Source organism: Streptomyces sp. NPDC030165, assembly GCF_055573595.1.
This window is the reverse complement of record NZ_JBVIBD010000011.1, coordinates 5,982-114,650: the sequence shown is the minus strand read 5'-3', so window position 1 is coordinate 114,650 and position 108,669 is coordinate 5,982. Positions and strand designations below refer to the sequence as shown.

Genomic DNA, 108,669 nt, shown 5'->3' with positions numbered 1-108,669 from the left:
GGGTTCTCGACCCCGTACCGCTCGCGGGTGACCTGCTCCCAGATGCGGCCGAAGGCGCGCATCTTGCACATCTCCTCGATGAACCGGACCCCGGCGTTGACGAAGAAGGAGATCCGCGCGACCACGTCACCGAACTTCTCCGGCGGCACCTGCCCCGAGTCGCGTACGGCGTCCAGCACGGCGATCGCGGTGCTCATCGCGTACGCGATCTCCTGCACCGGCGTGGCGCCCGCCTCCTGCAGGTGGTAGCTGCAGATGTTGATCGGGTTCCACTTCGGGATGTGCGCCACCGTGTACGTGATCATGTCGGTGGTCAGCCGCAGGCTCGGGCCCGGCGGGAAGACGTGCGTCCCGCGCGAGAGGTACTCCTTGACGATGTCGTTCTGCGTCGTACCCGACAGCTTCGCGATGTCGGCGCCCTGCTCCTCGGCGACCACCTCGTACAGCGCCAGCAGCCACATCGCCGTGGCGTTGATGGTCATCGAGGTGTTCATCTGCTCCAGCGGGATGTCCTGGAACAGCCGGCGCATGTCGCCGAGGTGCGAGACGGGGACCCCGACCCGGCCGACCTCGCCGCGGGCGAGGACGTGGTCCGGGTCGTAACCGGTCTGCGTCGGCAGGTCGAAGGCGACCGACAGGCCCGTCTGGCCCTTGGCGAGGTTGCGCCGGTAGAGCTCGTTGGACGCCTCCGCGGTGGAGTGCCCGGCGTAGGTCCGCATCAGCCACGGACGATCCTTGTGACGTTCGGTCATGTTGGTCCGTACTCTCGGGGTCCGTCCGTCCGGATCAGACGTTCCGGAACCGGTTGATGGCGTCGATGTGCCGGGCGCGCTTCTCGTGGTCGCGCACGCCCATGCCCTCCTCGGGTGCCAGCGCGAGCACGCCGACCTTGCCCTGGTGGAGGTTGCGGTGCACGTCGTACGCCGCCTGTCCGGTCTCCTCCAGCGTGTACGTCTTGGACAGCGTCGGGTGGATCTTGCCCTTGGCGATCAGGCGGTTGGCCTCCCACGCCTCGCGGTAGTTGGCGAAGTGCGAGCCCACGATGCGCTTGAGTGACATCCACAGGTAGCGGTTGTCGTACTCGTGGGTGTAGCCGGAGGTGGAGGCGCAGGTGACGATCGTGCCGCCCTTGCGCGTGACGTACACGCTCGCGCCGAACGTCTCGCGGCCCGGGTGCTCGAAGACGATGTCCACGTCCTCGCCGCCGGTCAGCTCGCGGATGCGCTTGCCGAAGCGCTTCCACTCGCGGGGGTCCTGGTGGTGCTCGTCCTTCCAGAACTTGTACCCTTCGGCGTTGCGGTCGATGATCGCCTCGGCGCCCATCTTCCGGCAGATCTCCGCCTTCTGGTCGCTGGAGACCACACAGATCGGGTTGGCGCCGCCGGCCAGCGCGAACTGCGTGGCGTACGAGCCGAGTCCGCCGCTGGCGCCCCAGATCAGCACGTTGTCGCCCTGCTTCATCCCGGCGCCGTTGCGGGAGACCAGCTGGCGGTACGCGGTGGAGTTGACCAGCCCGGGGGCCGCCGCTTCCTCCCAGCTCAGGTGGTCCGGCTTGGGCATCAGCTGGTTGGACTTGACCAGCGCGATCTCGGCGAGGCCGCCGAAGTTGGTCTCGAAGCCCCAGATGCGCTGTTCGGGGTCGAGCATCGTGTCGTTGTGCCCGTCGGCGGACTCCAGCTCGACGGACAGGCAGTGCGCGACGACCTCGTCGCCGGGCTTCCAGGAGTTCACGCCGGGTCCGGTGCGCAGCACGACGCCCGCCAGGTCGGAGCCGATGACGTGGTACGGCAGGTCGTGGCGCTTGGTGAGCGGCGACAGCTTTCCGTACCGCTCCAGGAAGCCGAAGGTGGACATCGGCTCGAAGATCGAGGTCCACACGCTGTTGTAGTTGACCGAGGAGGCCATGACGGCCACCAGGGCCTCGCCCGGGCCCAGTTCGGGCACCGGAACCTCTTCGACGTGCAGGGACTTGCGGGGGTCCTTCTCCTTGGCGGGCAGGCCGTCGAACATGTCGGCCTCGTCCTTGTGCACGGTCACCGCGCGGTAGGAGTCGGGCAGGGGCAGAGCGGCGAAGTCTTCGCGGGTGCTCTCTGGCGCGAGGATCGCGTCAAGTATCTGGTTCACGGTGTTGCCTCCGGCGAAGCCTGTCGAGGGAAACGGCTTGAGGGAACGTCGGTGGTGGTGCAGAGGCGATGCCGTCGGTTCGGCTGAGGGTGTTCCGGCAGCGCTGGTGAGCGCGGTGAGGGTGCCTGTGACGCAGGCGTCCGGGCGAGCAGGCGCGAATGGCTTGCTGGGACAGCCGACGCGCGGTGGTGTGCTGCGCGTCGGCCGCCCGGACAACATCAACGTATGACACCGCGTGCCAGTCGACAAGACACTGAGTGCCAACAATTTCTCTCAGATGTCATCCCGGGGGCACGCATGAGCGCGTGGCGGGTGTCGATGGCCTGTGCAAATGGTGAAATGTCGCCTATCAGCGAGCGCAGGGATGGGCGTACGCATGAGGCAGCGGACCCCCGCCGATGGCGTGCCAGGGGTGCCGGGCCCGGACCGGCACCCCTGGCACCCCGTACGCCTCAGACCTCGGCGCCCCTCAGGACCGCTGCTTGAGCGCCTTCTCGATCGTGCGCATGACCTCGTCCAGCGGCGCGTCCGTACGGGCCACCGTCACCAGCACCTCGCCCTGCTTCGCGGACCGCGCCGGAGGCTCCTGGTGGTTGTCCCCGCCCAGCCCGCGGCCCGCGCCGATGCCCGTGCCGAAGGTGGCGCGGACGATCCCGAAGGCGTGGTCGAGCTGCGCCTCCACGTCGCCCTCGGCGCCCGCCCGCAGCCAGCGCCGCAGCACGTGGTTGTGCGCGGTGACGACCGCGGAGGCGGCGACCTCGGCCAGCAGCGGGTCGTCGTCGCCCTCGTGGTGGGCGCCCTCGTCGAAGTGGCCGAGGAGGTAGCGGGTGAAAAGCCGCTCGTAGCGGGCCACCGAGGCGATCTCGGCCTCGCGGAGGGTGGGGACCTCCCGGGTCAGCCGGTAGCGTGCCACGGAGACGGCGGGGGACGCCGCGTACATCCGCATGACTTCCTTGATGCCGCGGCAGACCGTGTCGAGCGGGTTCTCGTGCGCGGGCGCCGCGTCCAGGACGGCCTCGGCCCGTACGAGGGTGTCGTCGTGGTCCGGGAAGATCGCCTCTTCCTTGGAGCGGAAGTGGCGGAAGAACGTGCGGCGGGCGACGCCGGCCGCGGCCGCGATCTCGTCGACCGTCGTCGCCTCGTAGCCCTTGGCAGCGAACAGTTCCATCGCGGCGGCCGCCAGTTCGCGGCGCATCTTCAGGCGTTGGGCGGCGGCCCGGCGGGTACCGGGAGTGGTGGCTTCGGATCCGTCGGTCGGCTGCGTACGGGCGGGCTGGGACATGTGGGGACGGTACTGCATATTCCCGCGGCCTGCGGCATCAGCTGCCCCCCTGGCCACCGTACGCGGGCGCGGGCCGCCGGAGGGTTCCAGCAGCCCGCCCCATCCGCCGCCCGCCGGGCGGGCCGTCCGCCACGCGTCAGCGCCGGGCGTACTCACGGAAGCCGCGGCCGGTCTTGCGGCCCAGGCAGCCCGCCGCGACGAGGTGCTCCAGCAGCGGCGCCGGTGCCAGGCCCGGGTCGCGGAACTCGGCGTGCAGCACCTTCTCGATGGCCAGGGAGACGTCCAGGCCCACCACGTCCAGCAGTTCGAACGGGCCCATCGGGTAGCCGCCGCCCAGCTTCATCGCGGCGTCGATGTCGTCCGGGGACGCGTAGTGCTCCTGGACCATCTTGACCGCGTTGTTCAGGTACGGGAACAGCAGCGCGTTGACGATGAAACCGGCCCGGTCACCGCAGTCCACCGGGTGCTTGCGCACCTGGGCGCAGACCGCGCGCACGGTCGCGTGCGCGTCGTCCGCGGTCAGCACCGTCCGCACGACCTCCACCAGCTTCATGGCCGGTGCCGGGTTGAAGAAGTGCATCCCGATGACGTCCTGCGGGCGGGCGGTGGCCCGCGCGCAGGCCACCACGGGCAGTGAGGAGGTCGTCGTGGCCAGCACGGCGCCCGGCTTGCACACCTTGTCCAGCGTCGCGAACAGCTGCTGCTTGATCCCCAGGTCCTCGGCGACCGCCTCCACCGCCAGGTCCACGTCGGCGAAGGCGTCCAGCGACCCGGCGGCGCTCACCGCCGCGAGGGCGGTGTCGCGCGCCTCGGCGGTCAGCCGCCCCCTGGCGACGGAGCGGTCCAGGGACTTGGCGACGCGCGCCTTCGCCGCCTCGGCCTTCTCGGGACTGCGGGCCGCCAGCACGACCTGGAAGCCGGCCTTGGCGAAGACCTCGGCGATCCCGCTCGCCATCGTCCCGGAACCGGCCACGCCGACGCTGCGCACCGTGCGCCCGGCGGCCAGGTCGTGGGTCCCGGTGGGCGTCCGGCCGTCCGGCACGACCACCGCGCTGCCCGGCGCCTCGTACGTGTAGAAGCCGCGGCCCGCCTTGCGGCCGGTCAGCCCCGCCTCGGCGAGCTGGCCCAGGATCGGCGCGGGCGCGTGCAGCCGGTCGCGGGAGGCGGCGTACATGGCCTCCAGGACGGTACGGGCGGTGTCCACGCCGATCAGGTCGAGCAGTGCGAGCGGGCCCATGGGCAGGCCGCAGCCCAGCTTCATCGCGGCGTCGATGTCCTCGCGGGTCGCGTACCGGGACTCGTACATCGCGGCGGCCTGGTTCAGATACCCGAACAGCAGCCCGTCGGCGACGAAGCCCGGCCGGTCGCCGACCGCGATCGGCTCCTTGCCCAGCTCGCGGGCGAGCTCGGTGACCGCCGTGACGGCGGCGGGCGAGGTCAGGACGGAGGAGACCACCTCGACCAGCTTCATGGCGGGCGCCGGGTTGAAGAAGTGCAGGCCCAGGACGCGTTCGGGGCGTGCCGAGTCGGCGGCCAGCCGGGTCACGGACAGTGCGTTGGTGCCGGTGGCGAGGATGGTGTCGGGCCGCACGATGGTGTCCAGCGCCGTGATGACCTGCCGCTTGAGCTCGTACTCCTCCGGCACGACCTCGATGACGAGGTCCGCCTCGGCGGCGGCCTGGAGGTCGCGGAACGTACGGAAGCGGGCCAGCACGTCCTGCCGCTCGCGTTCGGTGACACGCTCCCGGCGCACGCCCCGCGCGGTGGACGCCTCCAGCGCCGTGACGGCCCGGCGGGCGGCGGCGTCGTCGATGTCGATGCCGATCACCTCACGGCCCGCGCGGGTGAGGATCTCGGCGATGCCGGTGCCCATCGTGCCGAGGCCGACGACGGCCACGGTGGCCAGGGCCTGGGGCGCCCCGGCAGGCGAAGAGCCGGTGGAGGAGGTGGAGACCTTGGGGACAGTGGAGACATCGGTTGAGAGGTCAGGGGTGGACTTACGGTCCATCGCGAGACTCCAGAGAGTGGATCCCGTGCGACGGGGTTCCCGTGGAGCGGGGGCCCGGGTACGCAGGCGGGAAGTGACGACTGAGGAGGGGCCGGGCACATGCGCGAGCGGCATGTACGAGGCGAGTGGTGCTGCGGCCGGCCCTGTCCCGGGGCCGTGCCGTGAGCGTCGTGCTGGACGCCGAACCGACTGCACGCTGTGGCGGCTGCGTCACCAGGCCGCCGGGGCAGAGGTGCTGCCCGTGCTCAGCAGGTTAACTCGCCGGTAACCGGGAGCGCCAGGGGTGGCGCGGGGATTTAGGCTGTGGTTCGGGCCACGTCGGACGTACCGTGAGAATTCCGCGGGAGGGGAGTGGCAAATGGAAGATGAATTCCACGAGTTGACGGACCGGGTGCGTGCCGAACTCCGCTCCCCGCAGGACCTCGTCGCCTACGAACGGCTCCTCGGGCTGGCCCGCAAGAACACCCCGGCCGGACGCGAGGAGCTGGCCCAGGTGCTCACCGCCGTCGAGCGCCCCCTGTGGGCGCGCGAGATCGCCGCGTTCATCCTGGGGGCCGCGGGCGACCGCCGCGCCTTCGAGACGCTCGTCCTGCTGCTCAACTACCGCGACCCGGTGCGCTGCGCCACCGCCGCCCATGCCCTCGGCCGCCTCGGCGACCCGCGCACCGCCCGCGCCGCCGCCGCACTCGCCACCAACCCGCTGCGCACCGCCTACGCCCTGCACCCCGTCCGCCTGCTCGCCGAAATGCGCGCCCCCGAATCCGTACCGGCCCTGATCGCCACCCTGGAACGCCTGCTCACCCCGCACAACCCGTACTGGCGCGTGGCCCTCGCCTGCGTCGAAGGCCTCGGCGCCCTCGGCGACCGCCGCGCGGTCCCCGCCCTCACCGCGGCCCGCGACCACCCCCGCCTGGCCGCCGCCGCGGCCGCCTCCCTGGCCCGTCTGGGCGTTCAGGAGGAGCCGGGGGAGCGGGCGGGGCCGTGAGAGCCCGCCGGGGACTCCTCCGCCTGCGGGACGGCCCGCCGGTAGCGCACCTCGGGCACGGCGGCGCCCGCGACCTCGTACGTCTCCTCGGCGCCGTCGGCGCGGAAACCGGCCCGCTCGTAGAAGCGGCGGGCGTGAGCGTTGCCCTTGAGCACCCACAGGCACAGTGTGCGGAAACCGTTCCGCCCGGCACGCGCCAGGCACGTGTCCATCAGGGCGCGCCCGATGCCCGTACCGATGTCCTCGGGAGGGAGATACAGGGCGTACAGCTCGCCTTCGCACGGCGGACGTGACGTCTCCCCGTCGGTGGCGCGGGCGGGCCCGAAGGCGGCCCAGCCGACGAGGCCGCCGTCCCGCTCCGCCACGAGATTGACCACTTCGGGCGGCGCCGCGGAGAAGAACTCACGGCGTTCGACGGCGTCCTCGGCGGCGCTCAGCCCGTCCAGGTACGGCTGAGGCATCAGCCCCGCGTAGGCGCTCTGCCAGCCACGCACCCGGATGGCCGCCACCGCGTCGATGTCGTCCTGTGCCATGTCCCGTATCCGTAAGCGCTCCGTCATGAGCGGGAGGCTAGGCGCTTGACCCTGACACTGGCGACAACGTTTCAGACTGCACCGCATGAGTACGGAACAGCCGCAAGGGCAGCAGGAGCAGGACCGCGTCGTCATCGTGACCGGCGCGGGCACGGGGATCGGGCGGGCGACGGCGCGGCGGTTCGCGGCGGAGGGCGCGCGGGTGGTCGCGGTCGGGCGCCGTCCCGGGCCGCTGGCCGAAGCCGCCGACGGGTACGGGACGATCGAGCCGTACGCCGCCGACATCACCGCCGACGGGGCACCCGAAGAGATCGTCCGGCACGCGGCGCAGCGGTACGGGCGAGTGGACGTGCTGGTCAACAACGCCGGGATCGTGGGCAGCGGGACCCTCGGGACGCTGACCCGGGAACGGATCGCACCCCAGCTCGCGACGAATCTGGTCTCGCCGGTGCTGCTGACCCAGGCCGCGCTGCCGTATCTGGAGACGGGCGGCGGGGTGGTGGTGAACATCAGCACCTCGGTCGGGCAGCGGGCCTGGCCGGGGAACGCGGTCTACGGCGCCACCAAGACCGGCCTCGAACTGCTCACCCGCAGTTGGGCGGTGGAGCTCGCGCCGCGTGGCGTCCGGGTCGTGGGAGTCGCCCCCGGGGCCGTCGACACTCCCATCGGTGAGCACCAGGGGCTGACGGCGGAGCAGCGGGCCGCGATACGGGAGTGGCAGGTGGGACACACACCGTTGGGGCGGGTCGGGTCCCCGGAGGAGGTCGCGTGGGCGGTGGTACAGCTCGCGTCGCCCGGGGCGTCATTCGTGACGGGGGTGATCCTGCCGGTCGACGGCGGGGCGGTGGTCGCCTGAGCGCTCGTCGGGTCCTGCGCACCTGCCTGAGCCGGAAAAGGCAGGGCCGCCCGCAGGCGTTGTCAGTGCCTCCTGTTACAACCATGAGGGGAGGTGGGGCCGGTGCGGATCGGTGAGCTGGCGGCGGTGACGGGGGTGTCCCCGCGGGCCTTGCGGCATTACGAGCGGGCGGGCCTGATCGGCTCGGCCCGGGCGGACAACGGATACCGGGTGTACGACGCGGGCGCGGCCGTCCGCGTCCGCAACATCCGCCATCTCCTGGACGCCGGGCTGACCCTCGCCGACGTGAGCTGCTTCACGGCCTGTCTGGACGGGGACATGACGGCGGCCCGTCCTTCCGCCGAGGGGCTGCGGATAGCCCGCGAGCGGCTCGCAGTCCTCGACGAGCGCATAGCCGGGCAGATCCAGGCCCGTGACCGGCTCGCCCGGGCGCTGACGACGGCGACGGTGTAGCCGGGACGCCTGGGGTATCGGGGGCGGCACGCGGTCTCCACGCGGTCTCTGATCCGGGAGCGGGCCCGGCCCACCGCTTCCGGACCGGCCCGCCCCCTGCCCTCACAGCAGCGCCAGCTGTGTGTGCTCGGGCGTTCCCGGTGCCGGGCCGGCCGTCGGTGCGGAGATGCGGCGGGACCCGCCGGGGCGGGACGGCCCGATGCCGTGTTCGGTGGCCAGCTCGTGGACCTGGCGCGTGATCCGGCGCTGGTACCACTTGGGGGCGTACGCGCCGTCGGCGTACATCCGCTCGTAGCGGCGGACCAGGTGCGGGTGGTGCTGTGCGAGCCAGGCCATGAACCACTCGCGGGCGCCCGGCCGCAGGTGCAGGACGAGCGGCGTCACGGAAGTGGCGCCGGCGGCGGCGATGGCGCGTACGGTCGCGCGCAGTTGGCCGGGGGAGTCGCCCAGGAAGGGGACCACGGGCGCCATCAGCACCCCGGCCGGGATGCCGTGCCGCGCCAGGGTGCGGACCACGTCCAGGCGGCGTTCGGGTGCGGGGGTGCCGGGCTCGACGGTGCGCCACAGCTCGCGGTCGACGAAGCCGACCGAGACGCAGACGCCGACGTCCGTCACCGCGGCGGCCTGCCGCAGCAGCTCCAGGTCGCGCAGGATCAGGGTGCCCTTGGTGAGGATGGAGAAGGGGTTGGCGTGATCGCGCAGGGCCGCGATGATGCCGGGCATCAACCGGTAGCGCCCTTCGGCGCGCTGGTAGCAGTCGACGTTCGTGCCCATGGCTATGTGCTCGCCGCGCCAGCGCGGCGCAGCCAGCTCGTGCCGCAGCAGGTCGGGCGCGTTGACCTTCACCACGATCTGGGAGTCGAAGCCCAGCCCGGTGTCGAGGTCGAGATAGCTGTGGGTCTTGCGGGCGAAGCAGTACACGCAGGCGTGCGAGCAGCCGCGGTACGGGTTCACCGTCCGTTCGAACGGCATCCGGGAGGCTCCGGGCACCTGGTTGATGATCGACCGGGCGCGTACCTCGTGGAAGGTGATCCCGCGGAATTCGGGGGTGTCGACCGTACGGCTGACGGCGTCCGTGCCGAAGAGGGCGGCGGACTGCTCGCCCAGATTCTCCCAGCGCATCGCGCTTCCTCCTGAGTCCCTCGGCCCCCCGGGTGATGTTCCTGCGGCTGTATCCCCGGCTCCTCGCCGGTGCTGTCCGAGGGGCCCGCTGCGGCCCCGCCGGTCCCGCTCCGAATGCGATAATAGAACATGCGTTCGCACCGGGCTTGTCAAGCCGCTCCCGGCGCGTCGCCGGACCGGGGGCCGGCCGGTCCGGCCGGGGCGTCCGCGGGTCCGGGCCGCGCCTAAGGTGGTGCTCCTGCGGCACGGCGCGGCGCCGGTACGGCCCGCGGGGCCGCGGGAACAGCAGACGAGCACCGGAGGAAGAGACACATGGGCCAGGTCGAGGCCACCACGCAGCGCGAGATCGCGGCGGACCCGGAGGACGTGTTCGACGCGCTCGCGGACTACAGCGGTACGCGTCAGAAGCTGTTGCCCGAGCACTTCAGCGAGTACGAGGTGCGCGAGGGCGGCGACGGCAAGGGCACCCTCGTCCACTGGAAGCTCCAGGCCACCAGCAAGCGGGTGCGCGACTGCCTGCTGGAGGTCGACGAGCCGACCGACGGCCAGCTGGTGGAGAAGGACCGCAACTCCTCCATGGTGACGACCTGGGTCGTCACCCCGGCGGGCCAGGGCCGCGCCAACGTCGTCGTCACCACGACCTGGCAGGGCGCGAGCGGCATCGGCGGCTTCTTCGAGCGGACTTTCGCGCCCAAGGGGCTGGGCCGCATCTACGACGAGGTGCTCGCCAACCTCGCCAAGGAGACGGAGAAGAAGTAAAGGCCGGCGGGCCGGGCGGTGCCGCGCTTCCTGAAGGGGGCGCGGCACGCTCACCGGTTCGGGTGGTTTCCCTCGGCCCGCCGTCCGTGCCGGAACGTACCGCCGCCTCCGGGAAACGCCTGATGGGCGCCCGACGGGCTCCCCCGGCACCGCAGTTGCCCCCCGTATCGCCCGGCCCACCGCTCCCCGTCGCGCTTGAACGCCGTTGTCCCCGATGCGAGAAAGGGGCGGCGGCGCGGGCGTGATGAGGGGAGCACTACGTGGGCGGTACCACCCTGACCGAACAGGGGCGGTGGGCGGCGGCACCGGACGTCCGTCCGGCCTGGGCGGACGACGGCGGGCCGCCGGGCCTTGGCGCGGCACCGGTCCTCCTCTCCGGCCTGCTGGCGGCCCTGCTGCCCGGCGCGCTGGGCGCGACGGTCGCCGTCACCGCGCTGCCGCGCATCGCCGGGGACCTGCGCGGCCCGGACACCGTGTCCTGGGTGATCACCGCGTATCTGTTCGCCGCCGCTGCCGGTCTGCCCCTGCACGGCAAGCTCGGTGACGCCTTCGGCCGCAAGGCCGCCCTGATCCTCGCCGCCCTGCTGTTCACCGCGGGCTCGGTACTGGCCGGCCGCTCGCACTCCATGGGTGAGCTGACCGCCTTCCGCGCCCTCCAGGGAGCCGGGGCCGGGGGCCTGCTGATCGGCGTCCAGGCGGTCGTCGCGAGCCTGGTGCCGCCGCGCCTGCGCGGCCGGATCATGGCGGTGGCGGGCGCCGCCTGCGGACTGGCCTGCGCGGCCGGGCCGTTGCTCGGCGGCTACCTCACCGGCCACGCCTCCTGGCGCTGGTGTTTCTTCTCCGGTGTGCCGTTCGGCGTCCTGGCGCTGCTCGTGGCCGCGTTCGTACCGAGGCTGCCCAGGCCCGCCGTGCGGCACCGACTGGACCCGGCGGGCGCGGTGTTGCTCGCCGCCTTCGCCGGCTGCCTTGCGCTGATCGTCAGTTGGGGCGGCACGGAGTACGCCTGGACCTCGCGGGTCATCGTCGGGCTCGGGCTGGGTGCGCTCGGCACCGCCCTGCTGTTCGTCGCCGTCGAGTACTTCGTCACCGACCCACTGCTGCCGCTCCGCCTCTTCCGGGACACGGTGTTCGCCGTCCCGGGGGTGGTCGGCGCGGTCCTGGGCGTGGCCCTCTTCGGTGCCGCCGGATATCTGCCGACCTTCCTGCCGGTGGCCGACGGCGCGTCACCGGCCCGGTCGGGCCTGCTGATGCTGCCGGCGACGGCAGGTCTCGCGCTCGGCGCGGTCCTCTGCGGCCACCTCGCCCGCCGTACCGGCCGCCACCGCGTCTTCCCGGTCGTGGGGTGCGCGCTGGCGGGCGGGGCGACGTGGCTGCTGTGCCGGGCGCCGCAGGACGCCGGGCAGCCCGTGCACAGCCTCGGTACGGGCGTGCTGGGCCTGGGCGCCGGCTGCGTGCTGCCGGTGCTCGTGCTGGCCGTACGCGACCGGGTGCGGCGCACCGGGCCCGTCACCGCCACCAGCACCCACACCACGCTCCGGCAGCTCGGCGGCTGTGCCGGCGCCGCTCTCTTCCTCACCTTCCTCGCCGACCGGCTCGCCGGGCACCTCGCGCACGGCCCGTCCGGGCCCGCCCGGCACGCCACCGAACCGGAGTCACTCGTTCCGGCGCTGCTGGGTGCCCTGCCCACCGCCCTGCGGGAAAGCCCGGCCGCGGCCTCCGTGCACACCGTGCCGCGTGTGCTCCTCTACCTGCTGCCGGTGCTCCTCCTGGGCCTGCTGCTCGCCGTCTTCCTGAAAGAGAAACCCCTGGTGTCCCACGCCTCGCACTTCTCGTCCGTCCCGATCGTCCCGCCCACCGGACAGCACGACGTGGCCTCCGTCCCGCAGGCCCGTACCGAAGCGGCCGTGCCCGCCCTGCCGGAGCGCCCGGAGGCGAACCGTCCGGAGCCGAACCGTCCGGAACCGGCCCGTCCGGAACCGGCCCGTCCGGAACCGGCCTGTCCGGAACCGAACCGTCCGGAGCCGGCCCGCACGCCGTGGGCACCGGCCACCGACGACGCGTTCGTGGCCGGCGTCCCGATGGGCGGCACGGTCCGGCACCGCGACGGCAGCGCGGTGCCCGGCGCCGCCCTCACCCTCATCGGCACCGACGGCCGCCAGGTGGCGCGCGGCGCGACCGGAGCGGACGGCCGGTACGCGCTGAGCGCGCCGGGCCCCGGCGCGTACGTCCTGATCGCCGCCGCCGGCGGGCACCGGCCGCGGGCGGTCGCGGTCACGGCCGGCGAGCGGCCGGTCGGCCTGGACCTGCTGCTCGGCGGCGCCGGACGGCTGTCCGGCGCGGTCACCACCGCCGACGGCACGCCCGTGCGCGACGCCGCGGTCACGCTCACGGACGTACGCGGCGAGGTCGTCGCCACCGGCCGCAGCGGCCGCGAGGGCGGTTACGTCCTGACGGAGCTGGTGGCCGGCGAGTACACCCTCGCCGCGAGTTCCCCCGCGCACCGCCCCGCCGCCCTGCCGGTCACCGTGGACTCGGCCCGGGAGACCCGGCAGGACATCGAGCTGGCGGGCGGCGCGGTGCTGCGCGGCACCGTACGGTCCGGCGGCGGCCGCCCCGTCGAGGACGCCCGGGTCACGCTGCTGGACGCGGCCGGCAACGTGGTGGACTCCGCGACCACCGGCCCGGACGGGCTGTTCCGCTTCGTCGACCTGTCGGCGGGCGAGTACACCGTCGTCGCGGCGGGCTACCCGCCCGTGGCGACGGTCCTCCAGGTCACGGGCGGCGGCCGTACCGAGCGGGACCTCCAGCTCGGGTACGGGGACTGACCGCCCGCCCGGCCGGTGCCGGCTGCTCGCGGACCGGCACCGGCCCGCCCGGCCCGGGTACGCGGGCCGGTGCCGGTGTCCCGTATCAGGCGCGGCGCCACAGCGCCGGGACGGCCGGCGGCTCCCAGCCGGTGCGCGCCGTGTGCGGCTGGAGGCACGCGTACGTGGCGCCGTCGTAGGTGACCTGGTCACCCGCGCGGTAGTCGGTCCCGGCGGCCCAGCTGCCGCCGGGCGGCTCGGTCGGCTTGCCGGTGGGGGTCGGGGTGGACCCGCCGCGCACCCGCAGGACGAAGTCGAACGACGCCTCCTTGGCCGGGCCGTTCTGCCGTACGTTCATCAGCAGCGCGGGGTTGAAGATCGGGTCGGTGTTGTTGCGCGGCTCGCCGGGGAAGTAGAGCTGCGTGGTGAGGACCGGCTGGTTCGGGGCCTGCACCTTCACGTGCAGGTGCCGGGTGCGGCCCGGGTAGAGGCCCGGCACGATCGTGGTGAGCCTGAACGCGCCCCGCTGGTCGGTGAACTGGTGCCCGCGGAAACGGAATCCCACGTTGTCGTACGCGCCGTTGGCGTCCGCCTGCCACCAGTCCAGCAGGACGCGGGACAGCGGTTGGCAGGTCAGCCCGAAGACATAGCCGCTCACGGTGAGCCGGGTGCCCTGCGTACCGGGCTGGACCAGCGAGTCGCGCAGCGGTGAGTTCGGTTTGAAGTACGGGCCCTCGGTCTGCGACGGCGTCGGGTCGTCGCCGTCGTCGCAGTACGGGGTGGGGGTGAGCGGACCCTGGGAGGGCTCGGTGTCGCGGGCCAGGGCGACACCGCCGAGCAGCATCGGTAACGGCACGGCCGCGACGGCGGCCTTGAGCACGTTCTTGCGGCTGATCCGTCTGCGCTGACCGTCGTCCTGTGCGGGCTCGGTGCCGGCTGTGCGTTCGTCTTCCATCGCGCGCTCCTGTGAGCAGGGGGAAGGGCGGGGCGGCCCCGGGCACGGGGCTGGCAGGAGCCGGGGCCGTCCTCGCCTCAGGGGCTGGCTGACGGCGACAGACGCTATTCGGGCCGCCGCGGCGCTGCGATGGACTCGGCACCGGGGTCGTGGTGAATTCCTCCGGCGCCGCCCGCGGCGCGGCGGAAGTCGCCGGGGCTCAGCCCCGTCTCCCGGCGGAAGAAGCGGCAGAAGTACGCCGGGTCACCGAACCCCACCCGGCGGGCCACCTGGGCCACCGTCAGGCCGGAACCGGACAGCAGCCGCTTGGCCTCCACGGTCTGCGCGTGCCGGATCAGCCGGCCCGGGGTCCGGCCGGTGCCGCGCTTGACCAGTTCGGCCAGGTGCCCTACGGAGACGCCCAGTTCGTCGGCGTAGGACCGTACGGACCGGCCCAGGGAGCCCGGTTGCGCCAGCAGCCTGGTGAACTCCCGGGAGACCAGGGCGGACCGCCCGGACACGGAGCCCGTACGCCGGGCGCCGCCTCCGGAACCGGGTGCGCCGTCCGCATCCGGCGCGGCCCGCGGGGCGGACATCCGCAGCGCACGGGCGATCAGGATGTGCAACTGCGCCTGGAGCACCGACGTGTACGACGGGGCCCGCTCGCCGTACTCCCGCAGCATCTCGCCGACCAGGCCGGACAGCCGCGCCGCGTCGTCGGTCCCGGGCCGCGGCCACGGGCGCTCGCCCAGCTCCGTCAGAGCGTCCCGGTCGCCGGGGTGGGCCAGCAGGAAGTCGTCGGTGAACAGGATCACCCAGCCGCGCAGGCCGCGCACGCGGTCCCAGTAGTGCACCTGGCCCGGCGTGATGAAGCACAGGTGGGGCGGGCGCAGCGGGCGGCGGTCCTCGTCGAGGACGTGGGTGCCGGTGCCGCCCGTCACGTACACGATCTCGTGGAAGGAGTGCCGGTGCGGGAAGCCGGCGCGGGAGAGGGGGCCGATGGTGTCGAAGGAGCCGATGGCGAAGGGCAGCAGGTGGGGGGCGGGCACGTCGAGGCGGTGCAGGGGCACAGGGCCGTCGGCCCGGGCGTTGCCGCCGCGTGGCGCGAACACGTCCGGTGCGGGGCCTGCCTGCCGCCCGGCCCGGGGCGCGGCGGTCCGGCGGGCTCCCGCGGTCACCTGTTCGGTCCGTCTGGGCACGTCCTCACCATACGGGCGCCCGCAAGACCACGACCGGTACGGCCGGTTCCGCCGGGCTGCGGCCGGCCGCGCCCGGCGCCCGTCACCGGGTGGGGGAGGTGCGGCAGCGGCGTCCGGGACGACCGATCGGCTTGCGCCATGGTCGTTCGCGCGGGGCGCACCACCTATTCGGTGAATGCGGCCCGCGCTGTCACCCCACGGTCGTACCGTGGTAGCGGTGGTGCAAGATCGGTGTACGAAGGAGCAACCGCCCATGGAGCGTGGCCCGTCGCGCGGCGACGACAGGGTGGGCGCGGCGCGTCAGGTGCCGGCGCCACGGGACACCGTGCCCGGGCGTATCCCGCTCGCCGTGGTGGTGGTCGACGCCGCCGGACTGGTCTCCCACTGGAGTACGGGCGCCCGCAGGCTCTTCGGACCCTCCCGCGAGGAAGCGGTGGGCACGCCCGCCGTCGATCTGATGCCGGTATCCGGCGCGCTCGGCGAGGGGGAGTGGGCGGCGCGGGGCTGGGAGGAGGAGGCGGGCGGGCGGTGCAACGGGCCCGACCTGGAGGCCTCGTTGGGCGGCCGGGCCGCCTATCCCACCGCCGGACGCGCCCGTATGGCGGACGTGGAGCGCGGCACGGTCGACATCCTGTGGTGGGCGTATCCGCTGGTGGGCCCCGGCACGGAGCGGCTGCTCGTCCTCGCGGCGGACGCCGACCAGTTGCACGGCCGCGGCGACGCGGACGACGTGGAGCACGAGCGCTTCGCACCCGGCTTCGCGCTGCACACGGACTTCGAGGGGTCCGAGGTGCTGGCCGCCCAGCTGCCGCAGATACTGCCGAGCATGAGCCCCCAGGAGAGCGCCCGGATCGTCTCCCAGGTGCTGGAGCTGGGCTATCCGGTGCTGGAGATCAGCCAGCAGGAGCGCTTCCCGGTCACCCCGGACTGGGGCGTGCCGCGCCGGGTGGAGCGGCGGGCCCGGCTGCTGCGGACGGCTGGCGGCGCCCAGGACGTGCAGGCCGCCGCCGAGGCCGCGGCGGAGCTGGAGTCCGACCTCGAATACGCCGCGGTCCGTGAGCGGTTGGAGTTCCTGAACGAGGTCAGTGGCCGGATCGGCTCGTCCCTGGACCTCTCCCACACGATCCAGGAGGTCAGTGAGGCCGTCGTGCCGCGCTTCACCGACGTCGCCGGTACGTACCTGCGCGAGCAGGTCATCGCGGGCGAGGGCTTCCCCGACGGCCCGCCGGACGCCACGACCCTGTGGCACCGCGTCGCGGTCGAGCACAACGACGAGCCCGGCCGGTGGGACGACGTGGTCCCGGTCGGCGAGTCGATGCCCTTTCCGGTGCACACGCCGTTCTTCCAGTGCATGACGACCGGCGAGCCGGTGCTGATCCCGCGGATCAGCGAGGAGCTGGGCAACGCGATCGCCGCCCAGTTCGAGAAGCGCGACATCAGCCCGCTGATCAACCGGCGGTCGCTGCTGGTGGTCCCGCTCAAGGCGCGCAACGTGGTGCTGGGCTTCATGATCCTGCTGCGCCATCCGGAGCGGATGGAGTTCAACGACATGGACCGGGTCACCGGCGCCGAACTGGCCGCCCGGGCCGGCCTCGTCCTGGACAACGCCCGCATGTACACCTACCAGGAGAACGTCGCCGAGACGCTCCAGGACAGCATGCTGCCGCACATCGCACCCCGGATGGCCGGCTGCGACACGGCCACCCGCTATCTGCCGGGCACGCGCCTCGGCCGGGTCGGCGGCGACTGGTTCGACACCATCAAACTGCCCGGGTCGCGCACCGCCTTCGTCGTGGGCGACGTGATGGGCCATGGCCTGAACTCGGCCGCGATGATGGGCCAGCTGCGTACGGCGGTGCAGACCATGGCCGCCATCGACATGCACCCGGCCCAGCTGCTGCGCAGCCTGGACGACCTCGCGCAGCGGCTCGGCGACAACTACCTCGCCACCTGCCTGTACGCGGTCTACGACCCGATCGGCCAGCAGCTGGTGATCGCCAACGCCGGGCACATCCCGCCCGTCCTGGTGCGGGCCGTGGACGGCCGCAGCGAGCTGCTGGACCTGCCGACGGGCGCGCCCATCGGCGTCGGCGGGGTGCCGTTCGAGGCGGTCACGGTTTCCGTCGCGGCGGGCGACCGGCTGGTGCTGTGCACGGACGGTCTGGTCGAGGTGCGGGGCGAGGACATAGGGGTGGGCCTGGCGGCGTTGGCCGAGTCCGCCGCCCACCCGGCCGCGTCCATGGACGACGCCTGCGACGCCATCATCCGCGCGCTGAACGTGCGTGGCGGCCGCAAGGACGACGTGGCGCTGCTGATGGCCCGGCTCAACGGCATCGCCCCCGAGGACGTCGCCGAGTGGCGGCTGGCCATCGACGCGCGCGAGGCGGGCCGCGCCCGCCGGCTGGTCCGCGGGCAGCTGGCGCGGTGGGGGCTCCAGGCGGCCTCGGAGACCGCCGAGTTGCTGGTCAGTGAGGTCGTCACCAACGCCGTACGGCATGCGCACACCCAGCACGTGCTGCTGCGGCTGGTGCGGACGGACGCCCTGCTGTGCGAGGTGTCGGACGACGACCACGCCCTGCCGCAGATGCTGAGCGCGGCGGACGACGACGAGTTCGGGCGCGGGCTGCGGGTGGTCAGCAGGCTCGCGCGGGAATGGGGTACGAGCCGGACGGCGACCGGCAAAACGGTGTGGTTCGAGCAGACTCTGCCACGTACCTGAAGCGCCCGGCCGCGCGACGGGCGTACGCCGGTCCGTAACAGCGCATGAAAGAACGGTCGGCGGGCTTGCGGGAGCCTCGCGTACGGCAGTAGCAATTGGCCATGAGCGCTTCGAGCCACTACCTGCGGGCCTGGGAAGGCTTCTGGCGGGACGCGCCGGCCGGTGAGGGCGAGGTCTTCTGGGACTCCGACCCGTCCCTGACGGCCGAGTTGCACCTGCCGCTCTTCGCGGACCACTTCGACGCAGCGCTGCCGGTCGTCGACCTGGGCTGCGGCAACGGCACCCAGACCCGCTTCCTGGCGGGGCACTACCCGCGCGCGGTCGGCGTCGACCTCTCGGAGGCGGCCGTCGCCCACGCCCGCGCGGACGATCCGTCGGACCTGGCCGAATACCGGTGCCTGGACGCCGCCGACCCGGCGGCGGTACGCGCTCTGCACGGCGAGCTCGGCGACGCCAATGTGTACCTGCGCGGGGTCCTGCACCAGTGCGCCTCCGAGGACCGGCCCCGGATCGTGGAGAACGTCGCGACGCTGCTGGGCCGGCCCGGCCGGATCTTCGCCGTCGAACCGGCCGAGGCGTCCAAGGACGTGTTCGTCTCGCTCACGCAGGGCCCCGAGGGTCCGCCGGGCAAGCTGCGGGCCGTCCTGGCGCACGGTATCGCGCCCGGCGAGATGGCCGACTCGGTCGTCCCCGGGCTGCTGGCCGCCTACCGGCTGCGGGTGATCGCCACCGGCCGGCTGCCGCTGATGACGACCGAGTACCGAGCGGACGGCTCCCGGATCGAGATTCCCACGAACTGGCTGGTGGCCGGAGCGGCGGACTGACCGCGCGGAAACCTTTCGCGGGCCCGGCGCGCGGTGTGCCGGTACGCCGGGAGGCGCCCGGGCATCGGCTTCCGGTACGGCCGCTCTTCCCCCGTACGGCGGAGGCGGCCCGGCCCGGAGTGCGATGCGTGGCACGGGCGGCGGACGGCACGGTGGTGCCTGGCCGGGAGACCCGGCCCCCGGTGGTGGCCCGCCGGGTGACGCCTCCAGGAGGAACCATGCCGCGTGCCCGCCGTCCCCTGACCGCCTCCCGTACTGCCGACGAACCGTCCCTCACCGGAGTGGCCAAGCTCCGGCGCCGGCCGGGCGACGACGTCCATTTCGCCTTCGACGCGCGTGGCTTCGCCGACAAGGCGACCGGCACGTTCCGCGTCAGCCACCACATGGACAACAAGTGGGGCGGCCACTTCAAGGGCCGTATCGACTGCCTGCTGACCGGCGGCCCGGCCGCGGTCGCCACCGGCGTGGTCACCGAGTCGCGCTTCACCGGTGCGCCGGGCTACCCGGAGGTCGGTGACCTCAGAGGCAAGCGGTTCGGCTTCACCGTGCTGGACGACGGCCGCAAGGACCGGTTCGGGTACAGCTGGGCCATGGACGGCCTGCCGCAGAACGGCGTCGGCACGCGCCAGAGCAGCGCGCCCTTCGCAACCCTGGAGAAGGGCGACTTCCGGGTACGGCACTGGTTCCCGCCGGTCCCGGCCGCCCGCGGCTGAGCCCGGCCGGGTTCCGGGCCCGCACGGGGGTGGGGCCCGGCACCCGGTCCGGCCGTACGGACGCAACTGCGCCGAGCTCGGGAGTGTGGTGGCCGGTCGTGGTTATGGTGGGGATCCTGCCCGGTGGCGCGCGCGACGGCGCGGTCCGCCGGGCCGGTGCCGGAGCGGTCCGCCTGCTAGCTGTGACGGGACGGGTGCATGGTGAAGATCCTCATTTCCGCGGACATGGAGGGCGCCACCGGAGTGACGTGGCCGGACGACGTGCTGCCGGGCCACGCCCAGTGGCAGCGGTTCCGGCCGGTGTTCACCGGTGACGTCAACGCGGCGATCGCCGGGTTCTTCGCCGGTGGCGCGGACGAGGTGCTGGTCAACGAGGCCCACTGGTCCATGCGCAACCTGCTGCTGGAGCAGCTCGACGAGCGCGCCCAGCTGCTCACCGGCAAGCACAAGGCGCTGAGCATGGTCGAGGGTGTCCAGCACGGCGACGTGGACGGTGTCGCCTTCGTCGGCTACCACGCGGGCGCGGGCACCGAGGGCGTACTGGCCCACACCTACCTCGCCAACTCCCTGACGGGCGTGTGGGTGAACGGCACGCGGGCCAGCGAGGGATACCTCAACTCCCTGGTGGTGGCCGAATACGGTGTGCCCGTGGTGCTGGTGACCGGAGACGACCGGACCTGTGAGGACGCCGTCGGGTACGCCCCCGACGCGCGGGCCGTGGCCGTCAAGGACTACGTCTCGCGGTACGCGGCCGTGTGCCGGCCGCCGGCCCGTACGGCGGCGGACATCACGGCCGCCGCGCGCGAGGCGGCGGCCCTCGCGGTGCGCACCGAGCCGGTGCGCGGCGGCCCGTTCACCGTGGAGATCGAATTCGACGCCGAGCACCTGGTGGGCCAGGCGGCCTGTGTCCCCGGGGTCGAGCCCGCCGGTGAGCGGCGCGTCGCGTACACCAGCGAGACCATGTACGAAGCGATCCGCTGCTTCAAGACGGTCACCACCGTCGTGTCGTCGGCGGTGGAGGAGCAATATGGCTGACAGCGCCGACGACACGGCGGACCGAGCCGGTGCCGCGGTGGACGGACGGGCCCTCGACGAGGTCGTGCGGTTCACGTCCGATCTGATCCGGATCGACACCACCAACCGCGGCGGCGGCGACTGCCGGGAACGCCCGGCCGCCGAGTACGTCGCGGAACGGCTCGCCGAGGCCGGTCTGGAGCCGGTGCTGCTGGAGCGCACCCCGGGCCGTACGAACGTGGTGGCGCGCGTCGAGGGAGCGGACCCCGGCGCGGCGGCCCTGCTGGTGCACGGGCATCTGGACGTGGTGCCCGCGGAGCCCGCCGACTGGAGCCGGCACCCGTTCTCCGGCGAGGTCGAGGACGGTGTCGTGTGGGGCCGGGGTGCCGTGGACATGAAGAACATGGACGCGATGGTGCTCGCGGCCGTCCGGCAGTGGGCGCGTACCGGCGTCCGGCCGCAGCGCGATCTGGTCCTGGCCTTCACGGCCGACGAGGAGGCCAGCGCCATCGACGGCTCGGGCTTCCTCGCCGACCACCACCCGGACCTGTTCGAGGGCTGTACGGAGGGCGTCAGCGAGTCCGGCGCCTTCACCTTCCACGCGGGCGGCGGGATGCGGCTGTACCCGGTCGCGGCGGGGGAGCGGGGTACGGCCTGGCTGAAACTGACCGCCGAGGGCAAGGCCGGGCACGGCTCCAAGGTCAACCGCGCCAACGCGGTCAGCCGGCTCGCGGCGGCCGTGGCCCGCATCGGCGAGCACCGCTGGCCGGTGCGCCTGACCGACACCGTGCGCGCGGCGCTCGCCGAACTGGCCGCCCTGCACGGCATCGAGGCCCGCCTGGACGCCCCCGACTTCGACGTGGACACGCTGCTCAGCAAGCTCGGCCCGTCCGCCGCGCTGGTCGAGCCGACGGTCCGCAACAGTGCCAACCCGACGATGCTGGAGGCCGGCTACAAGGTCAACGTCATCCCGGGCAACGCCGTCGGATACGTGGACGGGCGGGTGGTGCCCGGCGGCGAGGCGGAGTTCCGCACCACCATGGACCGGCTGACCGGGCCCGAGGTGTCCTGGGCGTACGACCACGGCGAGGTGGCTCTCCAGGCGCCGGTGGACTCGCCGTCGTACGCCGCGATGCGGGCCGCGATCGAGCGCTTCGACCCGGCCGGGCACGTCGTCCCGTACTGCATGTCGGGTGGCACGGACGCCAAGCAGTTCTCCCGGCTGGGCATTGCCGGATACGGCTTCTCGCCGCTCAAACTGCCCGAAGGCTTCGACTACCAGGCGCTGTTCCACGGGGTCGACGAGCGCGTCCCGGTGGAGGCGCTGCACTTCGGCGTACGGGTCCTGGACCACTTCCTGCGGGCGACGACGGGGCGGCCGCAGCACGGATGAGCGCCTGAAGGAACGTCGGCGCCGCCGGCCCCCGGCGGGGACCGCGCCGCCCGGCCGATCCCGCCCGGACCGGTCGTCATCGGCCAGGACCGGACCATCGCGGAAAACCGTACGGGTTGATGCCCGGCCCCGCGTACGACAGGCTTGGCGGCTCCAACGTCTGAGGAGGAACGCCGCCATGGTGACCACGGCCCCCTACGGAGCCTGGCCGTCCCCGATCGACGCCCGGCTGGTCGCCGAGCACGACGGCCGCCCCGAGTACGTCGGCGTGGTGGGGGACGAGGTGTGGTGGACCGAAGCCCGCCCGGCGGAAGGCGGGCGGCGCGCGCTCGTGCGCAGGCGGCCCGACGGCACGGAAAGCACCCTGCTGCCGGCGCCCTGGAACGTCCGCAGCCGGGTCATGGAGTACGGCGGCCAGCCCTGGGCCGCCGCGGTGGACGCGGACGGCCGCACGGTGGTGGTGTTCTGCGACTTCGCCGACCAGCGGCTGTACGCCTGCGAGCCGGACGGCGACGCCGCGCCCCGCCCGCTCACCCCGGTCTCGGCCGTCGGCGGCGGGCTGCGCTGGGCCGACCCCGTCCTGCGCCTCGCCCGGGGCGAGGTGTGGTGCGTCCTGGAGGAGTTCACCGGCCCCCGGCCGACCGATGTACGCCGGGTGATCGCCGCCGTACCGCTGGACGGCTCGGCGGCCCAGGACCGTGCGGCCGTACGCGAACTGAGCGACGACCGGCACCGTTTCGTCACCGGCCCGCGGATCTCGCCGGACGGGCGGCGCGCCGCGTGGATCGCCTGGGACCACCCGAGGATGCCGTGGGACGGCACGGTCGTGCTGCTCGCCGACATCACCGACGACGGGGCGTTCACCGGCGTACGGACGTTCGCCGGCGGCACCGAGGAGTCCGTACCGCAGATCGAGTGGGACGCGGACGGCACGCTGCTGTACGTCTCCGACGCCGACGGCTGGTGGGAACTGCGCCGCGCCGACCCGGACGCGGCCGGGACCCCGGGCACCCGCCTGTGCCGCCCCCGGCAGGAGGAGTTCGGCGGACCGCTGTGGCAGCTCGGGGTGCGCTGGTTCCTGCCACTGGAGGGCGGCACGATCGCGGTGGTGCACGGCCGCGGCGCCATGACGCTCGGCATCCTCGACCCGGTCAGCGGCGAACTGGTGGACGCGGCCGGGCCGTGGACGGAGTGGGCGTCCACGCTCGCCGTGCACGGCAGCCGGGTGGTCGGCGTCGCCGCCAGCCCGCGCAGCGCGTTCGAGATCGTGGAACTGGACACCTGCACGGGCCGGGCCCGGGTGATCGCGGCCCGGCACACCGACGCGGTGGACCCGGTGTACTACCCCGAGCCGCAGATCCGCACCTTCACCGGCCCGGACGGCCGCGACATCCACGCCCACATCTATCCGCCGCACAGCCCGGGACACCGCGCCCCCGACGGCGAACTGCCGCCCTACGTCGTATGGGCGCACGGCGGACCCACCGGCCGCACCCCGCTCGTACTGGACCTGGAAATCGCCTACTTCACCTCCCGCGGCATCGGTGTCGCGGAGGTCAATTACGGCGGCTCCACCGGCTACGGACGCGCCTACCGCGAGCGGCTGCGCGAGCAGTGGGGCGTGGTGGACGTCGAGGACTGCGCCGCCGTCGCCGAGGCGCTGGCCGACGAGGGCACCGCCGACCGGCACCGGCTGGCGGTCCGCGGCGGCAGCGCGGGCGGCTGGACCGCCGCGGCCTCGCTCGTGACGACCGACCTGTACGCCTGCGCCTCGATCAGCTACCCGGTCCTCGACCTGGTGGGCTGGACCGTGGACGGCACCCACGACTTCGAGTCGCAGTACCTGGAGAGCCTGATCGGCCCGCACGCCGAGGTGCCCGACCGCTACCGCGACCGTTCCCCGCTGCGGCACGCGGACCGGATCGCCGCCCCCTTCCTGCTCCTCCAGGGCCTCGACGACGCCGTCTGCCCGCCCGGCCAGTGCGAACCCTTCCTCGCTGAGGTCAGCCGGCACGGCATCGCCCACGCCTATCTGGCGTTCGAGGGCGAGGGCCACGGCTTCCGCCGCGCGGAGACCATCGTCCGCGCCGTGGAGGCGGAACTGTCCCTGTACGTCCAGGTGTTCGGTCTCGACCGTACGGACGTTCCCGTGCTGGAACTCACCAAGTGACGGCCGGCCACCCGGTTCCGCGGACGGCGGCCCGCCCCCGGCGCCTGGCCCCCGGCGACCAGATCCGCCTGGTCGCACCGAGTGGCCCGATCGCCCCGGAACGGCTGGACGCCGGGGCCGACCTGCTGCGCGGCTGGGACCTCGACCCGGTCGAGGCGCCCCACGTACGCGGCCGGCACGCCACCCTGCCGTACCTGGCTGCCACCGACGAGGAACGCGCCCGCGACCTCCAGGAAGCACTGTGCGACCCGGACGTCGCGGCGGTCTTCGCGGCGCGCGGCGGCTACGGCGCGCAGCGCATGGCCGACCTCGTGGACTGGGCGGCCGTGCGGGCGGCCTTCCGCACACACGGGCCCAAGCCGCTGGTCGGCTTCAGCGACGTGACCGCGCTGCACGAGGCACTCGCGGTACGCGCCGGGGCGGCCACACTGCACGGCCCGGCCGTCGCGGGCGAGGTGTTCCTCAAGGACGAGCCGACCCGCGAACACCTGCGGCGCACGCTCTTCGATCCCGCGTCGGCGCGGATCCTCACGTCGCCGACGGCCCGGCCGCTGGTGCCGGGGCGGGCGAGCGGCGTCACGCTGGGCGGCTGCCTGTCCCTGCTCGCCGCCGACCTGGGCACGCCGCACGCCCGCCCGGGCGCGGCCGGAGGTCTGCTCCTGCTGGAGGACGTGGGCGAGCCCGCGTACCGCATCGACCGCGCGCTGACCCAGCTGCTGCGCACCGGATGGCTGGACGGCGTCGCGGGCGTCGTCCTCGGCTCGTGGGCCCGCTGCGGCCCGTACGAGGAGATCCGCGCGGTGCTGCTGGACCGCCTCGGGCCGCTCGGCGTCCCGGTCGTGGAAGAGTTCGGCTTCGGGCACGGCGACTCGGCGCTCACCCTGCCGCTGGGCGTACGGGCCGAGCTGGACACGGCGGCCGGGACCCTCGTGTACGACGTCCCGGCGCTGCGCGAGCGCCCCTGACGGCAGCGCCACCCGGACGAGCGACACGGCCGTGCACCGCGTCCTCGGCGCCGGTCTCGTACGAGTGGTCCGCCGGGGCCCGGTCCGGGTGTTCGTGCAGCCCATCGGGTGGTGCGGGCGGAGCCTTTCGGATGGACCTGGCGAGGCACGGGAGACAATCCCCGGTGCGAGCGTTGACACCTCTGTTAGAGCCTGTGTCGTGACCCCGGCGGGCGCCCGGCCGGGGTGATGACACGGGCCCCGACCCGTGTCACGACATGAGCCGGCCGTTACCGACCGCTTGGTGCGGCGTGCCTTTGTGGAGGTCTGCGTGCCCAGCGTGTCCAGAGCCCTGCCCGGTGCCGTGGCCCGGCCCGTCCGGAGCGCAGCGCGGACCCGGCACGTCCGGCTGCCGGTCTCCGCCTCGGTGTGCCTCGCGGCGTGCGCGGCGCTCATCGGGCCGGTGACCGCCGCCGGGACGGCCGGGGCGGCGGGGTCCCGGCAGCCCGGGTACTCCGTCACCGCCCTGAAACTCCCGGTACGGGCCGGCGGCCGCGACTGCACGCTCGACGCCGACCTCTACCGCCCCGCGGGCGTGGACGCCGCGCATCCGGCGCCCGCCGTCCTGACCACCAACGGGTTCGGCGGCAGCAAGTCGGACGGCTCCACCGACGCCATCGCCCGCGCCTTCGCCGTCCGCGGCTATGTCGCGCTGGCCTACTCCGGCCTCGGCTTCGGCCGTACCGGCTGCCCGATCTCCCTCGACGACCCGGGCGTCGACGGCCGGGCGGCGAGCCGGCTCCTGGACTTCCTCGCCGGGCAGCGGGCGGCGCGGGACGGGACACGGGTCGACTTCGTCACCAAGGACGGCCCCCACGACCCTCGGGTGGGCATGTTCGGCGGCTCGTACGGCGGCGCGATCCAGCTGGCCACCGCTGCCGTCGACGGGCGGCTGGACGCCCTGGTCCCGCTCATCACCTGGCACGACCTCGCGTACGCCATGGCCCCGAACAACGCCGACCGCACCTCCGGCGTGACGGGGCCGCAGCCGGGTGCGTACAAGTACCAGTGGACCAACGGCTTCTACCTCATCGGGGAGGCCCAGGGCCTGCTCCATCCGCGCCTGGACGCCTCGCGGTCCGGCGGCGCGGGATGCGTGCACTTCGTCGCGCAGGCGTGCGAGACCAAGAAGCTGCTGAACTCCGGCCGTTACCCGGCCGCCCGTACGGAGGCCGTGCTCGGCTACGCACGCAGCGTCTCCCCGGTCTCCTACCTCGCCTCCGTCCGCACACCGACCCTGCTCGTCCAGGGGCAGGCGGACACCCTCTTCAACCTCAACGAGGCCACCGCGACGTTCGAGACCCTGCGGGCACAGGGCACCGACACCGCGATGATCTGGCAGTCCTGGGGCCACAGTGGCGGCATGACCGACCCGGCCGAGGGCGAACTCGACCTGGCGAAGGGCAACTTCGAGAGCAGTTACGTCGGGCGGCGGGTCCTCGCGTGGTTCGGCCGCTACCTGCGTCACGCGTGGGGCACCGACACCGGGCCCGCCTTCGCGTACTACCGGGACTGGGTGCGCCGCGGACCGGTGTACGGCACCTCGGAGGTCTTCCCCGGGGGCATCCCGCGACAGCTGTACCTCTCCGGTGACGGCAGGCTGGTGGACAGCCGTGCCGACGTGGTCAGCGGCGACCGCTCGTACCGCAACTGGCGGGTGCCGACCAGTCACTCGGAGAGTTCGCTGGCGGAACTGCTGAGGCTGCCGAACCGCACGCCGTACGACACCCGGGGCACCTACGTGGACTGGACGTCCGACCCGGTCCGGGGGCGGCCGGTGGACGTGGTCGGCGCGCCCCGGGCCACCCTTGAGGTCCATTCCCCCGAGGCCGAGCAGACGCAGCGCTCCGGTGACGCGGCCGACAAGCTGCTGCTGTTCGTCAAGCTCTACGACGTGGCCCCGGACGGCGGCAAGACGCTCGTCCACCGCCTGGTGGCGCCGGTCCGGGTGCCGGACGTGACCAGGGAGTTCACCGTCGACCTGCCCGCGATCGTGCACCGCTTCGAGCGCGGGCACCGGCTGCGCTTCGTGATCGCCGCCAGCGACACCGCGTACTTCGGCAACCGCGGAACCAAGCCGGTGACCGTCCGCAGCTCCCGCGAGCACACCGGCACGCTGGAACTGCCGGTGGTCACGGATGCGCTGGACGAGGTGGCGGAAGTGGCCGAGGTGGCCGAGGCCGACAGCCCTTGATCAGGAGTCGGTGACCGTGATGGCCTGGACCGGGCAGGCGCGGGCGGCCTCCCGGACCATCGGGTCGCCCGCGCCGTCCTCGCGGCCCGGCAGCAGGGCGCTGAACCCGTCGTCGTCCTGGGTGAACACCTCCGGCGCGGTCAGCGCGCACTGACCGGAGCCGATGCATACGGACGTATCGATGTCGATCTTCATGGCGGATCTCTTCCGTTCGTCGGCGGACACCCGGGGCACGGCCGGCCGCCCGCTCACCAGGTGACGGGCAGTTCGACCAGGCCCTGCAGGGTGTGGCCGGGCTTGTGGGGGACCTCGGCGGCGGGCACCGCCAGCCGCAGGCCGGGGAAGCGGGCGAAGAGCGCCCCGAAGGCGATCTCCATCTCCGCGCGGGCCAGATTCTGGCCCAGGCACTGGTGGACGCCGAAACCGAAGGCGACATGGTGGCGGGCGGAGCGCTGCCAGTCCAGGGTGTCCGGCGAGGCGTAGGCCGCGCCGTCCCGGTTGACGACCGAGGTGGAGAAGATGACACCGTCGTCGGCCCGGATCGTCTCGCCGCCGACCTCGATGTCCTCGGTCGCCACCCGCACCATCCCGTCGGCGATCGACAGGAACCGCAGCAGCTCCTCCACCGCTTCCGGGAGCAGCGACGCGTCGGCGCGCAGCGCGGCGAACTGCTCCGGGTGCTCCAGCAGCGTGAAGGTGCCCAGCGAGAGCATGTTGGAGGTGGTTTCGTGGCCGGCCACCAGCAGGAGCATGGCCATGCGCACCAGGTCGCGGTGGCCCATCTCACCGGTGTCCAGGCGCTCGGCGATCAGCTCGTCCAGCAGACCGTCGCCCGGCTGTTCGCGCTTGCGGGCCACCAGGCCGGTGAAGTAGTCCTCCAGCCGGTCGCGGGCTTCGGTGACCTCTTGGGGGTCGGTGCTCTGCAGGAGGGTGCGGGACAGCTCCTCGAAGAGCTCGTGGTCGGTGTACGGGACGCCGAGCAGGGAGCAGATCACCATGGACGGCACGGGCAGCGCGAAGGCGGACACCAGCTCGGCCGGCGGGCCCTGTTTCTCCATGGCGTCCAGCAGCCGGTCGACGATTTCCTGGATGCGCGGGCGCAGTGTGGCGACGCGCTTGAGGCTGAAGCTCGGGATCAGCATCCGGCGCTGCGTGTTGTGTTCGGGGTCGTCGACCCCCAGCAGCGGGGTCCGTACGGTGCGCAGCGACTCGAAGCGCGGCGCGGGGGCGGGGAACGCCGGGTTCTGCCGGTCGGCGGACAGGCGCGGGTCGGTGAGCAGCGCCCGGGTCTCGGCGTGGCCGGTCACCACCCAGACGGGGCGGCCGTCGTAGAGCGTCACGCGGGACAGCGGACGGGTGTCGCGTAACGGCTGGTAGCCGGTGGGCGGGTGGTAGGGACAGGTGCGGTCCTGGGGGAAGGGCGGCGCCTCGGTCATGGGACCTCCTGGCGGAAGGCTGCGTGGCTGCGTGGGCGGTGCGGTCGACGGGCTCCTGTGGCAAGGCTGTCGGACGGCGGGTCGGGAGGAGATAAGGGCGGCGATATGGGCGGAGCGGGCGGAGAGGGGAGGGGGCTGGACCGGATCACGTCACCTTCCACTCCATGCCCCATGCACGTAGTACGTCCATGCGCAGACCGGCCAATTCCGGCCCGGTCACTCCCGGCAGAGCAGGGTGTCGATCACCGAGTCCAGGTACCGGTCGCGGTCCGCCCCGCCGGGCAGGCTCTCCGGGACGGCGTGCCCCAGTTGGGTGTGGCCGAGATACGCCGTGTACGCGAGCAGGCCCCGCCGGCGCGCCTCGGCCGCCGGGAAGCCCAGCGTGGCGAACAGCCCGGCGACATAGCCGATCCGGCGGTCCGTCACCCGGCGCAGGACCGCCGCGACGCGCGGCTCCGCCGCCGTCGCCAGCAGCGAGACTTCCAGGGGGTCCTCGGCGGACGCGGCGGTCGCGTGCGCGAACAGGCCGCGCAGCCGTCGTTCCGGGTCGGGTTCCGCCTCGACCGTGGTGATGACGGCCTCGGTGTGCAGTTGCTCCCAGCGCTCCAGTGCGGCGTCGACCAGCGCGTCCCGGTTGGCGAAGTGCCAGTAGAAGCTGCCCTTCGTGGTGCCGAGCCGGGTGGCGATCGGCTCGACGGCCACCGCCGCCAGGCCGCCTTCGCCGATGGCCGCGAGGGCGGCGTCGGCCCAGTCGTCGGCGGTCAGCCGGCGCCGGGTGCCGCTCCGCCGTCTGCTGCGGCCCGCGCCGGTGGGGGAGTTCGCGGGCCGGCCCGGAGGAGGGGTCGCGGTCTTGCCCGAGTCGGGGTTCGCGGGCCGGTCCGAGGAGGTGTCCCGCCGGTCGTCCGTTCGCCGTTGCGCCATGACCATACGCTACCGTACGGTCAAACATACGCAACCGTATGGAGGTGCCTGATGCGCACGGTCCGCGATGTCCACGCACGCACCGTCCAGGCCCCCGCCGGGACGGTCGGGGCCCTGATCGACCGGCTGGCCGGCGACGACGACCCGCTCTTCCCGGTCCCCGCCTGGCCCGCCATGCGCTTCGACCGCCCGCTGGGCGTCGGCGCGACCGGCGGCCACGGCTTCGTCCGCTACCGCGTCACCGCCTATGAGCCGGGCCGCCGCCTCCGCTTCGACTTCCCCGGGGGCGGCCACCACGCCATCGAGGTCACCCCGCTCGACGCGGACAGCTGCCGGGTGACCCACGTCCTGGAGGACCGCCTCACCGGCGTGAACCTGGCCGCCTGGCCGCTCGCGGTCCGGTGGATGCACGCCACCGTCGTCGAGGAGGTCCTCGACAACGTCGAACGCGCCGCCACCGGCACCGTCCGCGCCCCGGTCCGCCGTTCGCGGTGGGTGCGGCTGCTGAACCGGCTCCTGTGGGAGCGCCCCGTCGCCGTCGCCGTCCCGCCCGGCGCCCGGCTGGCCCGTACCGCCTTCGCGCGTACGGACTTCCAGGACGCCTGGCAGCTGCCGCTGCCGCCCGGCATGCCGCGCGACCCGGCCGCCTGGAAGGGCGTGCTGCGCGGCGCGTTCCCCGAGCTGGGCCGTGCCACGACCGCGGACGGCGGGGAGATCCTGCTCGGCCAGGACGCCCGGCACCTGGACTTCCGCGCGTCGATCCTGGTCGAGAGCCCGGCCGCGGGGCCGGACGGGCGGACCGCGGGCCACGGCGGCCGGGTGACGCTCAGTACGGTCGTACGGACCCACAACGCGGGCGGGCGGCTGTACTTCGCGGTCGTCCGGCGTGTTCACCCGGTCCTCGCCCGGGCGATGCTCCGCCGTACGCACCGCCGGCTGGCGCTGGCCGCACCGAGCGCGGGGGAGCGCGACTCGGCGGCACGCGCCCCGCGAGCCGGGTACGGTCACCGGACACGGCCGTAACGGCTCCCGGCACCCCGCACCGCGCCGGACCGCCCGCACGCGCCGCCGAGAAACGGACGGACCGGATGACTCCGGGCGGACGCGCAGGAAGACGACGAGGGAGTGCGACCGATGACCACGGGCGATATCTGGGCCCCCAGCGAGGAGAGCGGCGCCGCGCGGCCCGCCCTGACCCCCGAGCTGTACGACGCGTCCGCGCTGCCGGGCCCGCTGCCGGCGGACGGCGCCCGGGAGGTGTCGCTGTGGCTGGTGCGCACCGTGCCCGAGGCCGGGCTGCACGACACGGCGGTGCTGGACGCGGCCGAACGCAAGCGGACCGCCGCGTTCGTCCGGCCCGGTGACCGCGACACCTACGCCACTTCGCACAGCGCGCTGCGCCGTCTGCTCGGCGCGTACCTGGACCGTGACCCGGCCGGCATCCGGTTCGTACGCGAACCCTGCCCCTGCTGCGACGAGCCGCACGGCCGGCCGGCGCTGGCCGGCGCCGGGGTGCCGCTGCACTTCTCGCTCTCCCACACCGGCGACATGGCGCTGATCGGCTTCGCCCGCACCCCTGTCGGCGTGGACATCGAGCGGCCGGCCTCGCCCCGGACCGTGGCGGAGGTGTCCGGCATGCTGCACCCGCAGGAGCGCGCGACGCTGGACGCCCTGCCCGAAGACGGCCGGCCGGCCGCCTTCGCCCGCTGCTGGACCCGTAAGGAGGCGTACCTGAAGGGCACGGGCAGCGGCCTGGCGGGCGATCTGATGACCACGACCCTGGTCGGCGCCGGTCCGGCGCCGGTCGCGGTGCCGGGGTGGGAGATGGCGGACGTGGCGGTGCCGGAGGGGTACGCGGCGGCCTGCGCGATACGTACCACAGCTGCCACATTTTGACCGTTCTTGATCGATGCCGTACGGCGCCGGACGTCACACTTCCTGCATGGGCCAATCACACGCGGGCGGGGCGACGGACGGCGCGGTACGGGGAGCGGCGAGCCGGGAGGCCGGCGGCACACGCCCTGGCGCGCGATCCGGGACGGACGCCGCCTGGGCCGCTCTCGGCGGCGATCCGGTCCTGACGCGACACGTCACGTACGGCGGCCCGGCCGGCGTGCCCGAGGGCCCGCTCGCCGCCCGGCTCCCCGTCCTGCCCCTGGCCCGCTCCACCGTCGCCGTGTGCGCGCTCGCCGCCGCCGAACTGGCCGCCCGCCGCACCGGGAAGGCCGTACCGGACGTACGCGTCGACGACGGCGCGGTCGCCACCGCCTTCGTCAGCGAACGCCACCTGCGCGTCGACGGCCGTGCCCCCTCGTCCTTCGCGCCCCTCTCGCGCTTCTGGCGGACCGCCGACGGCTGGGTCCGCACCCACGCGAACTACCCGCACCACCGCGCCCGGTTGCTCACCGCGCTCGACCTGCCGGGTACGGCCGGGGCGGCCGACGTCGCGGCGGAACTGGCGAGCCGGCGCGCCGAGGAGGCCGAGCGGACCGTGTACGCGGCAGGCGGGCTGGCCGTCGCCGTCCGTACGCCCGCCCAGTGGGCCGCCCACGAGCAGGGCGCGGCGGTGGCCGTCCGGCCGCTGCTGACCCTGGAGAGCCTCGGCGCCGGGGCCCCGCCGCGCCGTCTCGCCACGGTCGGCGGCGGCCCGGACCCGCTGCTCCCGGCCGCCGGCCTGCGGGTGCTGGACCTGACCCGGGTGATCGCCGGGCCGGTCGCCACCCGGACGCTCGCGCTCCTCGGCGCCGACGTCCTGCGCATCGACGCGCCACAGCTCCCGGAGAGTCAGGACGCGCACAGCGACACCGGTTTCGGCAAGCGCTCGGCCACGCTCGACCTCGGTTCGCGGTCCGGCCGCGCCACCTTCGACGCCCTCCTGGCCGCCGCCGACGTGCTCGTCACCGGCTACCGGCCGGGCGCCCTGGACCGGTACGGCCTGGCGCCGGAAGCCCTGGCGGAACGCCGTCCCGGCCTGGTCGTCGCCCGCCTCTCCGCCTGGGGCGGCTATGGGCCGTGGGGCGGGCGGCGCGGCTTCGACAGCCTCGTACAGGCGGCCTCCGGCATCGCCGTCGCCGAGGCCGGAGCGGACGGCACGCCAGGAGCGCTGCCCGCCCAGGCCCTGGACCACGGCACGGGCTATCTGCTGGCCGCCGCGGTCCTGCGCGCGCTGACCGAACAGTCCCGTACGGGCGGCACGCGGCTGGCGACCCTCGCCCTGGCGCAGACCGCCGCCTGGCTGGTCCACGGTCTGCCCGAAGCCCCTCACCCGTCGGAGCCCCCGGCCCGTCCGTACGACCCCGCCCCGTATCTCACCGAAAGCACCGGCCCCGTGGGCCACCTCCGCCACGCGCTCCCGCCCGTCACCTTCGAAGGGGGACCGGCCAACTGGTCCCGCCCGCCGGGCCACTGGGGCGGCGACGCCCCGGCCTGGCGCGCACGCTGACGGCCGGAGCCCCCGCATCCGCCAGGTCGCCGGGCAGCGAATCGCTCGTACGATCGATATGCCTGGCGCCCCGGCCCGCCGCTTCGTACGATCGGACGATGGCTGACGATCATTATCTCGCCACCGGCCCGCGGGTCGGGCTCCGGTACTTCACGGCGGGGGACCGGGCGGAGTTCACGGCGCGGGCACGGGAGAGCGTACGGCTGCAGCGGCCGTGGCTCTCCCCGCCGGCCACCGACGCGGCCTACGACGGTTACCTCGCCAAGCTCCAGGAGCCCTCGCGCGAAGGGTTCCTGATCTGTGAGCTGGAGTCCGGCCGGATCGCCGGCTTTCTGACCATCAACAACATCGTGCACGCCGCGTTCCGCTGCGGGGCGGTGGGGTACGGCGCCTTCGCGCACGCCGCCGGGCGGGGGCTGATGAGCGAGGGGCTGCGGCTCGCCATGGGGTACGCCTTCGGCGAGCTGGGGCTGCACCGCCTGGAGATCAACATCCAGCCGGCCAACGAACGCTCGATCGCCCTGGTCAGGCGCGCGGGCTGCCGGCTGGAGGGCTACTCGCCCGACTTCCTGTTCATCGACGGCGCCTGGCGGGACCACGAACGCTGGGCCATCACCAGTGACATGTTCGAGAGGATCTGATGTCCGAGATCACCTTCCGGCACCCCGTTCCGGTGCTGCGCGTCCTCGACCCGGCCAAGGCGCGCGAGTTCTACCTCGGGTACCTGGGCTGCGCCGTCGACTGGGAGCACCGCTTCGCGCCGGACCTGCCGCTGTACACGCAGGTGTCCCGCGGCGGCCTGGTCCTGCACCTGTCCGAGCACCACGGGGACGGGACACCGGGCTCGGTGGTGTACGCCGAACTGAGCGGCGTACGGGCGCTGCACGCCGAACTGTCGGCCAAGGAGTACCCGTTCCAGCGGCCCGGCCTGGAGGAGGACGCCGAGCTCGGGCTGACGCTGACCCTCACCGACCCGTTCGGCAACCAGCTGCGGTGCAACGAGCCGCCGGTGGAGTGAGCCGCCGGGGCGCCGTGCGGGCGGGCTCTCGGGCAGCGGCCCGGGCACGGCCCGGTACCACCGGGCGCGGCTCGGCTGCGGCCTTCCGGGCGGGGCCTTTTCGGGCCCGCCCGGCGGCCGTCAGCGGCCCTTCCGGTTGACCTTCATGGTGTCCATGTCGGTGGCGGACGAGCGCAGGTCCCGGTAGCCGTACCCGGCCGCGGTCAGCGCCGCCTCCGCCTTCTCCTCGGCGAGCGCGGCCGCCAGCTCCTCGCCGTCCGCCGCGTCCGAGACGATCACGTACCGGTACGTGAACGACCGCAGCGCCGTGTCGTAGGCGAGCGAGCCCTCGGGCGTGAACCTCAGCTGCGCCGGGCCGTGGTCGTCCGCCTCGGCCAGCAGCCGGGCCCTGGCCTCGTCCGTCAGCCCGTCCCACCGGCCCCGCACGATCACCCGGTAGGTGTGGTCCGTCGCCATCGCCTGCCCTCGTTTCCGTCACTGGTACGGCGGCCCTCGCCGTACCGATGCGCTCGCAACGGTACGGCATGCGGGCCGCCGCACGGCACCCGCCCGCAACGGCCCCGTAGGTGCCGCGGCCGGCGAGGGCGCCGCCCGGATCACCGGCCGCGGACAGGCCGACCTCACCGCCATCGACGGCATTCAGGCCGTCCGCGCCGATGGGCAGATCACCGGTGACGACGGCGCCGTCCGCGAAATGCGCGGTCACCTGACGAAGGCCTTTCCCGAAGGGCAACAGCCGCGCACCGTGTGCGATTCTGTTGCCCCGGCGCACGGCCTCCTCCTGCAATGCGGAATTCAACTCGCCACGGCTCAGGCGCCGATACCGCAGCATCGCGTCGTCGGCCTCTCCCGTCGGCGCGTGCGCCACCTCGCTTCCTCGGGCGTCGAGAAGCCGCGTCGAACGCAGCGGAAAGCCGAGTGCGGTGACTGCGTCCGAAGCGCCGAACTGCGCCAGGGCGGTTGCCGTGCCGACAACCCCACCGCCGATGACCAGTATGCGATTCACGTTTCACTCCGCTCTTCGGCGCGGGTTCCATTCTGTGCCGGGCTGAACCGGTGATTCCAGGCGGCACGGCCTGCCCGTTGATGGCGGCGATGGTCGCGCCCCGGGTGCCGGCAACCCGTGCCGGCGTACTCGGAGTCGGCATGCCCGGTGTCGGCACACCCGTGCGACGTCGCTCGCCGACTGTGGCTACAGTGATCTCGCGCGGTCAGCCATCCCATTTCCGCAAAGACTTGGAATGGAGATGGCAGTAATTCGTATATGGGGCGTCAAGTGGTCGCAGTGCGCCCCTATACGGACAACGGGGTCACGGGAGGGCCTAATGGGTAATGGCTACGACGTCGAGAGCGCTGCTCTGCGCCGGTATGCCAACGCGGTGGACGAGGCGGCGGGCCGGGTCGAGAAGATCCGTAACCGGGCCCGCGGTCTGGAACTGTCCAGCGGGGTGTTCGGGATGCTCTCCGAGTCCGACAGCCTCAAGGCGGACTACGACAAGCAGTCCGAGGAAGCCGTCAGCGATCTCCATGACGTCAAGGAGTCCCTGGGGGCCATCGCCGACGGCATGCGGCTGGCGGCCGACGGCTACGACACCAACGAGGACGACCAGGTCCGGCTCATGGGCGGTGGTCAGGCGTGAGCCAGGCACTGGAACGTATCGGGTTCGACGTCGACTGGAGCAACCCGCTGGCGGGCGCGCTCGACTCCACGATCCGCGGCGCCGTCAAGAGCCTCGGACTCGACGAGTACCTGGAGAAGGTCAGCGGCGACAACGAGAAGCTGATCGCCACCGCCCGCGAGTGGCGGACCGCCGCCTCCGAGATGCAGGGCGTCGTCGACGACCTCCAGGCCGAGCGCCGGACGCTGCAGGCGTCCTGGACGGGGGAGGCGTCCACCGCCTTCGGCACGACCATGACCGAGTTCGAGCAGGCCTTGAAGGGCGAGGCCGAGGACATGATCACGGTCGCCGAACTCCTGGAGATGGCGGCGGAGGCCTGCACCGAGGCCGAGGAGACGATGATCGAGCTGATCACCGAGATCGTCGAGGCGCTGCTGGTGGCCGCCGCGACGGCGGCGATCGTCGCGATCCTCACGGCCGGCGTCGGCGCGGCCATCGGCCCGCTGATCGGGGCCGCGGGGGCCACGCACCGGGCATTGAAGGCCGTACGGATCACCGCCAAGCTGGCGGACAAGCTCAAGGACCTCGCCGACCGGATGCGCGCCCTGCAGAAGCTGCGGAGGGCACGTATCAAGGCCAAGGCGCTGTGGCGCAACAAGAACGCCCGCAAGAAGATCAGCAGGGGCGTCAAACAGGTCGTCAAGCGGGCCGCGGGAGCCAAGGCAGCCGGGGCCGTCATCGACGCGGCGCCGCTCGCCAACAGCGTCATCGAGCACCACACCGGCGTGGATGTCGGCGAGAAGGCCGGCCAGTGGGCCGACAAGGGGGAGGCCGCGCTCCATGACGCGACCGGACTCAAGTGGGTCGACGTCGGCGGCCACCGGTGGGACGTGGAGCACCAGGACGCGGGCAAGCCGCCGCCGCCCACGGAGCAGCAGAAGCAGTACGCCGACCGCCCCGACCCCAAGAGCTTCGACGAGCGGCTGGCCGAGGCGGCTCCGCGGGCGGCCAAGCCCGTACGCGAGGTGTTCGGATGAGTCTGCGCGTCGCGCTGGGCAGGGTCCCGTACAAAGAAGCCAGGGAGCGGGCCGGCGAAGCGCTGCCGGGTGATGAGCGGCTCGTACAGAACGAAGTGGCCTTCCCCGGGCACCGGCTGCCCAAGCCACGCCGGTGGAACCGTCCCCGCGTCCTGGCGGGCCGCCGCCTGCCGGGCGACCGCTGGGAGGGCGCCAAGCGGGTCTTCTGGCTGGTCGACGCCATCATCCAGCCGATTCCCGATCTCTTCGGCGCCCGGCGCAAGAAGGGCAAGCCCCTGAAGGGCGGCTGGGGAAGTCTGGCGGGCCAACTGGCCACCGCCCTGTGGCCCCGCGTACCGACCACCGACGCGCTGCCCGTACTCCAGCTCACCGACCGCCACCTGCACGTCACCTATGTGCAGCGCGGCCGCCGCCGCGGCGAACTCGGCGCGGTCGAGGCGGGCTGGAGCACGCCCGCGTCCCAGGTGGCGTGGATCCGGCACCGTACGGACATCGACGCGGACGCCTACGAAATCGGCTTCACGGACGGATCCTGGGCCCGGGTGGAGATGCGCAGCCAGCACGCCGTGTATTTCGTGGAGTGTTTTCCGCGGGGCGGTTGAGAAGGCCGGGCGGGCGCCCGGTTCCGGTTTCGTGACGGGTTCCGGGCGCCGCGTCCGGCGGATGCCCGGTTCCGTCGCCGTACTTGTACCGTCGCGGCACCGGAACCTGACGGCATTTTCCGGCACACATGGTCTCAACAGGCCCTTTTCAGGCTCGCGCGGACAGGGTTCCATGGTCAACAGGCGGCCACCGCACCAGAGGTGGCCCGGTACAACCTTGCGAGGCAGCCGTGGCCACTGGCGTACGACGCACCACCCTGACCCTCCCCGCGGCGCCCGTCGGCCCGGCCGACCCGCTGCCCGCCGTCCGCGCGCCGGGCGACGTCCACCGCGTCGAACTGCCCGACGACCTGGACCTGCCGCCCGGCATGGCCCGCCAGCTCCGCTACGCCCCGCTGGACTCCCTGCTGCCCGTCAGCCTCCGCGCCGCCTACGGCCGTACGCGCACCGAAAGCAGCCTCGACGCGCTCGTCATCGAGAACGACCGGCTGCGCGCCACCGTCCTGCCCGGCCTCGGCGGCCGCGTGCACTCCCTCCACCACAAGCCCACCGGCCGCGAACTGCTCTACCGCAACCCCGTGCTCCAGCCCGCCAACTTCGCCCTCAACGGCGCCTGGTTCTCCGGCGGCATCGAATGGAACATCGGAGCCACCGGACACACCGCCCTCTCCTGCGCCCCGGTGCACGCCGCGACCGTACCGGCGCCCGACGGCGGCGAGATGCTGCGCCTGTGGGAGTGGGAACGGCTGCGCGACCTCCCCTTCCAGGTGGACCTCTGGCTCCCGGACGGCTCCGACTTCCTCCTCGTCGGCGTCCGCATCCGCAACCCGCACCCGCACGCCGCCCCCGCCTACTGGTGGTCCAACATCGCCGTACCCGAGGACGAGCACACCCGCGTCCTCGCCCCGGCGGACACCGCCTGGCACTTCGGGTACGAGCACACGCTGCGCAGCGTCCCCGTCCCCGAGTCCGGCGGCACCGACCGCACCTACCCGCTGCGCAGCCGACACCCCGCCGACTACTTCTACGACATCCCCGACGGCGACCGCCCCTGGATCGCCTCGCTCGACGCCACCGGCCACGGCCTCGTCCACACCTCCACCGCCACGCTGCGCGGCCGCAAGCTGTTCCTGTGGGGCGCCGGACGCGCCGGCCGCCGCTGGCAGCAGTGGCTCACCGAGCCCGGCACCGGCGGCTACGCGGAGATCCAGGCGGGCCTGGCCCGTACGCAGCTGGAACACGTGCGCCTCGAAGGCGGTGCCGAGTTCGCCTGGCTGGAGGCGTACGGGCCGCTCGCCGCCGACCCCGCCGTGGTGCACGGCACGGACTGGGCCGCGGCCCGCCGCGAGACCGCCGGCCGGCTCGAAGCCGAACTGCCGCGCGAGAAGGTCGAGGCGGCCTTCGCCGCCTGGCGGCCGTACGCCGACGCCGAACCGAAGGAGACGCTGGCCACCGGCTCCGGCTGGGGTGCCCTGGAACGGGCCCGCACCGGCCACGACCTGCCCGGCACCCCTTTCGCCGAATCCACCATCGGCCCCGACCAGCGCCCCTGGCTGACGCTGCTGCACACCGGCGACTTCCCGCGTGACGGCAGCGTGCCCGCCGCCACCCTCGTCGCCGCGCCGTGGCGCGACCTGCTGGAGTCCGCGCCGCCCGGACCGGGCACCGACTACCACCTGGGCATCGCCCAATGGCACGCGGGTGACCGCGCCCAGGCCGTCCGAAGCTGGGAACGGGCCCTGGCCCACGGTACGGACTGCCGGCCCCTCTACTGCCTCGCCGTCGCCGAGGAATACGCCGGCGAGACGGAGCGCGCGGCGCAGCGCTACGCGGAGGCGCTGGCCTGCGTACCGGACGAAGACCTCGCGAACGCCGACGCGGATGCCACGGAAGACCTCGCGCCCCTCCTCCCCGCCCTGGTACGCGCCGCGGTCCCCGCCCTGCTCGCCGCCGACCGCACCGACGAGGCCGCGGCCGCCCTCGCCCGCCTGCCCGAGGCCACCCGCACCGACGGCCGCCTCGCCCTGCTCACCGCCCAGGTGGCCCTGGCCCAGGGCGACGCCGCCGCGGCCCGCGCCGTCTTCGACCGCGGCTTCGAGGTCCCCGACCTCCGAGAAGGCGACGAATCCCTCAGCGACACCTGGTACGCCGTCTCCGAAGCCCTCACCGCCGGCACCGGTCCTGTCACTCCTGCCGTCCGCGACAAGGCGCGCGCGGAGCACCCGCTTCCGGAGCGCTATGAGTTCCGGATGCGGGAGGTGTGAGGGGGCGACAGCCACCTGGGCCGCGCTCTCAGGGGTTTCTCCGCGGCGTCATGCTCGGCCGGCCGGTCACCTGGTGGGCGCTGCGGCACCTCGCGACCGACACCGTCAGGGTCAGGGCGTCGAGATGGACCCTCAGCGCGTCCGGCTTCATGTAGCCCGCCTTGGGCCTGGCCCTCGGCCTCATCGCCCTGGGCATCCTGCGCCTGCGAGGGCGCTCCCGGGACTGAGGTCCGGTCTGATCTGCCCCGGCCGGCGACCGGTCAGGCGGCTAGATAGTCGTGGACCGGCTCGGCGGGGGCGAGGGTGAGGTCGGTCAGGATGTGGCTGGCGTCGACGACCTCGTGCACGGGCAGGTCGGCCAGGGGTGCCATGACGTGCTCGAAGAGCTGGAGGCGGGCCGGACCGTGCCAGGCTTCCTTCACGGTGAGGTCGGTGATCCGCGTGCGGACCAGGTCACAGACGCGGGGCCGGAAGTCGTAGCCGGGGACCGTCTTGACGGCGAAGGTGGGCACGGTGATCTGCGCGCGGGCCTTTTCCGGGTCGAGCGGCTGCCACTTGTAGGCCATGGTGGCGGTGGCGACGCGCTCGCTGCCGTAATCGAGGGTGCCGATGAGCGCGCCGCGCTCGTGACGCAGTGCGGGCTCGCCGGCGACCTTCGGGTAGGCGCTCAGTTCACGCCCTGCGGCGGTGGCGCCGAAGGAGTCCAGGTACATGGCGTGCAGGTACTCGCCGTGCTCGGCTCCGTGACGTACCGGGATGACCTGGCCGCACTCCGTGTACGGCCCGTAGCCGTCCACCTCGCCCATGCGCATGACCTCGAAGCGGACGAGGGGCTCGGCGATCTCCAGGGGTTCCGGGACCACCGCGCGCAGGGCGTCCGGATCGGTCCGGTAGACGACGTTGAAGTACTCGCGGTCGGTGAAGCGGGTGGGCCGCGGGGGGTAGAGCGGGACGGTCAGGGGGGTGGTCACTGCGGCGGTCACCTGGTCGGCGCGCATGGGCTGCTCCTCGGGCGGGGGGCGACGGGCACCCCTCCAGTTGCATACAAGGTGTATCGGATACACACTGTATCGAGAAGTTGGGTGCAACATCCACCCGCGTGCCGGCCCCGCTCCCGCTCTCCCCGCGGGGCCACGAGACAGGAGCAGTCATGAGCTTCACCCTCCCCTTTGACCACCAGGACCGGCCGGTCGCCGTCATCGGCGCGGGCACGCTCGGCCGCCGTATCGCCTTGATGTTCGCCACCCGGGGCGGCCTGGTCCGCATCTACGACCCCGCCGCCGAAGCAGGCGAAGCGGCCTGCGCCTACGTGGCCCGCGAGCTGCCCGAAGTGGTGAAGACGATCAGCGACGGCCGCCCGGGCACCGTCGAGGCCGTGACCGAACTGACGCCCGCCCTCGCGGACGCCTGGCTGGTCATCGAGGCGGTCCCCGAGCGCCTGGACCTGAAGCAGCGCATCTTCGCGGACCTGGACGCGCTCGCCGAGCCGGACGCCATCCTGGCCAGCAACTCCTCGTCGTACGCGACGAGCCACCTCGTCGACAGCGTGCGTACCCCCGAGCGCCTGCTCAACCTGCACTTCTACATGCCGCCGCGGCAGAACGCCGCCGACGTGATGTCCTGCGGCCACACCGACCCCGGCGCCGTCGAACTGCTGCTGAGGGTGCTGCCCGACTACGGCATCCACCCGTTCGAGGCCCACCGGGAGAGCACCGGCTTCATCTTCAACCGCGTCTGGGCCGCCATCAAACGGGAGAGCCTCGCCGTGGTCGCCGAAGGCGTCTCCACGCCCGCCGACATCGACCGGATGTGGCAGGTCAACACGGATGCCCCGGCCGGCCCGTTCCGCCTGATGGACGCCGTCGGCCTGGACGTCGTCCTGGACATCGAGAACCACTACGCCGCCGAACGCCCCGGGCTGCCCGAAGGTCCCCGGGAACTGCTGCGGACGTACGTGGACGCGGGCCGCCTCGGCGTCAAGACCGGTGCCGGCTTCTACGACGATTACCAGCGGCAGGGCTGACGGCAGGCCCGGTACGGGCGGGCACGTACCCTTCGGGAGGAACCATCACCTCAGGGAGCGGTACGTGCCCAAGTCACCCACCAAGCGCCGGCCGGCCACGGTCGCCGCGCTCACCGACAGTGCGCTCGCACTCTTCGCCGAACGCGGCTTCCACGCCACGTCGATCAGTGACATCGTCCAGCAGGCCGGGCTGACCCGCGGCGCCTTCTACTCCAACTTCCGGGACAAGGAAGAACTCTTCCTCGCCCTGTACGACGCGCACACCGACCGGCTCCTGTCCGAACTACGGCACCAGGTCGAGGCGTTCACGGACGACGCCGACCCGGTGGCACGCGTCTTCGACCTCCTGGCCACGCACGACGCACAGGAGCGCTCCTGGTTCCTGGTCTCCATGGAATTCACCCTGCACGCGGCGCGCCACCCGGACGTCGCGCGCGCCCTGGCCGAACACGAAGAGCGCCTCAACACCGGCCTGGCCGAGATCCTGGACCACTGCCTCGAATCCTCCGCACCCACCCCCGACGTCTCCTCCGCCGCCCTCGCCCGCCTGGTCGTAGCCCTCTACGAAGGCCTCACCGCCATGCGCGTAACCCACCCCACCCCCGAAACCGACCCCACCCCCCTGGCCCGCCGCGCCCTTCCGCACCTCGTCCGCGCCCTTGGGGCACCGGGGGACCGAGGCTGAGGGCGGCGCTCGACCAGGCCAGGCCGGGGACGGGCAGCCGATAATGCTATGTCGGTCCCAGCTGGGCTGCGAGAGCATCCGGTGCATGGAAGAGCCTGCCGAAAGCCTCATTTCTGACCGGGTCGCATTACGCCGGTGGCGCATGAGCGATCTCGACGCCTTGGAACGGGCGATCCACGAGTCGCTGGACCATCTGGTGCCGTGGATGCCCTGGGCAGCCGACCACGGCAGACAGCAGACCGCTGATTACCTGGCCCGAAGCCGAGAGGAGTGGGAGACCGGGCGAGCTTTCGGCTACGCGATCACATCGGGTGCCGCGGTGATCGGCAGCTGCGGACTCATGCGCCGCATCGGAGCGGGCGGCCTCGACATCGGCTACTGGCTCCACCCTCACTGGACCGGACGGGGCCTGGTCACGATGGCCGCAGCGGCTCTTGTCCGCCAGGGCTTTCAGCTCGCGGGCATCGACCGTATCGAAATTCATCACGATGCCGCCAACCCTGCCAGCGGAGCCGTCGCCCGGCGCCTGGGATTCACTGAGGTCGAGCGCATGCCAGCGCCTGAAAGGCCTGTCGCTCCCGGTGAAGTGGGAATTGATGTCATCTGGCGGTTGACGGCAGAGCGGTGGCAGGGAAAGACCGGTAAGAAGGCTGAACCGGCGAGCTGAGCAGAGGTGGTTCGGGTATTTCACGTCGGTGGGCGCCGTCCGTGAGAGTGGGGCTCAGATTCTGCGCTTCCCGGATTTCCGGATCAATGGGCTTTGCCGCAGTGAAGGCAATCCGTGTGTTCTCCGGGGTGGGCGCGGCCACATCGCGAGCCGCCACATCGCGAGTGTTCCAGTCGTATCCATGACCACTTCAGAGCATGTACGGACGGACCCGGCAACGGCACCGGCATCGGCACATCGCGAAGCCGCTGCCGGCAACCCGAGCCAGCGGCAGCAGCAGTTCGAGGGTCGCCCGGCGCTGCCCGCTATCCAGCCGGGACAGGGTGCTCTGCGAGACGCCGGTCGTCGTCGTGAGGGCGGCGAGGGTGATGCCGCGGTCGCGACGCAGCGCACGGAGCCGCGGTCCCACCGCGTCCAGCACGTCGTCGTCCGTCTTGGGGGCCATGGGGCCCATCTTGCCGTTACCGCAAGTTTTCGTGCCAGGCCGTGCTGGGCCTGGCAAGACTGGGCGCCCACCGACACAAGGAGCCTCGATGAGCACTCGGCCGGCACGCGGGTCACGCGGACATCCTCCGCGAACTGATCGACGGCTCGACCGGCCGCTGAACGCCTGTGAGCCGCACGGGCGTTGCACCGCCCGCCTTGACCGTGAAGCTCCGGCTCCCGGAGATCTTCGCCACGGCCTCTCCCGTCTCGCAGAGGCCTCTGTACGTGTGTACGTGGCGATTACGTAATGCGCTACGTAGATCACTTGCGAACGGCGCCGGCCGGCTGTGCCCGGACGTAATGTCGACGACGGCAGAGAAAAGAGCCTCTGAGTGGAACTCAGGTCCCGACTCAAGAAACGAGCAAGGATTTGCGTATGAAGTCATGGCGTACCCGTGTCGCTGTCGGTCTCGCTGTCGGCGCCGCGGCGATCACCGTCCCGCTGACCGCCACCACCGCTTCCGCCGCCGACTGGAAGGTCGCCGGCGGCGGAAGGTACTCCTCGGAGCAGGCCTGCGAAAGTGAAGCGCGCCAGGATTACGTCGACACCGGCAGGTACAGCGAGGTCGACTGCGTGAACAAGGGCGACTCCTTCTACGAGATCTGGGTCCGCTGATACTCCGGTCGAGGACCGATTTCTTCTTCCCCTGGCGATGTGTGCCGCCGCGGTGCCCCAATGCCTGGCCGACAGTGGGCGAGAGCGTGAGCCTTACGGCAGGTGGCGGTGCCCGCGGCGGTCCTCGTTCGGACCGCCTCGGCCCGGACCACGCCGGTAACCCCTCGGAGACTCCGTGACCTTACGGATAGCAATCACCGCTGAGCCGATACCTTCGCATGTGTCCGCGCTCGATTACGTCACCGGTCCGGCCCTTGAACAGGGCCATGATGTCTCGCTGTACGCCCCCCTCATGTTCCGCCGCGAAGCCCGGCGGCGTGGCGTGGAGTTCCACCAGGCCGGAACCGACTGGACCTGTGATCCCGCCGTGCAGCGGGAAGCGAGCGAGATCTGGGAGGCGTTGGGAAACGCACCGTTCAACCGCTACGTCTTCGGTCGGCTCTGGCCGGATCAGGCCGAGGCGAAGGCCCATGACCTGATCACCGCGTGGACGCGGGCGCGGCCTGATCTGGTGATCTCCGAGTGCAGTGATCTCGGTGCGCACCTCGCGGCGAAGGTCTTGGACCTGCCCGTGATCGCAGCGGACAACGGGCTGGGACCGGTGCTGCTGGACCTTTGGGAGACCGACGTCGCACCCGCGCTGGCCTCCCTCTACAAGCAGTACGAGCTGGACGCGCCGGTGCTCCCGGCGTTGCTCACCCCCGCGCCGGCCCCGTGGTTCTACGAGACGCCCCCGTCGTCCGCGCACGCGGTACGGCGCACCGTCGTGGGAGACCGGACAGCCCTGCCCGGCCGGCTGGACCGCTCACCCTCCTCGCGCCCTCTCGTCTACGCGAGCCTCGGCACCCTGACCACCGCGATGCCGGGGCTGCGTACGACCGTGGGGGGCCTGTACCAGGAGATCCTGGCCGCGCTGTCCGCCATCGACTGCGACGCGATCGTGTCCGCGGGCGATCTCGCGGAGCACCTGCACAGCACGGACCCCCGCATCACTGTCGTCAAGCACGTCCCGCAGCCCGCGCTCCTGCGCCGCGCCGACCTGTTCGTGACGCACGGAGGCCGGGCTTCCCTGCTCGACGCGGTGCAGAGCACAACGCCCGTACTGGGGCTGGGCATTCTCGCCGACCAGCCCGACAACGTCGCCGCATTCGCACGGCGTGGCCTCGGACGCGCGCTGGAATTGACGGCGGCACACGATGAGATCGCCGACGCCATGACGGCCATCCTCGGCAGTTCCTGTTACGACGACGCCATGACCGTCGCCAGTTCCGAGCTGGCGCAGTTGCCGCCGCTCGTCATCACGGAACTGTAGACGCAACCCGCGTGGCAAGGGTCCTGACCACCCGTCACTCAATGAGCGGACGACGCAATGCTCAGTGGTGCCATGTGGCATTCACAGAAGGGAAATCCATGACCAGGACGACGAAGACCGGGACGAAGACATCGAGCCGACGGCGCGTGGCCGTGACCGGTGGGCTGGGACTGGTCCTGCTGGCGCTTGCCGCCGTGCCCGCACAGGCCAAGGGCTCCCTGGGCCTCACGGCGCCGCCCACGACCGCTGTCGGCAAGACGTTCACCGTCACCGCGCACGGGAATGACGACGCCGCCTCCTACCAGCGGATATGCCTGGAAGACCGCATCGGCGGGCAAACGTGGCGCCAGGTGGCCTGCGGCGCCACGGTGGCCAGGGAAGACGGCGGGGACGCGCAGGCCGTGGCTCACGTCAAGGCCGCGCAGCGCGGTCCACTGCAATTCCGTGCGGTGATGTACGGGCTGACCGGCCCGCACGACCGGCACCCCGTGCGCTGGCGGACCTCGGACGTGGCGACGGTACAGGTCCGCTGACGGAATTCGCTGCCGATCACCGTGCGACACCTGTGGCCCGGGCCGCGTGGCCGACCGTCAATGCATCTTGTGGCTGACACCCTCGGCCTCGTTCCGCAGGGACGTGCCGGGCGGCGAGAACGACTTCGGCTGTGACGCCGGCAAGCGGACGACGCGGGTTCCTGCACGGAAACACCGGAAAGTGCCGAGAACCGCTCCGAGGGGCGAGTCGCCGGTCGGCCGTGGAGCAGGCAGGATCGTCCTGCGGCCATCTCATTCAGGAGACATCATCATGAAGGCAGTCATTACGCACAGCTACGGCGACCCCGACCAGCTCACCTACGGCGATCAGCCCGATCCCAAGGTGGCGCCCGATGCGGTGCTGGTGCGGGTGAAGGCGGTCGGGGTCAATCCTGTCGACTGGAAGATCCTGGCGGGCTATCTCGATCCGATGATGAACGTGCATTTCCCGCTGATTCCCGGCTGGGACGTGGCCGGGGTGGTCGAGCGGACCGGTGTGGACGCGACCGAGTTCGCCGTCGGTGACGAGGTCATCGGCTACGTCCGCAAGGACGAGGTCCAGCACGGTACGTTCGCCGAGCTGGTCGCCGCTCCGGTACGGACCCTGGCGCGCAAGCCCGCCGCGCTGAGCTGGCAGCAGGCCGCCGGGCTGCCGCTCGCCGGCCTCACCGCCCTCCAGGCCATGGACCGGATCGGCGTGACCAAGGGCGACACGGTCCTGGTGCACGCCGCGGCGGGTGGTGTCGGGTCGCTCGGCGTGCAGATCGCGGTGGCCCGTGGAGCCCGCGTCATCGGTACGGCCGGCGAGCACAACCACGACTTCCTGCGCTCCCTGGGCGCCGATCCGGTGACGTACGGCGACGGCCTGGCCGGCCGGGTGCGCGAGCTGGCGCCCGACGGGGTGGACGCGGCCCTGGACTTCGTCGGCAATGGCGTCATCGACGTCTCGCAGGAACTGCTGCGGGACCGCTCGCGGGTCGCCTCCGTCGCCGACGACGCCGTCAGGGACAAGGGCGGGCACCTCGTGTGGGTGCGCCCGGACAGCGCCGGCCTGGCCACGCTGGGCGATCTCGCCGACGCCGGGAAGCTCACCGTGCACGTCGACACGGTGCTGCCGCTGTCGCAGGCGGCCGACGCGTTCCGCCGCAGTCAGGAGGGCCGGACGCGCGGGAAGATCGTGCTGGAGGTCTCCTGACCCGGGCGGGGGAGCAGAAGGGGCGGTGCGTCGGGCGTCGTTCGGCCAGTCGGGGGAGCGGCCCGGGAGGGTCGGCACGTGGTCGAGACGTGGTCGAGGCTGGGCGCCGCGCCGGGCGGGTCGCCCACCCGCCGGGGCGCGAAGTCGGCGGCCGAGGCGACCTGTCCGTGCGCGGCGGCGAGACCGTGGTTCCGCCCCGTCATGTGGGCGAGCAGCTGCCCGAGGTCCCACGCGGCGCACGGTGTGGGCAGGCCGAGGTGTTCGGACGTACCCGCCCGACCACCTCGGTGACCGTGTCCGGCACGGCGCGGTGCGGCGGGCGTAAGCCGGCCGGCGGAGCCGTGCCGGAGCCGGGCATCAGGCCGCTTTCCGGTCGACGTACTCGAAGACCGAGCCGTCCGGATGGCGGGCGACGAGGTTGCGGCCGATCGGGGTCGGCAGCGGGCCCGCGATGATCTGCGCACCGACCGCCGTCAGGTCGGCCACCGCGTCGTCCACGTCCTTGACGGCGAGCGTCGCGGTGATCTTGCTGAGGACGGACAGCTGCGCCTCCGGGCCGCTCATCAGGAAGAAGCAGCCGACGGCCGCGACCGATACGCCGCCGTGCTCGAAGCGCCTCGCCTCGGCGCCGGTCAGTCGTTCGTACACACCGATCGCGGCGTCGAGGTCGGTCACGCACACCCGCAAAGAGGTCCCCAGAATGTCCATGGGACGAGCGTAGTTGGGGTGCCTCGCCGTACGCGATCAGTTGCGGGATTCATCGGAAGAGATCCCGTGAACGCGCTGACCCGCCGCCCCGTCAACCCGTCATCGTCAGCCCGTCGTCGGCCGCGCCGCGGGAGAGGACCACCTCGCGCACGGCGTCGCGGGCCCGGGCGTGCGCGGAGCCGCCGGGTGCGCCGGCGGTCAGCGGGACGACGCGGAACGCGTTGCTCACGTCGGTGAGTTGCGGGGTGAACTCCGCCTTGGTCACGGTCCAGCGCCGGCCCGCCGCGCCGGGCGGTGCGAAGGTGAAGCGGGCCATCGAACTCTGGTTGCCGCGGGAGTCGACCGCGCCCTGCGGGTTGTACATGTAACCGGCCAGCTGATCGCCCATGCCGTAGACGACCCAGGTGCCGTTGACCTTCTCGTACGCCTGCGGGACGTGGGCGTGGGTGCCGAGGATCAGGTCGATGTCGGGGCGGTCGCCGGTGCGGGCGGCGGTGAGTGCGTGGGCGAGGGTGCGCTGCTGTCCGTCGGGTTCCTGCTGCCATTCGGTGCCCCAGTGGAGGCTGACGACGACCACGTCGGCGCCCGCCTGCCGGGCGGTCCGTGCGTCGGCGAGGATGCGGTCCCGGTCGATGAGGTTGACCGACCAGGGCTGCCCTTCGGGTACGGCGATGCCGTTGGTGCCGTACGTGTACGCGAGCTGCGCGACCTTCGCCCGGCCCGCCTTGAGGACGGTGGGGCGGGCGGCCTCGTCGGCGGTACGGGCCGAGCCGGCGTGCCGTACGCCTGCCGCGTCCAGGGCGCCGAGGGTGCGGCGGATCCCGGCGGGGCCGTCGTCGAGGGTGTGGTTGGAGGCGGTGGAGCAGGAGTCGTAGCCGGTGGCCTTGAGGGCGGCGGCGACCTGCGGGGGCGACTTGAACGCGGGATAGCCGGTGAACGGGCCGCCGTCCTCGCCGTACACCGTTTCCACGTGGCAGATCGCCAGGTCGGCGCCGGAGACCAGGGGCCGGACGCCGGCGAGCATCGGGCCGAAGTCGTGGCCGCGGCCGTGCGCGTCCTTGCGGGCCTGCTCGATGATCTCCGTGTGCGGGAGCACGTCGCCGGTGGCCAGGAGGGTGAAGCCGCCGGGGACCGCGGCTTTCGCGGGCTGTCCCGAGGTGGCGCCGTGGCGTCCCGCGGCGGGCTGCTGGGGACCGCAGCCCGCCGCCAGGAGAGCCAGTGCTGCCACTGTTGCCCCTGCTGCCAGGGCGGCCGGTCCGTGCGTTCCTGTCACGGATCTTTCATACCGTCTGGAATGAGATAGTTCGCGTCGGTTGTGGCGGTCGGGTCAGGGCCCGTGGAGGTTCCGGACCCGGCAGGGAATTCACACCCGGCACAGGATCTCGCCGTGCAGCACGCCGAACCAGGCGTCCTCCCGCGTGCCCCACTCCCGCCACGCCGCGGCGATCCGGTCCAGTTCGGCCGTGGTGGCGTGGCCGCCGTCCACCGCCAGCCGGGCGTACGCGGAGGCCACCGTCCGGTCCGCCCACAGGCCGCTCCACCAGGAACGTTCCTCCGGTGTCGCGTAACACCACGCGCTCGCCGTCGAGGTGATCGCGGCATCGGCGAAACCCGCCTGACGGGCCCAGGCGCGCAGCCGCCGGCCCGCGTCCGGCTCGCCCCCGTTGGCACGGGCCACCCGGTGGTAGAGGTCCAGCCAGCCGTCCAGGCCCTCGACCGCCGGGTACCAGGTCATGGTCGCGTAGTCCGCGTCCCGTACGGCCACGACGCCGCCCGGCCCGGTGACGCGGCGCATCTCGCGCAGCGCCCGCACCGGGTCGCCCACGTGCTGGAGGACCTGGTGGGCGTGGGTGACGCAGAAGGAGCCGTCCGGGAAGTCCAGTGCGTGGACGTCGCCGGTCACGAAGCGGACGTTGGCCAGGCCGCGCTCCTCGGCGGTGGCCCGCGCCTGCTCCAGCACGTCCGGCGCGTGCTCCAGCCCGGTGACCCGGCCGTCCGGCACCAGCGCGGCCAGGTCGGCCGTGATGGTGCCGGGGCCGCAGCCGACGTCCAGGATCTCCATGTGCGGCGCGAGCGCGTCCAGCAGGTACGCCGCCGAGTTGGCGGCGGTGCGCCAGGTGTGCGAGCGCAGGACGGACTCATGGTGCCCGTGGGTGTACACGGCGGACTCGCGGTGGCTGTGCGGGCGGGCGGCGGACGCGTGGCCCTGGGCGTGGACGGCGGACTCGTGCTGCATGGCGGACGGCTCCTTCGCGCTCCCGGTCGGCAGGTGTGGTCACCGTACGCCGGGCGATCGCATGATGAGAAAGCCGTCTCGCTATCCGGGCAGCAGGCGGTAGACGGTCAGCGCCTCGTTCTCCTTGCAGATTGTCAACTCGCGCGGAGCGCCCGTCACTTCACCGTCGTACGCGAGCACGCTGTCCGGCGCCAGGCCGCCCAGTCGCACCGAGCGCACCCGGGACTCGCTCAGGACGGGGGAGTGCCGCAGCGCGCCCGTCAGGGCCGCGGTCAGCAGCCGCGTACGGGCCAGCCGCCCGCCGTGCACCACGCGTACGTCCAGCACACCGTCCGCCAGGTCGTGCCGCCGCACCGGTGCCAGGCCCAGCCCCCGGTACGCGCAGTTGCCCGCGAACAGCAGCCACACCTCCCGCCGCTTCCCGTTGACCTCCACCGTCACCGGGTCGGCCGTCCGCAGCACCTTCCAGGCGGCCAGCACCCCGGCCGGCCAGGCACCGATCCGGCCCGCCCACTCCTCCCGCACGCGCACCAGCTCCGGGTACGCGCCGACGGAGAAGGTGTTGAGGTAGTACGTGGGGTCCTGGCCCGGCGCGGTACGGAACCCGGCCAGATCCACCGCGACCGCCTCGCCGCTCTCCACCGCCCGGGCGGCGTCCGCGAGCGTCTCGATGCCCAGGTCGTACGCGAAGTGGTTGCGGGTGCCCCCGGGCAGCACCGCCAGCGGCAGACCGTGCCGTACGGCGACCGCCGCCGCGGCGCAGACGGTGCCGTCCCCGCCCAGCACGCCCAGCGCGCCGCCGGCCTGCTCGGCCTGCTCGGCAGCCTCCTCCAGCGCCTTGTCCATCGGCGGGGACTCCGGGTCGCCGCACAGCACCACCTCGGCCTCCGGCAGCACACCGCGCACCTCCTGCACCCGGTCGGGGCGCGGTCCCGTGCGCTGCCCGGACGCGTGGTTGGCCACCACGAACAGCCCGCGTCCCTGCGGCAGCGGGGGCGCGTCGGCGGCCGGCCGCGCCGGGGGCGCCAGCTGCGCCCGGGTCGGCGCGAGCCCCCGCACGGCCAGCGCCGCGCCCACACCGAGCGCGGCCCCCGCCAGGACGTCACCGGGGTAGTGCACGCCCGTGTAGACGCGGGAGAACGCCACGGAGGCGGCTACCGGCGCCAGCGCCAGGCCCCACCACTTGTTCTCGAACGCGACGCCGGTGGCGAAGGCCGCGGCCGAGGCCGCGTGGCCGGACGGGAAGGACGTGGTGAACGGCTGCCGGCTCAGCTGCCGTATGACCGGTACCGCCTCCAGCAGCGGCCGGCTGCGCCGCACCGAGCGCTTGCCCAGGGTGTTGACCGTCGCCGACGCCGCCGCCAGCGAGGCCACCCCGCGCAGCGCGGCCCGGCGCATCGGACGCCCGCCGAGGGCGGCCGCGCCCGCCGCGATCCCCATCCACAGCAGTCCGTGGTCGGCGGTGCGCGTCAGCTTCGGCAGCACGCGCTGCGCGCCCGGCCAGTGCCGTGCCGCGACGCTGTCGAAGATCTCGCGGTCCCAGGCGCTCAGCAGCTTTCGCATGGCCCACCTGTACCCCGAAGAACGGGGCACATACAGCAGCCCCGGGGTTCCCCGCGTCGTCCGTCGCATCCGCAGCCACTCCCGTCGGTCGAATCGGTCGCATCAGTCGGCCGGTCGGCCGGTCGGTCCGGTCGGTCCGGTCGGCCGGGCAGCCGCACGGCCGCAGCCGGGCCTCAGACGGTGCCCGGCCCCGCGTTCCCGACGTCCGGCCAGCTGTCCGGGGCGGCCCGGCTGATGTCCGCGAGCGCCGAGTCCGGATCCTGCGCACGGGCCAGGTCGCCGATGCTGACCACCCCCACCGGCGTCCCGTTCTCGACCACCGGCAGCCGCCGCACCGCGTTCGTACGCATCAGCGTGACCGCCTCGCTGATGCGGTCGTCGGGGGCGACACAGACCGGCTCGGGGGTGCACACCGAGCGGCAGGACACGGCGAGCGGATCGACCCCGTCGGCCACCGCCCGCAGCGTGATGTCGCGGTCCGTCACCACCCCCAGCAGCACGCCGTCCTGCGTCACCAGGACGTCCCCGATGTCCTGCGCGCGCATCAGCTGCGCCGCCTCGACGAGCGAGGCGTCCGGCAGGACCGCCGCGACATCCGGGGTCATGACGTCCCTCACGAACTGTGCCATTGCTGTTCGCCTTCTCTCGGTCGGGCCGGCGGGAGCCAGGAGAGGCCGGGCGGGGCCGGGCGGCCCGGGGCACGGGAGCGCCCCGGGGCCCGTCACCCCGGGGCGTCGTGGAGCGCGCCGACGGCACCGGACACGTCGCGATGGCACCGGTCGCCGCGCCGAGCCGGAGCGGTCCTCGTACGATCGAAGGAGGCGACCGGTCGGACCGGGTGGTCCGAGGTGCCGGCACGGGCCGCGGAGCCGGGGCCCGGCCTGGTAGTGAGTGGGGTGAGGAATCCGAGTTCCATGCCTGCCTCCGGGGCTCGCAGCGAGCCTGCCGCCGGACGTGTCCGGGTGGTTGTGCGAGCGGGTACCCGAAGGGACGCACCCGACACGGAGGGAGAAACCCCGATGCCGTCCCACGACACGTCCACGGACTCCCCGCGGCCCGCGGAGACGAAGGCCGCCACACCGGACTCCGCCACCCTGGGGGTCCCGCCCGCCCGGCTCGACGAACAGCAGCTGCTGCGCGAGCTGGAAACCATCCACCGCACCCGCCACGACACCCTCCTGCACGGCTCCACCGACGCGCTCGCCACACACAACGCGCGCATGGCGGAGCTGGAGGGCGAGTACCTGCGCCGCCATCCGCGCCGCTGGGTCGCCTCCGGCCGTACCCGCTCCGGAGCCCGCGCCCGTACCGGCTGACCGCCCCGTGACACCGGTCCTCGACGACGTCCGGTGACATCGGGACGTTTGAGCGGGCGCCGTGCAGGTACCCGGTGACCGGCCGAGCGGCCACGGAGAAGGCCCCGGGAGCCAGGGCGACGGGGCAGTGGGGAGGAGCGCCCGGGCGCGGAATGTGGGGTTCCGCGCCCGGGCGCCTTTCGTGCTCCGTGCCACCGGGCCCCGCCCCGCACGGCCGGTTCGCCATAATGCGGTGATCCGATGCGGTGACCGGCCGCCGGGCCGACGGCCGGTCAGGAGGGAAAACATGGCGGACACCGGACACACCACGGCAGGCGCCACGCCGCAGCAACCCGGCGCGCCCGCCCGCTTCAAGGACCTGGCCCTGGACGCACGCGACCACCGCGCGCTCGCCGACTGGTGGTGCGAGGCCATGGGCCACGTGCGCCGTCCGCCCGCCGCGGGGGAGGAACAGCCGCGCGCCCGGCCGGTCCCGATCGTCGATCCGGCCGGCCGCGGACCGCTGATCTGGATCAACCCGGTCGCCGAGCCCAAGGCCGTCAAGAACCGGATGCACCTGGACGTGTGGGGGGACACCGGTCGTCTGCTGCGGCTGGGCGCGACCCTGGTGCGTGAGCGGGACCAGGACATCGAGTGGGACATCCTCGCCGACCCCCAACACCTCTGACCTACCAGTTCTACGGTACCGCCCCACCAGACACCTTGACCAGCAAAGAGCCCCGCCCGAACCCTCGGGCGGGGCTTAGTTGTTGCTGGTCAGCCGCAGAACGATGACCGTATGGCGGTCACGATGGCGGCGGCCTGGTCCTCGGTGAGGGCCGGCACGGTCCCGCCCTCGAACCGGGAGCGGGCCTTGCGCTGCACGGTCGCGGAACCCTTCCCGCCCTTGATGTCCGCGCACACGTCGCGGGCTCGGCTCACGGCCCGCTCTTCCTTGGCCACTAGGCCGGGCTCAATGGTCCGGAGAGCCCGTGTCAGCGCCGCTTGCTGTCCCGCATCGGGCGAGGGGATGCCGCTGCCTCTAGCTGTACTGGTCGGGGACATTGACCAATCGTGAGAACGGGGGCTGGTTGCCGCAAGCGGTGTGCGGACGGTGCTGGTTGTACTGGTGCAGCCACGGTGGCAGAGCGTCTCGGCGTTGTTGCTCGCTGGTGTAGCAGCGGGCGTAGGCCCAGCCGTCGGCCATGGTGCGGTGGAAGCGCTCGACCTTGCCGTTGGTCTGCGGACGGTAAGGGCGTGTGAACTTCGGCGTGATCGAGAGGGCGTCGCACGTGTCGCGCCACAAGTAGGACCGGTAGGCGCCGCCGTTGTCCGAGAGCACCCTCTCGATGGTGACGCCGCGCTCGGCGAACCACTCCACCGCGCGATGCAGCTCGCTGACTGCGGTCATGGCCGTCTCGTCATTGTGGACCTCGGTGTAGGCGACGCGAGAGTGGTCGTCGATGACGGTGTGCACAAACGCGTATCCGAGCTTCGGGCCGCCGTAGGCGTTGCGTGACTTGCCCGGAGTCGCGACGCGGTGCTTCTCGCCTTGGCGGCGGCCGACGTAGCGCCAGCCGCCGCCATCGGGAATGTTCCCGAGCTTCTTCACGTCCACGTGCGCCAGCGATCCCGGGTGGTCGTGTTCATACCGCCGGACGGCTTCACCAGTCGCGCGATCGACGTAGGCAAGTCGGTTCAGTCGGGCTGATCGCAGGATTCGGTGCACTGTCGACGGGGCGATGTCGAGTCTCGCGGCGAGCTGGACCGGCCCTTCTCGCAGACACAGTCGCAGGTTGACGCACCTCTTCGTCACGGTGATGGTTGTCTTGCTCGGCGATATCCGGAGTCGTGAGGATCGGTCCTGCATGGACTCACCTGCAAGGTAGCGGTCGGCCCAGCGCTTTACGGTTGGCCGGGACACCTGGAATCGGGCCGCGACTTCGCTGATCGGCCAGCCGTCGTCAACGCCGAGTCGCGCGACTTTCAGACGGTGGCGCGGGGTGAGGGCAGCGTTCGGATGTGACATTTCTGAGCTCCTGGACAGACTGAAGGGCCGACCATCGTGTGTGGCCGGCCCTTCGACAACTAGACGTGTGGGTAGGGGGCGTGCAGATCAGTCCACCGGGGAGACTCGGATGAGGTTGCCGTCGGGGTCGGTGATCACAAACGTGCGGCCGAAGACAGCGTCGTGCGGCTCCTCCACGACATGGACTCCCTTCGAGACCCAACTCGTGAAGATCTCGTCAATCGCAGTCGCTGCTCCGGAGACCATCAGCCCGACTTCGCTTGTGCGAGGGGTGCTCGGGACCGCTTGCTCGCTGTAGCCCGTCCACAGCGCGAACAGGACACCGGGGGCAACCTCGAAAGCTACGTAGTGGGGACTGATGAAGGTCGGTTCGATCTCGAACAGGTCGCTGTAGAAGACGGTAGCGGCCTCGGCGTCGCGGACGCCGATCAGGAATAGGTTGGGTGCGGGCATAGAGCGCTCCTCAGATCGTTGAAGTCTCGGTGCCGCTCCAGTTGATCGCCTCATCACGACAGAACCTGTCACCTTTTCTGTGAACATTAGTCAGCATGAAGGCTTCGAGGCTGTTGCACCTCTTGCTGCTCCTGCAGACCCGTCAGCGCATCACCACCACCGAGCTCGCCGAGCGTCTGGAAGTGTCTCGGCGGACCGTGCTGCGGGATGTCGAGGCGCTCTCGACAGCAGGTGTGCCTGTCTATGCCGAACGCGGGCGGAACGGCGGGATCGTCTTGCTCCCCAGTGCACGGCTCAACGCATCCCATCTGGAACCGCCAGAGCTGGAAGCCCTCTCCGTAGCCGGTTTGGACAGCGCGCAACTTGAGCGTATGGGCCTGTCTGCGGTGTGGGAGTCGGCCGCGCGCAAGATAGCCGCCCGGCAGGCTGTAGCACCTGGGTCGCCGAGCCTGCTGCAACTGGCGGACCTGGTGCTGGTGGACAGCACCGCGTGGTTTGCTGACTCAGAGGCAGCGGTCGACGTATCGGAGCTGGCCTCGGCCCTGCGACGCCGACGACGGCTGCGAATCCAGTACCGGCGCAGCGCCGAGAACCAGGCCTCAACGCGGGTGGTCGACCCGTACGGGATCGTGGCGAAATCAGGCCGCTGGTATCTCATCGCCGATGACCAGGGGGACGGTCGACTGTTCGCTCTGGAACGACTCTCGTCCTACGAACAACTCGACGCGCCCGCTGCTCTCCGACCAGGCGAAACCCTCCGCACCAGATGGACCGCATTGAAGGAACGCACCGAGGGGCAAGGTCGCGTGAGCGTGACCGTCCGTCTGCCAGAAAATGGCCTCGACCTGGCATGGCGCATCCTCGGCAACCGCATCCACGATATCTCCGACGCGGAGAACGGCTGGTGCACCGTCGTCGTCCGCTACCCCGACATCGAGTCAGTGCGTCAGCTCCTCCAGTTCGGCGACCACATCGAGATACTCACCCCAGAAACAGCCCGCGAACGCATCAGACAGCTCGCCAGAGACCTGGCTGAAAGGCACTCAACCCCAGCCTCATGATTGCCGATCGGAACGTCCTGCCCTCCATCAACGTCTCCGGTCAGTACATCTAGCGGGCTCAGACGGCATCCCAGCAAGCTCATTGGCAGGTTCGGCGGACGCTGTGGCGGACGGTTTCGGGGCTGCCGTAGCTGCGTCCTTCCGGTCGTCCTCGAATAACGAGAGCACTCCGCCGAACGCGAGTACCGCAACTCCCGCGTTGATCCAGTTTTTCCGCTTCACTGCGGCCCCTCCCTGGTGGTGTCAAAAGATCACAGATGTCTATCACGGGGTATATCCCGCGTTGATCACAGTTGACATACGAAAAGCCCCGCTCGGCGTGTGACCGAACAGAGTCTTTCGTCGTCCCCGCCGTTTGTGCGTCGGTGGCGACAGGCGTAGGCGATGTTCACGTGCCCTGGACGAGTACGCCCGCGCACCACTCGGCCACTCCCACGAGGGATCGGCAGCCTCCCGATTGACGGACAACATGGCCATAGGCGCACAAGCCGCGCCTACGTCGCCATAGAGGAGGAATCATGCAGGACAACCAGGAAGTGACCGAGTACGAAGCGCCCGAGATCGCAGAGGCCGGCTCTTTCAACGAACTCACGCTCGGCCCTCACGGGGGGCTCGACGACTTCTGGTCCGGCGGATACGACCACGCATGGTGATTCTTGCCGCTTCAGTGGGCCCCACTGGCCCGAACTGAGCAGCCTCCCTCAGGCACCGCGCCCCCGCTCCGGCTACGTGCCGAGGCGGGGGCGTTCTGTCGTGTTGGGGCGCACGAAAAGCCCCGCTCGGCACGTGGCCGAACGGGCCTTCTGCTTCGCGGGATGGGCTACACGGGGCGCACGCGCTCACCGGGGAGGGGGCCGGGGGCGACCGTACGGGGGGCGCAGTTCGGCCAGGCGTACTGCACGTGGTCAGGGCCGCTCGTGCAGGAGATGTACCGGACGGGGATGCGCACGCGGGTCGGTCGGCTGCAACGGCAACAGTTGACTGTCTGTGCGGGCGGGACGAGCGGGAAGTAGCGCGCTATGTCGCTCATGCCGACGCCGCCCGACGTGCCGGGGTGATGTTGAGGGTCGGGAAGTCGTAATCGACTCCGATTTCGTGGAACGCGGCAGCCCACCAGTGTTCGCGCTGGCCTGGTGTGAGTGAGCGGATTTCTTGGGCGTGGAAGATTGCCCGGACTGTCTCGGCGCTCGGTCCGCGCCATGGCATGTCCCACGCGGTAGGGCTGGTTTGGGTGCAGGGCGGTCGGCGAGGTATTAAGGTTCCCTCGCGTCTGGACGATGAACTTGTCCACGTCCGCGTCTCCTCCGAGGATAGCCAGCGTCTCGATCCGCTGGTTAAGTGCTCCCGTGCTCTCCGGGTACGCCTCGTTCACCGTGCGGAAGGCGACACCAGGCAGGGCGCATTCCTCGTTGTACCGATAGGCGTTGCCCACAACCTGTATGAGCGGCAGCCGGTCCAGGATCGGAGATTCCTGCACGAACGTCTCGATAACGCCACGCTGCAAATCATCCTGAGAGAGCTTGGCGGATTCGGCCAGAGTGAATGTCATAATTTTCTCCGTAAGGGATACTCGGGAGCAGTCACCAAGGTTGACGATCGCCATTTTGCACGGCGTGCGTCGGCCCACAGAAACGACCTAATCAGCCATCAGAGTTTTTTGCCTCCCTGTCGATCAGCATGGGGAGGGGAGGGGGGTACCCCCCTGGTAAAAGGATTAAAATCGCTGCGAATTCGAGCTTTTTCAACAGCCCAACCGCCCGGTTTATGCTTCGCAGTCTCGGAGTTGTGGCACTGCGTGCGCAGTGCACGCAGTCGCGACCACGCGTCAGGGTGGGCAACGCCCTGCGCTACCAACTACCTACGAGACAACGGGAAATGGTCAGCGACCGTCGCGACGCGCGAGCACAGCACGCACCACGGATGGTGATACAGGTACCGGCGCCGGATGCGCTGCCACCGAGTGTCGTAGCCCCGCTCCGCAGACGAGCCACGCAGACGGTTCGCCTCCAGCTCGTGAGCCGCACAGCGGCCACCACTGGTCAGCTCGGGGCACCCGGGGATCGGGCAGGGGGTACGGGGCTTTCGGGGCAGGGGGGATCACCTCCGGTCGGGTGGGGCATCGCACACGAACCACGTTCCTAAGCACGCGTGGCGGGTACTCGCGTGATCACGGAAACTGGCACAGCACGCAAGGGAAGGGTCGTCATGACCAAACGTCAGCAGAAGATCAGCAAGCAGCGCTCCCCGTACAGCCCGCAGAATCTCAAGCGCGTTGCTCGGCAAGCCGGTGTCAGGCGGGTTTCCGCGGGAGCCTTCTCGGAGGCAAACGCTATGGCAAAGGAATACTTGTCAGCGGTGCTGAGTTATGCACAAGTCTACGCGCAGCACGACAAGCGCCGCACAGTATTGGCCACTGATGTTCAGCACGCACAGGAAGCGTTGAACGCCAACCGCGTTGACTCCGGGCCCCAGAAGGGATAGCGGGGCGGTGCCTCTACGCGGCACCTCGCACGGCCCCGAACTCCGTGCGCGTCTTCAACCCGTGGCAGCCAACGCACAGAACCTGAACGTTACCGTCCGTGTCGGTCCCTCCCATCGCGAGGGGCCGCACGTGGTCTATCTCCACCACGTCCGCGGGGAAGTCGTTCAGGCACCAGTCGCACCAGCCGGTCCCGCGCTCGTCCACCCGCCGGCGGAGACGAGCGGCAGCGTCATAGCGGGCCGCTCGTCGCCTACCGCGGGCTCGCCGGGACCGGAACACTCGTCCGCCCCTCATACGCCCCGTGATGGGCCTTACAGCGTTTCCGGTGCGTCGCGGGCTCGGCGCAGTCGATACAGCGCATGTGCGCCCCCTGTCAGTGTCATGGCATATGTTGATCGGATGACTTCAACCGACAGCCCGTCCGAGCCCGCACCGGGCTACCGCCGTTTCGCTGGTCGTTGCTCCGTGTGTGGGCTCGGCCTCCAGTGGGAGGCGTACAGCCGCACTGCCCTGGTGGACAGCGAAGGATCAAGGCTGTGCGTCCCGGAACAAGGTCCGCACGTTTTGCAGTAGTGCCCGCCCCCGGACTCGAACCGGGAACCTTCGCGGTCTAAACGCGACGCCTCTTGCTGTTGGGCTAGGCGGGCTGGTGTCGCCCTCGCAGGCTTGGGCCGGTCCGGGCGTAGCGGGGGCCGTACGGGCTTGCAACCCCGTTCGGCGCACTCGCGGACGAGTGGGTTACTGATGGGCGGTACGGCCCCCGCAGCGCGGCCGCACGACCCCAGCGGCCACCACCGAGTAACGCGATGGTGCGTGGTGCACGGGCAACGCAGTTTCCGAGAGCGGGCACTCAGCCCGCCAAAGTCCCCCATGGGGTGGGTGCGCGGTAATCCCGCTCTCGGAAGTAGTGGAGAGCGGATGTATCCCGCGCCCTGTCGGACTGTCCGGCTACTCTCGCCCTCGGTCTATGTGGAGAGCGGAGGTATCGCGGACGCCCAAGGGGCTGCCCGGCGATCGTCAGTCTCTTCCGGGCTGTAGTGGAGAGCGAAGGTACCCCGGATCGGTGGCGGTGTGCCGAATAGTGGTCCGGTCTCTCTTCTCTCTTATTTTTTCTATGTGTTCTAAAAAGTAGGTTGAAACCGTCACCTCTACACTCCTCGCCTCGCTGTTGGCCGGTCGGCCGAGCCGGCGAGGGCGTAAGGGCAGTCCCGGGCGCCCCCACGCCGGGTAGGGGCGCCGTACGTGCCGAGGGGGTGTTACGCAGCGGCGACGAGTTCGCGCGTGGGCTCGGCGGGGACAGGCTCGGCAAGGCGGATTTTGCTGCCGGGGGTCGGGGAGTCTCCGCGGGTCTCGGACTCCAGCGCTGCCGCTTCACCTGCGAGGGCTTCCGCGGCGGGGTCCAGTTCCCCGGACATGGTGAACGTGACTCGGCGCGTGTCCAGCTTGCGCCATCCGCCACGGGCGCCGCGCCGTACGTCTAGGCGAACTCCCGCTTCAATGAGCATGGCGCGTCGGCCCGCGGTGTCTTTCTCGGCCCGCTCGTCCGCGAACGTCTTACCCGTCGGCGTGACGATGCGTTGCGGCTCGCGCTTTTCGCGGGTCTCCAGCTCGGCAATGCGCGCGTCAAGTGCGTCTGCACGTTCCTGCCACGCTCGCGCGGCATGCTTGGACTTCTGCCGTCCCATCTGTTCTCGGTGCTCCTCAAATTCGGCGAGAGTGGCGCGTAGCTCGGTCTCGGGGTCGTATCCGGGGATCTCGACTACATGTGTCGTCTGGATGGAGCCGACCCGTCGAAGGAACTCCTGGTGCTGGTTCTTCTTGCTTTCCTGCGTGTTCAGGTACATGCGCCCGCCGCACGAGTCGCAGTGGATGCCCCGCAGCAGCAGCGCGTCCGTGTCCTTCCGGTCCCCGTTGTCAATGCTCAGCTTGTCCAGTACCGCGCCGATGCGGTCGAATTCCTCGCGGGTCATGATGGGCTCTTCCGTCGCCATGACGGGGTTGCCGTCGGCGTCGCGTACGGGCCCTTGTGCATCTTCCGGCCGAGCAGCGTTTCGTTGCGGAGCATCCGCGTAATGACCGTCGGGTTCCATAGGAACGCGTCCTTACGGAGTCCCTTCACTCCGCCGGTGCGCCCGCCGGTCTTCCGGCCCATCTTCACGGCCCAGTGATCGCGCGGGGTCGGTACCTTGTCCGCGTTCAGGCCCACGGCGATAGCGGAAACGGTCGTGCCTTCCAGCAGTTCATGCACGATCCGCTCAATGATCTCAACCGCATCAGGGTCCGGAACGAGCGTCCAGCCCACCCCGCCGTGTTCCTTCGGCATGGGCGCGGGCATGTAGCCGTACGGCGGACGACCGCCACCGCGCCAGCGCAGCGCCATATTCCGCAGTGCAGCCATAGCACCGGTAACGCGATCCTTGATGCTCTGCGCCTCCACCTGCGCGGCAAAGGCGAGCATCATCATTTGGAATTCCGCTATGGGGTCCATGGGGTTTCGGAAGTCGAACACGAGTCGGCCACCGCCGATTCCCTCGGCGAACACAAGAACCTTGCGGTGCTCGCGGGCCCACTTCGCTAGCTCGTGCATGTCCGCCATGGACCGGATTGCGCGGTCAAAGCGCCACCACACCAGGGCGTCAAGGTCATCGGGTCGGGTGAGCCACTGGCCGAGGGCGGGACGGTCGAAGGGGGTGATCTTGGACGCCGACACGTCAAGGTCTACGGCCTCGCGGAGCTGGTCACCCTCGCCGAAGCTGATGTTGTGCGCGGCTGCCGCGAGGTCGTCGGCCTCGCGCTGCCGTTCCGGGCTGGTGGTCTCGTCGGTCAGTACGGACAGCCGGATGCACTGCACGCCCCGAAGGGGCTCGGTGTAGACGGTGCCGGCGAGGGGATTCGACTGCTGGGGTGCTGATTCCATGCTCTCTGTGGAGAGCGGAGAGCTACCCGTACCGGGCTTGACCAGGACCGATGACACCACGCCGACACTCCAGAACCTCTAGTTCCGAGTGTTGGGAGACCCGGAGGGCAACGAGTTCTGCGTGTTCACGCTGGCGGGCGCCAACCCCGCCCAGGAAACCGGGGTGTGACGCCCGGGGACGGCCCCTCCCGCACCGGCCCGCCGCTGCTCGCCGCCTCACAGCACCCGATAAGGCGTCGCCTCCTCATGATGGAACCGCAGGCCGTGGCCCGGTAGTTGTTCCGCGCCGGGGCGGACCGTTCCGCCGGACGGGTCGAGGCCGCCGTCGAAGAACATCGACTCGATGCGTACGTGGTCGTGGAACCACTCGATGTGCCGCAGGTTCGGCACGCACGCGGCCGGGTGGGCGTGGACGTGCGGGGCGCAGTGCGCGGAGACCTCCAGGCCGTGCGCCTCGGCGAGGGCCGCGGCGCGCAGCCAGACCGTCAGGCCGCCGCACCGGGTGGCGTCGATCTGGAGGCAGTCCACGACCGGGGCCAGCCGCGCGAAGTACGGCAGGTCGTAGCCGTACTCGCCGGCCGTCACGTCGCACACGACCAGGTCGCGGACGACCCGCAGGCCCTCCAGGTCGTCGGAGGAGACCGGTTCCTCGAACCAGCCGACGCCCTGGTCGGCGAGTTCCCGCCCGACCCGTACGGCCTGCTTGCGGGTGTAGGCGCCGTTGGCGTCCACGTACAGTTCGGCGCGCGGTCCGATGGCCTTGCGGGCGTTGCGGACGCGGGACAGGTCGCGCTCGACGGCCCGGCCCCACTCCTCGCCGATCTTGATCTTGACCCGTTCGATGCCCTGTCCGTGCACCCACCCGTTGAGCTGCGTCGCCAGATGGGTGTTGTGGTACGTGGTGAAGCCGCCCGAGCCGTAGACCGGCACCGCGCTGCGCACGGCGCCGATCAGATGCAGCAGCGGCAGGTCCAGCAGCCGCGCCTTGAGGTCCCACAGGGCGATGTCCACCGCGGACAGCGCGCAGGCGACCAGCCCGGGCCGGCCGGCGTTGCGCACCGCCCGGCTCATGGCCTCGTAGGCGCCCTGGACGTCCAGCACGCACCGGCCGAGGACCGGACGGGTGAGCAGGTCGCGGACGACCGAGCCGGTGTCGGCGGCTGCGTAGGTCCAGCCCAGGCCGGTGGTCGTACCGGAGCGGGCCTCGACGACGATGACGGTGGTGGTGTCCCAGGCGAGCGTGCCGTCGGCTTCCGGCGCGTCGGTGGGGACGGTGTAGGCGGTGACGTCCAGCCGCTCGACTTTCATGGTGACCAAGGGCTCCTCTTCTTCGGTCTCGGTGCGGACCCGGGTCTCGTGCTCATGTCCCGCCGCTCCCGCCGCTCGCAGGGCTTCTGGCCGGTACGCGTACGCCGCCGTCCGGCCGGACCGTCCGTCCGGCCGGTGACGGGCTGTCAGCGATCCGTTCCGCACGGGTTACCTGACCCGCGGGCCGGAAACCTCCCGGAACGGTGCCCCGCCGCGGCCGATTCGGCCCGGGAGGCGTTTACCGGGTACGGGTTCGGGCACGCGATCCGTGTGCTTCGGACCGGAGGCACGCCCGTGGGAGCGACCTGCTCTGCGAGCGTGATCTCCGGCTGCGCTCCTGCGGAGGACCCCAGTCCACCGATCAGGGAGCCAGGACCATGCCCTCTGTACGCACACCTCATCGCGCGAGCACCCAGCGCGGCCGGCCCGCCGAACGCCCGCCGGGCCCCCGCCGCACCCAGAAGAAGCACCCGCACGACGACGCGCCGGACACCGGCGCCGACTTCCGCAGGCTGATGGCGCTGCCCGACGGGCCGGAGCGGGACGCGCTGCGCCAGAGCATCGTCTGCGCCTGGCTCCCGATGGCCGAACGCCTCGCACGGCAGTTCCGCAACCGCGGCGAGACCACCGAGGACCTGACCCAGGTCGCCTCGCTCGGCCTGGTCAAGGCCGTGGACCGGTACGACCCGGACCGCGGCTGCGCGTTCGAGAGCTTCGCCGTGCCGACCATCGTCGGCGAGGTCAAGCGGCACTTCCGCGACCACATGTGGGGCCTGCACGTGCCCCGGCGCGTCCAGGAACTGCGCAACCGCGTCCGTACGGCCACGCTGGAGCTCACCCACGCGCCCGACGACCACCGCCCCGCCGCCCAGGACATCGCCCGCCACACCGGCATGACGCTGGAGGAGGTGCTGCTCGGCATGGAGGCACTGGAGAGCTACTCGACGCTCTCCCTGGACGCCGAACTGCCCGGCGCCGACGACGGGTACGCGCTGGTGGACACCCTCGGCGGCCCGGAGCCGGGCTTCGACCTCGTCGTCGACCGCGAGGCGGTCAGGCCCAAGCTGCAGATGCTCCCCGAGCGCGAGCGGCAGATCCTCTACCTGCGGTTCTTCTGCGACATGACGCAGAGCCGGATCGCCGACCGGCTCGGCATCTCGCAGATGCACGTCTCCCGGCTCATCAACCGCACCTGCACCCGCCTGTGCGACCAGGTGGGCGAACGCCAAGCGGCCTGAAACCACGAGCGGGGATTCTCAGGATGCAGCGTCTCAGCGGTACAGCGTCTCAGGGCTGCAGCGCGCGCCCCAGGTGGCGGGCCATCCGGTCGACGGCGCCCGCCTCCGCCAGGCTGAAGGCCCGTCGGCCGCCCGTGCGTAACAGCGTCAGGACGCCCCGCACGGGCCCCGACTTCGCCCGCAGCGGCACGCACAGCAGCGAGGTCACCTCGGCGCGGGCCAGTATCGGCGCTCCCTCGACGTCGTGACCGAACGCGCCGAGGTCCTCCGGCCGTACCTGGAGGTTGGCGTTGCCCGCCCGGGCCGCCTCGACCACGACCGGGCAGTCTCCGGGGAGCTGGGCGGCCAGGGTGGCCGCCAGGCTGTCCAGGGAGTGCGGGCCGCCGGTGCCGCGCGGGTCCGTCGCGGTGTGCTCTGCCGTGCCGTACGCCTCGTCCCCGGCGTACGGCACGGTTCTCTCGGGCCCGTGCACCGCCACCCGCACCAACTGCCCCCCGCCGCGGTTCACCAGGTCGGCCGTCACCCAGTCGGTGAAGCGCCCGCGCAGCACCCGGCAGGCCCGGTCGAGTACGGCGGTGGGCTCCCGCGGCGACTCCAGGAGCGCCATGGTCATGTCGTCGAGGAGGTCCATCAGTTCGGTGGTGCGGGTCACCTCTGACAGGCCGGGTCGCGAGGTGCCCGCGCGGTCCGTTCCCCCCGTACGGTCCACGGCTCCCGGCCGGTCCGCCGCCAGAGTCTGCGGGCCGGTGAGGAAGACCGTGAGCACGGACGTGTTCGGCTCGCCCTGGGGCCGCAGCGCCGTCAGCGTGGCCCGCAGCGACTCGCCCGCGCGCCGGACCCCGTCCGGCGGTGGCAGCAGCCGTACCACCAGGCTGCGGTCGCCCTCGTTGCGGGAGACCGCGGCCACCTGGGAACGGAGGGCGGCCCGCTCCTCGGGGACGAGCGAGGCGGTCAGCGGGCGGCCCGCCGCGTACCCGGCGCGCATCCCGAACAGCCGGGTGCCGGCGAAGTTCAGCCGCCGTATGACCGCGTCCGGGTCCAGCAGCACCACCGGGAACGGCATCCGCTGGAACAGCGCGCGCAGCAGCTGCTGTTCGTCGGCGGCGCGCCGCGCGCCGTTGTCCCGCTCCGCCGGCAGCCCCCGTTCCAGGCGGGGCAGGAGCACGTCGACCACGTGCTGGAGCTCGAAGAGGGCGGCGTCCAGGACGGACAGCCCCTCGGTGGAGGGCAGGGCGCGGGCGGCGCGCAGCTCTTCGACTCGTCTGCGGAAATCCGCGAGTTCCGCGGCAACGCGCTCGACCTCGGCCATGCCCTCACGCTAACCGGTGCGTCACCGGACCGTACCCCGGTGGCGGCAAGCCGACCGGCGGCCGGTCCCGAACGCCCGAACTCGACGGGAAACCGGCGTTTTCGACCGTACGCACCGGGCAGCCGAACCTGTGCAGGGTCCACGACTTCCCGTCTACGGACCCGAAGGGACTGACCACACAGTGGATGCGACAACGCCGACCCGTACCCGTTTCGAGACCGGGACGTCCGACCTCACCGAGGGGTCCAGCGCCCGCAGTCTCGCCCACCTCGCCGAACAGGCCGCCTGGTGCACCCCGGACAGCTGCGGCGCCGCCGCGACGGTGAGCACCGGCGACGGCACCGCCGAAGCACCGACCGCGGTGACCCACCCCGACCTGTCCGCCCTGGTCAGCGTGCAGTGGGAGTCCGGCGAGGGACCCATCCCCGCGGCCCTGGACACCGGCCGGGCCACCGGCGCCGACGACCTGCTGCACGAGAGCCGCTGGCCCGAGTACCGCGCCAAGGCCCTGGAGGCCGGGGTACGCTCCAGCGCCACCCTCCCGTACCGCCGCGACGGCATCACCCTCACCCTCACCGTCTACGGCTTCCGGCCGGGCCTGAAGGTCGAGAAGGGCTGTACGGCGACGGACGTGCTCGGTGAGCTGGCCGCGACCGCGCTGGCGCGGCAGCGCCGCTACCGCGAGGCGCTCGTCGAGGTGGACCAGCTCGACACCGCCCTGCGCACCCGGCCGGTGGTCGACCAGGCATGCGGCATCCTCATGTACGTGCTGGGGTGCGACGCGGACACCGCCTTCGACACGCTGCGCCGGCTGTCCCAGCGCACCAACCGCAAACTGTCCGACCTCGCCGGCGCCCTGGTCCGTACCCGCGGGCGCGGGCTGGAGACGGAGCTGCGGTGCCTGGACGAGAGGTCCCGGCACCCGCACCGCGCGGCCGCCCGGGACCGGCGCGCGGACTCCGCCGACGACGCGCCGGACACCGGCCAGGCGCCGTAGGGCGGCCGGAACCGCTGCCTTCCGGGGCCCGCGCCCGGTTCCCGCCGCGCCCGGACACCGGCACTCGGCCGACCGGTGACGTGTCGCCCCGCCTCCCGGCCCCCGCGATCTGCAAAGGTGGTCGGGGCCCGCACTCATGTGATGGGCCCACGATCGACCTGCCGTGGAGTGTGGAGGTACGGATGCAGCGGACGGCCCTGGATCCGGCCCCCGAGCCGGATCCGCCGGCGGGGCTGCCGGTTCTCCCGGAACTCGCCGCGCACCTCGCCGCCGCCGCGGACCGCACGGAACCCGAGCCGCCCGGTGGCTCCCCGCCGCTGCGCGCCGCCGCCTGCGACTACTGGGCGCGCCGCGGCCTGGTGACCGCGCCGGAGCGGGTGCTCGCCGCGCCGGGCGCGCCCGCCCTGCTCCTCGCGCTGCTCGCCGCGGCCGGCGGCGACGTGCTGCTGCCGCGCCCCTGCGCCCAGTGGTACGCGCCGGCCGCCGGGCTGCTCGGCCGGGCGGTGCACCGCATCCCCGTACCGGCCGAATCGGGCGGCGTACCGGACGCGTTCACCCTGCTGGAGGCCGTACGCCGGGCCCGGCTGACCGGCGAGGGGCCGCGGGTCCTGCTGGTCTCCGTCGCCGACGACCCCAGCGGCACCTGTCCGCCGCCCGAGCTGGTGCACGAGGTGTGCGAGGCGGCAGCGGCGGACGGACTGTGGGTCGTCAGCGACGAGACCGGCCGAGACCTGCTGCACGACCCGCACGACACGGTCGTCCTGAGCCCGGCCGAGATGCTGCCGGACGACGTGGTCGTCCTGGCCGACCTGCGGGCCACCCTGGTGCCGGCCTCCTGGCCCGCCGCGCTGGCCCGGTTCCCCGACACCGGGCGCGGCGCCGCGCTGCGCGCCGCGACCCTGGAGCGGCTGGAGGCGCTGCGTACACCGGTGGCCGGGCCACTCGCGAGCGCCGTCACCCACGCACTCACCGAACCGGAACCCGTACGGGCCCGCACTGCCGCCGCTGCCCGGGTGCACGGCACGCTCGCCAGAGCCCTGCACCGCACCCTCACCGCGGGGGGCGCCGTCTGCCGACCGCCGCACGCGGGCAGCCACCTCTACGCCGACTTCGACCCACTGCGCCCGGCACTGGCAGCCCGGGGCATCACCCGTCCGGACCGTCTGGAGGGCGCCCTCGCGCACTGGGCGGCGCGCGGCGGGCACCGCTTCGGTGACGATCCGCGCGCGCTGCGGGTGCGGCTGAGCACCGAGGTGCTGCTCGGTCCCGACGCCGCCCGCCGCCAACAGGTCCTCGATGCCCCCGACCCTCTGCAACTCCCCCATGTGGCCGAGGCGTTGAGTGCACTGTCAGCCACTCTCGCCGCGCTCGCGGACACGGCTCCCTCGTAGCCGGCCGCTCACACCGCCGTCTGTGCGGGCCCCCTCCGCCCGTACCGCCGCCCTTCCCGGTTTCCGTCCCGGCCTCCGCCCCGCCCCCGTCCTCCTCCGGCCCTCGTCCCCGGCCTCCGCCCGTACCCCGGTGGCCGCCCCGACCGGCAGCACGGCCGGTCATGCCCACCGAATGGAGCCCCTCGATGACCGAACAGACCGGACGTTCCCTCACCGAGCCTCTCCCGCCCGCCGCCGGCCCGCACCCGACCGGCGCCGGGCCCGCTCCGGTCCGTCCTCTGGGCGAGGTCCGCGGCTGGCCCCGCGACTTCACCGACCGGCTCACCGCGCCGCTGCCCGGCGTACGCGCCCTGGCCCGCATCGCCCGCGAAGGCAAGCTGCGGCCGTCCGCCCAGGCCCTCCTCGACATCCCGGACCTGCCCTTCGAACCGGGCCCGATGCCGCAGCCCGGCCCCCGCGACCTAGCCGTCACCTGGGCGGGCCACGCCAGCTGGGTGCTGCGCATCGGCGGGCTGACCGTGCTGACCGACCCCGTGTGGTCCCGCAAGATCCTGGGCACCCCGCCCCGCGTCACCCCGGTCGGCGTCCGCTGGCAGGACCTGCCGCCCGTCGACGCCGTCGTCATCAGCCACAACCACTACGACCACCTCGACGCCCCCACCCTCAAACGGCTGCCGCCCGACACCCCGCTCCTGGTGCCCGCCGGCCTCGCCCGCTGGGCCCGCCGGCGCCGCTTCACCCACGTCACCGACCTGGACTGGTGGGAGGCCGTCGAACTGCCGGGACCCGCGGGCCCGGTCCGCTTCGACTTCGTCCCCGCCCACCACTGGAGCAAGCGCACCCTGACCGACACCTGCCGCTCCCTGTGGGGCGGCTGGGTGCTGACGGCGCCCGACGGGCGGCGGGTGTACTTCGCCGGGGACACCGGGTACGGCCACTGGTTCGAGGAGATCGGCGGACGCTACCCGGACATCGACCTGGCGCTGCTGCCGATCGGCGCGTACGACCCGCGCTGGATGCTGCGCCCGGTGCACACCGACCCCGAGGAAGCGGTCCGCGCCTGCCAGGACCTGGGCGCCCGCGTGATGGCCCCGATGCACTGGTCGACGTTCCTGCTGTCCGCCGAAGCGCCCCTGGAGCCGCTGCACCGCGTACGCGCCGCCTGGGAGGCCGCCGGGCGCCCCCGCGCCGACCTCTGGGACCTCGCCGTGGGCGCGTCGCGCGTGCTGGAGGGCGGGGCGGGGGAGCTGCCGGACGGCGGGGAGGCGCCGGCCTCCGGGTAGGCGGGTGCGGGGTACGGCGTACGGGCAAGGCCCACGGCGTACGGGTAAGGCCTACGGCGTACGGCCGTTCAGTCGGCCCTGCCGTGGCGCAGCCGCCGCCACAGCGCGGGCGCTGCGCCGACCACCAGCGTCAGACCGACCGCCGCGGCCACGCCCTGCCACGGCTCGCTGAACAGGGAACCGCCCAGCAGACCGATGAGCTGGTACGCCACCGCCCAGGCCAGACACGCCGGCAGGTCGCCGCGGGCGAAGCGCCGCAGCGGCATCCGGGACAGCAGGCACGCCAGCATCACCGGCACCCGCCCGGCCGGCACCAGCCGCGACAGGACGAGCACCAGCACCCCGTGCTCGCGCAGTCCGGTCCGCGCCTGCGCCAGCCGTTCCGGAGCCGCGCGGTCGCGCAGCCGCTCCAGCCAGCGCGACCCGTTGCGGGACCGCATGCCGCGCTGCCCGAGCCAGTACAGCCCCAAATCCCCGAGGAAGGCGGCGAGCGCGGCCACTGCGAAGACGACCAGCAGGGCCCACGGCGACCTCTGATGGAAGGCCACCACCGCGGCGGAGCTGACCACCGCGCCCGTCGGCACCACCGGTACCAGTGACCCCAGCACCACCAGCAGGAACAGCGACGGATAGCCCACCACCTGCTGCGTCGACTCGGGCGGCACACCGGCCGCCGGCCCGCCGATCACCGCGCCGCCGCCAGCCGTACGGACTCGCCGTGCGCCAGCCGGTGCACCGTCACCCCGGGCGCCAGCCGCCCCGCCTGCCGCGCGAACTCGTCACCGGGGGAGTGGAACTCGTGCGGGCGCACCGCGTCCAGGCCGATCGGCCAGTACGTGCCGTAGTGCACCGGGACCGCGCTGACCGGCGCCAGCCGGGCCGCCGCCTCGGCCGCCCGCCGCGCGTCCAGATGCCCGTGCCCGAGGAACGGACCCCAGCCGCCCACCGGCAGCAACGCCACGTCGCAGGCGCCGACCTCCTCGGCCATGGTGTCGAAGAGCCCGGTGTCACCCGCGAAGTACGTCGCCGCCGCACCGTGCACCACATAGCCGAGCGCCGGTACCCGGTGCGGCCCGTACGGCAGCCGGCGCCCGTCGTGCGCCGCGTGCACCGCGCGGACGGTCACCTCACCGGACCCGTACCCGTCCGGGTGCGCGGCGCGGACCGTGACCGCCTCACCGGGCCGCAGCTCGGTGACCGGCAGCCCGCGCGCCGACGCCACCCGCCGCAGCCCCGGCACCGCGGCCACGGCACCGCGCGGCACCACCACCCGGGTGCCCGGCGTGAGGCGGGCCAGGGAGGCGGGGTGCAGGTGGTCGGCGTGCAGATGGGAGACGAGCACGGCGTCGGCGCGGGCCGCGGCAGGGGGCGGGAGCGCGCCCCGGCGGCGCCGCAGGTGCGCCAGCCGCCGTGTGAACAGCGGGTCGGTCAGTACCCGTACGCCCGAATCGGCGACCGTAACGGTGGCATGTCCCCACCAGGTGACCTCCACCGCCACGACGACCTCCCGACCGGAAACGACATGCCGCGGGCCGGGCCGCACGGCCCGCTCCCGCCGTACGCCCATGCCCCACCCCACGATCCTGCCTCATACCGCCGCGGCGCCGGTCAGGCCGGGACCATGTGCCGCTGGTGTGCCGGTCAGGCCGGGCCGGGGGCCGCCCGGCGCCGTCGTCCGGCCGCGCTGTCAGTGGGCTGTGACACGCTGTGTGCGTGATGCCCGGCAGGGTGTCCGAGCGTGACGAGCGGCGGGAGCGAGGTGAGGGCGCGATGCGGCGGCCCCGGTGGCGGACGGCGGGCGGTGCCCTGCTGCGGGTGACGGCGGTCTGGGCGGTGTCCTCGCTGACACTGCTCCTGCTCGCCGGACTGCTGCCCGACTTCCGCCTCCAGTCCGCGAGCGGTGACAGCCTCACCCGTACGTTCCTCACCGCCGCGCTCGGCGCCGGAGCGTTCGGCCTGCTCAGCGCCCTGGTCTGGCCCCTGCTGGTGCGGGCACTGCTGCTGGTGCCCGCCCTCGTCCTCGGGCTGCTGGTCTTCTTCCTGAACGGCTCACTGCTGCTGGTCGCCCTCGGGCTGATCCCCGAGGGGCGCGGCCAGGCCGCGCCCGAGACGGCCGTGATCGTCGCCGCCGTGATGTCCGCGACCTCGTCCGCCACCTCCACCTTCCTCGCGGTGCGGGACGACGAGGCATACCGCAGACGCCTGGTGCGGCTGGCCGGCCGCCGGCACGGCCGCCGCCGCGGCGCCCCCGGCGACCCGGGCCCCATAGCGCCCGGCACGGTCTTCCTCCAGCTCGACGGCCTCGGCCACGACGTGCTGCGCGAGGCGACGAGCGGTGAGCGGCCCCTGATGCCGACGCTCGCGGACCGGCTCGGCAGCACCCACCGGCTGACCCCGTGGCATACGGACTGGTCCAGCCAGACCGGCGCCAGCCAGCTCGGCATCCTGCACGGCAGCAACCACGACCTGCCCGCCTTCCGGTGGTACGAGAAGGAGACCGGCCGGCTGATCGTCAGCAACCGGCCCAGCGGCGCGGTCGAACTCCAAAAGCGCGCCGTGGCCCGCACCGGCGACGCCGGGCTCCTCAGCTTCGACGGCGCGAGCCGCGGCAACCTTTTCAGCGGCGGCGCCGACCAGCTCGCCCTGGTGATGTCGGTGGCGGCCCGCCGTGGCCGGCACAACCGCTCCCGGGCCGGCTATTTCGCGTACTTCTCGGACCCGGCCAACGCGACCCGCACGGCCGTCTCCTTCGTCGCCGAGGTCTTCCGCGAGGTGGGCCAGTCCCTGCGGTCCCGGTTCCGCCGGGAGACACCGCGCGTCAAACGCGGCGGCCTCTACCCGTTCATCCGGGCCTTCGCGACCGTCGTCGAACGGGACGTCGTGGTCGCCGCCGTGATCGGCGACCTGCTCGCCGGCCGCACCGCCGTCTACGCCGACCTCGTCGCGTACGACGAGGTGGCGCACCACTCCGGCCCCCGGCACCGCGACACCCACCAGGTGCTGCGCCGCCTGGACCGCGCCGTCGGACTGATCGCCGACGCCGCGCAGTACGCCCCCCGCCGCTACCGCGTCGTGCTCCTCTCCGACCACGGCCAGAGCCCCGGCGCGACCTTCCTGGAGAGCTACGGGCTCGGCCTGGAGGACCTGGTGCGGGCCGGCTGCGGCCTGCCGGTCTCCCGGCGCGCCGGGCGGACCGCCAGCGGGGCCGAGGCGCGGGAGGCGGCCCGCGTCGCGCTGCACCGCCCGGAGGGCGCGGACGGCTGCGGCCCGTCCGACCCGGTCGTGCTGGCCTCGGGCAACCTGGGCCTGGTGTCCTTCCCCGACCTGCCCGGCCGGGTCACCCGCGAGGAGATCGAGCGCCGCCACCCGGCGCTCCTCGCGACCCTCGCCAACCACCCCGGCATCGGTTTCCTGCTCGTCCGCTCCGCCACGGACGGGGCCGTGGTGCTGGGGCCCGGCGGCGCCGAGCACCACCTCGGCACCGGCCGGATCGTGGGCCGCGACCCGCTGGCCGGCTTCGGCGCGGGCGCGGCGGACACCGTACGGCGCACGGACGGCTTCGAGCACACCGCCGACATCATGGTCAATTCCTCCTGCGACCCGGCCACGGGCGCGGTGCACGCCTTCGAGGAGCAGATCGGCTCGCACGGCGGGCTGGGCGGCGAGCAGAGCCGGGCCTTCCTGCTGTGGCCCGCCGAGTTGTCCCCGCCCACCGCCGACGGCGCGGAACCGGCCGGTGCGGAGCAGATCCACGCCGTGCTGCGGCGCTGGCTGCGTGAGGTTGACGGCCCGCAGATACCCCTCGGGGGTCCGGCGGACGAACTACGGCCGGCGGGGCCCACGCCCGAAGTATTTTCACCGGCCGACGGTGCCGTGCGGGACAAAAGCCGCTGATTTTGTGCAACGTCGCAGGTCGAAGACGATGAGCAGCCGCCCGGCACCTCCGGGCCCGCACAGCACGACGAGAGGCCCACCAAAGCCATGCACGACCGGCACACCCGCCGCTTCGGTCTGGGAACCGCAACCTGCCTAGTGATGGGCAACATCATCGGCGGCGGCATCTTCCTGCTGCCGGCCTCGGTGGCACCCTTCGGCACCGTGAGCCTGGTCGCCTTCGGCGTCCTGACGGTCGGCGCCATCGCGCTGGCCCTGGTCTTCGGGCGGCTGGCCGAGCGCCACCCGGACACCGGCGGCCCCTACGTCTACGCCCGTGAGGCGTTCGGCGACTTCGCCGGCTTCCTGTCGGCCTGGTCGTACTGGACCATGACGTGGGTGAGCAACGCGGCCCTCGCGGTCGCCGCCGTCGGCTACGTCCACGTGCTCTTCCCCGGGCACGACTCCAAGGGCATGGACCTGCTGGTGGCGCTGGTCGCGCTCTGGCTCCCGGCGCTCTCCAACTTCGCCGGCACCCGCTACGTCGGCGCGGTCCAGCTGGTCTCCACGGTCCTGAAGTTCGTCCCGCTGCTGTTCATCGCGGTCGTCGGGCTCTTCTTCTTCGACCCGGACAAGCTGGGCTCCTTCAACGGGGGCGGCGGCAGCGCGATCGGCGGCATGTCGGCCGCGGCGGCCATCCTGCTCTACAGCTACGTGGGCGTGGAGTCCGCGGCGATGAGCGCCGGCGAGGTGCGCGACCCCGAGCGCAACGTGGGCCGCGCCACCGTCCTCGGCACGATCGGCGCCGCCGTCGTCTACCTCCTCGGCACGGTCTCGGTCTTCGGCACGGTCGCGCACGACAAGCTGGTGGACTCCAAGGCGCCGTTCTCCGACGCGGTCAACGCCATGTTCGGCGGGCAGTGGGGCGGCACGGTCATCGCGATCGCGGCGGTCGTCTCCATCGTCGGCGCGCTGAACGGCTGGACGCTGATGAGCGCCCAGTCGCCGTACGCCGCCGCCAAGGACGGGCTGTTCCCGGCCGCCTTCCTGAAGAAGCAGCGCGGGGTGCCGACCTTCGGAGTGCTGGCCGCCTCGGTGCTGGCCACCGCCCTGACCGTGATCAACTACCTGATCGGCGCGGGCGGCGTCTTCGAGATCCTCGTCCTGATCACGACGTTCTCGGCGACCGTGCCCTACCTGCTCGCCGCGGGCGCCCAGATCTACTTCCTGCTGACCGGCGAGCGCGACAAGGTCCGCCCGGCCCGCTTCGCCCGGGACCTGACGCTCGCGCTGGTCGCCTTCGGCTTCACCTTCTGGCTGGTGGCCGGCGCCGGGTACGCGGCGATCTACCAGGGCGTGCTGTTCCTGTTCGCCGGCATCCTCGTCTACGCCTGGATGGCGGCCCGCCGCACGGGCCGCCGCCGGCGCGCGGAGGAAGCGGCGGCAGGCCGGACCGCCGACGACGCGGCCGCGGCGGACACCGCCGGAGGCAACGGGGCCGGAACCGCCGCGGGTACCGCCGACGGCCGCGAGGCCGGCGGTCGGCCCGCGGCCGGAGAGCCGGGACAGCTCAGGCGGTGACGCCGCCGTCCACCACCAGTTCGGCGCCCACGGTGAACGCCGCCGCGTCGGACGCCAGGTGGAGCACCGCCGCCGCGATCTCGGCGGTGGCGGCGGAGCGGCCCGCGGGCACCTCACGCCGCATCCGCTCCGCCTTCTGATCCGCGGTCTCGCCCGGCAGCGTCGACATGGGAGTGTCGACCTTGCCGGGCGAGACCGCGTTGATGCGTATGCCGTCCTTGATGTGATCGAGCGCGGCGTTGCGGGTCAGGGCGCTCACGGCGGCCTTGGCCGCGACGTACGCGCTGACCCCGGGGCGGCGCAGGGACGCGCCCAGGTTGGACGCGATGTTGACGATCGCGCCGCCGCCGTGCGCCCGCATGTGGCCGATCTCGTGCTTCATCGACAGGAACGTGCCGGTGAGGTTGGTGTCCAGGGCGCGCCGCCAGTCCTCCTCGGGGATGTCGGCCGTCGGCGCCGGGGGCACGAACACCCCGACGTTGTTGACGGCCACGTCCAGGCCGCCGAAGCGGCGCACGGTCTCGGCGACCAGCGCGGCCACGTCCTCGCCCCGGGTCACGTCGGCGGTGACGGCCGCCGCCCGGCCTCCCGCGGCCTCCACGAGCGCGACCGTCTCCTTCAGCGGCCCTTCCGTACGCCCGGCGACGACGACGTTCGCGCCCTCGCCCGCGAACGCGAGGGCGAGGGCCCGGCCGATGCCGGTGCCGCCGCCGGTGACGAGCACGGTCTTTCCGGTGAAACGTGCGGTGGTGGTCATGGTGGTGAGCCTTTCTCCGGTGGTGGGGCGGGTGAAGCCGCCATCAAGAACGATCGGTCTCGAATGAAGGCATGAAGGCGTCAAGGGGTGAAGCCGTGAAGACGTCGAGCCATGAAGGCTTGAGCCATGAATATGAAGGCGTGAGGCGGTGGAACCGGAAACCGCTCCGGTCCTGCCCCGGCCTCAGTCCAGCAGCGCCAGCGCCTGTTCCGCCGCGTCGCGGAGCCGGCCCGGCTCCTGGCCGGACTTGCCCATCAGGCGCAGCCCCTGCATCAGGACGAGCAGCATCCGGGCCAGCGCCCGCGGGTCCCGGTCGGCGGGCAGTTCGTCCTGGGCCTGTGCCCGGGTCAGCGCCGAGGTCAGCGCGGTCTCCAGTACGGTCCAGCTGGCCTCGACCTGCCGGGCGGCGTGCCGGTCGTGGGCCGCCAGCTCCGCGGCCGTGTTCGTCACGAAGCAGCCGCGTCCCAGGTCGTCGCGGGCGGCCTCCTCCGCGAACCGGGTGACCAGTGCCCGTACGGCGGGCAGCGCCGGCCCCGGTTGCGACAGCTCCGTGATGAGCCCCGGGTCCGAGAGCCGGCTGTAGCGCTCCAGGGTCTTGAGGTAGAGGTCGTGCTTGCTGCCGAAGGTCGCGTAGAGGCTGGCGCGGGCGATGCCGAGGTGGTCGACGAGGTCGGCCATCGACGTCGCCTCGTAACCGCGCTGCCAGAACAGTTCGAGGGCTGCCTGGAGTGCGGCGTCCGGATCGAATGCCTTGGTCCGTGCCATGGGAGTGACTCTAGGCTTTCGAGACCGATCGGTCAATAATGGTGAGTGGAGTCATGGCGAGGGAAGTCACGGCGAGGGGTCCTGACACGCCGTCAGCGGTCCAGTGCCTCCGTCACGTACTGGTCCAGCTCCTCGCGCAGCAGTGTGCACTCGTGTACCGGGTCCTCGGTCGGGCACGTCAGCAGGTGGGCCAGGCGGTGCCGCGCGGCCTGAAGATCGGCCACGCGTTCCTCGACGAGCTGGATGGCACCGGTCAGCACGGCGCGTCCCGGTGGCCGCCGGCGGCCGTCCGGTCCACGTTCGCCGAGCGCGGCGGCGGTGTCCGCGAGGCTCGGCATGCCGCCCTGGTGCAGGTGCTGGATGAGCGCGAGGCGGCGCAGTTCCCGGCGGCCGTAGTTCGTTCCGGTGCTGGTGGCCGGCGGCGGACCGGTCGGTCTGGCCACGGCGATGTTTCTGGCCCGGCGGGGCGTGCCCGCCCTCGTGGTGGACAAGCGGGACCCGTTCGCCGGCCCGCCGCGGGCGATGAGCAGCATCCGCACGCTCGAACTGCTGCGGGCGGCGGGCCTCCAGGACACCGTCGAGCGGACGGGCCGGTACGGCCCCGAGCCGTTCCGGGCCGTGTTCAAGGACAGTGCGCTGGGCGTCGAACGGCAGCATGTGGCGCCTCCCGAGCCGTACGCGCGGTGGCTGCGGACCTGTAGCCCGGTGGACAGCCGGCTGGTCCTCAACCACCTTCACGCGCAGCGGCTGGCGTATGACGAGCTGCTGCGGTACTGCGGTGCTGCGGTGCTGCGGTGCTGCGGTGCTGCGGTGACGCGCGGTTCGGCGTCGGCGTGACCGGACTCGAACAGGGCGCGGACGGCGTACGGGTGCGGCTCGCCGACGCCGAGACCGGCGAGGAGTACGACGTCACCGCGCAGTACGTGATCGGCGCCGACGGCGCGCACAGCACCGTACGGCGACTGCTGGGCACCACCGTGCCCGACCGTGAGGTGGTCGCCCGGCTGCACACCGCCTTCCACCGTGCCGACCTGCCGACCGGGACGGCCGGCCTGCGCGAAACCCTGTGCTTCGTACGGAACCCGGACGTCCACGCGACGGTGTTCTCCGTGAACGGCCGTGACCAGTGGGTCTCCCACCTCATGGACTACCCGGGCCGGCCGGACGACACGGACGGCATCGCACCGCTCCCGGCGGACCGCGCCCTGGCCCTGCTGCGGTCCGCCGTCGGCGACCCGGACCTGTCCGTCGACCTGGTGACGGTGAACGCCTGGGAGGCGGCCGTGGGGGTGGCCTCGGCCTTCCGGCGCGGCCGGGTCTTCCTCGCCGGTGACTCCGCGCACGTACAAAGTCCGGCCGGCGGGCTCGGCAAGAACACCGGCGTCCAGGACGGTCACAACCTCGCCTGGAAACTCGCCGCCGTCCTGCGCGGCCAGGCCGCCGAGCGGCTGCGGCCGGGTCTCCACCCGCGACCTCGCCGGTGCCGACCGGGCCCTGCTCGCCGGGCCGCGGGGCGTGCCCTGGCTGCCCGCCGCCACTGAGGCGGCCGCCGCCTTCGGCATCACCCTCGCAGCGCACCGCGTCCCCGACGGCGCTCTCCCCGGATTCGCGCCCGACGGAGCCGTACTCGTCCGCCCCGACCACTTCGTGGCCTGGCGCGCGGACCGTCTCGCCGCCGACCCGGGCGCCGCCGTCAAGCGGACGCCGGCCGCACTGCTCGGCCAGGGAGGCGCGCCGGCCCGCCACGCCACCTGACGGACGCCCGGTCCCGGCACCGCACCGCCGGAACCGGCACCGCATCACCGCACCGGCAACGCACCACCGGACCCGGCCCATTACCTGCCGCGTAAATGGCAGGAGGGTAGAGGTGAGGTAGGGCAGGTTGGCACTGTCTGCCATCCAGCGTCGGCAGGCTGTACCTGTCTCCGGATGTCCATGGAAGTCCAGCCTGGACTGTCGCTGATGGCTCCCGCTTTGGCTCCCCGGCAGCGCATGGCAACTGAGAGATCACGTCTCAAGGATTCTCCGATAGGCGCAGGAGGTATGTTGGCGAGTGCGTACGCAACAGTTAAAGGGGAGGGCGCCCGCCGGATGGGTCCGAAGACAGCGAAGGTCTACGAGACGATTCATGAGTGGCTCGCGACCGGCGAGCTTGCCCCTGGTGACAAGCTGCCGTCCGAGCGTGCGCTTGTGGAGCAGCTCGGCATTGGCCGTACCGCGCTTCGGCAGGTGCTGGCGCGGTTGGTGTCTGAAGGGGCACTGGAAGTGCGCGGCCGGAGTTCGTACCGCATCCCCGGTGGTGTGAGCGTGAAGACGCCGGAAGGGCTGGAACCCTGGCGCATTCACGGTGAACGGACCGTCTATGACAACCGCTGGGTGAAACTTGATCTCTGGGACGTTGAGCCGCCCGGCGTGAAGCGCTTCGAGCACCATGTCGTGAGGCTGCACCACGTGGCCATCGTCGCTGTGCTGGATGACCAAGACCGCGTGCTCATGATGTGGCGGTACCGCTTCGTTCCCAAGCGATTCGGGTGGGAACTCCCTGGTGGGATCGTGGACGAGGGGGAGAGCCCAGCCGATACGGCGATCCGGGAAGTCGAAGAGGAAACCGGCTGGCGTCCGAAGTCTGTGGAGCACGTCGTCACCTACCAACCCATGGTGGGCATGGTCGACTCACCGCACGACATCTTCGTTGCCCATGGGGCCGAGCATGTCGGCTCGCCCACGGACCTCGAAGAGGCCGGCCACATCGAATGGGTTCCGTTGGCGGACATCCCGGCGTTGATGGCTCGCGGTGACCTCATGGGCTCCGGCACGCTCGTGGCCCTGCTCCACATCCTGGCGAGCCGCCGGAAGCAAAGTTCTACAGCCTCGAACTGAGGAGATCGACGCGACGGCGCTGCCGCACGGAGCCTGTGCGGCTCGCCAGCAGACGCGCCTGCCGAAGGTGCGTCTGTGCGTCGTCGTACTCGGCACGGGCCAGGTGCGCTTGTACTAGATCGCAGTGCAACCCTGCTTTCGCGCGGACGAACGTCGGGTCCGCGGTGCCGAGAGCTTCGTACAGGCTGCCTACCGCCTCGTCGTCGCCCAGCATGGCCAGGACGTTCCCGCGCCACCGCGTGAGGTGGGCACCGTTTAGGAAGATGCTCAGCATGTCCGGATCGCGGTCGTCCTCCCCGGCCGGGATCGTCGAGTCTGCCGCGTCAAGCGCGCGGTGGGCATCGTCGGGCATGTCAGCACGTGCGCAGAGCTCGGCTTCGGCGGCATGTAGCCACGCCCGGATTCTTGGTGAACCGTCTTGTCCGAGGGCGTTCTGTGCGTCGCGAACGAGGGAGACGCCGAGTGCTGACCGCCCGGCCTCGCTCAGCACGTACGCCTGCTCTGCCATCGCGTGGGCGAGGTACATCGGGGCATCGGCGTCACGTGCGGCCCTTTTGGCGAGCTCGTAGTGTCTCCAAGCGCGTTCGACGGCTCCTGAGTCGAGCGCCTGCCATGCTGCGAGTGTGGACGCGCCGGCCAGAGCGAGGGCCACGGGCTGGCGAGTGCTCGGCAACACCGCGAAGTTCAGAGCCTCTTCGAGGGAGCGCAGGTGTTCCGCCATCTGGTCGACAAGGCGGCTGGCCCCCTTCTCCCGATCCATCGTTCGGAATAGTTCCGTCTGGTCGTAAAACGCCTTGACCATGGTTGGGCTGACGCTGGTCGCAGAGTCGATGCGGAGCAAGAGTTCGTCATACCCGTCAGCTACGGCTGGCGCTGCGGGGGCGGGGGCGTCTCTCAGCTCCGCGTCCGTCGTCCCGAGAAGTGGCCGGAGGATGGCCGCGTAGCGGTCGGAGATGGCGCGCTTGCCGTTCTCCCACTCGGATACATAGACGCGCAGACTCGCCTTCGACGCGACATCAAGGACGTGCTCTCGGGCGTACAGCTCGATCTCGCGGATTAGGCGTTCCTGAGACCAACCTCGGGCAGATCGCGCGCTTCGAAGTCCTGTGCTCACTGCTCACCGTCCGGCGTGGGCGAGTAACTGACCTTCACAGGATGCCGCATATCCCCGCAGGTCAACAGGGGTTAACAGTGCCGGAGTTAAGGCCTGTTGGCTACCGGACCACCCCTCTGAGCCGGTCTTCTAGAGGTGCGCCACCAAGGGCGGCCGCCGATCGATCCCGCGAGCGCCCTTGACTCTGGTGCGCACCAGATGCCAACCTTCTGGTGCGCACCAGAAGGTGGGGGCTCGCTCCCGCCGGTGGTGCACGACCAGGAGCCCCGCGGTGGCCGGGGGGAGGCGCCCGGGGCCTTGTCATCCGGAGGGCTTAGACCGAAAGGTCACGTCTCCGTACGCCTACAACGGAGGACTGCGGCGCTACCTGATACGGGTGCTGCGCTCCCAAGGGGACCCTCGCAACTGCCCTTCCGACCTGGGAGGTTCCGATGCGTCGAACGTTTTGGGCGCCGTCCGTGCTGGACCGGCACGGCGCTGGCTATGCCCACCGCGTCGCCCCCGCGCATCCCAATCATCCGCGCGGTTGAGCACCAGTGCTCACGGTCTCCGCCGTCCGGCCGCCATCAGGCGGTGCCGGACGGCGGGGTGCCGTGACTGCTCGTGTCACCTCACCTGGCCTGCACTTGTCGACTCCTCAGGGAGATCCCGTCATGTCGAAGTGCTCCACGAACTGCACCTTTTGCCGCATCGTCGCCGGTGAGTCGCCGGCCACGGTGGTGGCCCGCTGGTCGGACGCCATCGCCATCGAGCCTCTGAATCCGGTGACCGAGGGGCACGTCCTCGTCATCCCGCGAGAGCACGTAGACGGACCGGCCGAGGACCCGATGGTGACCGGCGCCGTCTTCCAGCGGGCCGCCGAGTACGCCGCCGCCACCGGCCGCCCCTTCAACCTCCTGATCTCCGAAGGCGCCGAGGCAACCCAGACGGTGCGGCACGCACACGCCCATGTCGTACCCCGCGCTGCCGGCGACGGCCTGCCGCTGCCGTGGACGCCTCAGCAGGCCGCCGCCCGGCCTTCCGGCCATCTCCACGCCATCACCTCCGAAGAGGAGTGACCATGTCCCCTCAGCTCTCTCTGCCGCGTGAGCTGCCCGCGGGCAGCACCCGTTCCCTTCCTGTCCTGGACGCCGCGGTGGAAGTCCTGCGCGCCGCGGGTGAGGACGTGCACGTCGTGTACTCCGCACGCGGCGACACCTTCAAGATCGTGCCCCGGGAGGTGTCGTGAACGACCGCGCCTCGCTGCCCGCCGTTGAGATCACCTCATTCGGCTACCTGCACGCAGAACCGCCGTCGGCACACTTGACGCTGGATCTGCGCCATCACTTCCGTGACCCGCACGTCTCGCCGGAGCTGCGCTACATGACCGCCCACGACGAGCCGGTTCGGCGCGCTGTGGCCGCCACGGCGGGTATTGGCGCCCTGGTGGAGTCGGCGACCTGTCTGGTCGGCGCGTTCGCTTCCGGGCCCAGCGCCGGGACGGTGCTGGTCGCCACCGGCTGCGCAGGGGGCCGGCACCGGGCTCCTGCTGTAGCCATGGCGCTGGCTGACCGGCTGGGCAGGGATGGCTACAGCGTTATCGTCCGCCACCGCGACATCGACGCTCCGGTCGTGCGCCGCTGACCCTCCGCCCGCCGTGCCCCGCACCGCTGATTGGTGCGGAGCGCGGCGGCCGGACGGTCCGGCCAGTACCAGCCGAAAGGACCGGCACATGAGCGCAGCACGGCACTTCTTCAAGGCCGGCACCTGCTCCGACGACGCCCTCCGGGAGGACATCAAGTCCGACGTGGCTGCCGCGCACGAGGCACGGCGCGCGGCGGAGAGCGCCGGTCAGCACCGGATGGCCGGCGAGATGGCGAAGGCCACCGACGCGTACCTGGACGAGCTGAACGACGTGGACGCCGGTTCCTGGCGTCCGAAGCACGCTTGACCTCCCACTTCCGCCCCGCACGGTCCGGCCGTGCGGGTGCGGTGGCCGGACGGTCCGGCTGCGACGACCCGCAGGAGTCTTCATGGGCAAGCACGTGCGTAACGAGATCACTGGTGCCGAGGTGCACGGTCTGATCGTCCAGGCCGGGGAGATCGGCTCCTTCGCCGACGGCGGCAGTGGCGCGGTGCATACCGGTGACGGTGCCACGTACGAGAACACCAGCACCGGCACCGTCTACGACAACGCCTCCGTCCGCGATGAAGGCATGGACGGCGTGCACTTCACCGGCGGCAGTCACGGGATCACCTTCAACGCCTGAGCTGCTGCGGCCCGATCCGCCGGTCGTGTACCGGCGGTGAGGGGAGCCGGGACCGGCCCGGCTCCGGAGGGAGCCGTCATGACCCAGGCCATCCACTACACCGCCGACGTGGTGGCCGTGATCGCGTTCTGCTGATCGAGCGCGGCTGGGAGCCGTTCGAGGGGCAGTGGGCCTTGCCCGGGGGCCATGTCGATTCGCTGGATCGGACGGGTCGGCGCCGTGGGTGAGGCCGTGGCGATCAGTTGAGGAAGCCGTAGTTACGCGCCACTTGCTCCATCCATCCCATTGAGCCGCTACTCCTCAGGCCCGTGAGCTCTTCGAAGACACGTGATCGCAGGAGGCGAACAGCAAGCCGCTCGTCTCTGGTGAGAACCGCCCGACGAACCTCGTCGTGCGCGCATCGCAACTCCTGCGCAATCTCTCCATAGAACTCGTGGAGCCCGTGTCTCATTAGACCCGCCAGTTTGGCTTCGGCAGCCCCACGAAGCTCCCTTGCCTGTTCATCGAAGGCCTGTAGGTCAGGGGGCTGAACCCCGTGCTGCTGAGAGCGGATAAGGGCTTCAGCCGTCTCTCGGAGATAGTCGAGCCATGCCCTCGTGGTGGAGAGAACTTCACCGATGTTCAGATGCGCGTCCCGCTGTAACTCCTGCATGGCCTTTGAGTGCTCAGCGGCCAGTTGGCGCCTTTGGACACGCTGAGGAGTCACGTAAGCAACAGTCGCGGCGGCAGCCGCACCGACAAGCCCGCCAAGTACAGCAGCCCACGAAGCGTCCATGGTCCCCCTCTGATGTATCGGTCATCCCCCTGATACATACGCTTCAAGCACTGGCGCGAAGCCGGGCGTACTTGTAAGCACGCAGGTCCTCGCTGTCGATCTGCCAGATCGACTTCCCTCCGCGAGCCTCGTGGAGGAACCGGCATTGCAGCATGATGTCCGAGGCGTACCCATCAATCCCGTTCTCGGATCTCACTCCCCAGCTCGGCAGGTCCCGCAGGAACCTGTTGAGCTGGAGGTCGTACGAACCGTCAGGGCCGAGGTATAACGGCTGGCGTTCGGTGACGCCGGCGCGCTGGAGTACGCCGATGGCGTCGATGTCCAATGTTGGAACTGTCGCCAGCTGACTCTTGGTGCGGTGCAGTGCGGCCACGGCTTCGGGTGCTTCGTGCTGGGGCAAGTCGTCCTCGCGTCTCGTGAGACATGCCTTCTGGAGGCATAGCAATCCTGTCGTTGAGACACGGAAAGGTGCAGTCATAAAGGAGGAGACCGGCGTCCGCGTGGACCCCGGGGACCTACGCCCGGTCGGCACGTGGGCCGACCGGGACCGTGACCCGCGCGGCCGGTACGCCACAGACGTGTACTTGGCCCGGGTGCCCGCGGGGACGCCCGTCAAGGCCGGGGACGACGCCCGCGCCGCCCGGTGGTGGCCCCTGCACGACTTGCCGCTGCTCGCGTTCGACCACGCCGACATCATCGCGGCCGTCGGCCCGGCCCTCTGAGGCCATAGCGACATTCCCTTTCGGCGCCGGCCGACCGGCCGCGCTCTTCATGAACGGCACGCGGCCCCGGGGCGCAATCCCGGGGCCGCTTGGGCCGTCCCGTCTGGAGGACTCACGACCCATGACCACTGTACGAATGCTGGCCGCCGTCGGGGACCCGGAGCAGGGGCCGACGGCGGCGGACCTTGACGCGATCGAAGCCGAGATGCCCGTCGTTCTCGCGGAACGGGACCTGCTGGATGCGGAGATTGCCGTCCTGGACCGTGCCCCGACCGTGCTGGACGAACAGCGCATCCGCCGGGCCCGGCGGCGGCTGCTGGCCGCCCGCCGGGACCTGGCCAACCGCACCGCGGCGCAGTTTCCGGAGGTAGGGGCATGAGCACCCTGCATGAGGCGCTGGCCGCCGCGCACGCCGAAGTGAAGGCGGAGATTGCCCGCACCGACAACAAGGTGGCTCTTTTGCTCGCCTTCAACGGGGCGGTCCTGCTCGGTGTCGCCACGGCCGCGACGGCCGTACGGGTGCCGCCGGCGGCCCGTCTGGTCGGCGCGCTGGGCATCGCGGCACTGTTGGCCGCCGTCGCGCTGCTGCTGGCGACGGTCCGGCCCAACCTGACCGGCCGGTCGGCGGGCTTCCCGCGGTGGGCGACGCTGACCGGCGAGGAGGTCCGCGACGAGCTGCGCACCGACCGCCGGGCCGACCACATTCGGGTGCTCTCGCGCATCGCGGTCGCCAAGTACACCCGGCTGCGCCGCGCCATCGACCTGACGGCCGTCGGCGGCCTGCTGCTCGTGCTGGCCGCCGCCCTCACCGCGGGGGGCATCTCATGAAGCGCCGCCCGCACGCCCGGCTGCGGCACCGCCTCTACCGCCGCCTGCACCCGCGCGCCTACCGCGCCGGACAGCTCGCCGAGCAGAAGCACATCCTGGACGGCCCGCTGGACTACACCCGCACCGGCCTGGTCGGGGGTGCGCTGTGAAATCCCTGCCTGCTGAGTACGCGCGCGTTCTGACCGACCACACCGGGGCGCCGCGGCCGTCGTTTCACAACCCGCAGTCGCTGGCCGATGCCCGGCTGGGCATCGCCGTCCATGAGGCGGCGCACGCGGTGCTGGGCCTGCTGTACGGGCTGCACGTGGTCTCCACCGAGATCATTCAGTGGGAGCGCGCCGGCGGCGGATGGGCCCTGACCGGTCAGACCAGCTTCGAGAGTGTGAGTATCTGCCCCTGGAAGCTGGCCGCCTACATGGCCGCCGGCGAGATGGCCCACCGCAAGCACCTGGCCCGGCTGGGCTGGAGCCCGGAGCAGGCGGATGCCATCGCCACCTCGGACCACGACCGTGATTACGCCATCGATGTCCTGGCCCGCCACGGCTTCCACCTCGGACGCGACCACACGCCGCCCGGCGGCCGGTCCTGGTTCAGCATCCAAAACCAGGCCCTGGACGACGTGGACGCCTGCTGGCAGCAGATCACCGCCGTGGCCCATGCCATCGAGACCGACACCAAGCTGCACGGCGACACGGTCGCGACCCTGGCCGGCCTGCCCAACCCTGCATCGATCAGGGGTGCGTCATGACGATCTCGGCTCTGGAGAGGTTCCGGGAGCGCGCGCAGCACGATGCGGATGTGTCGTGGCTGCTGAACTTCGCCCGGAGCGCGGTGCAGGCCGGCTGCTATCAGTCGCAGTTGATCCGGCGGCTGTCCGCGGAGCTGGAACAGGCCCGCCACGATCCGCTGACAGGCCTGCTGACGCGGGCCGGGTTCGAGCAGTGCGCCCCGCACGTCCTGAAGGCCGGACCGTGCGCCGTCCTGCTGATCGACCTGGACGGACTGAAGCGGCTCAACGACCAGTTCGGCCACGATGCAGGCGATGCGGCGATCCAGGCGACCGGCGCGAGCCTGATGGATGTCCTGGAGCCGCACCCGGGCACGACGGCGGGCCGGTTGGGTGGGGATGAGTTCGCCGCCGTGGTGCCGCTGCCGGAGGCGGTGGCGCTGCCGTGGCTGCTGCGCGGCCTGCACGACTCTATTACCGCCCCGTTCACCCACCGCGGCCGGTGCCTGACGGTCGGTGTCTCGATCGGCGCCTGCCTGACGGCCGACCTGCCCGCCGTGTCGCTGACGCTGGCGCTGCGGCTGGCGGATGAGGCCATGTACGAGGCCAAGCGCAGCGGCGGCGGCTGGCTCGCCGCCGCCGGCCCGGCCCCGGCTCACCGCACGGTCAACGGCCGCCGGCACGGCCGGCGCGGCACCGCCCTGGAAGGAACCGCATTATGATCCGTATCGTGACGGCGGCCCGCCTGGCCGGGCTGCACGCCGACCTGGACGCCGCCGGCGACCGCATCCAGCAGCTTGTGGGGACGCTGGAGGAAGAGCGGGCCAGCCACCTGCAATCCGTGCTGGATCTGAACGAGGAGCGGCAGGGCGCCCGATGGGATGCCCAGTCGGCGGTCGAAAAGGCTGCTGAGCTGTGCCGGAGCAACGAGCAGATGCGGCAGGCGTTCGCGGCGGTCCTGCTGGTCCTGGCCCGCCAGCAGCGCCGGATCGGCGAGCTGGAGGCAGAGGCCGACCGCTTGGCGCAGCCGTGGCTGTACCTGCTGCGCCGGTACGGGGAGCCGCACAGCCTCCACCCGAGCCAGGAGGCAGCCGAGCAGCACGTGGCGGCGCTGGACGGCACGGCCACCGGATGGGGCCCCTCCTCAGACCGGCCCGCTGCCGAGGTCCCGTGGCGCATGGGGCCCGTGGCCGTGGTTCCGGAGCAGGGACAGGGCGCGCCGCGCAGTGATGCCGCGTGATCGGTGACCTGTTCGCATCCTGGCCGGCCATGGCCGGCCAGGCGCCGTGGACGGTGCTGCCGCTGGCCGTGACCGTGCTCGGTACGGTCACGCTGCTGGTGTGGCGGCTGCGCCGGTCGGTGTGGCTGGCCGGCATCGGCCCGCAGGCCGTCGTGGCCCTCGGGGGCGTGGCGGTCAGCGTGCACGGGCTGTGGGGCTTCGCCACCGAGACCGTGCACCTGCCCGTCCCGCTCGCCGTGGCGTTCATCTGCGTGTTCGACGCGGCGGAGATGACGCTGCTGGTCATGCTCTACCGCGCAGCCGACCCGGCCATCGGGTGGACGCGGGAACTGCGGCTGATGCACCGCACCGCCTGGACCCTGGTCGGCTTCTCCGCGGCCATGAACGCCGTGCATGCGCCGAACTGGTGGGCCCGGCCGGTGCTGGCCGCGGTACCCGGGCTGGCCGCCTGGCTGATCGAACTGCAACTGCGCAGCAAGCTGCACGCCGTCCGGGCGGATGAGGACGACGATGCGCGGCCGGGCCCGGCCCGGCTGCTGGCCCTGCTGTGGCAGCACGCCTGGGCTTCGCTGTTCGCCCTGCTCGGGCTGGACGCCCGGTCGTCCTCGTCGGCGATTGCCCGCGCAGCGGGGGCGCAGCGGGCGGCGCTGCGCGTCTACCGGCTGCGCCTGGCCCTTCAAGCCCCGGCGTCCGCGGTGACCAGTACGCCGCGGAGACAGCGGCGGGCCGAACGGCGTACCGAACGACTGCGCCGCCGGGCCCAAGCCGCGCTGGACCGGGCGGACGTGGCCACCGACCCGCGCCAGGGCCTGGCCCTGGCGCGCCGTCTGGCCGCGCTGACCCGCGCGGACCAGGTGGCCCGCCTCGACTACGCCGACACCCCGAAGGTGGTCGCGATGCTCGAAGCACTGGCCGTCACCCCGGCCGCCGACCGGATCACCGCTACGGCCGCCGCGCGGGAAGCGGACAGCGCGCGGCAGGAAGCCGAAGCCGCGCGGCAGCGCGCGGAAGACGGCCTGCACGCCGCGCGGCAGGAGCTGGAACGCGTGCAAGACGCGCGCCGCAAGCTGCTGGAAGAACAGGAGGACATCGCCGGGCAGTCGGAGACCGCGCGGCAGCGCGCGGCAGACGCGCGGCGGGACCTCGACGCCGCGCGGCAGCGCGCGGAAGCCATCGTGGACGCCGCACGGAAGGAAGCCGACCGCACCCGCCGCGACGCCGAACAGGCGCTGGCCGAGGTCCGTACCGCGGCCGAGGAGCAGCGGCGGCTGCTGGACGATCTGACCGCCCGCACCGAGGGCGAGCGGGGGCGTCTCCGGGAGTACGAGGAGGCGTTGCAGCAGCTCACCACGCAGGTACAGGAAGCCGCCCTGATCCGCGACCGGCTGCGCGGCGACCTGGCCGCGCTCGCCCCGCAGGCGCCCGAAGCGGCCCTGTCCGGCGACGGACCCGCCTACCGCTCAGAGGCCAAAGAGGCGGGCTGGCGCTACTACCTGCACGCCCTGGAAGCCTCCCAGGGGCAGGAGGAGCCGACGGCCGCGGACCTGGCCGCCCGGTTCGGGGTGGACGCCGGAAACGCGCGGAACTGGCTGCGTGACTTCCGTGCCGCGCGCGCCGCGCAGCTTGCCGCGCGCCCGCCGCGCGCCGCCGCGCACACCGAGCACCAGCGGCCCGACCACGCGCCGCACGGGGCCGCAGCGTGAGCGCCCCGCTCGTGTGCGCGGACCCGTTCCGCGCGGTGATGACGGCCGCCGGACGGCGCTGTCAGTGCACCGGCCAGTGCGGCCAGCCGCACACGAAAACCGAGGGCCGGTGCCCGCGCGAGCACGGCGGCTACGCCGGCAAGGCCGGCGGGCCGGTGCGGCTGATGGCCGCCCCCGCCGACCCGGCTCCCCCCGAGCGGCAAGCCGCTGCCCTTCCCGCGGCGCTCCTGCGGGCGTGGTGCCCGGCCTGCCTGACCGCCGCCCGCAAGCACACCCACCGCACCGCCGACGACGGCCAGGGCGAGCTGTTCGGCCTGTAACCCGGCGGGCGGTGGGTCCGCTCAGATTCGAGGAGGAACCCGTGGGATATGCGCACTACGAGATCACCCGCAGCGACGGAGTGACGGTCCAAGCCGGGTACGGCGTCCAGGCCATGTGTGACTGGCCGGGCTGCCCTGAGACGGTCTCGCGCGGGATGGACGCCCTGTGCGGGCTGACGCCCGGCGGCGACGAGTACGGCTGCGGCAAGTGGTTCTGCGACGAGCACCTGTTCATGGCCCCCGAGGGGCCCGGCTACCGCTGCCCGCCCTGTCGCGGCACCACCCCGCTGGAGCCCTCGCCGGACGCCATGACCGTCACGTTCGGCCCTGACGGTGCACCGACCGTCCAGGCCAGCGGCTACGAAGAAGACGACGCGTGCGGCGATGGCTGCTGCATCTGCTACTGCGTGGGTGAGGACTGCGCCTGCGTCGAGTGCCTGTACGGCAAAGGCTGACGGCTGCCTGCAGCCCCGGACGCCGTGCCGGAAGGACGTGATCCTGTGGCCGACCGATGCATTCCGTGTGAGGAGCACGCCAGGCTCCATAGCGACAACTGGCTGGGCTTCGGGCCCGCCAACGACCCGTGCTCGCAGTGCGAGGCGCATGCGCAGATGCACGGCGGAGGATGCGGGGGCCTGCTGTTCGCGGCCCTCGTGACCTGCTCCGTGGCCCTGCTGTCCAGGAAGAACCGCTGACCTGCTGCCCGATCCGCCCGTCTCATACGGGCGGTGAGGGGAGCCGGAGCGACCGGCCCACCGGATCAGGGAGATTCCATGGGACTGCTCGACAAGCTGCTGGGCAACGGCGAGGACCGCACGGAGTACCGCGACGCCAAGGCGGAGCTGAAGCAGGCCAGCCGCCGCGACCGTGACCAGTCAGACGCCACCGTGGCCGCCAACGACCGTGTCGTGGCCGCCGAACAGCGCCTGCCGCGCTGGCGCCAGTACCGCGACTGACCCCACACCGTCCCTGCCGGGCCCGGCCGCCCACCTTCCACAGCACGCGGCCGGGCCCTCGACTCCCAGGAGGAGTGAGCCCATCGTGACGGAAACCCCCACCGCTGCGCCCGGCGCCCCGCCAGAGCGCGACGGTGCACAGGTCTTCGACATCACCACCAAACGCCCCACCGCCGCGGCCGCTGAGGAGACGGCCCCCGCTCCGCCGGCCACCGCGCCCGAGCCGCCGGCTGCGCAGCCAGAAGAGCAGGCGGAAGGCCCGGCAGCGCCACGTCCGGTCGATCCGCCGGACCTGGCCCCGCCGGGTGTCACACTGGAGAAGCGCCGGCCCATCATCCCCGGCTGGCTGCGCTCGAAGCCGGCGTTCGTGGCCACCGCTCAGCACGCGGCGGCCAACGTCGGGTACGCCACCGCCTTCCACGGCATCCGCACCCCCTGGTACACCCTGCGGCTGACCCTCAACGCCCCGCGGGGGGCGGCCCGGTTCGTGCGCGAGACGCACCGCTGGGTCTGGGATGCCGAAGGGGCGCCCCTGCGCGCGGTCGCGGTCAAGAAGGAGGACACCGGCGAATACCTCAAGCTCTGCCGCCAGCGCGACGGCCGCGTGCGACTGCGGGTCCTGGCGGCCTGCGCGGCGATCGTCTTCGGCGTCGGCTTCGCCCTGACCCTGTACGTGATGGCGCCGGGCTGGCTGTCGGTCTTCGCCGGCGCCACGGTACTGGTCGCCGGATTCTTCGGGGCCCCGCAGGATCATCCCGTCATCGGCCCGGCGGTCCTCAAGACCGAGGTGCAAAAACTCACCAGCTCGATCGTGCTGCGCGCTTTGAACGCCATCGGCAACGCCAAGATCACCGCCGCCCTGAAGAAGGGGGGCGACATGGACGGGATGCGCTTCACCTCCGAGATCTGCCGGGACGGGCCGGGCTACCGGGCTGACCTGGACCTGCCGTACGGCGTGGTGCCCGAGGACATCATGGAAGAGCGCCAGGCGCTGGCCTCCGGGCTGCGCCGCAAGGTCGGCTGCGTGTGGCCGTCGGGCGACCCGACCGAACACGAGGGCCGCCTGGTCCTGTGGGTGGGCGACCGGCCCATGAACGAGACGAAGAAACCCGCCTGGCCGCTGGCCAAGGAGGGGCAGGTGGACCTGTTCCGCCCGGTGGTCTTCGGCAACGACCAGCGCATGCGCTGGGTATCGGTCACCTTGATGTTCGCCTCCGTGGTCATCGGCTCCATCCCCCGCATGGGCAAGACGTTCCTGATGCGGCTGTTTCTGCTGATCGCCGCCCTGGACCCGCGCGCCGAGATCCATGCCTTCGACTTCAAGGGGACCGGCGACTTCGCCGCGCTGGAACCGGTGTGCCACCGCTACCGCTCCGGCGAAGAAGACGAAGACATCCTCTACGTCCTCAACGCCCTGCGGGAGGTACAGGCGGAGCTGCGGCGTCGGGCGAAGGTCATCAAGCGGCTGCCGAAATCCCGCTGCCCGGAGAACAAGGTGACCCCGGAGCTGGCCAGCGACCGGTCGCTGGGACTGCACCCGATCGTCATCGGCGACGACGAATGCCAAAAGGGCTTCGAGCACGAGAAGTACGGCAAAGAGATCGAAGCCATCTGCGAGGACATCACCAAGCGCGGCCCGGCCCTGGGCATCATCGGCATGTTCGGCACGCAGCGCCCCGACGCCAAGTCCCTCCCCAAGGGCATCGCCGACAACGCGGTACTGCGGTTCTGCCTGAAGGTGATGTCCCAGCTCGCCAACGACATGGTGCTGGGACAGTCGATGTACAGGGCGGGCATCCGCGCCACCATGTTCTCCCGCTCCGACCTGGGCATCTGCTGGATGGCCGGAGAAGGCGACGACCCCCGCATCGTCTGCGGTTCCTATGTCGATGCCGTCGCCGCGGAGAAGGTCGTGGCGCGCGCCCGCAAGCTGCGCGAGCGCTACGGCAACGTCACCGGCCACGCCATCGGCCAGCAGCCCGCCAACCACGGGCCCGAATTCGACCTGCTCACCGACGTACTGAACGTCATCGAAGCGGACGAAGACAAGGTGTGGCTGGAGACCCTCGTGGACCGCATGGCCCCGCTCAAGCCGGACCTCTACGGGCCGTGGGGCGCGCTGGAGGGCCGCGCCAAGGCCGACCAGCTGTCCACCGCGCTGCGCGCCTACGGCATCAAGACCGGCCAGGTATGGGGCACCACCGGCGACGGCAAGGGCGCCAACCGGCGCGGCATCGAGCGGCAGCACATCACCGAAGCGATTACCCAGCGCGACACAAATCAGGCCGCGAAGTAGCAACAGAGATCGCTAGGTCTAGCAACCGGCATCGCTAGACCTAGCAACCTCGCTAGCAACTCAAACCGCACCTGATCAGCTCGCTAGCGACTAGCGAGCCACCTGCGAAAACCCCGAAAACCGCCTGGAAGGGCCCGTGATGACCCCTGCCCTGCTCGCTATAACCACCTGGCTCGCCGTCACGCTGTGTTACGCGGCGCTGTGCAGCGTCTCGCCGTTCGGCAACTGCCGCAAGTGCCGCGGATTCGGCTTCCAGCTCAAGACCGACCGCCGCGGCAAGCTCAAGCGCGGCCGGCACTGCCGCCGCTGCGACGGCCACGGCAAACGCATCCGCCTCGGCCGCTGGCTCTACAACCGCGCCGCCCGCATCCACCGCGCCGGCACCCGCTGACCGGAAGGGAACACCAACTGTGGTCATCACCATTCCGCTGATCCTGCTGTTCGGCGTCGTCCTGGCCCTGCTGATCCGCTTCAAGGCGCTGGGCTTCGGCGCCGCGCTGGTCGCGATCGGCTTCGGCTTCTACCTGGCCAGCTCCGGCGCCCGCACCACCATCAACGAGTTCGTGGCCGCCGTCGTCGGCGCCATCGGCACCTGACAAGGAGCCGGACATGACCCCCGACCTGGGCACCGCCGCCCGCAAAGCGGCTCCCGCCGTCGCCACGTCCACCGTGCTGATCCTGGCCCGCCTCTGGAACGCCAACGGCGCCGAACACAGCGCCGGAAGCGCCGTCCTGATGGGCGCCCTGACGCTGGGCACTGCCGCAGCCGGCACCGTGGCCGCCGCCGGCCGGCACGGCGACAGCGCGCTGGCCGGGACGGCGTTCGCCGCCTCCGGCGGCCTGGCCCTGGCCGGGGTCGCCGGATACGCCGACGGTCTGCCGCTGCCGCTGCTGCTGTGGGCGGTGGCCACCGCCGCCGCCTACGGCATCGCCGCCCGCTACTGGCGCACCGACCGCCGCGAAACTCTGGCCTTCGAACGGCACATGACCATCCGGCGTGAGGACCACGCACACACCGAACGCCTGGCCGCGATGGACTGCCGCACCCGCCTGGAGGTAGCCCGCGAGACCACCGCCTACGCCGCGGCCCTGGCCGACGCCATCACCGCGCGCTCCGCCCTGACCGGCTACGACCCCACCGCCCTGGACTGCGGCGGCCTGCCCCAACTGCCCACGGTTGAACAGCGCAAGAGCACCTAGCGCGGCCCGCCTGGACGAAAACCCCACTCCTCCCACACGATCCGCTCCCACACCCGATCCTCCCGGCGCCGGCGCTCACGCCGATGAGCCGTACGGGCGGCCCGGACCTCGGCCGCGACGACCAGCGCCACCGCGGGCACGGCGACGGCCGCGAACGCCGCCCACACCCCGGCCAGGTCCCGCAGTAGCAGCACCGAACCGCCGAATAACACCACCGCGACCCCGGCCGCCAGCGGCTGCTGGCGCCCGCCCCGGGGCCCCGCGCCTTCCCGTCTCATCCCTGTCACCTCTCACGCGCCATCGGGCCCACCTGATGCCCGCCGACGCCGACCGCCACACCGCCGAAGGAGAGCCGTGTTCGAGATCCGCGTCATCTGCGACGCCGACGACACCGCGTCCGTGACCGCCGCCCTGGAAGCCGCCTTCCGCACCGGCGCCGTACGGCGCTACCCCTCGCGCACACCGAGCAAGGACCGGCTCTACGTCACCGCCGACCACCGGCCCGGCCCCACCGAGCAGCCGGCCGCCCTGTGGCCGTCCCCGGACGCCGCCTACGCCGCCGCCCCGGGCATCACCGACGAGCTGGCCTGGGTCGCCGAAGCCGCCATGGCCGCGCTGCACCGCCACGGCCCGGCCGACCGTGTGTTCTACCTGCGCAAGGCCACCGTCCTGGACCGCATCGCGCTGCTGGAGGACGACACCAGCATCTTCAGCGACCCCGCCGAAGTCGCCACCGACGCCGCCCGCTACCTGCTCGCCCTGGACCGCAACGGCCTCGGTGACAGCCACAGCGCGGGCACCGTCCCGCCGCAGACCCTGGACGCCGCCCGCGACCCGCGCGGCTACATCCGCCAGGAATACGCCACCTGGCACCGGCGGGAACTGGCGACCGCTGACCAGCCCGCGCCGGAGGCGCCGTGAACCGGATGTTGCGCGGCCCGGACGGCCGCCACTGGCAAGAGCGTGTCGACCACTTCGACAAAGAGGTCAAGCAGTGGGTGGCCGAGCTGACGGCGGCGGTGCAGGACCCGGACACCGGCCAACGGGCGGCCGATCGCCACGGTGAGCGCATCACGGTGACGGGAGTCCCGGCCCATTCCGGATACACCGAGGTCTCCGCCGACCCGCTCCACGAACCGTGCATCGCTCACCTGCACCGGCTCGTGACCGAGCTGGTGGCCGACTTCGAGCAGCAGACCGGCGCCCCGCACCCGCGCGCCACCGACCTGGCCCATGCCCTGGAAGACGTGGCCCTGCGCTCGGAGCAACTGCGGCACCGCCCCCGGCACCCGCCCCCGCGCCGCGGTCGTCGCTGACGACGGCGCCGCGCAATCCCGGAACCTTCGCACACACGAGGGCGGCCCCTTGGCCAAGTCCGGGCCGCCCTCTTTTCGCCAGTGGGCCGAAGTCGCTTTCCCGTGCGCCGGAAAGCGGCGATCCGGCTTTCCCGACGGCGACCCGATCAATCGTGGACACGAGTGGGCGGCTATGCCCGGCCGTTTGGTCAGCACCGAAGCAAACAGGGTCGTCAAGGGCGCAAAGCAGAAAATGACCCTCGGTTCGCGCTCTCGACCGGGACGCTGGCCGCACGTATCGTCATCTTCTGTATGGGGGGTGACGATGCTACGGAGCCGTGTTGCTGAATTGCACTGCATAACGCCCAAGGAGAATGTGGCATCCATCGCGAAGCTGGGGCTGTTGAGTCACCTGTGGGCCGAGAGGTTGCCGCATCGCTCTGTGGCTCTTGAGAGCGCTCAAGACAAAAGGAAAGGGAGAAGTGTCCCCAACGGGGGGCTTCTGCACTCGTACGCGAATCTCTACTTCAATGCACGCAACCCCATGATGTCGAAACTGATGCACGACGAAGAACGAGGCATCGTCGTTCTGCGCTTCACCGCGAAGGTGCTCGATATTGCCGGGGCCGTCATAACGGACGGGAATGCCGCTTCGTCCCACGCGCGCTTTTTCGCGTCACCCGAGGGACTGGAGAACCTTGACACCCCGTCTGTTTTTGCGCGCTCCTGGGTCTGCGATGACCCCTTTGAGCAGGCGGAACGAAAGCGGCAGCGCTGCGCCGAACTGCTGGTGCCGAACAAAATAGCACCTGAATTCATCTTCGGCTGCTACACTCTAACGCCCGAGGACCGCGATAAAACATACGCCGCTTGCCAGTCACAGTGGAGGGTGGAGGTAAACAGGGATGTCTACCTTCTTAGATAGCAAAGTGCGCATCGTGCAAGGCGACCTGCTGAGGTCCCCGATGCACGGCCTCGTGAATCCCGTCAACACGGCTGGCGTGATGGGCAAAGGAATCGCCGCGGTCTTCAAGCGGCAGTACCCGGCGATGCACGCCGACTACGTGCGCCGCTGCCGCTCGGGGCTCGTAAAGATCGGCGAGCCGTACCCCTACCCGGTCGACGGCCACGTTGTCATCAACTTCCCCACGAAGGGGCACTGGCGTAGCGTCAGTAAAATCGGGGACATCGCTGCCGGGCTGGAATACCTGGTGCGAAACTGGCGCCGGTGGGGGCTGACAGGCATCGCCGTTCCCCCGCTGGGGTGCGGAAACGGGCAACTGGACTGGTCTCTTGTCAGCCAGGTGATCGTGGACCGCGTCCGGCGAATCGACATTCCGGTAGAGCTGTACGCGCCCTTCGGCGCGGAAGAAAGTGGGCCCGAGCAGATGAGCTTGTGGGAACAGCCTCCAGGCCGCCCCCTGTCGCAGGTGACTCCCTGGCAGGTCGCCGTCGTGGAAGTCCTCGACAGGCTGAACGGCCAGCCCTACACCTGGCCCGTACTCCCGGCGATGCTCCCCACCATCACGTACTTCGCGACCGTGGCCGGCGTCGCAACCGGACTGGACTTCGAGCGTTCCGGTTCCCGCCCCCACGATCCCCGGATCAATCCCGCGATCACCCGCCTGCGGAACAATGGAGTTATCCGTGAAGTGCAAAACGGCAACAGGCGCGAGGTGCGGGCAGGCGAGACGTTCAACGCTGCCCGCACGAAGTATGCCAAGCATCTTGAGAAGTGGGATCAGGCTATCGAGTCGACCGTCGACCTCATGGCCAGGTTTGACGCCGGACAAGCCGAAACGGCCGCGATGGTGCACTACTGCGCCGTAGAGCTGGAAAGGGAGTACGGCACTGCGCCAAAGGCCAGGGACGTACTACGCGCCGCTGAAGCGTGGGGGCTCAAAACGAAGTTGCCCCTTCGCCAAGAGGGCATTCCCGGGGCGCTCGTCAGCCTGGCCACTCGACATTGGATTCGAGTTCGAGCCGACGAAAGCATTCGAGAGTATCTAGAAGAAATTTTCTCCGTCTAATGTTAACCAGCCGCCCCTTGTCGGCTGGTTAACGGGGCGGCCCGGCAGCCGCACGGCGGTTGTTGTCGTTCCAGATGTAGACGCCGGTGGTGTCCGCTCCGTACCAAGTCTCTGGGCTGATCTCGGCCCTGAGGATCGGGTATTCGCTGATGAACTCCCGTACCTCCGCTGGGTCGACTTCCTCGTATGGCTGGTTGAAAACCAGAGCGGGCTCGCCGGTGGCCCGGGAGAGCCACATGGTGGTGTGGTCGTAGAACCACGGCCTAACCTGGCATTCCCGCTTGGCGCAGCGCCCCTTGTCGAGCCAATGGAGCCCGGACGAACACCCCGTGTCGCCGACCTTGAGGCCGTGCCGGTCCGCCCAGTCCAGCAGATCCACGCGCATCTGGACGTAGATGTTCGGGCCGTAGGGCCAGAGCACGCCGTCGGCGTCGCGGCGGAGGACATCCCGGGACCGGTCGTCCAGAGAGCTGACCAGTTCCTTCTGGTCGGCACTCTGGCAGCGCCAGCACCGCCACTTCGCTTCGCCGGTCCCGGAATCGAAGAACAGTCCCCGGCTGGACCGGCCACAGCCCTCGCAGTCGTACATAACCTCGCTCCTTTGCCTCTTGTCGGCGCCGAAACGCTGGGCATCGCCATTGTCGCCGTGTTCGTTGCTCGCCCGCTGCCTGCCACCTGACCCATGAAGGCGAGGGCGGCCCCCTCATGCTGATGAGGTGGGGCCGCCCTGTTAGACATGCGAGCCCTCGCGCACTGCCGCTGCGGGCAGTTCAGGGGAGGGGCCAGCCAACGAATCCCCCGTGCTCGTCCTGGTAGACCAGTCCGATCCCCTCCTCTGCCAGCAGCAGCTGTACGTCGGGCGTGGGTGCGGTGGGCAGCAGCACAGCAACGCGCAGCGTCTCACAACCGGGGACATGCCGGCGATAGTCGAGGAGTTGCCCGATGGCCATACGAACGTTGGCCCGGGTCGTCAGTCCCTTGGCCTCGTACAGCACGTGGTCCGTCGCGTCGTACACATCCGGCGTCAGGGCGCCCGGCTCGCCCGCTACGGTGATCTGGAAGCTGTGCGTCTGGTGTCCCGCGGCGGTCAGGTGCGCCACGAACGCCGTGACCAACTCGCCCTCGCGGCGCAGGACCTTGCGCTGTCCGACGGTGATGTCCGCGGTCGTCTCCGCGGTGCTGTGCTGCTCGGTGCCCTTGACCGTCGTGCCGCTGTGCTGCGGCACGGCCACGGGCTCGGGCACCTCTACCGTGGGTTCGGTGACCTCGTGCTCCGAGGTGGCGGCGGCCGGCAGCCAATCGGCGTCCGTCCATGCCGGCGTCGTTCCCTCCGCCGGCCGCAGGCGAAAGACCAGCACATCGCGCATCGCGCCGTCCTTGCCGGGCCCGCGCCGCACGTCATACGGCTTGATCGGGTCCACTACCATCTGTCCGATGTAGCGCTGCTGCATCGCCTCACCGTCCGGCACCGTGCCGTGCGCGACGAACAGGTGCAGTTCACGGCCCTTTTCGACGTGCCTCAGCAGAGAGCTGTTGCGGCCGGACGGCTTCTGGTCCCCCGTGGCGCCGGCGCCGGTGTACAGGTACAGCGGCCCGAACTCATCATCTTCGGCGCGGCCATCGAAGGTGTAGCCGTACTCCGCGCCCGCGGACGGGTCGGAGTACACGAACACCAAACCGGCCTCATCCGCCGGCTCGATCCCCTGGAACTTTCCGCAGCCGTAGGTCGCTGCGTTCGCATCGCGCGTGGTCACCAGGCCCGGCGCCATGTCAAAAGTCGTCATGCGGCGAATCTATCCGCCCCCACTGACAACCCCTCGTGTCCGACTACGGGCACAGCAAGGGCGGCCCCCTCTCACGCCAATGAAGTCGGGGCCGCCCTCTCCTCCCAGCACAACTCAACAGAGCGTCAATCGCACCGGAGGTCTCCAGCATGACGCAACCTGCCCCCGCCCCGCGAGTGTTCCTCAAGCCGGCCGCGCTTCGACTGCTGCGCGAGATTGCCCGACGCGACGCCGGCGACGGTGTGGTGTTCGTGTCCGCACCGTGCGGCCGATGGCGCCTGAACGGCACCCCCTACGTGGTGGCCGACCGCACCTTTCATCCGCTCGACACCGCCGGCTATGTCGACGTAGGCAATGGTCACACCGATCCCGTGCGCATCACCTGCACCGGCTTTGCTCACCTGGCCACGATGGACGGGAGGGTCGCGGCATGAGCGAACGCCTGACCGTTGATCTCCCGCAGGTGGCTCTGCTTGCCGCAGCGCTGGCCGCCGCTGATCGCGGCTGGCACGTGCACCCGCTGCGGCCCGGTGACAAGCGCCCGGCGCTGCACGGCGAAGCCCAGTGCCCCCGCACCGGCGAGTGCGCCGGCGGGCACCGCAAGTGGGAGCAGCGCGCCACCACCGACCCGGAGCGCATCGAACGCGCGTGGGCCCACGCCCCGTACAACGTCGGCATCGCCACCGGCCCGTCCGGGCTGGTCGTCGTGGACCTCGACATGCCCAAGAACAAGGACAAGGGCATGAGGGACGCGCCGGACTGCGCGACGACCTTTGCGGCGCTCTGCGAGCGCGCCGGACAGCCCGTCCCCGACACCTACCGGGTGCGGACCGCGAGCGGCGGCATGCACCAGTACTTCACCGCCCCGGACGGGGTGCGGCTGGGCAACACGGCGGGCACCCTCGCCCCGCTGGTCGACACCCGCGTATGGGGCGGCTACGTCGTCGGCGCGGGCAGCACCACAGCGGCGGGCGCCTACGAGGCGCTGGACGACGTGCCGGTGGCGCCGCTGCCCGGGTGGCTCCTGGACGCCCTCGCGCCCCCACAGCGGCCCGTGAGGGCGCCCGTGCCGGTCGTGGTGCCGCGCGGCGGTGCCCGCTGTGCCCAGGTCGCCCTCGAACGTGAGGCGGCGGCCGTGGCGGCGGCGCAGGAGGGCGGCCGGGAAGCGGCCCTGTTCACCAGCGCCCGCAAGTTGGGGCGCTTCGTGGCGTGGGGCGACATCCCTCGGCACGTGGTCGAAGAGGCATTTCAGGCGGCGGCGGAGTCCACCGGGCTGCCGCCGCACCAGTGCCGCTCGACGCTGCGCAGCGCTCTGAACTGGTCGATCCGCACCGCCCGGCCCCGGGAGACGGCATGACCCCCACTCCCTCCCCCCGCACTGAAATGCCCACTCAAACCGCCACCGGTCCCGGCCTCGCCAGGACGGCCCCGGCCCCTGCCGGCCGTGGCGCGCCGAAGGGCGCCGCCCGTCAGGGCGTCCTTCCAGCTTGTCGCCCTGACCCGCACCCGACCGCTCCGAGCAGCCCGGAGAATCCCCCGCTCTTCGGGCTGCACATCACCGCCCCGCCGTCCTGGAACGACTCCCCGTCGGCCGTGGCCCGCTGCCGCTGTGGCGGCTTTGAGCGCGCCGCCACCGGCCGCGCGGCCGTCGCGCACCTGGTCGCCGAATGGGCCGAGCACCGGGAGACGGCCTGCCCCTGCGTGCCGCCCGAAACGGCGGCGCTGCTGAGGCGGCACCGCGAGGACACCGAGCGATGGGCCCGAGGAAGGAAAGCCGCATGACCGCCCCTGATGACCTGTGGGCAGGCTTCGAGACCGCAGAGGTCGAGGACATCGCCGGGCCCGTCTGGGACGAACCGGTGCCCCTGACTGCCCGCCGCGACCTGCCGCCTTTCCCTGTCGAGGCCCTGCCGAAGTGGCTGGCCGCCATGGTGGCAGCCGTTGCCGAGGAGACCCAGACCCCCCTGGACCTGGCCGGCTGCCTGGCTCTGGCCGTCATCGCCACCGCCGCCGGAGGACGCGTCACCGTGAGCGTACGCGGCCACTGGCGCGAACCTCTCAACATCTACACCGCCGTGGCCCTGGACCCCGGCAACCGCAAGTCCGCCGTGTTCGCCCTGATGACCGCCCCGCTGCTCGCCGCGGAACGCGAACTGGTCGAACTCTCCGGCCCCGTACGGGCGGAGGCCGAAACCTCCGCCCGGCTCGCCAAGGCCGCCGCCGACAAGGCCATGGCCAAAGCGGCGTCCGCCGACCCGGAGCAGCGCGCCAAGCTGACAGCCGAGGCCATCGAACTGGCCCAAGCCGCCGACGAAGTCCACGCCCCGGCCAAACCTCAGCTGGTGGCGGACGACGTGACCCCGGAGAGCGCGGCCACCCTGCTGGCGGAGCAGGGCGGACGCATCTCCGTCCTGTCCCCGGAGGGCGGCATCTTCGACATCATCGCCGGCCGCTACTCCGGCACCCCCAACATGGAAATCTTCCTCAAGGGTCACGCCGGGGACATGGTGCGCGTCAACCGCCAGGGCCGCGACGCGCAGCACATCGAGCATCCCGCCGTGACCATGGGCCTGGCCGTCCAGCCCGAGGTACTCGGATCCATCGGCACCATCAAGGGCGCCGACGGCCGCGGCCTGCTGGCCCGCTACCTGTACGCCAAACCCGAATCCCTGGTCGGCCGCCGCAACCTCACCCCCGACCTCATCCCCGACGAGACCGCGGCCGCATACGCCCGGCACGTGGCCGGACTGACCCTGGCGCTGGCCGACTGGACCGACCCCGCCGTCCTGACCCTCACCGAGGAGGCGGACGCGGTGATGCTGGCCTATCAGCGGGTCACCGAGTCCCGTCTCGGCAAGGGCGGCAGCCTGGCGCCCATCGTCAAATGGGCGTCCAAGCGTGACGGGGCGGTGGCCCGCATCGCCGGACTGCTGCACCTGGCCGCGCACCCCGAAGACGGGTGGCGCCGCCCCGTCGGCGCCCCCGCCCTGGCCGCGGCTACCCAGTTGGGCGACTACTTCACCGCGCACGCCCTTGACGTGTTCGACGCCATGGGCGCCAGCCCGGACCGCGACGCCGCCCACACCGTCCTGGCGTACCTGCGTGACGCCCGGCTGACCGGCTTCACCCGACGTGAGCTGTTCCGCGGCCTGCCCAAAGGCACCTTCAAGGCCATCGCCGACCTCGACCCCGCCCTGGACCTCCTGGAGGACCACGGGTGGGTGCGCCGGCAGGCCCCGCCGCCGCGCTCCGGCCGCGGTGGCCGGCCGCCCTCCCCCCGCTACGACACCCACCCCTGCCTCACCCCGCCCCCGGCCGCCTGACGAAAACCCCCGACCCGGTGACAGAACCCCGAAAACCCCCGACACAAGCCTCTGACCTGCACAAACGGGCTTGATCGCGCCGGTGACAAAACCTCCGGAAACTTCGACAGAACCCCCCGCCGCCGCGGGCAGGCCCTGCCGAGCCCGGTGACAGAACCCCCGCCCTTGAGGTTCTGTCACAGTTTTTTGAGGTTTTGTCACCAGAGATCAAACCCGCGAACCCGCAGGTCAGCGGCCCGCACGGGAGGTTCTCGGGGTTCTGTCACCGCAACCGGGGTTTCTGGCACCCGAAGGAGACAGACGCATGGTCGCACCCCCCGCCACCGCCACGCTCCGGGGCGGTATCCCCGGATGAGCGTCACGCTTACCTTTCCCGCCGAGCGGGTTCTGTACCGACCGGAAGAAGCGGCGATGGCCTTGGGCATCGGCCGCTCGCTGGTCTACGAGGAGATTCGCCGTGGGCGCCTCCAAACAGTTCGCATTCGCCGCCGTCGGCTCATCCCGCCTGAGTACATCGCGCAATACGTCGAACTGCTGAAGGGCGAGGCCGAAGCCGCCGCCTAAACCTTCCTCTCGTACGCATCAATCGGGCCGCGCCCGAAGGCGCGGCCCGATGGTTTGGAGATCACCGCATGACCGAGTCCCCGAAGCGCGCTCGCAGGGCTGGCCACGGAGAAGATTCGATCTACTGGGATAAATCAAAAAATCGGTACGTCGGCGCTGTTTCGCTAGGTTACACGCCAGCCGGTAAGCGCCTGCGACCCAAGGTCTCTGGCGCAACCAAAGGGGAAGTTCGCCAGAAACTCAGGGAGAAGCGTCGTGAGCTTGAGGATGGAGTCAAGACGTCTGCCACGTATACGGTGGAGCAGGCCGTAAACGATTGGCTCCAACGAGGTTTGAAGGGGCGAGATGAGTCCAGCGTCAAGGCTTACAGTAGCCTCGCGAAGAACCACGTGATTCCCGATCTGGGGAGAGCGAAGCTGCGGCACCTTCAGGCGGACGACGTGGATGACTGGTTGGAAGCGAAGGCTAAGGCCCTGTCGCGTGAGTCCCTCAAAAGGATTCGCTGGATTCTTCGTCGTTCGATCAGTCACGCACAGCGCCGAGGCCGAGTCGGTGTGAACGTGGCTGACTTCGCAGACTTGCCGGAGGGGCAGATTGGTAGGCCCAGCAAATCCCTGAACCTGGAGCAGGCGCAAGCGCTGCTATCTACCAGGCAAGGAAGCTGGATTCATGCCTATGTGGTCCTGGCGTTGCTCGCTGGCGTGCGAACCGAGGAAGAGCGAGCGCTGAACTGGTCGCATATCCATACAGAGGTGAGCGAAGATGAACGGCCTCACGTGGATGTATGGCGATCAGTGCGGCGAAGAGGCGAGACTAAGACACGGTTGAGTCGACGGTCACTCGTAATGCCTCAGCAGGCCGCCGCTGTGATGGCTGCGTACCGGAAGAGCCAACAGGAGGCATACCGCAAGGCGGGGATCGAGTGGAGTCGGGAAAGTTTGGTTTTCCCTGGTCCCACGGGGGAGCGGAGAAGTTCAACGAATGTTCGGAAGAACTTGCGATCTCTCTTGAAGCAGGCCGCACTTGAACACCCCGAAGTTGAATTTAACGAGGTCGAGAAGTGGACCACGCGCGAACTTCGGACCAGCTTCGTCTCGCTCTTGTCGGCCGTCGGTGTGCCGATCGAAACTATCGCTCAGCTGGTCGGGCACAGCGGGACCGCCACTACTGAGCGGGTCTACCGTAAGCAGATCCGCCCTGTCATCGCGGGTGGGGCAGAAGCGATGGATGCCATCTTCACGCCAGACGACGATGTGGTGCGAGGGTCGCCTACCGACACGTAACACGGGGACTGGCTCCCTGTTTGGCTCCCTCCCGAAGCCACAACAGGGCATGTGGGCCGCGTGACCTGCGCAGGTGTTTCGTAAGTCAACGTGAGCGCCATTACCTGCCGCGTAATCGACCCGTTCCCCGCGCCCCGGCATCTTTGAGGCACCGGTTCACGGGCCGGCGCACTCCGGCCCGCGAACCGGCCCCACCGAGGGCCGTGGCGACCCGCGGCCCGCGCTACGCGACGAGACATGAGGAGTCCGGACATGACGCAGACCGAGCAGACCCAGACCGAGCAGACGGGCCCGGAGCGCTACACCGACGCGGTCGCCCGGTACCTCGCGGCGTGGAACGCGGCGGGGGACGGTACGGCCGGAGCCGTCGCGGCGGCCTTCACCGAGGACGCCACCTACACCGACCCGCTCGCCGACACCACGGGGCACGACCAGCTCGCGGCCGTCATCGCCGCGGTCCACGCGCAGTTCCCCGGCTTCGAGTTCCGGCCGCTGGGCACCCCGGACGGGCATCACGACCTGGTGCGGTTCGGCTGGGAACTGGTGGCTCCGGACGGTTCGGCCCCGGTCGCCGGGTTTGACGTCGCCACCCTCGCGGCGGACGGCCGCATCCGCTCGGTCGCCGGTTTTCTGGACCGCGTACCGGCCGTGTGAGCCGGCGCCGCCCGCTACGGGGGTGCGGGCGCTACGGCAGCCACGTCCGCAGGTGTTCGGCCGTCTCCGGGTCCGCCGGGAGGAAGGTCTCCAGGGCGAGTTCGGAGACGGTCACGTCCATCGGGGTGTTGAAGGTGGCGATCGTGGAGATGAACGACAGCACCCGGCCGTCGTGTTCGATCACCATCGGCAGCGCGTACGGCGCGTGCCCGCCGCCCGCGGCCGTCTCCCGCCCGCCTTCGGGCAGCGGGTAGCCGCTCACCTCCTCGTGGACCGCGCGCAGCGGCGCGGAGCGCAGGACCGCCAACTGCCGCTGCATCTGGGCGAGCAGGTGCTCCCGCCACTCCAGGAAGTTGCGGATGCGCGGGGCGAGTCCGTCGGGGTGGAGGGTAATGCGCATGGCGTTCAGCGGCGGTTGCAGCAGCTTCTCGCCGACGCCCGCCATCAGCGCCTGGATGCCCCGGTTCGCGGCGACGACGTGGTACGTGGCGTCGACGACCAGGGCGGGGAACGGCTCGTAGCCCGTCAGCAGCCGTTCCATACCGGTCCGCAGCGCGTCCATCGACGGGTCGTCCAACGGGGTTTCCGGAAAACCGGGCGCGTAGCCGGCCGCGATCAGCAGCGCGTTGCGTTCCCGCACGGGTACGTCGAGGTGCTCGGCCAGCCGCAGCACCATCTCCTGGCTGGGCCGGGCCCGGCCGGTCTCGATGAAGCTGATGTGCCGGGCGGAGGAGTCGGCGCGCAGGGCCAGATCGAGCTGGCTGACGCGGCGCCGGACCCGCCACTCGCGCAGCAGCGCACCCACGCCCGTCGTCGGGTCGGACGCCGTCTTCGAGGAGACCGCAGCAGTCGTCATGGCCGAACCGTAACCGATTCCGTACGTCTGTACGGATAGGCTGCGATCCCCTCCAGCCCTCCCCGAGCCCCCGCGCGGCACCGCCGAAAAAAATTCTCCGAGAAAAATTCGGCGGGTCTGTCGATCCGGTGGTACCCCGTTCGACGCAGGGGTGAGAGGCGGGGAGAGACCCTGCCCGTACGACCGAGGAGTCACCGTGCCGCGCTTCCTGACGCTGGTCCGCATCGACGAGAACGACGTCCCCGAGGGCGGCCCCAGCCCCGAACTCCAGGAGCGCATGCGTGCGCTGCTGAAGGAGGTCACCCAGGCCGGGGTCATGCTGGACAACGCCGGGCTCACCCCCCACGTCGGAGGGCACCCGGGTCACCTGGTCCGGCGGCAAGCTCACCTCGACCGACGGCCCGTTCACCGAGACCAAGGAGGTCATCGGCGGTTACTCCATCGTCCAGGCCAAGGACAAGGCCGAGGCCATGGAGTGGGCGAGCCGGTTCCTGCGCACCCACGAGGAGCACTGGACCGTCACCGCCGAGGTCCGCGAGATCGTCGAGGGCTGCTGACCCGGCCGTGCTTGCCGCCCCTTCGCCCGGCTGCTCTGATGGGTGGCCGTGACGGCAGCAAGCACGGCCCACGCGGTCGAGACGGTGTTCAGGATCGAGTCCGCGCGGATCATCGCCGGTGTCACCCGCATCGTGCGGGACGTGGGCATCGCCGAGGAACTCGCGCAGGACGCCCTGGTCGCCGCGTTGGAACAGTGGCCGGAGTCGGGCGTGCCGGACAACCCGGGCGCCTGGCTCATGGCCATCGCCAAGCGCCGCGCCATCGATCTCGTACGCCGCAAGGAGACGTACGCGCGCAAACTGGCCGAGGCCGGACGGGCCTTGGAGGACGTACCGCCGCCCGAACCGGCGGACGCCGACGGCATCGACGACGATCTGCTGCGGCTGATCTTCACCGCCTGCCATCCCGTGCTGGCGGCGCCGGCCCGCATCGCGCTCACCCTGCGGCTCCTGGGCGGGCTGACGACAACGGAAACAGCCAGGGCCTTCCTCGTCGCCGAGCCGACCGTGGCGCAGAGGATCGTGCGTGCCAAACGGGTGCTCGCCGAGGCCCGGATTCCCTTCGAAGTCCCGTACGGCACCGAGCGGTCGGCCCGCCTCTTCTCCGTCCTGGAAGTCATCTACCTCATCTTCAACGAGGGGTACGCCGCGACGGCCGGTGACGACCTGGTGCGCCCGGCGCTGTGCGAGGACGCGCTGCGCCTCGTCCGCGTCCTGGCGAACCTGATGCCGGACGAGCCCGAAGTGCACGGCCTGGCAGCGCTGCTGGAGTTCCAGGCGTCGCGCATCCCCGCCCGCACGGGGCCCGACGGCGAACCGGTGCTGCTCGCCGACCAGAACCGCGCCCAGTGGAACCGGATGCTGGTCCGCCGCGGCGTCGACGCCCTGCACCGCGCCGGGCACGGCCCGTACTCGCTGCAGGCCGCGATCGCCGCGCACCACGCGGTGGCCCCCCGTTACGAGGACACGGACTGGGCCGCCATCGCCACCCTCTACGACCGGCTCCTCGCCCAGGCGCCGTCCCCGGTCGTCGAGTTGAACCGGGCGGTCGCCGTCTCGATGGCCGAAGGCCCCGACGCCGCCCTGAAACTGGTGGACTCCCTGGCCGCCGACCCTGCCCTGAAGGACTACCACCTGCTGCCGAGCGTCCGGGGCGATCTGCTGGAGCGCGTGGGCCGGGCGGCCGAGGCCCGCGAGGAGTTCCAGCGGGCGGCGGCTCTGGCCCGTAACGTACGGGAGCGGGAACTGCTCCTGGAGAAGGCGGCCCGCTCCGGTTCCCCGGCCGGCCGTCCCGTACGGCCGGGGACTTGACGCCCCAGCATCACCCCAGGTCGAAGGCGTTGCGCAGCCCGAGCCGGTGCCGTGTCTCGTCGTGCCGCCTGAGCGCCGCGAACTCCGGCGCGCGGTACAGCGGGATCACCGCGCACCGCTCGGCGGCGGAACCGGCCGCGTCCAGCAGCGCGTTCACGGCCTGCCGAGCGGAGGCGTTGGCTCCCTCCATCGTCGCCAGGTCGATGTCGACGGCCACGTAGTCCCCGGCGAGGAAGAGGTTGGGGATCGCCGTACGGGACGTGGGCCGGTTCAGCCAGGAGCCGGTGGGGTGGATCAGCAGCTGCTCGTCGTTGGTGGGCTGCGGCGTGCCGAGCCCGTCGACGGCCGGGTCCAGGAACCACGAGTGCAGCGTCGCGTCGCGCAGTACGGCCGTGCCGGTGTCGTTGAGCCCGGCCTTCATCTGCGCCCAGACCTCCCGTGCGACCTCTTCGCGCGTGCACTGCTTGGCCGTCTTGCCGTACAGGATGCCCGGCTGGTCCCACTCCGAGATGTCCACCGACAGGCAGTCGGCGGCCAGCCCGTCGCCATAGTCCGCCGGGAAGTTCCGGCCCTTCCAGTACTGCGCCTGGCCGACCGCGGTCAGCGACCACGGCGAGTCGATGTGGTTGATGTGCCCGTGGATGATCGGCGTCGGCTCGGTCAGATAGAACTGGATGCCCGTCATCCAGTCCGTCGCGAGCTTGTCGCAGCGCGCGAGCTGCGGGTCGGCGGCCCGTACGGCGGCGTTCCAGGTCGTACGGGCGTGCTCGACCGGCATCGCCTGCACGAAGTGGTCGGCGACGACCGGCTGCCGCGCGCCCTGCGGGTCGGTGACGACCGCCTCCGCGATCCGGCCGCCGGACAACCGCAGGTCGCGTACGGCCCACCCGACCCGGAACCGCACGCCCAGCGACCGCAGGTGCGTCACCCACGGGTCGATCCACGCCTCGTTGGTGGGCAGGTTCAGCACCCGGTCGGGCTGCCCGTCCGCGCCCCGGCCCAGCAGGTTGAAGACGAACGCCTCGGCGCAGGTCGCGACGGTCCGGGTGGAGGCGATCTCCGCCTTGGTCGCGACGATGTTGCGGGTCAGGCCGACGGCCAGCAGCCGCTGGTAGTCCGCGGACATCGACGCGGCCCGCACGTAGCGCCACCACGGCGTGTGCTCCCAGACGTCCAGGCGGCGCCGGTCGCAGCTGGTCAGGAAGACCAGCAGCCGGTTGGCGAAGTACGCGATCTCATGGACGGGCAGTCGGGTGGCGGTCTCCAGCAGCCCGGTCAGCATGCGCAGGAACGCGTCGGGCGTCAGCACGGGCGGGGGAGTACCCACGGCGGAGAACGGGATACGGATGTCCTCACGGCCGCCGGTGCGGGCGAACATCACCTCGGTGGAGGCGACGAGGTTGTCGTGGCAGCCGTTGGCGTTGCCGGGGAACGGGATGCGGCGCAGGGTGTCCGGCAGGTTGTGGTAGATGCCGGGGATGAAGCGGAAGCCGTGTTCGCCGGGCAGCGGCCTGCGTCCGCCGCGCGCGCTGCCCGGCACGTCCATGCTGCGGGCCTTGCCGCCGAGACCTTTGGGCTTGCGCTCGTAGACGGTGACCTGGAAGCCGCGTTCGGCCAGTTCGTGCGCGGCGGTCAGCCCGGCCACACCGCCGCCGAGGACGGCCACGGTCCGGCCCGCGGCACGGCGCCGCGCGGCGGCGGGCGCGGGCGCGGCTGCCGCCGCGCCGCCAGCCCCCCAGGCGAGAGCGCCGCCCACCACCGCCGCCCCGCCCCAGAACACCCGCCAGGGCTGTCCGCCACCGGTTGTGTG

The 108,669-nt window shown here is 71.8% G+C and carries 113 protein-coding genes, 1 tRNA gene and 7 pseudogenes (1 of these 121 cut by a window edge); 80 read left to right on the top strand and 41 right to left on the bottom strand.

Annotated elements, in window-relative coordinates:
- The 4 genes and pseudogenes from ACZ4Z1_RS21915 to ACZ4Z1_RS21900 all read right to left on the bottom strand — a co-directional run.
- Positions 1–770: pseudogene (locus tag ACZ4Z1_RS21915) on the bottom strand (protein meaA) (its annotated part extends 1,261 nt beyond the left edge of the window); the annotation flags it as partial.
- Between the two features lie 16 nt (positions 771–786).
- The gene (gene ccrA / locus ACZ4Z1_RS21910) at positions 787–2,124 is read right to left on the bottom strand and encodes a crotonyl-CoA carboxylase/reductase (protein ID WP_468488274.1); all 1,338 of its coding nucleotides are present in this window, start codon (positions 2,122–2,124) and stop codon (positions 787–789) included.
- Between the two features lie 469 nt (positions 2,125–2,593).
- Positions 2,594–3,406 (bottom strand): TetR family transcriptional regulator, encoded by an 813-nt coding sequence (locus tag ACZ4Z1_RS21905; RefSeq protein WP_468488273.1) that lies wholly within the window; start codon positions 3,404–3,406, stop codon positions 2,594–2,596.
- A gap of 136 nt (positions 3,407–3,542) precedes the next feature.
- The gene (locus ACZ4Z1_RS21900) at positions 3,543–5,414 is read right to left on the bottom strand and encodes a 3-hydroxyacyl-CoA dehydrogenase family protein (RefSeq protein WP_468488272.1); all 1,872 of its coding nucleotides are present in this window, start codon (positions 5,412–5,414) and stop codon (positions 3,543–3,545) included.
- A 358-nt stretch (positions 5,415–5,772) separates the two neighbouring features.
- Between ACZ4Z1_RS21900 and ACZ4Z1_RS21895 the strand changes: the two genes are divergently transcribed.
- Positions 5,773–6,399: a HEAT repeat domain-containing protein gene (locus ACZ4Z1_RS21895; protein ID WP_468488271.1), complete on the top strand. Its 627-nt coding sequence runs from the start codon at positions 5,773–5,775 to the stop codon at positions 6,397–6,399.
- Here ACZ4Z1_RS21895 and ACZ4Z1_RS21890 read toward each other — a convergent pair.
- Complete coding sequence (locus tag ACZ4Z1_RS21890) at positions 6,366–6,959, bottom strand: GNAT family N-acetyltransferase (RefSeq protein ID WP_468488270.1); 594 nt, start codon at positions 6,957–6,959, stop codon at positions 6,366–6,368. The genes ACZ4Z1_RS21895 and ACZ4Z1_RS21890 overlap by 34 nt on opposite strands.
- A 58-nt stretch (positions 6,960–7,017) precedes the next feature.
- Between ACZ4Z1_RS21890 and ACZ4Z1_RS21885 the strand changes: the two genes are divergently transcribed.
- Entirely contained in the window at positions 7,018–7,788 is a 771-nt protein-coding gene (locus tag ACZ4Z1_RS21885; protein WP_468488269.1) for an SDR family NAD(P)-dependent oxidoreductase, read from the top strand.
- Between the two features lie 102 nt (positions 7,789–7,890).
- Positions 7,891–8,241, top strand: coding sequence for a MerR family transcriptional regulator (locus ACZ4Z1_RS21880; RefSeq protein ID WP_468488268.1), 351 nt, complete (start codon positions 7,891–7,893; stop codon positions 8,239–8,241).
- 102 nt (positions 8,242–8,343) lie between these two features.
- Here ACZ4Z1_RS21880 and ACZ4Z1_RS21875 read toward each other — a convergent pair whose 3' ends face one another.
- The gene (locus ACZ4Z1_RS21875; RefSeq protein WP_468488267.1) at positions 8,344–9,363 is read right to left on the bottom strand and encodes an Rv2578c family radical SAM protein; all 1,020 of its coding nucleotides are present in this window, start codon (positions 9,361–9,363) and stop codon (positions 8,344–8,346) included.
- A gap of 312 nt (positions 9,364–9,675) precedes the next feature.
- Here ACZ4Z1_RS21875 and ACZ4Z1_RS21870 point away from each other — a divergent pair, with 312 nt between their 5' ends.
- Together ACZ4Z1_RS21870 and ACZ4Z1_RS21865 are read left to right on the top strand one after the other, a co-directional pair.
- Positions 9,676–10,122, top strand: coding sequence for an SRPBCC family protein (locus tag ACZ4Z1_RS21870; protein WP_468488266.1), 447 nt, complete (start codon positions 9,676–9,678; stop codon positions 10,120–10,122).
- A gap of 260 nt (positions 10,123–10,382) precedes the next feature.
- Positions 10,383–12,947 carry an MFS transporter gene (locus tag ACZ4Z1_RS21865; protein ID WP_468488265.1) on the top strand — a complete coding sequence of 855 codons (2,565 nt, stop codon included), beginning with the start codon at positions 10,383–10,385 and terminating at the stop codon, positions 12,945–12,947.
- An 85-nt stretch (positions 12,948–13,032) separates the two neighbouring features.
- Here the strand turns inward: ACZ4Z1_RS21865 and ACZ4Z1_RS21860 are convergent, their stop codons facing one another.
- On the bottom strand, positions 13,033–13,881 hold the full coding sequence (locus tag ACZ4Z1_RS21860) for a dioxygenase family protein (protein ID WP_468488264.1): 849 nt from the start codon (positions 13,879–13,881) through the stop codon (positions 13,033–13,035).
- A gap of 104 nt (positions 13,882–13,985) precedes the next feature.
- Positions 13,986–14,924, bottom strand: a complete 939-nt coding sequence (locus ACZ4Z1_RS21855; protein WP_468488441.1) for a helix-turn-helix domain-containing protein — start codon at positions 14,922–14,924, stop codon at positions 13,986–13,988.
- A 388-nt stretch (positions 14,925–15,312) separates the two neighbouring features.
- On the opposite strand from ACZ4Z1_RS21855, the gene ACZ4Z1_RS21850 reads away from it, so the two are divergent.
- The 8 genes from ACZ4Z1_RS21850 to ACZ4Z1_RS21815 all read left to right on the top strand — a co-directional run bounded on the left by ACZ4Z1_RS21850 (position 15,313) and on the right by ACZ4Z1_RS21815 (position 27,090).
- Positions 15,313–17,778: an ATP-binding SpoIIE family protein phosphatase gene (locus tag ACZ4Z1_RS21850; RefSeq protein ID WP_468488263.1), complete on the top strand. Its 2,466-nt coding sequence runs from the start codon at positions 15,313–15,315 to the stop codon at positions 17,776–17,778.
- A gap of 101 nt (positions 17,779–17,879) precedes the next feature.
- Positions 17,880–18,602 (top strand): class I SAM-dependent methyltransferase, encoded by a 723-nt coding sequence (locus tag ACZ4Z1_RS21845; protein ID WP_468488262.1) that lies wholly within the window; start codon positions 17,880–17,882, stop codon positions 18,600–18,602.
- Between the two features lie 218 nt (positions 18,603–18,820).
- Complete coding sequence (locus ACZ4Z1_RS21840) at positions 18,821–19,315, top strand: hypothetical protein (protein ID WP_468488261.1); 495 nt, start codon at positions 18,821–18,823, stop codon at positions 19,313–19,315.
- Between the two features lie 201 nt (positions 19,316–19,516).
- Entirely contained in the window at positions 19,517–20,350 is an 834-nt protein-coding gene (locus ACZ4Z1_RS21835) for a M55 family metallopeptidase (protein WP_468488440.1), read from the top strand.
- A complete protein-coding gene (locus ACZ4Z1_RS21830; protein WP_468488260.1) occupies positions 20,343–21,722 on the top strand; it encodes a M20/M25/M40 family metallo-hydrolase in 1,380 nt (459 codons plus the stop codon). The genes ACZ4Z1_RS21835 and ACZ4Z1_RS21830 overlap by 8 nt, the downstream gene beginning before the upstream one ends.
- A gap of 178 nt (positions 21,723–21,900) precedes the next feature.
- The gene (locus ACZ4Z1_RS21825; RefSeq protein ID WP_468488259.1) at positions 21,901–23,892 is read left to right on the top strand and encodes a S9 family peptidase; all 1,992 of its coding nucleotides are present in this window, start codon (positions 21,901–21,903) and stop codon (positions 23,890–23,892) included.
- Positions 23,889–24,857 carry a S66 peptidase family protein gene (locus tag ACZ4Z1_RS21820; protein ID WP_468488258.1) on the top strand — a complete coding sequence of 323 codons (969 nt, stop codon included), beginning with the start codon at positions 23,889–23,891 and terminating at the stop codon, positions 24,855–24,857. The genes ACZ4Z1_RS21825 and ACZ4Z1_RS21820 overlap by 4 nt, the downstream gene beginning before the upstream one ends.
- 310 nt (positions 24,858–25,167) lie before the next feature.
- Positions 25,168–27,090, top strand: a complete 1,923-nt coding sequence (locus tag ACZ4Z1_RS21815) for a CocE/NonD family hydrolase (RefSeq protein ID WP_468488257.1) — start codon at positions 25,168–25,170, stop codon at positions 27,088–27,090.
- Here ACZ4Z1_RS21815 and ACZ4Z1_RS21810 read toward each other — a convergent pair whose 3' ends face one another.
- The 3 genes from ACZ4Z1_RS21810 to ACZ4Z1_RS21800 form a co-directional block, all read right to left on the bottom strand.
- Entirely contained in the window at positions 27,091–27,285 is a 195-nt protein-coding gene (locus ACZ4Z1_RS21810; RefSeq protein ID WP_468488256.1) for a ferredoxin, read from the bottom strand. It abuts the gene before it with no gap.
- 53 nt (positions 27,286–27,338) lie between these two features.
- Positions 27,339–28,526 carry a cytochrome P450 gene (locus tag ACZ4Z1_RS21805; protein WP_468488255.1) on the bottom strand — a complete coding sequence of 396 codons (1,188 nt, stop codon included), beginning with the start codon at positions 28,524–28,526 and terminating at the stop codon, positions 27,339–27,341.
- Positions 28,527–28,742: 216 nt separating this feature from the next.
- Complete coding sequence (locus ACZ4Z1_RS21800; RefSeq protein WP_468488254.1) at positions 28,743–29,447, bottom strand: TetR/AcrR family transcriptional regulator; 705 nt, start codon at positions 29,445–29,447, stop codon at positions 28,743–28,745.
- Positions 29,448–29,498: 51 nt separating this feature from the next.
- Between ACZ4Z1_RS21800 and ACZ4Z1_RS21795 the strand changes: the two genes are divergently transcribed.
- From ACZ4Z1_RS21795 to ACZ4Z1_RS21775, 5 genes are all read left to right on the top strand, one after another.
- Positions 29,499–30,470, top strand: a complete 972-nt coding sequence (locus ACZ4Z1_RS21795; RefSeq protein ID WP_468488253.1) for a DUF2867 domain-containing protein — start codon at positions 29,499–29,501, stop codon at positions 30,468–30,470.
- A 111-nt stretch (positions 30,471–30,581) separates the two neighbouring features.
- A complete protein-coding gene (locus ACZ4Z1_RS21790; protein WP_468488252.1) occupies positions 30,582–31,343 on the top strand; it encodes a 4'-phosphopantetheinyl transferase family protein in 762 nt (253 codons plus the stop codon).
- A 46-nt stretch (positions 31,344–31,389) separates the two neighbouring features.
- A complete protein-coding gene (locus ACZ4Z1_RS21785; RefSeq protein WP_468488251.1) occupies positions 31,390–32,889 on the top strand; it encodes a CoA transferase in 1,500 nt (499 codons plus the stop codon).
- 98 nt (positions 32,890–32,987) lie between these two features.
- Positions 32,988–33,530 (top strand): GNAT family N-acetyltransferase, encoded by a 543-nt coding sequence (locus ACZ4Z1_RS21780; protein ID WP_468488250.1) that lies wholly within the window; start codon positions 32,988–32,990, stop codon positions 33,528–33,530.
- Positions 33,530–33,907 carry a glyoxalase superfamily protein gene (locus tag ACZ4Z1_RS21775; RefSeq protein ID WP_468488249.1) on the top strand — a complete coding sequence of 126 codons (378 nt, stop codon included), beginning with the start codon at positions 33,530–33,532 and terminating at the stop codon, positions 33,905–33,907. The genes ACZ4Z1_RS21780 and ACZ4Z1_RS21775 overlap by 1 nt, the downstream gene beginning before the upstream one ends.
- 120 nt (positions 33,908–34,027) lie before the next feature.
- Here ACZ4Z1_RS21775 and ACZ4Z1_RS21770 read toward each other — a convergent pair whose 3' ends face one another.
- Positions 34,028–34,363, bottom strand: a complete 336-nt coding sequence (locus tag ACZ4Z1_RS21770) for a DUF6204 family protein (RefSeq protein WP_468488248.1) — start codon at positions 34,361–34,363, stop codon at positions 34,028–34,030.
- On the opposite strand from ACZ4Z1_RS21770, the gene ACZ4Z1_RS21765 reads away from it, so the two are divergent.
- From ACZ4Z1_RS21765 to ACZ4Z1_RS21745, 5 genes are all read left to right on the top strand, one after another.
- Complete coding sequence (locus ACZ4Z1_RS21765; protein ID WP_468488247.1) at positions 34,347–34,967, top strand: hypothetical protein; 621 nt, start codon at positions 34,347–34,349, stop codon at positions 34,965–34,967. The two genes, ACZ4Z1_RS21770 and ACZ4Z1_RS21765, sit on opposite strands and share 17 nt — an antisense overlap.
- 265 nt (positions 34,968–35,232) lie before the next feature.
- On the top strand, positions 35,233–35,547 hold the full coding sequence (locus ACZ4Z1_RS21760; protein ID WP_468488246.1) for a DUF2563 family protein: 315 nt from the start codon (positions 35,233–35,235) through the stop codon (positions 35,545–35,547).
- Positions 35,544–36,563 carry a WXG100 family type VII secretion target gene (locus tag ACZ4Z1_RS21755; RefSeq protein WP_468488245.1) on the top strand — a complete coding sequence of 340 codons (1,020 nt, stop codon included), beginning with the start codon at positions 35,544–35,546 and terminating at the stop codon, positions 36,561–36,563. The genes ACZ4Z1_RS21760 and ACZ4Z1_RS21755 overlap by 4 nt, the downstream gene beginning before the upstream one ends.
- Positions 36,560–37,165 carry a hypothetical protein gene (locus tag ACZ4Z1_RS21750; RefSeq protein ID WP_468488244.1) on the top strand — a complete coding sequence of 202 codons (606 nt, stop codon included), beginning with the start codon at positions 36,560–36,562 and terminating at the stop codon, positions 37,163–37,165. The genes ACZ4Z1_RS21755 and ACZ4Z1_RS21750 overlap by 4 nt, the downstream gene beginning before the upstream one ends.
- Positions 37,166–37,395: 230 nt before the next feature.
- On the top strand, positions 37,396–39,429 hold the full coding sequence (locus tag ACZ4Z1_RS21745) for a DUF5107 domain-containing protein (RefSeq protein WP_468488243.1): 2,034 nt from the start codon (positions 37,396–37,398) through the stop codon (positions 39,427–39,429).
- A 260-nt stretch (positions 39,430–39,689) separates the two neighbouring features.
- Here ACZ4Z1_RS21745 and ACZ4Z1_RS21740 read toward each other — a convergent pair whose 3' ends face one another.
- Positions 39,690–40,427, bottom strand: a complete 738-nt coding sequence (locus ACZ4Z1_RS21740) for an acetoacetate decarboxylase (protein ID WP_468488242.1) — start codon at positions 40,425–40,427, stop codon at positions 39,690–39,692.
- Positions 40,428–40,579: 152 nt separating this feature from the next.
- On the opposite strand from ACZ4Z1_RS21740, the gene ACZ4Z1_RS21735 reads away from it, so the two are divergent.
- The 3 genes from ACZ4Z1_RS21735 to ACZ4Z1_RS21725 all read left to right on the top strand — a co-directional run bounded on the left by ACZ4Z1_RS21735 (position 40,580) and on the right by ACZ4Z1_RS21725 (position 42,804).
- Positions 40,580–41,452 carry a 3-hydroxyacyl-CoA dehydrogenase family protein gene (locus ACZ4Z1_RS21735; protein ID WP_468488241.1) on the top strand — a complete coding sequence of 291 codons (873 nt, stop codon included), beginning with the start codon at positions 40,580–40,582 and terminating at the stop codon, positions 41,450–41,452.
- A 64-nt stretch (positions 41,453–41,516) separates the two neighbouring features.
- Positions 41,517–42,137 (top strand): TetR/AcrR family transcriptional regulator, encoded by a 621-nt coding sequence (locus ACZ4Z1_RS21730; protein WP_468488240.1) that lies wholly within the window; start codon positions 41,517–41,519, stop codon positions 42,135–42,137.
- A gap of 85 nt (positions 42,138–42,222) precedes the next feature.
- The gene (locus ACZ4Z1_RS21725) at positions 42,223–42,804 is read left to right on the top strand and encodes a GNAT family N-acetyltransferase (RefSeq protein ID WP_468488239.1); all 582 of its coding nucleotides are present in this window, start codon (positions 42,223–42,225) and stop codon (positions 42,802–42,804) included.
- A 259-nt stretch (positions 42,805–43,063) separates the two neighbouring features.
- On the opposite strand, the pseudogene ACZ4Z1_RS21720 reads toward ACZ4Z1_RS21725, so the two are convergent.
- A pseudogene (locus ACZ4Z1_RS21720) lies at positions 43,064–43,258 on the bottom strand (helix-turn-helix domain-containing protein); the annotation flags it as partial.
- 89 nt (positions 43,259–43,347) lie between these two features.
- On the opposite strand from ACZ4Z1_RS21720, the pseudogene ACZ4Z1_RS21715 reads away from it, so the two are divergent.
- The 5 genes and pseudogenes from ACZ4Z1_RS21715 to ACZ4Z1_RS21695 all read left to right on the top strand — a co-directional run.
- Positions 43,348–43,410, top strand: a pseudogene (locus tag ACZ4Z1_RS21715) (mini-circle protein); the annotation flags it as partial.
- 256 nt (positions 43,411–43,666) lie between these two features.
- Positions 43,667–43,906, top strand: coding sequence for a hypothetical protein (locus ACZ4Z1_RS21710; protein WP_468488238.1), 240 nt, complete (start codon positions 43,667–43,669; stop codon positions 43,904–43,906).
- A gap of 220 nt (positions 43,907–44,126) precedes the next feature.
- A complete protein-coding gene (locus ACZ4Z1_RS21705; RefSeq protein WP_468488237.1) occupies positions 44,127–45,218 on the top strand; it encodes a glycosyltransferase in 1,092 nt (363 codons plus the stop codon).
- Positions 45,219–45,316: 98 nt separating this feature from the next.
- Entirely contained in the window at positions 45,317–45,751 is a 435-nt protein-coding gene (locus ACZ4Z1_RS21700) for a hypothetical protein (protein ID WP_468488236.1), read from the top strand.
- Positions 45,752–46,022: 271 nt separating this feature from the next.
- The gene (locus ACZ4Z1_RS21695; protein WP_468488235.1) at positions 46,023–46,946 is read left to right on the top strand and encodes an NADP-dependent oxidoreductase; all 924 of its coding nucleotides are present in this window, start codon (positions 46,023–46,025) and stop codon (positions 46,944–46,946) included.
- Between the two features lie 357 nt (positions 46,947–47,303).
- On the opposite strand, the gene ACZ4Z1_RS21690 is transcribed toward ACZ4Z1_RS21695, so the two are convergent.
- The 5 genes from ACZ4Z1_RS21690 to ACZ4Z1_RS21670 all read right to left on the bottom strand — a co-directional run bounded on the left by ACZ4Z1_RS21690 (position 47,304) and on the right by ACZ4Z1_RS21670 (position 52,082).
- On the bottom strand, positions 47,304–47,654 hold the full coding sequence (locus ACZ4Z1_RS21690; protein ID WP_468488234.1) for a VOC family protein: 351 nt from the start codon (positions 47,652–47,654) through the stop codon (positions 47,304–47,306).
- A gap of 91 nt (positions 47,655–47,745) precedes the next feature.
- Positions 47,746–48,927, bottom strand: a complete 1,182-nt coding sequence (locus ACZ4Z1_RS21685) for a CapA family protein (RefSeq protein ID WP_468488233.1) — start codon at positions 48,925–48,927, stop codon at positions 47,746–47,748.
- Positions 48,928–49,017: 90 nt separating this feature from the next.
- The gene (locus ACZ4Z1_RS21680; RefSeq protein WP_468488232.1) at positions 49,018–49,890 is read right to left on the bottom strand and encodes a methyltransferase domain-containing protein; all 873 of its coding nucleotides are present in this window, start codon (positions 49,888–49,890) and stop codon (positions 49,018–49,020) included.
- 81 nt (positions 49,891–49,971) lie between these two features.
- Positions 49,972–51,453, bottom strand: a complete 1,482-nt coding sequence (locus ACZ4Z1_RS21675; RefSeq protein ID WP_468488231.1) for a phosphatase PAP2 family protein — start codon at positions 51,451–51,453, stop codon at positions 49,972–49,974.
- Between the two features lie 173 nt (positions 51,454–51,626).
- The gene (locus ACZ4Z1_RS21670; protein WP_468488230.1) at positions 51,627–52,082 is read right to left on the bottom strand and encodes a CBS domain-containing protein; all 456 of its coding nucleotides are present in this window, start codon (positions 52,080–52,082) and stop codon (positions 51,627–51,629) included.
- A 390-nt stretch (positions 52,083–52,472) separates the two neighbouring features.
- Here ACZ4Z1_RS21670 and ACZ4Z1_RS21665 point away from each other — a divergent pair, with 390 nt between their 5' ends.
- Together ACZ4Z1_RS21665 and ACZ4Z1_RS21660 are read left to right on the top strand one after the other, a co-directional pair.
- The gene (locus ACZ4Z1_RS21665) at positions 52,473–52,769 is read left to right on the top strand and encodes a DUF6158 family protein (RefSeq protein ID WP_468488229.1); all 297 of its coding nucleotides are present in this window, start codon (positions 52,473–52,475) and stop codon (positions 52,767–52,769) included.
- A gap of 286 nt (positions 52,770–53,055) precedes the next feature.
- On the top strand, positions 53,056–53,436 hold the full coding sequence (locus ACZ4Z1_RS21660; RefSeq protein WP_468488228.1) for a VOC family protein: 381 nt from the start codon (positions 53,056–53,058) through the stop codon (positions 53,434–53,436).
- An 89-nt stretch (positions 53,437–53,525) separates the two neighbouring features.
- On the opposite strand, the gene ACZ4Z1_RS21655 is transcribed toward ACZ4Z1_RS21660, so the two are convergent.
- The 3 genes from ACZ4Z1_RS21655 to ACZ4Z1_RS21645 form a co-directional block, all read right to left on the bottom strand.
- Positions 53,526–53,813 (bottom strand): DUF732 domain-containing protein, encoded by a 288-nt coding sequence (locus tag ACZ4Z1_RS21655; RefSeq protein WP_468488227.1) that lies wholly within the window; start codon positions 53,811–53,813, stop codon positions 53,526–53,528.
- Complete coding sequence (locus ACZ4Z1_RS21650; RefSeq protein ID WP_468488226.1) at positions 53,791–54,777, bottom strand: IS481 family transposase; 987 nt, start codon at positions 54,775–54,777, stop codon at positions 53,791–53,793. The genes ACZ4Z1_RS21655 and ACZ4Z1_RS21650 overlap by 23 nt, the downstream gene beginning before the upstream one ends.
- An 87-nt stretch (positions 54,778–54,864) precedes the next feature.
- Positions 54,865–55,230, bottom strand: coding sequence for a VOC family protein (locus tag ACZ4Z1_RS21645; protein ID WP_466649233.1), 366 nt, complete (start codon positions 55,228–55,230; stop codon positions 54,865–54,867).
- 95 nt (positions 55,231–55,325) lie between these two features.
- Here ACZ4Z1_RS21645 and ACZ4Z1_RS21640 point away from each other — a divergent pair, with 95 nt between their 5' ends.
- Together ACZ4Z1_RS21640 and ACZ4Z1_RS21635 are read left to right on the top strand one after the other, a co-directional pair.
- Positions 55,326–56,291: a helix-turn-helix transcriptional regulator gene (locus ACZ4Z1_RS21640; protein ID WP_468488225.1), complete on the top strand. Its 966-nt coding sequence runs from the start codon at positions 55,326–55,328 to the stop codon at positions 56,289–56,291.
- A gap of 518 nt (positions 56,292–56,809) precedes the next feature.
- Positions 56,810–56,944 carry a lasso RiPP family leader peptide-containing protein gene (locus tag ACZ4Z1_RS21635; RefSeq protein WP_468488224.1) on the top strand — a complete coding sequence of 45 codons (135 nt, stop codon included), beginning with the start codon at positions 56,810–56,812 and terminating at the stop codon, positions 56,942–56,944.
- 167 nt (positions 56,945–57,111) lie between these two features.
- Here ACZ4Z1_RS21635 and ACZ4Z1_RS21630 read toward each other — a convergent pair whose 3' ends face one another.
- Positions 57,112–57,840, bottom strand: a complete 729-nt coding sequence (locus tag ACZ4Z1_RS21630; protein ID WP_468488223.1) for a major capsid protein — start codon at positions 57,838–57,840, stop codon at positions 57,112–57,114.
- 656 nt (positions 57,841–58,496) lie between these two features.
- Here ACZ4Z1_RS21630 and ACZ4Z1_RS21625 point away from each other — a divergent pair.
- On the top strand, positions 58,497–58,772 hold the full coding sequence (locus ACZ4Z1_RS21625) for a histone-like protein (RefSeq protein WP_468488222.1): 276 nt from the start codon (positions 58,497–58,499) through the stop codon (positions 58,770–58,772).
- A gap of 13 nt (positions 58,773–58,785) precedes the next feature.
- Here the strand turns inward: ACZ4Z1_RS21625 and ACZ4Z1_RS21620 are convergent, their stop codons facing one another.
- The 4 genes and pseudogenes from ACZ4Z1_RS21620 to ACZ4Z1_RS21605 all read right to left on the bottom strand — a co-directional run bounded on the left by ACZ4Z1_RS21620 (position 58,786) and on the right by ACZ4Z1_RS21605 (position 62,998).
- A complete protein-coding gene (locus ACZ4Z1_RS21620; protein ID WP_468488221.1) occupies positions 58,786–59,067 on the bottom strand; it encodes an HNH endonuclease in 282 nt (93 codons plus the stop codon).
- A 279-nt stretch (positions 59,068–59,346) separates the two neighbouring features.
- A tRNA-Leu gene (locus ACZ4Z1_RS21615) sits at positions 59,347–59,420 on the bottom strand.
- Between the two features lie 609 nt (positions 59,421–60,029).
- Positions 60,030–61,690, bottom strand: a pseudogene (locus ACZ4Z1_RS21610) (recombinase family protein).
- A 216-nt stretch (positions 61,691–61,906) separates the two neighbouring features.
- The gene (locus tag ACZ4Z1_RS21605) at positions 61,907–62,998 is read right to left on the bottom strand and encodes an enolase C-terminal domain-like protein (RefSeq protein ID WP_468488439.1); all 1,092 of its coding nucleotides are present in this window, start codon (positions 62,996–62,998) and stop codon (positions 61,907–61,909) included.
- A gap of 377 nt (positions 62,999–63,375) precedes the next feature.
- On the opposite strand from ACZ4Z1_RS21605, the gene ACZ4Z1_RS21600 reads away from it, so the two are divergent.
- Complete coding sequence (locus tag ACZ4Z1_RS21600; RefSeq protein ID WP_468488220.1) at positions 63,376–64,236, top strand: SigB/SigF/SigG family RNA polymerase sigma factor; 861 nt, start codon at positions 63,376–63,378, stop codon at positions 64,234–64,236.
- A 49-nt stretch (positions 64,237–64,285) separates the two neighbouring features.
- Here the strand turns inward: ACZ4Z1_RS21600 and ACZ4Z1_RS21595 are convergent, their stop codons facing one another.
- Positions 64,286–65,545, bottom strand: a complete 1,260-nt coding sequence (locus tag ACZ4Z1_RS21595; RefSeq protein WP_468488219.1) for a PAS domain-containing protein — start codon at positions 65,543–65,545, stop codon at positions 64,286–64,288.
- Positions 65,546–65,726: 181 nt separating this feature from the next.
- On the opposite strand from ACZ4Z1_RS21595, the gene ACZ4Z1_RS21590 reads away from it, so the two are divergent.
- From ACZ4Z1_RS21590 to ACZ4Z1_RS21580, 3 genes are all read left to right on the top strand, one after another.
- The gene (locus ACZ4Z1_RS21590) at positions 65,727–66,542 is read left to right on the top strand and encodes an ANTAR domain-containing response regulator (RefSeq protein WP_468488218.1); all 816 of its coding nucleotides are present in this window, start codon (positions 65,727–65,729) and stop codon (positions 66,540–66,542) included.
- Between the two features lie 182 nt (positions 66,543–66,724).
- Positions 66,725–67,933, top strand: coding sequence for an aminotransferase class I/II-fold pyridoxal phosphate-dependent enzyme (locus ACZ4Z1_RS21585; RefSeq protein WP_468488217.1), 1,209 nt, complete (start codon positions 66,725–66,727; stop codon positions 67,931–67,933).
- Positions 67,934–68,118: 185 nt separating this feature from the next.
- Entirely contained in the window at positions 68,119–69,216 is a 1,098-nt protein-coding gene (locus tag ACZ4Z1_RS21580) for an MBL fold metallo-hydrolase (protein ID WP_468488216.1), read from the top strand.
- Between the two features lie 68 nt (positions 69,217–69,284).
- Here the strand turns inward: ACZ4Z1_RS21580 and ACZ4Z1_RS21575 are convergent, their stop codons facing one another.
- Positions 69,285–69,905 carry a DedA family protein gene (locus tag ACZ4Z1_RS21575; protein WP_468488215.1) on the bottom strand — a complete coding sequence of 207 codons (621 nt, stop codon included), beginning with the start codon at positions 69,903–69,905 and terminating at the stop codon, positions 69,285–69,287.
- Positions 69,902–70,714 carry an MBL fold metallo-hydrolase gene (locus ACZ4Z1_RS21570; protein ID WP_468488214.1) on the bottom strand — a complete coding sequence of 271 codons (813 nt, stop codon included), beginning with the start codon at positions 70,712–70,714 and terminating at the stop codon, positions 69,902–69,904. Before ACZ4Z1_RS21570 ends, ACZ4Z1_RS21575 begins: the two co-directional genes overlap by 4 nt.
- Before the next feature lie 272 nt (positions 70,715–70,986).
- Here ACZ4Z1_RS21570 and ACZ4Z1_RS21565 point away from each other — a divergent pair, with 272 nt between their 5' ends.
- Entirely contained in the window at positions 70,987–73,110 is a 2,124-nt protein-coding gene (locus tag ACZ4Z1_RS21565; protein WP_468488438.1) for an alkaline phosphatase family protein, read from the top strand.
- Positions 73,111–73,197: 87 nt separating this feature from the next.
- Positions 73,198–74,670 carry an amino acid permease gene (locus ACZ4Z1_RS21560; RefSeq protein ID WP_468488213.1) on the top strand — a complete coding sequence of 491 codons (1,473 nt, stop codon included), beginning with the start codon at positions 73,198–73,200 and terminating at the stop codon, positions 74,668–74,670.
- On the opposite strand, the gene ACZ4Z1_RS21555 is transcribed toward ACZ4Z1_RS21560, so the two are convergent.
- The 3 genes from ACZ4Z1_RS21555 to ACZ4Z1_RS21545 form a co-directional block, all read right to left on the bottom strand.
- On the bottom strand, positions 74,660–75,427 hold the full coding sequence (locus tag ACZ4Z1_RS21555; protein WP_468488212.1) for an SDR family NAD(P)-dependent oxidoreductase: 768 nt from the start codon (positions 75,425–75,427) through the stop codon (positions 74,660–74,662). The genes ACZ4Z1_RS21560 and ACZ4Z1_RS21555 overlap by 11 nt on opposite strands.
- A 183-nt stretch (positions 75,428–75,610) precedes the next feature.
- Positions 75,611–76,192 (bottom strand): TetR/AcrR family transcriptional regulator, encoded by a 582-nt coding sequence (locus tag ACZ4Z1_RS21550; RefSeq protein ID WP_468488211.1) that lies wholly within the window; start codon positions 76,190–76,192, stop codon positions 75,611–75,613.
- Positions 76,193–76,284: 92 nt separating this feature from the next.
- The gene (locus tag ACZ4Z1_RS21545; protein ID WP_468488210.1) at positions 76,285–76,635 is read right to left on the bottom strand and encodes a MerR family DNA-binding protein; all 351 of its coding nucleotides are present in this window, start codon (positions 76,633–76,635) and stop codon (positions 76,285–76,287) included.
- Positions 76,636–76,639: 4 nt separating this feature from the next.
- Between ACZ4Z1_RS21545 and ACZ4Z1_RS21540 the strand changes: the two genes are divergently transcribed.
- The 4 genes and pseudogenes from ACZ4Z1_RS21540 (at position 76,640) to ACZ4Z1_RS21525 (ending at position 79,072) form a co-directional block, all read left to right on the top strand.
- The gene (locus ACZ4Z1_RS21540; protein WP_468488209.1) at positions 76,640–77,029 is read left to right on the top strand and encodes an FAD-dependent monooxygenase; all 390 of its coding nucleotides are present in this window, start codon (positions 76,640–76,642) and stop codon (positions 77,027–77,029) included.
- Positions 76,987–77,583, top strand: a pseudogene (locus ACZ4Z1_RS21535) (FAD-dependent monooxygenase); the annotation flags it as partial. The gene ACZ4Z1_RS21540 and the pseudogene ACZ4Z1_RS21535, both read left to right, overlap by 43 nt.
- Positions 77,522–77,947 carry an aromatic-ring hydroxylase C-terminal domain-containing protein gene (locus tag ACZ4Z1_RS21530; protein ID WP_468488208.1) on the top strand — a complete coding sequence of 142 codons (426 nt, stop codon included), beginning with the start codon at positions 77,522–77,524 and terminating at the stop codon, positions 77,945–77,947. The pseudogene ACZ4Z1_RS21535 and the gene ACZ4Z1_RS21530, both read left to right, overlap by 62 nt.
- Positions 77,948–78,283: 336 nt before the next feature.
- Positions 78,284–79,072 (top strand): NUDIX domain-containing protein, encoded by a 789-nt coding sequence (locus ACZ4Z1_RS21525; RefSeq protein WP_468488207.1) that lies wholly within the window; start codon positions 78,284–78,286, stop codon positions 79,070–79,072.
- On the opposite strand, the gene ACZ4Z1_RS21520 is transcribed toward ACZ4Z1_RS21525, so the two are convergent.
- A complete protein-coding gene (locus ACZ4Z1_RS21520; RefSeq protein WP_468488206.1) occupies positions 79,056–80,186 on the bottom strand; it encodes a helix-turn-helix domain-containing protein in 1,131 nt (376 codons plus the stop codon). The two genes, ACZ4Z1_RS21525 and ACZ4Z1_RS21520, sit on opposite strands and share 17 nt — an antisense overlap.
- A gap of 653 nt (positions 80,187–80,839) precedes the next feature.
- On the opposite strand from ACZ4Z1_RS21520, the gene ACZ4Z1_RS21515 reads away from it, so the two are divergent.
- The 6 genes and pseudogenes from ACZ4Z1_RS21515 to ACZ4Z1_RS21490 all read left to right on the top strand — a co-directional run.
- Entirely contained in the window at positions 80,840–81,244 is a 405-nt protein-coding gene (locus tag ACZ4Z1_RS21515; protein WP_468488205.1) for an HIT family protein, read from the top strand.
- A gap of 2 nt (positions 81,245–81,246) precedes the next feature.
- Positions 81,247–81,414 (top strand): hypothetical protein, encoded by a 168-nt coding sequence (locus ACZ4Z1_RS21510; protein WP_468488204.1) that lies wholly within the window; start codon positions 81,247–81,249, stop codon positions 81,412–81,414.
- Positions 81,411–81,809 (top strand): RapZ C-terminal domain-containing protein, encoded by a 399-nt coding sequence (locus ACZ4Z1_RS21505; protein WP_468488203.1) that lies wholly within the window; start codon positions 81,411–81,413, stop codon positions 81,807–81,809. The genes ACZ4Z1_RS21510 and ACZ4Z1_RS21505 overlap by 4 nt, the downstream gene beginning before the upstream one ends.
- A gap of 88 nt (positions 81,810–81,897) precedes the next feature.
- Entirely contained in the window at positions 81,898–82,116 is a 219-nt protein-coding gene (locus ACZ4Z1_RS21500; protein ID WP_468488202.1) for a hypothetical protein, read from the top strand.
- Positions 82,117–82,198: 82 nt separating this feature from the next.
- Positions 82,199–82,435, top strand: a complete 237-nt coding sequence (locus ACZ4Z1_RS21495) for a hypothetical protein (RefSeq protein ID WP_468488201.1) — start codon at positions 82,199–82,201, stop codon at positions 82,433–82,435.
- Positions 82,436–82,513: 78 nt separating this feature from the next.
- Positions 82,514–82,629, top strand: a pseudogene (locus tag ACZ4Z1_RS21490) (NUDIX hydrolase); the annotation flags it as partial.
- Positions 82,630–82,673: 44 nt separating this feature from the next.
- Here the strand turns inward: ACZ4Z1_RS21490 and ACZ4Z1_RS21485 are convergent.
- Together ACZ4Z1_RS21485 and ACZ4Z1_RS21480 are read right to left on the bottom strand one after the other, a co-directional pair.
- Positions 82,674–83,087: a hypothetical protein gene (locus ACZ4Z1_RS21485; protein ID WP_468488200.1), complete on the bottom strand. Its 414-nt coding sequence runs from the start codon at positions 83,085–83,087 to the stop codon at positions 82,674–82,676.
- A 166-nt stretch (positions 83,088–83,253) separates the two neighbouring features.
- Entirely contained in the window at positions 83,254–83,583 is a 330-nt protein-coding gene (locus ACZ4Z1_RS21480) for a site-specific integrase (protein ID WP_468488199.1), read from the bottom strand.
- Here ACZ4Z1_RS21480 and ACZ4Z1_RS21475 point away from each other — a divergent pair.
- From ACZ4Z1_RS21475 to ACZ4Z1_RS21405, 15 genes are all read left to right on the top strand, one after another.
- Positions 83,564–83,932 carry an NUDIX domain-containing protein gene (locus tag ACZ4Z1_RS21475; protein WP_468488198.1) on the top strand — a complete coding sequence of 123 codons (369 nt, stop codon included), beginning with the start codon at positions 83,564–83,566 and terminating at the stop codon, positions 83,930–83,932. The two genes, ACZ4Z1_RS21480 and ACZ4Z1_RS21475, sit on opposite strands and share 20 nt — an antisense overlap.
- A 121-nt stretch (positions 83,933–84,053) precedes the next feature.
- Positions 84,054–84,311 carry a DUF6284 family protein gene (locus tag ACZ4Z1_RS21470; protein ID WP_468488197.1) on the top strand — a complete coding sequence of 86 codons (258 nt, stop codon included), beginning with the start codon at positions 84,054–84,056 and terminating at the stop codon, positions 84,309–84,311.
- The gene (locus tag ACZ4Z1_RS21465) at positions 84,308–84,760 is read left to right on the top strand and encodes a Pycsar system effector family protein (protein ID WP_468488196.1); all 453 of its coding nucleotides are present in this window, start codon (positions 84,308–84,310) and stop codon (positions 84,758–84,760) included. The genes ACZ4Z1_RS21470 and ACZ4Z1_RS21465 overlap by 4 nt, the downstream gene beginning before the upstream one ends.
- The gene (locus ACZ4Z1_RS21460; protein ID WP_468488195.1) at positions 84,757–84,909 is read left to right on the top strand and encodes a hypothetical protein; all 153 of its coding nucleotides are present in this window, start codon (positions 84,757–84,759) and stop codon (positions 84,907–84,909) included. Before ACZ4Z1_RS21465 ends, ACZ4Z1_RS21460 begins: the two co-directional genes overlap by 4 nt.
- Complete coding sequence (locus tag ACZ4Z1_RS21455; protein ID WP_468488194.1) at positions 84,906–85,508, top strand: hypothetical protein; 603 nt, start codon at positions 84,906–84,908, stop codon at positions 85,506–85,508. The genes ACZ4Z1_RS21460 and ACZ4Z1_RS21455 overlap by 4 nt, the downstream gene beginning before the upstream one ends.
- The gene (locus tag ACZ4Z1_RS21450; RefSeq protein ID WP_468488193.1) at positions 85,505–86,209 is read left to right on the top strand and encodes a GGDEF domain-containing protein; all 705 of its coding nucleotides are present in this window, start codon (positions 85,505–85,507) and stop codon (positions 86,207–86,209) included. Before ACZ4Z1_RS21455 ends, ACZ4Z1_RS21450 begins: the two co-directional genes overlap by 4 nt.
- Positions 86,206–86,727, top strand: coding sequence for a hypothetical protein (locus tag ACZ4Z1_RS21445; protein WP_468488192.1), 522 nt, complete (start codon positions 86,206–86,208; stop codon positions 86,725–86,727). Before ACZ4Z1_RS21450 ends, ACZ4Z1_RS21445 begins: the two co-directional genes overlap by 4 nt.
- 29 nt (positions 86,728–86,756) lie before the next feature.
- Positions 86,757–88,430 (top strand): hypothetical protein, encoded by a 1,674-nt coding sequence (locus tag ACZ4Z1_RS21440; RefSeq protein WP_468488191.1) that lies wholly within the window; start codon positions 86,757–86,759, stop codon positions 88,428–88,430.
- Positions 88,427–88,750 (top strand): hypothetical protein, encoded by a 324-nt coding sequence (locus ACZ4Z1_RS21435; RefSeq protein ID WP_468488190.1) that lies wholly within the window; start codon positions 88,427–88,429, stop codon positions 88,748–88,750. Before ACZ4Z1_RS21440 ends, ACZ4Z1_RS21435 begins: the two co-directional genes overlap by 4 nt.
- Positions 88,751–88,791: 41 nt before the next feature.
- The gene (locus ACZ4Z1_RS21430) at positions 88,792–89,205 is read left to right on the top strand and encodes a hypothetical protein (RefSeq protein ID WP_468488189.1); all 414 of its coding nucleotides are present in this window, start codon (positions 88,792–88,794) and stop codon (positions 89,203–89,205) included.
- 318 nt (positions 89,206–89,523) lie between these two features.
- A complete protein-coding gene (locus tag ACZ4Z1_RS21425) occupies positions 89,524–89,706 on the top strand; it encodes a hypothetical protein (protein ID WP_468488188.1) in 183 nt (60 codons plus the stop codon).
- Between the two features lie 85 nt (positions 89,707–89,791).
- Positions 89,792–92,002, top strand: a complete 2,211-nt coding sequence (locus ACZ4Z1_RS21420) for a cell division protein FtsK (protein WP_468488187.1) — start codon at positions 89,792–89,794, stop codon at positions 92,000–92,002.
- 139 nt (positions 92,003–92,141) lie between these two features.
- Positions 92,142–92,393, top strand: a complete 252-nt coding sequence (locus tag ACZ4Z1_RS21415; protein ID WP_468488186.1) for a hypothetical protein — start codon at positions 92,142–92,144, stop codon at positions 92,391–92,393.
- A gap of 19 nt (positions 92,394–92,412) precedes the next feature.
- Entirely contained in the window at positions 92,413–92,598 is a 186-nt protein-coding gene (locus ACZ4Z1_RS21410; protein WP_468488185.1) for a hypothetical protein, read from the top strand.
- A 13-nt stretch (positions 92,599–92,611) separates the two neighbouring features.
- Positions 92,612–93,202 (top strand): hypothetical protein, encoded by a 591-nt coding sequence (locus tag ACZ4Z1_RS21405; RefSeq protein ID WP_468488184.1) that lies wholly within the window; start codon positions 92,612–92,614, stop codon positions 93,200–93,202.
- On the opposite strand, the gene ACZ4Z1_RS21400 is transcribed toward ACZ4Z1_RS21405, so the two are convergent.
- Positions 93,199–93,480, bottom strand: a complete 282-nt coding sequence (locus ACZ4Z1_RS21400) for a hypothetical protein (RefSeq protein ID WP_468488183.1) — start codon at positions 93,478–93,480, stop codon at positions 93,199–93,201. The two genes, ACZ4Z1_RS21405 and ACZ4Z1_RS21400, sit on opposite strands and share 4 nt — an antisense overlap.
- 76 nt (positions 93,481–93,556) lie before the next feature.
- On the opposite strand from ACZ4Z1_RS21400, the gene ACZ4Z1_RS21395 reads away from it, so the two are divergent.
- The 4 genes from ACZ4Z1_RS21395 (at position 93,557) to ACZ4Z1_RS21380 (ending at position 96,527) form a co-directional block, all read left to right on the top strand.
- Entirely contained in the window at positions 93,557–94,123 is a 567-nt protein-coding gene (locus ACZ4Z1_RS21395; RefSeq protein WP_468488182.1) for a hypothetical protein, read from the top strand.
- Positions 94,120–94,518 (top strand): hypothetical protein, encoded by a 399-nt coding sequence (locus ACZ4Z1_RS21390; RefSeq protein WP_468488181.1) that lies wholly within the window; start codon positions 94,120–94,122, stop codon positions 94,516–94,518. The genes ACZ4Z1_RS21395 and ACZ4Z1_RS21390 overlap by 4 nt, the downstream gene beginning before the upstream one ends.
- A 355-nt stretch (positions 94,519–94,873) precedes the next feature.
- Positions 94,874–95,422, top strand: a complete 549-nt coding sequence (locus ACZ4Z1_RS21385; protein ID WP_468488180.1) for a DUF4433 domain-containing protein — start codon at positions 94,874–94,876, stop codon at positions 95,420–95,422.
- Entirely contained in the window at positions 95,403–96,527 is a 1,125-nt protein-coding gene (locus ACZ4Z1_RS21380; RefSeq protein WP_468488179.1) for a macro domain-containing protein, read from the top strand. Before ACZ4Z1_RS21385 ends, ACZ4Z1_RS21380 begins: the two co-directional genes overlap by 20 nt.
- A 28-nt stretch (positions 96,528–96,555) precedes the next feature.
- Here ACZ4Z1_RS21380 and ACZ4Z1_RS21375 read toward each other — a convergent pair whose 3' ends face one another.
- Both ACZ4Z1_RS21375 and ACZ4Z1_RS21370 read right to left on the bottom strand, forming a co-directional pair.
- The gene (locus ACZ4Z1_RS21375) at positions 96,556–97,116 is read right to left on the bottom strand and encodes a hypothetical protein (RefSeq protein WP_468488178.1); all 561 of its coding nucleotides are present in this window, start codon (positions 97,114–97,116) and stop codon (positions 96,556–96,558) included.
- 181 nt (positions 97,117–97,297) lie between these two features.
- Positions 97,298–98,311, bottom strand: a complete 1,014-nt coding sequence (locus ACZ4Z1_RS21370) for an SRA domain-containing endonuclease (protein ID WP_468488177.1) — start codon at positions 98,309–98,311, stop codon at positions 97,298–97,300.
- Positions 98,312–98,460: 149 nt separating this feature from the next.
- On the opposite strand from ACZ4Z1_RS21370, the gene ACZ4Z1_RS21365 reads away from it, so the two are divergent.
- The 7 genes from ACZ4Z1_RS21365 to ACZ4Z1_RS21335 all read left to right on the top strand — a co-directional run bounded on the left by ACZ4Z1_RS21365 (position 98,461) and on the right by ACZ4Z1_RS21335 (position 104,135).
- The gene (locus tag ACZ4Z1_RS21365; RefSeq protein WP_468488176.1) at positions 98,461–98,745 is read left to right on the top strand and encodes a hypothetical protein; all 285 of its coding nucleotides are present in this window, start codon (positions 98,461–98,463) and stop codon (positions 98,743–98,745) included.
- Positions 98,742–99,668 carry a bifunctional DNA primase/polymerase gene (locus ACZ4Z1_RS21360; RefSeq protein ID WP_468488175.1) on the top strand — a complete coding sequence of 309 codons (927 nt, stop codon included), beginning with the start codon at positions 98,742–98,744 and terminating at the stop codon, positions 99,666–99,668. Before ACZ4Z1_RS21365 ends, ACZ4Z1_RS21360 begins: the two co-directional genes overlap by 4 nt.
- A 26-nt stretch (positions 99,669–99,694) precedes the next feature.
- The gene (locus tag ACZ4Z1_RS21355; protein WP_468488174.1) at positions 99,695–100,093 is read left to right on the top strand and encodes a hypothetical protein; all 399 of its coding nucleotides are present in this window, start codon (positions 99,695–99,697) and stop codon (positions 100,091–100,093) included.
- On the top strand, positions 100,090–101,634 hold the full coding sequence (locus ACZ4Z1_RS21350) for a YfjI family protein (protein ID WP_468488173.1): 1,545 nt from the start codon (positions 100,090–100,092) through the stop codon (positions 101,632–101,634). Before ACZ4Z1_RS21355 ends, ACZ4Z1_RS21350 begins: the two co-directional genes overlap by 4 nt.
- A gap of 351 nt (positions 101,635–101,985) precedes the next feature.
- Positions 101,986–102,198, top strand: a complete 213-nt coding sequence (locus tag ACZ4Z1_RS21345) for an excisionase family DNA-binding protein (protein ID WP_468488172.1) — start codon at positions 101,986–101,988, stop codon at positions 102,196–102,198.
- 68 nt (positions 102,199–102,266) lie between these two features.
- A complete protein-coding gene (locus ACZ4Z1_RS21340; RefSeq protein WP_468488171.1) occupies positions 102,267–103,481 on the top strand; it encodes a site-specific integrase in 1,215 nt (404 codons plus the stop codon).
- A 252-nt stretch (positions 103,482–103,733) separates the two neighbouring features.
- On the top strand, positions 103,734–104,135 hold the full coding sequence (locus tag ACZ4Z1_RS21335) for a nuclear transport factor 2 family protein (RefSeq protein ID WP_468488170.1): 402 nt from the start codon (positions 103,734–103,736) through the stop codon (positions 104,133–104,135).
- Positions 104,136–104,166: 31 nt separating this feature from the next.
- On the opposite strand, the gene ACZ4Z1_RS21330 is transcribed toward ACZ4Z1_RS21335, so the two are convergent.
- Positions 104,167–104,991 (bottom strand): helix-turn-helix domain-containing protein, encoded by an 825-nt coding sequence (locus tag ACZ4Z1_RS21330; protein WP_468488169.1) that lies wholly within the window; start codon positions 104,989–104,991, stop codon positions 104,167–104,169.
- A 196-nt stretch (positions 104,992–105,187) separates the two neighbouring features.
- On the opposite strand from ACZ4Z1_RS21330, the pseudogene ACZ4Z1_RS21325 reads away from it, so the two are divergent.
- Positions 105,188–105,548: pseudogene (locus ACZ4Z1_RS21325) on the top strand (YciI family protein).
- A 42-nt stretch (positions 105,549–105,590) separates the two neighbouring features.
- On the top strand, positions 105,591–106,859 hold the full coding sequence (locus tag ACZ4Z1_RS21320) for an RNA polymerase sigma factor (RefSeq protein WP_468488168.1): 1,269 nt from the start codon (positions 105,591–105,593) through the stop codon (positions 106,857–106,859).
- Between the two features lie 10 nt (positions 106,860–106,869).
- Here ACZ4Z1_RS21320 and ACZ4Z1_RS21315 read toward each other — a convergent pair.
- Positions 106,870–108,669 (bottom strand): hydroxysqualene dehydroxylase (locus ACZ4Z1_RS21315; RefSeq protein WP_468488167.1); only part of this gene is annotated, 1,800 nt, incomplete at its 5' end.

Coding starts and splice junctions, on each gene's coding strand:
- ACZ4Z1_RS21905 (WP_468488273.1), bottom strand. CDS start 3,406: ATGTCCCAGCCCGCCCGTACGCAGCCGACCGACGGATCCGAAGCCACC.
- ACZ4Z1_RS21900 (WP_468488272.1), bottom strand. CDS start 5,414: ATGGACCGTAAGTCCACCCCTGACCTCTCAACCGATGTCTCCACTGTC.
- ACZ4Z1_RS21895 (WP_468488271.1), top strand. CDS start 5,773: ATGGAAGATGAATTCCACGAGTTGACGGACCGGGTGCGTGCCGAACTC.
- ACZ4Z1_RS21890 (WP_468488270.1), bottom strand. CDS start 6,959: ATGACGGAGCGCTTACGGATACGGGACATGGCACAGGACGACATCGAC.
- ACZ4Z1_RS21885 (WP_468488269.1), top strand. CDS start 7,018: ATGAGTACGGAACAGCCGCAAGGGCAGCAGGAGCAGGACCGCGTCGTC.
- ACZ4Z1_RS21875 (WP_468488267.1), bottom strand. CDS start 9,363: ATGCGCTGGGAGAATCTGGGCGAGCAGTCCGCCGCCCTCTTCGGCACG.
- ACZ4Z1_RS21870 (WP_468488266.1), top strand. CDS start 9,676: ATGGGCCAGGTCGAGGCCACCACGCAGCGCGAGATCGCGGCGGACCCG.
- ACZ4Z1_RS21860 (WP_468488264.1), bottom strand. CDS start 13,881: ATGGAAGACGAACGCACAGCCGGCACCGAGCCCGCACAGGACGACGGT.
- ACZ4Z1_RS21850 (WP_468488263.1), top strand. CDS start 15,313: ATGGAGCGTGGCCCGTCGCGCGGCGACGACAGGGTGGGCGCGGCGCGT.
- ACZ4Z1_RS21845 (WP_468488262.1), top strand. CDS start 17,880: ATGAGCGCTTCGAGCCACTACCTGCGGGCCTGGGAAGGCTTCTGGCGG.
- ACZ4Z1_RS21840 (WP_468488261.1), top strand. CDS start 18,821: ATGCCGCGTGCCCGCCGTCCCCTGACCGCCTCCCGTACTGCCGACGAA.
- ACZ4Z1_RS21830 (WP_468488260.1), top strand. CDS start 20,343: ATGGCTGACAGCGCCGACGACACGGCGGACCGAGCCGGTGCCGCGGTG.
- ACZ4Z1_RS21825 (WP_468488259.1), top strand. CDS start 21,901: ATGGTGACCACGGCCCCCTACGGAGCCTGGCCGTCCCCGATCGACGCC.
- ACZ4Z1_RS21810 (WP_468488256.1), bottom strand. CDS start 27,285: ATGAAGATCGACATCGATACGTCCGTATGCATCGGCTCCGGTCAGTGC.
- ACZ4Z1_RS21805 (WP_468488255.1), bottom strand. CDS start 28,526: ATGACCGAGGCGCCGCCCTTCCCCCAGGACCGCACCTGTCCCTACCAC.
- ACZ4Z1_RS21800 (WP_468488254.1), bottom strand. CDS start 29,447: ATGGCGCAACGGCGAACGGACGACCGGCGGGACACCTCCTCGGACCGG.
- ACZ4Z1_RS21795 (WP_468488253.1), top strand. CDS start 29,499: ATGCGCACGGTCCGCGATGTCCACGCACGCACCGTCCAGGCCCCCGCC.
- ACZ4Z1_RS21790 (WP_468488252.1), top strand. CDS start 30,582: ATGACCACGGGCGATATCTGGGCCCCCAGCGAGGAGAGCGGCGCCGCG.
- ACZ4Z1_RS21785 (WP_468488251.1), top strand. CDS start 31,390: ATGGGCCAATCACACGCGGGCGGGGCGACGGACGGCGCGGTACGGGGA.
- ACZ4Z1_RS21780 (WP_468488250.1), top strand. CDS start 32,988: ATGGCTGACGATCATTATCTCGCCACCGGCCCGCGGGTCGGGCTCCGG.
- ACZ4Z1_RS21775 (WP_468488249.1), top strand. CDS start 33,530: ATGTCCGAGATCACCTTCCGGCACCCCGTTCCGGTGCTGCGCGTCCTC.
- ACZ4Z1_RS21770 (WP_468488248.1), bottom strand. CDS start 34,363: ATGGCGACGGACCACACCTACCGGGTGATCGTGCGGGGCCGGTGGGAC.
- ACZ4Z1_RS21760 (WP_468488246.1), top strand. CDS start 35,233: ATGGGTAATGGCTACGACGTCGAGAGCGCTGCTCTGCGCCGGTATGCC.
- ACZ4Z1_RS21750 (WP_468488244.1), top strand. CDS start 36,560: ATGAGTCTGCGCGTCGCGCTGGGCAGGGTCCCGTACAAAGAAGCCAGG.
- ACZ4Z1_RS21740 (WP_468488242.1), bottom strand. CDS start 40,427: ATGCGCGCCGACCAGGTGACCGCCGCAGTGACCACCCCCCTGACCGTC.
- ACZ4Z1_RS21735 (WP_468488241.1), top strand. CDS start 40,580: ATGAGCTTCACCCTCCCCTTTGACCACCAGGACCGGCCGGTCGCCGTC.
- ACZ4Z1_RS21725 (WP_468488239.1), top strand. CDS start 42,223: ATGGAAGAGCCTGCCGAAAGCCTCATTTCTGACCGGGTCGCATTACGC.
- ACZ4Z1_RS21710 (WP_468488238.1), top strand. CDS start 43,667: ATGAAGTCATGGCGTACCCGTGTCGCTGTCGGTCTCGCTGTCGGCGCC.
- ACZ4Z1_RS21700 (WP_468488236.1), top strand. CDS start 45,317: ATGACCAGGACGACGAAGACCGGGACGAAGACATCGAGCCGACGGCGC.
- ACZ4Z1_RS21695 (WP_468488235.1), top strand. CDS start 46,023: ATGAAGGCAGTCATTACGCACAGCTACGGCGACCCCGACCAGCTCACC.
- ACZ4Z1_RS21690 (WP_468488234.1), bottom strand. CDS start 47,654: ATGGACATTCTGGGGACCTCTTTGCGGGTGTGCGTGACCGACCTCGAC.
- ACZ4Z1_RS21680 (WP_468488232.1), bottom strand. CDS start 49,890: ATGCAGCACGAGTCCGCCGTCCACGCCCAGGGCCACGCGTCCGCCGCC.
- ACZ4Z1_RS21675 (WP_468488231.1), bottom strand. CDS start 51,453: ATGCGAAAGCTGCTGAGCGCCTGGGACCGCGAGATCTTCGACAGCGTC.
- ACZ4Z1_RS21670 (WP_468488230.1), bottom strand. CDS start 52,082: ATGGCACAGTTCGTGAGGGACGTCATGACCCCGGATGTCGCGGCGGTC.
- ACZ4Z1_RS21665 (WP_468488229.1), top strand. CDS start 52,473: ATGCCGTCCCACGACACGTCCACGGACTCCCCGCGGCCCGCGGAGACG.
- ACZ4Z1_RS21660 (WP_468488228.1), top strand. CDS start 53,056: ATGGCGGACACCGGACACACCACGGCAGGCGCCACGCCGCAGCAACCC.
- ACZ4Z1_RS21655 (WP_468488227.1), bottom strand. CDS start 53,813: ATGTCCCCGACCAGTACAGCTAGAGGCAGCGGCATCCCCTCGCCCGAT.
- ACZ4Z1_RS21650 (WP_468488226.1), bottom strand. CDS start 54,777: ATGTCACATCCGAACGCTGCCCTCACCCCGCGCCACCGTCTGAAAGTC.
- ACZ4Z1_RS21645 (WP_466649233.1), bottom strand. CDS start 55,230: ATGCCCGCACCCAACCTATTCCTGATCGGCGTCCGCGACGCCGAGGCC.
- ACZ4Z1_RS21640 (WP_468488225.1), top strand. CDS start 55,326: ATGAAGGCTTCGAGGCTGTTGCACCTCTTGCTGCTCCTGCAGACCCGT.
- ACZ4Z1_RS21635 (WP_468488224.1), top strand. CDS start 56,810: ATGCAGGACAACCAGGAAGTGACCGAGTACGAAGCGCCCGAGATCGCA.
- ACZ4Z1_RS21630 (WP_468488223.1), bottom strand. CDS start 57,840: ATGACATTCACTCTGGCCGAATCCGCCAAGCTCTCTCAGGATGATTTG.
- ACZ4Z1_RS21625 (WP_468488222.1), top strand. CDS start 58,497: ATGACCAAACGTCAGCAGAAGATCAGCAAGCAGCGCTCCCCGTACAGC.
- ACZ4Z1_RS21620 (WP_468488221.1), bottom strand. CDS start 59,067: ATGAGGGGCGGACGAGTGTTCCGGTCCCGGCGAGCCCGCGGTAGGCGA.
- ACZ4Z1_RS21605 (WP_468488439.1), bottom strand. CDS start 62,998: ATGAAAGTCGAGCGGCTGGACGTCACCGCCTACACCGTCCCCACCGAC.
- ACZ4Z1_RS21600 (WP_468488220.1), top strand. CDS start 63,376: ATGCCCTCTGTACGCACACCTCATCGCGCGAGCACCCAGCGCGGCCGG.
- ACZ4Z1_RS21595 (WP_468488219.1), bottom strand. CDS start 65,545: ATGGCCGAGGTCGAGCGCGTTGCCGCGGAACTCGCGGATTTCCGCAGA.
- ACZ4Z1_RS21585 (WP_468488217.1), top strand. CDS start 66,725: ATGCAGCGGACGGCCCTGGATCCGGCCCCCGAGCCGGATCCGCCGGCG.
- ACZ4Z1_RS21580 (WP_468488216.1), top strand. CDS start 68,119: ATGACCGAACAGACCGGACGTTCCCTCACCGAGCCTCTCCCGCCCGCC.
- ACZ4Z1_RS21565 (WP_468488438.1), top strand. CDS start 70,987: ATGCGGCGGCCCCGGTGGCGGACGGCGGGCGGTGCCCTGCTGCGGGTG.
- ACZ4Z1_RS21560 (WP_468488213.1), top strand. CDS start 73,198: ATGCACGACCGGCACACCCGCCGCTTCGGTCTGGGAACCGCAACCTGC.
- ACZ4Z1_RS21555 (WP_468488212.1), bottom strand. CDS start 75,427: ATGACCACCACCGCACGTTTCACCGGAAAGACCGTGCTCGTCACCGGC.
- ACZ4Z1_RS21550 (WP_468488211.1), bottom strand. CDS start 76,192: ATGGCACGGACCAAGGCATTCGATCCGGACGCCGCACTCCAGGCAGCC.
- ACZ4Z1_RS21540 (WP_468488209.1), top strand. CDS start 76,640: ATGTTTCTGGCCCGGCGGGGCGTGCCCGCCCTCGTGGTGGACAAGCGG.
- ACZ4Z1_RS21525 (WP_468488207.1), top strand. CDS start 78,284: ATGGGTCCGAAGACAGCGAAGGTCTACGAGACGATTCATGAGTGGCTC.
- ACZ4Z1_RS21515 (WP_468488205.1), top strand. CDS start 80,840: ATGTCGAAGTGCTCCACGAACTGCACCTTTTGCCGCATCGTCGCCGGT.
- ACZ4Z1_RS21510 (WP_468488204.1), top strand. CDS start 81,247: ATGTCCCCTCAGCTCTCTCTGCCGCGTGAGCTGCCCGCGGGCAGCACC.
- ACZ4Z1_RS21500 (WP_468488202.1), top strand. CDS start 81,898: ATGAGCGCAGCACGGCACTTCTTCAAGGCCGGCACCTGCTCCGACGAC.
- ACZ4Z1_RS21495 (WP_468488201.1), top strand. CDS start 82,199: ATGGGCAAGCACGTGCGTAACGAGATCACTGGTGCCGAGGTGCACGGT.
- ACZ4Z1_RS21485 (WP_468488200.1), bottom strand. CDS start 83,087: ATGCAGGAGTTACAGCGGGACGCGCATCTGAACATCGGTGAAGTTCTC.
- ACZ4Z1_RS21470 (WP_468488197.1), top strand. CDS start 84,054: ATGACCACTGTACGAATGCTGGCCGCCGTCGGGGACCCGGAGCAGGGG.
- ACZ4Z1_RS21465 (WP_468488196.1), top strand. CDS start 84,308: ATGAGCACCCTGCATGAGGCGCTGGCCGCCGCGCACGCCGAAGTGAAG.
- ACZ4Z1_RS21460 (WP_468488195.1), top strand. CDS start 84,757: ATGAAGCGCCGCCCGCACGCCCGGCTGCGGCACCGCCTCTACCGCCGC.
- ACZ4Z1_RS21450 (WP_468488193.1), top strand. CDS start 85,505: ATGACGATCTCGGCTCTGGAGAGGTTCCGGGAGCGCGCGCAGCACGAT.
- ACZ4Z1_RS21445 (WP_468488192.1), top strand. CDS start 86,206: ATGATCCGTATCGTGACGGCGGCCCGCCTGGCCGGGCTGCACGCCGAC.
- ACZ4Z1_RS21440 (WP_468488191.1), top strand. CDS start 86,757: ATGGCCGGCCAGGCGCCGTGGACGGTGCTGCCGCTGGCCGTGACCGTG.
- ACZ4Z1_RS21425 (WP_468488188.1), top strand. CDS start 89,524: ATGGGACTGCTCGACAAGCTGCTGGGCAACGGCGAGGACCGCACGGAG.
- ACZ4Z1_RS21415 (WP_468488186.1), top strand. CDS start 92,142: ATGACCCCTGCCCTGCTCGCTATAACCACCTGGCTCGCCGTCACGCTG.
- ACZ4Z1_RS21405 (WP_468488184.1), top strand. CDS start 92,612: ATGACCCCCGACCTGGGCACCGCCGCCCGCAAAGCGGCTCCCGCCGTC.
- ACZ4Z1_RS21400 (WP_468488183.1), bottom strand. CDS start 93,480: ATGAGACGGGAAGGCGCGGGGCCCCGGGGCGGGCGCCAGCAGCCGCTG.
- ACZ4Z1_RS21380 (WP_468488179.1), top strand. CDS start 95,403: ATGTCTACCTTCTTAGATAGCAAAGTGCGCATCGTGCAAGGCGACCTG.
- ACZ4Z1_RS21375 (WP_468488178.1), bottom strand. CDS start 97,116: ATGTACGACTGCGAGGGCTGTGGCCGGTCCAGCCGGGGACTGTTCTTC.
- ACZ4Z1_RS21370 (WP_468488177.1), bottom strand. CDS start 98,311: ATGACGACTTTTGACATGGCGCCGGGCCTGGTGACCACGCGCGATGCG.
- ACZ4Z1_RS21365 (WP_468488176.1), top strand. CDS start 98,461: ATGACGCAACCTGCCCCCGCCCCGCGAGTGTTCCTCAAGCCGGCCGCG.
- ACZ4Z1_RS21360 (WP_468488175.1), top strand. CDS start 98,742: ATGAGCGAACGCCTGACCGTTGATCTCCCGCAGGTGGCTCTGCTTGCC.
- ACZ4Z1_RS21355 (WP_468488174.1), top strand. CDS start 99,695: ATGCCCACTCAAACCGCCACCGGTCCCGGCCTCGCCAGGACGGCCCCG.
- ACZ4Z1_RS21350 (WP_468488173.1), top strand. CDS start 100,090: ATGACCGCCCCTGATGACCTGTGGGCAGGCTTCGAGACCGCAGAGGTC.
- ACZ4Z1_RS21345 (WP_468488172.1), top strand. CDS start 101,986: ATGAGCGTCACGCTTACCTTTCCCGCCGAGCGGGTTCTGTACCGACCG.
- ACZ4Z1_RS21340 (WP_468488171.1), top strand. CDS start 102,267: ATGACCGAGTCCCCGAAGCGCGCTCGCAGGGCTGGCCACGGAGAAGAT.
- ACZ4Z1_RS21335 (WP_468488170.1), top strand. CDS start 103,734: ATGACGCAGACCGAGCAGACCCAGACCGAGCAGACGGGCCCGGAGCGC.
- ACZ4Z1_RS21330 (WP_468488169.1), bottom strand. CDS start 104,991: ATGACGACTGCTGCGGTCTCCTCGAAGACGGCGTCCGACCCGACGACG.